The 115,343-nt window shown below is 60.1% G+C and carries 99 protein-coding genes, 4 tRNA genes and 1 pseudogene (2 of these 104 cut by a window edge); 54 read left to right on the forward strand and 50 right to left on the reverse strand.

Features of this window, described 5'->3' with window-relative positions; genetic code table 11:
- On the forward strand, positions 1-541 hold the end of the coding sequence (gene amaB, locus TMS3_RS12820) for an L-piperidine-6-carboxylate dehydrogenase (protein ID WP_025165678.1). Its footprint begins 950 nt before the window's first position; the window shows 541 of its 1,491 coding nt (coding positions 951-1,491); its start codon lies off the left edge, out of view; it ends in the stop codon at positions 539-541.
- A 157-nt stretch (positions 542-698) separates the two neighbouring features.
- On the opposite strand, the gene dnaQ is transcribed toward amaB, so the two are convergent.
- The 3 genes from dnaQ to TMS3_RS12835 all read right to left on the reverse strand — a co-directional run bounded on the left by dnaQ (position 699) and on the right by TMS3_RS12835 (position 2,844).
- On the reverse strand, positions 699-1,439 hold the full coding sequence (gene dnaQ, locus TMS3_RS12825) for a DNA polymerase III subunit epsilon (RefSeq protein ID WP_025165679.1): 741 nt from the start codon (positions 1,437-1,439) through the stop codon (positions 699-701).
- Positions 1,432-1,884 carry a ribonuclease HI gene (gene rnhA / locus TMS3_RS12830; RefSeq protein WP_025165680.1) on the reverse strand — a complete coding sequence of 151 codons (453 nt, stop codon included), beginning with the start codon at positions 1,882-1,884 and terminating at the stop codon, positions 1,432-1,434. Before rnhA ends, dnaQ begins: the two co-directional genes overlap by 8 nt.
- A 201-nt stretch (positions 1,885-2,085) precedes the next feature.
- Complete coding sequence (locus TMS3_RS12835; protein ID WP_025165681.1) at positions 2,086-2,844, reverse strand: class I SAM-dependent methyltransferase; 759 nt, start codon at positions 2,842-2,844, stop codon at positions 2,086-2,088.
- A 75-nt stretch (positions 2,845-2,919) separates the two neighbouring features.
- On the opposite strand from TMS3_RS12835, the gene gloB reads away from it, so the two are divergent.
- Positions 2,920-3,693 (forward strand): hydroxyacylglutathione hydrolase, encoded by a 774-nt coding sequence (gene gloB, locus TMS3_RS12840; RefSeq protein ID WP_025165682.1) that lies wholly within the window; start codon positions 2,920-2,922, stop codon positions 3,691-3,693.
- Positions 3,694-3,793: 100 nt separating this feature from the next.
- Positions 3,794-5,329: a lytic transglycosylase gene (locus TMS3_RS12845; RefSeq protein ID WP_025165683.1), complete on the forward strand. Its 1,536-nt coding sequence runs from the start codon at positions 3,794-3,796 to the stop codon at positions 5,327-5,329.
- Here TMS3_RS12845 and TMS3_RS12850 read toward each other — a convergent pair whose 3' ends face one another.
- Positions 5,330-6,781 carry an HDOD domain-containing protein gene (locus TMS3_RS12850; RefSeq protein ID WP_029866330.1) on the reverse strand — a complete coding sequence of 484 codons (1,452 nt, stop codon included), beginning with the start codon at positions 6,779-6,781 and terminating at the stop codon, positions 5,330-5,332. It abuts the gene before it with no gap.
- 140 nt (positions 6,782-6,921) lie between these two features.
- Between TMS3_RS12850 and TMS3_RS12855 the strand changes: the two genes are divergently transcribed.
- The 7 genes from TMS3_RS12855 (at position 6,922) to TMS3_RS12890 (ending at position 16,449) form a co-directional block, all read left to right on the forward strand.
- Positions 6,922-8,751: an extracellular solute-binding protein gene (locus tag TMS3_RS12855; RefSeq protein WP_025165685.1), complete on the forward strand. Its 1,830-nt coding sequence runs from the start codon at positions 6,922-6,924 to the stop codon at positions 8,749-8,751.
- Entirely contained in the window at positions 8,748-10,580 is a 1,833-nt protein-coding gene (locus TMS3_RS12860) for an extracellular solute-binding protein (RefSeq protein ID WP_025165686.1), read from the forward strand. Before TMS3_RS12855 ends, TMS3_RS12860 begins: the two co-directional genes overlap by 4 nt.
- Before the next feature lies 1 nt (position 10,581).
- A complete protein-coding gene (locus tag TMS3_RS12865; protein WP_025165687.1) occupies positions 10,582-11,655 on the forward strand; it encodes a microcin C ABC transporter permease YejB in 1,074 nt (357 codons plus the stop codon).
- 1 nt (position 11,656) lies between these two features.
- Positions 11,657-12,676: an ABC transporter permease gene (locus TMS3_RS12870; RefSeq protein ID WP_025165688.1), complete on the forward strand. Its 1,020-nt coding sequence runs from the start codon at positions 11,657-11,659 to the stop codon at positions 12,674-12,676.
- A gap of 1 nt (position 12,677) precedes the next feature.
- A complete protein-coding gene (locus tag TMS3_RS12875) occupies positions 12,678-14,291 on the forward strand; it encodes an ABC transporter ATP-binding protein (RefSeq protein ID WP_025165689.1) in 1,614 nt (537 codons plus the stop codon).
- A 29-nt stretch (positions 14,292-14,320) separates the two neighbouring features.
- On the forward strand, positions 14,321-15,118 hold the full coding sequence (gene fabI, locus TMS3_RS12880; protein ID WP_025165690.1) for an enoyl-ACP reductase FabI: 798 nt from the start codon (positions 14,321-14,323) through the stop codon (positions 15,116-15,118).
- A 108-nt stretch (positions 15,119-15,226) separates the two neighbouring features.
- A protein-coding gene (locus TMS3_RS12890; RefSeq protein ID WP_200929663.1) for an IS3 family transposase occupies positions 15,227-16,449 on the forward strand; the annotation gives its coding sequence in 2 pieces (ribosomal slippage) (positions 15,227-15,578 and positions 15,578-16,449; 1,224 coding nt in all).
- A 44-nt stretch (positions 16,450-16,493) separates the two neighbouring features.
- Here TMS3_RS12890 and TMS3_RS12895 read toward each other — a convergent pair.
- From TMS3_RS12895 to TMS3_RS12940, 10 genes are all read right to left on the reverse strand, one after another.
- A complete protein-coding gene (locus TMS3_RS12895; RefSeq protein WP_025165693.1) occupies positions 16,494-18,368 on the reverse strand; it encodes a SurA N-terminal domain-containing protein in 1,875 nt (624 codons plus the stop codon).
- A 98-nt stretch (positions 18,369-18,466) separates the two neighbouring features.
- Positions 18,467-18,543 (reverse strand) — tRNA-Asp (locus tag TMS3_RS12900).
- Between the two features lie 51 nt (positions 18,544-18,594).
- The gene (hupB, locus tag TMS3_RS12905; protein WP_025165694.1) at positions 18,595-18,867 is read right to left on the reverse strand and encodes a nucleoid-associated protein HU-beta; all 273 of its coding nucleotides are present in this window, start codon (positions 18,865-18,867) and stop codon (positions 18,595-18,597) included.
- A 136-nt stretch (positions 18,868-19,003) separates the two neighbouring features.
- A complete protein-coding gene (gene lon / locus TMS3_RS12910; RefSeq protein WP_025165695.1) occupies positions 19,004-21,400 on the reverse strand; it encodes an endopeptidase La in 2,397 nt (798 codons plus the stop codon).
- Positions 21,401-21,550: 150 nt separating this feature from the next.
- Positions 21,551-22,831 (reverse strand): ATP-dependent Clp protease ATP-binding subunit ClpX, encoded by a 1,281-nt coding sequence (gene clpX / locus TMS3_RS12915; RefSeq protein ID WP_025165696.1) that lies wholly within the window; start codon positions 22,829-22,831, stop codon positions 21,551-21,553.
- 109 nt (positions 22,832-22,940) lie between these two features.
- On the reverse strand, positions 22,941-23,582 hold the full coding sequence (clpP, locus tag TMS3_RS12920) for an ATP-dependent Clp endopeptidase proteolytic subunit ClpP (protein WP_025165697.1): 642 nt from the start codon (positions 23,580-23,582) through the stop codon (positions 22,941-22,943).
- A gap of 92 nt (positions 23,583-23,674) precedes the next feature.
- Positions 23,675-24,985 (reverse strand): trigger factor, encoded by a 1,311-nt coding sequence (tig, locus tag TMS3_RS12925; protein WP_025165698.1) that lies wholly within the window; start codon positions 24,983-24,985, stop codon positions 23,675-23,677.
- A 127-nt stretch (positions 24,986-25,112) separates the two neighbouring features.
- Positions 25,113-25,197: transfer RNA gene (locus TMS3_RS12930), tRNA-Leu, on the reverse strand.
- A gap of 54 nt (positions 25,198-25,251) precedes the next feature.
- Positions 25,252-25,327: transfer RNA gene (locus TMS3_RS12935), tRNA-His, on the reverse strand.
- A 33-nt stretch (positions 25,328-25,360) separates the two neighbouring features.
- Positions 25,361-25,437 (reverse strand) — tRNA-Arg (locus TMS3_RS12940).
- A gap of 268 nt (positions 25,438-25,705) precedes the next feature.
- On the opposite strand from TMS3_RS12940, the gene folD reads away from it, so the two are divergent.
- The gene (folD, locus tag TMS3_RS12945; RefSeq protein ID WP_025165699.1) at positions 25,706-26,560 is read left to right on the forward strand and encodes a bifunctional methylenetetrahydrofolate dehydrogenase/methenyltetrahydrofolate cyclohydrolase FolD; all 855 of its coding nucleotides are present in this window, start codon (positions 25,706-25,708) and stop codon (positions 26,558-26,560) included.
- A 59-nt stretch (positions 26,561-26,619) separates the two neighbouring features.
- Here the strand turns inward: folD and TMS3_RS12950 are convergent, their stop codons facing one another.
- From TMS3_RS12950 to TMS3_RS12975, 6 genes are all read right to left on the reverse strand, one after another.
- Positions 26,620-28,362 (reverse strand): ABC transporter substrate-binding protein, encoded by a 1,743-nt coding sequence (locus TMS3_RS12950; protein WP_025165700.1) that lies wholly within the window; start codon positions 28,360-28,362, stop codon positions 26,620-26,622.
- A gap of 98 nt (positions 28,363-28,460) precedes the next feature.
- Positions 28,461-28,733, reverse strand: coding sequence for a DUF2160 domain-containing protein (locus TMS3_RS12955; RefSeq protein WP_025165701.1), 273 nt, complete (start codon positions 28,731-28,733; stop codon positions 28,461-28,463).
- A gap of 12 nt (positions 28,734-28,745) precedes the next feature.
- Positions 28,746-29,546: a carbohydrate ABC transporter permease gene (locus TMS3_RS12960; protein ID WP_025165702.1), complete on the reverse strand. Its 801-nt coding sequence runs from the start codon at positions 29,544-29,546 to the stop codon at positions 28,746-28,748.
- A gap of 10 nt (positions 29,547-29,556) precedes the next feature.
- On the reverse strand, positions 29,557-30,423 hold the full coding sequence (locus TMS3_RS12965; protein WP_025165703.1) for a carbohydrate ABC transporter permease: 867 nt from the start codon (positions 30,421-30,423) through the stop codon (positions 29,557-29,559).
- Positions 30,420-31,517: an ABC transporter ATP-binding protein gene (locus TMS3_RS12970; RefSeq protein ID WP_025165704.1), complete on the reverse strand. Its 1,098-nt coding sequence runs from the start codon at positions 31,515-31,517 to the stop codon at positions 30,420-30,422. Before TMS3_RS12970 ends, TMS3_RS12965 begins: the two co-directional genes overlap by 4 nt.
- Entirely contained in the window at positions 31,517-32,611 is a 1,095-nt protein-coding gene (locus TMS3_RS12975) for an ABC transporter ATP-binding protein (RefSeq protein ID WP_025165705.1), read from the reverse strand. The genes TMS3_RS12970 and TMS3_RS12975 overlap by 1 nt, the downstream gene beginning before the upstream one ends.
- A gap of 316 nt (positions 32,612-32,927) precedes the next feature.
- Here TMS3_RS12975 and TMS3_RS12980 point away from each other — a divergent pair, with 316 nt between their 5' ends.
- Positions 32,928-34,793: a sigma-54-dependent Fis family transcriptional regulator gene (locus TMS3_RS12980; protein WP_025165706.1), complete on the forward strand. Its 1,866-nt coding sequence runs from the start codon at positions 32,928-32,930 to the stop codon at positions 34,791-34,793.
- A gap of 115 nt (positions 34,794-34,908) precedes the next feature.
- Here the strand turns inward: TMS3_RS12980 and cysS are convergent, their stop codons facing one another.
- Positions 34,909-36,291: a cysteine--tRNA ligase gene (gene cysS / locus TMS3_RS12985; RefSeq protein ID WP_200929665.1), complete on the reverse strand. Its 1,383-nt coding sequence runs from the start codon at positions 36,289-36,291 to the stop codon at positions 34,909-34,911.
- Between the two features lie 62 nt (positions 36,292-36,353).
- Positions 36,354-38,018 (reverse strand): glutamine--tRNA ligase/YqeY domain fusion protein, encoded by a 1,665-nt coding sequence (locus tag TMS3_RS12990; RefSeq protein WP_025165708.1) that lies wholly within the window; start codon positions 38,016-38,018, stop codon positions 36,354-36,356.
- Between the two features lie 122 nt (positions 38,019-38,140).
- On the opposite strand from TMS3_RS12990, the gene TMS3_RS12995 reads away from it, so the two are divergent.
- Both TMS3_RS12995 and lpxH read left to right on the forward strand, forming a co-directional pair.
- Complete coding sequence (locus TMS3_RS12995) at positions 38,141-38,635, forward strand: peptidylprolyl isomerase (RefSeq protein WP_025165709.1); 495 nt, start codon at positions 38,141-38,143, stop codon at positions 38,633-38,635.
- The gene (gene lpxH, locus TMS3_RS13000; RefSeq protein WP_025165710.1) at positions 38,632-39,354 is read left to right on the forward strand and encodes a UDP-2,3-diacylglucosamine diphosphatase; all 723 of its coding nucleotides are present in this window, start codon (positions 38,632-38,634) and stop codon (positions 39,352-39,354) included. Before TMS3_RS12995 ends, lpxH begins: the two co-directional genes overlap by 4 nt.
- 21 nt (positions 39,355-39,375) lie before the next feature.
- Here lpxH and TMS3_RS13005 read toward each other — a convergent pair whose 3' ends face one another.
- Positions 39,376-40,254: a LysR substrate-binding domain-containing protein gene (locus TMS3_RS13005; RefSeq protein WP_025165711.1), complete on the reverse strand. Its 879-nt coding sequence runs from the start codon at positions 40,252-40,254 to the stop codon at positions 39,376-39,378.
- Between the two features lie 130 nt (positions 40,255-40,384).
- On the opposite strand from TMS3_RS13005, the gene TMS3_RS13010 reads away from it, so the two are divergent.
- Positions 40,385-41,590, forward strand: coding sequence for an MFS transporter (locus TMS3_RS13010; RefSeq protein ID WP_025165712.1), 1,206 nt, complete (start codon positions 40,385-40,387; stop codon positions 41,588-41,590).
- Positions 41,591-41,642: 52 nt separating this feature from the next.
- On the opposite strand, the gene miaE is transcribed toward TMS3_RS13010, so the two are convergent.
- Positions 41,643-42,245: a tRNA-(ms[2]io[6]A)-hydroxylase gene (gene miaE, locus TMS3_RS13015; RefSeq protein WP_025165713.1), complete on the reverse strand. Its 603-nt coding sequence runs from the start codon at positions 42,243-42,245 to the stop codon at positions 41,643-41,645.
- 164 nt (positions 42,246-42,409) lie between these two features.
- Between miaE and TMS3_RS13020 the strand changes: the two genes are divergently transcribed.
- The 3 genes from TMS3_RS13020 (at position 42,410) to TMS3_RS13030 (ending at position 45,808) form a co-directional block, all read left to right on the forward strand.
- Positions 42,410-43,273 carry a universal stress protein gene (locus tag TMS3_RS13020; RefSeq protein ID WP_025165714.1) on the forward strand — a complete coding sequence of 288 codons (864 nt, stop codon included), beginning with the start codon at positions 42,410-42,412 and terminating at the stop codon, positions 43,271-43,273.
- Positions 43,274-43,837: 564 nt separating this feature from the next.
- On the forward strand, positions 43,838-44,770 hold the full coding sequence (locus tag TMS3_RS13025; protein ID WP_025165715.1) for a universal stress protein: 933 nt from the start codon (positions 43,838-43,840) through the stop codon (positions 44,768-44,770).
- Positions 44,771-44,932: 162 nt separating this feature from the next.
- Positions 44,933-45,808, forward strand: a complete 876-nt coding sequence (locus TMS3_RS13030) for a universal stress protein (RefSeq protein WP_025165716.1) — start codon at positions 44,933-44,935, stop codon at positions 45,806-45,808.
- 29 nt (positions 45,809-45,837) lie between these two features.
- On the opposite strand, the gene TMS3_RS13035 is transcribed toward TMS3_RS13030, so the two are convergent.
- Positions 45,838-46,314 carry a DUF1289 domain-containing protein gene (locus tag TMS3_RS13035; protein ID WP_025165717.1) on the reverse strand — a complete coding sequence of 159 codons (477 nt, stop codon included), beginning with the start codon at positions 46,312-46,314 and terminating at the stop codon, positions 45,838-45,840.
- Positions 46,315-46,720: 406 nt separating this feature from the next.
- Here TMS3_RS13035 and acnB point away from each other — a divergent pair, with 406 nt between their 5' ends.
- The 5 genes from acnB (at position 46,721) to alaC (ending at position 54,377) form a co-directional block, all read left to right on the forward strand.
- On the forward strand, positions 46,721-49,330 hold the full coding sequence (acnB, locus tag TMS3_RS13040) for a bifunctional aconitate hydratase 2/2-methylisocitrate dehydratase (RefSeq protein ID WP_025165718.1): 2,610 nt from the start codon (positions 46,721-46,723) through the stop codon (positions 49,328-49,330).
- 293 nt (positions 49,331-49,623) lie between these two features.
- Positions 49,624-50,838 (forward strand): CmpA/NrtA family ABC transporter substrate-binding protein, encoded by a 1,215-nt coding sequence (locus TMS3_RS13045; protein WP_025165719.1) that lies wholly within the window; start codon positions 49,624-49,626, stop codon positions 50,836-50,838.
- Between the two features lie 22 nt (positions 50,839-50,860).
- A complete protein-coding gene (locus TMS3_RS13050) occupies positions 50,861-51,439 on the forward strand; it encodes an ANTAR domain-containing response regulator (protein WP_025165720.1) in 579 nt (192 codons plus the stop codon).
- Positions 51,440-51,633: 194 nt separating this feature from the next.
- Positions 51,634-52,998, forward strand: coding sequence for a pyridoxal phosphate-dependent decarboxylase family protein (locus tag TMS3_RS13055; RefSeq protein WP_025165721.1), 1,365 nt, complete (start codon positions 51,634-51,636; stop codon positions 52,996-52,998).
- A gap of 137 nt (positions 52,999-53,135) precedes the next feature.
- Positions 53,136-54,377 (forward strand): alanine transaminase, encoded by a 1,242-nt coding sequence (gene alaC, locus TMS3_RS13060; protein WP_025165722.1) that lies wholly within the window; start codon positions 53,136-53,138, stop codon positions 54,375-54,377.
- Positions 54,378-54,587: 210 nt separating this feature from the next.
- Here alaC and TMS3_RS13065 read toward each other — a convergent pair whose 3' ends face one another.
- Positions 54,588-54,980 (reverse strand): hypothetical protein, encoded by a 393-nt coding sequence (locus TMS3_RS13065; protein WP_025165723.1) that lies wholly within the window; start codon positions 54,978-54,980, stop codon positions 54,588-54,590.
- Positions 54,981-55,192: 212 nt separating this feature from the next.
- On the opposite strand from TMS3_RS13065, the gene TMS3_RS13070 reads away from it, so the two are divergent.
- The gene (locus TMS3_RS13070; RefSeq protein WP_025165724.1) at positions 55,193-55,513 is read left to right on the forward strand and encodes a hypothetical protein; all 321 of its coding nucleotides are present in this window, start codon (positions 55,193-55,195) and stop codon (positions 55,511-55,513) included.
- Positions 55,514-55,623: 110 nt separating this feature from the next.
- Here TMS3_RS13070 and TMS3_RS13075 read toward each other — a convergent pair whose 3' ends face one another.
- From TMS3_RS13075 to TMS3_RS13095, 5 genes are all read right to left on the reverse strand, one after another.
- Positions 55,624-57,429, reverse strand: a complete 1,806-nt coding sequence (locus TMS3_RS13075; protein ID WP_025165725.1) for a monovalent cation:proton antiporter-2 (CPA2) family protein — start codon at positions 57,427-57,429, stop codon at positions 55,624-55,626.
- Positions 57,430-57,684: 255 nt separating this feature from the next.
- The gene (locus TMS3_RS13080; protein ID WP_025165726.1) at positions 57,685-58,092 is read right to left on the reverse strand and encodes an OsmC family protein; all 408 of its coding nucleotides are present in this window, start codon (positions 58,090-58,092) and stop codon (positions 57,685-57,687) included.
- A gap of 101 nt (positions 58,093-58,193) precedes the next feature.
- Entirely contained in the window at positions 58,194-58,820 is a 627-nt protein-coding gene (ycaC, locus tag TMS3_RS13085) for an isochorismate family cysteine hydrolase YcaC (protein WP_025165727.1), read from the reverse strand.
- A gap of 66 nt (positions 58,821-58,886) precedes the next feature.
- Positions 58,887-59,573 carry an isochorismatase family protein gene (locus TMS3_RS13090; RefSeq protein ID WP_025165728.1) on the reverse strand — a complete coding sequence of 229 codons (687 nt, stop codon included), beginning with the start codon at positions 59,571-59,573 and terminating at the stop codon, positions 58,887-58,889.
- 132 nt (positions 59,574-59,705) lie between these two features.
- Positions 59,706-60,572 carry a pirin family protein gene (locus TMS3_RS13095; protein ID WP_025165729.1) on the reverse strand — a complete coding sequence of 289 codons (867 nt, stop codon included), beginning with the start codon at positions 60,570-60,572 and terminating at the stop codon, positions 59,706-59,708.
- A 95-nt stretch (positions 60,573-60,667) separates the two neighbouring features.
- Between TMS3_RS13095 and TMS3_RS13100 the strand changes: the two genes are divergently transcribed.
- The 4 genes from TMS3_RS13100 to TMS3_RS13115 all read left to right on the forward strand — a co-directional run bounded on the left by TMS3_RS13100 (position 60,668) and on the right by TMS3_RS13115 (position 65,407).
- Positions 60,668-61,561, forward strand: coding sequence for a LysR family transcriptional regulator (locus TMS3_RS13100; protein ID WP_200929668.1), 894 nt, complete (start codon positions 60,668-60,670; stop codon positions 61,559-61,561).
- Between the two features lie 540 nt (positions 61,562-62,101).
- Entirely contained in the window at positions 62,102-63,490 is a 1,389-nt protein-coding gene (locus tag TMS3_RS13105) for a CmpA/NrtA family ABC transporter substrate-binding protein (RefSeq protein ID WP_025165731.1), read from the forward strand.
- 60 nt (positions 63,491-63,550) lie between these two features.
- Complete coding sequence (locus TMS3_RS13110; RefSeq protein WP_025165732.1) at positions 63,551-64,540, forward strand: ABC transporter permease; 990 nt, start codon at positions 63,551-63,553, stop codon at positions 64,538-64,540.
- Positions 64,541-64,612: 72 nt separating this feature from the next.
- Positions 64,613-65,407 (forward strand): ABC transporter ATP-binding protein, encoded by a 795-nt coding sequence (locus TMS3_RS13115; protein ID WP_025165733.1) that lies wholly within the window; start codon positions 64,613-64,615, stop codon positions 65,405-65,407.
- 71 nt (positions 65,408-65,478) lie between these two features.
- Here the strand turns inward: TMS3_RS13115 and TMS3_RS13120 are convergent, their stop codons facing one another.
- Positions 65,479-66,120, reverse strand: a complete 642-nt coding sequence (locus TMS3_RS13120) for a hypothetical protein (RefSeq protein ID WP_025165734.1) — start codon at positions 66,118-66,120, stop codon at positions 65,479-65,481.
- Between the two features lie 244 nt (positions 66,121-66,364).
- Here TMS3_RS13120 and TMS3_RS13125 point away from each other — a divergent pair, with 244 nt between their 5' ends.
- The 9 genes from TMS3_RS13125 to cobA all read left to right on the forward strand — a co-directional run bounded on the left by TMS3_RS13125 (position 66,365) and on the right by cobA (position 78,305).
- Positions 66,365-67,054, forward strand: a complete 690-nt coding sequence (locus tag TMS3_RS13125; RefSeq protein ID WP_025165735.1) for a polysaccharide lyase family 7 protein — start codon at positions 66,365-66,367, stop codon at positions 67,052-67,054.
- Positions 67,055-67,171: 117 nt separating this feature from the next.
- Positions 67,172-67,615, forward strand: a complete 444-nt coding sequence (locus tag TMS3_RS13130; RefSeq protein WP_025165736.1) for a thioesterase family protein — start codon at positions 67,172-67,174, stop codon at positions 67,613-67,615.
- A 95-nt stretch (positions 67,616-67,710) separates the two neighbouring features.
- The gene (locus TMS3_RS13135; protein ID WP_025165737.1) at positions 67,711-68,196 is read left to right on the forward strand and encodes a hypothetical protein; all 486 of its coding nucleotides are present in this window, start codon (positions 67,711-67,713) and stop codon (positions 68,194-68,196) included.
- Positions 68,197-68,693: 497 nt separating this feature from the next.
- Complete coding sequence (locus TMS3_RS13140; protein WP_025165738.1) at positions 68,694-69,905, forward strand: nitrate/nitrite transporter; 1,212 nt, start codon at positions 68,694-68,696, stop codon at positions 69,903-69,905.
- A gap of 74 nt (positions 69,906-69,979) precedes the next feature.
- Complete coding sequence (locus TMS3_RS13145; RefSeq protein WP_025165739.1) at positions 69,980-71,647, forward strand: bifunctional protein-serine/threonine kinase/phosphatase; 1,668 nt, start codon at positions 69,980-69,982, stop codon at positions 71,645-71,647.
- Positions 71,648-71,957: 310 nt separating this feature from the next.
- Entirely contained in the window at positions 71,958-74,414 is a 2,457-nt protein-coding gene (nirB, locus tag TMS3_RS13150; protein ID WP_025165740.1) for a nitrite reductase large subunit NirB, read from the forward strand.
- A complete protein-coding gene (nirD, locus tag TMS3_RS13155; protein ID WP_025165741.1) occupies positions 74,411-74,740 on the forward strand; it encodes a nitrite reductase small subunit NirD in 330 nt (109 codons plus the stop codon). The genes nirB and nirD overlap by 4 nt, the downstream gene beginning before the upstream one ends.
- A 96-nt stretch (positions 74,741-74,836) precedes the next feature.
- Positions 74,837-77,557, forward strand: coding sequence for a nitrate reductase (locus TMS3_RS13160; protein WP_025165742.1), 2,721 nt, complete (start codon positions 74,837-74,839; stop codon positions 77,555-77,557).
- 10 nt (positions 77,558-77,567) lie between these two features.
- Positions 77,568-78,305, forward strand: coding sequence for a uroporphyrinogen-III C-methyltransferase (cobA, locus tag TMS3_RS13165; protein ID WP_025165743.1), 738 nt, complete (start codon positions 77,568-77,570; stop codon positions 78,303-78,305).
- Between the two features lie 333 nt (positions 78,306-78,638).
- Here cobA and fadD1 read toward each other — a convergent pair whose 3' ends face one another.
- On the reverse strand, positions 78,639-80,327 hold the full coding sequence (gene fadD1, locus TMS3_RS13170) for a long-chain-fatty-acid--CoA ligase FadD1 (protein ID WP_025165744.1): 1,689 nt from the start codon (positions 80,325-80,327) through the stop codon (positions 78,639-78,641).
- Positions 80,328-80,753: 426 nt separating this feature from the next.
- Entirely contained in the window at positions 80,754-82,442 is a 1,689-nt protein-coding gene (gene fadD2 / locus TMS3_RS13175) for a long-chain-fatty-acid--CoA ligase FadD2 (protein ID WP_025165745.1), read from the reverse strand.
- 194 nt (positions 82,443-82,636) lie between these two features.
- Between fadD2 and TMS3_RS13180 the strand changes: the two genes are divergently transcribed.
- The 7 genes from TMS3_RS13180 to TMS3_RS13210 all read left to right on the forward strand — a co-directional run bounded on the left by TMS3_RS13180 (position 82,637) and on the right by TMS3_RS13210 (position 88,563).
- Positions 82,637-83,599 carry an alpha/beta hydrolase gene (locus tag TMS3_RS13180; RefSeq protein ID WP_025165746.1) on the forward strand — a complete coding sequence of 321 codons (963 nt, stop codon included), beginning with the start codon at positions 82,637-82,639 and terminating at the stop codon, positions 83,597-83,599.
- Complete coding sequence (locus tag TMS3_RS13185; RefSeq protein ID WP_025165747.1) at positions 83,596-84,066, forward strand: MaoC family dehydratase; 471 nt, start codon at positions 83,596-83,598, stop codon at positions 84,064-84,066. Before TMS3_RS13180 ends, TMS3_RS13185 begins: the two co-directional genes overlap by 4 nt.
- A 108-nt stretch (positions 84,067-84,174) precedes the next feature.
- Positions 84,175-84,681 (forward strand): DUF1993 domain-containing protein, encoded by a 507-nt coding sequence (locus TMS3_RS13190; RefSeq protein WP_025165748.1) that lies wholly within the window; start codon positions 84,175-84,177, stop codon positions 84,679-84,681.
- Between the two features lie 224 nt (positions 84,682-84,905).
- On the forward strand, positions 84,906-85,577 hold the full coding sequence (locus TMS3_RS13195) for a TetR/AcrR family transcriptional regulator (RefSeq protein ID WP_025165749.1): 672 nt from the start codon (positions 84,906-84,908) through the stop codon (positions 85,575-85,577).
- Positions 85,567-86,532: an HlyD family secretion protein gene (locus TMS3_RS13200; protein ID WP_025165750.1), complete on the forward strand. Its 966-nt coding sequence runs from the start codon at positions 85,567-85,569 to the stop codon at positions 86,530-86,532. The genes TMS3_RS13195 and TMS3_RS13200 overlap by 11 nt, the downstream gene beginning before the upstream one ends.
- The gene (locus TMS3_RS13205) at positions 86,519-87,481 is read left to right on the forward strand and encodes an ABC transporter ATP-binding protein (RefSeq protein ID WP_029866334.1); all 963 of its coding nucleotides are present in this window, start codon (positions 86,519-86,521) and stop codon (positions 87,479-87,481) included. The genes TMS3_RS13200 and TMS3_RS13205 overlap by 14 nt, the downstream gene beginning before the upstream one ends.
- Positions 87,478-88,563 (forward strand): ABC transporter permease, encoded by a 1,086-nt coding sequence (locus TMS3_RS13210; protein ID WP_025165752.1) that lies wholly within the window; start codon positions 87,478-87,480, stop codon positions 88,561-88,563. The genes TMS3_RS13205 and TMS3_RS13210 overlap by 4 nt, the downstream gene beginning before the upstream one ends.
- A gap of 75 nt (positions 88,564-88,638) precedes the next feature.
- Here the strand turns inward: TMS3_RS13210 and nfuA are convergent, their stop codons facing one another.
- Complete coding sequence (gene nfuA, locus TMS3_RS13215; RefSeq protein ID WP_025165753.1) at positions 88,639-89,223, reverse strand: Fe-S biogenesis protein NfuA; 585 nt, start codon at positions 89,221-89,223, stop codon at positions 88,639-88,641.
- Between the two features lie 143 nt (positions 89,224-89,366).
- Here nfuA and TMS3_RS13220 point away from each other — a divergent pair, with 143 nt between their 5' ends.
- On the forward strand, positions 89,367-90,113 hold the full coding sequence (locus TMS3_RS13220; protein WP_025165754.1) for a DUF1223 domain-containing protein: 747 nt from the start codon (positions 89,367-89,369) through the stop codon (positions 90,111-90,113).
- A gap of 174 nt (positions 90,114-90,287) precedes the next feature.
- Positions 90,288-90,704: a universal stress protein gene (locus TMS3_RS13225; protein WP_025165755.1), complete on the forward strand. Its 417-nt coding sequence runs from the start codon at positions 90,288-90,290 to the stop codon at positions 90,702-90,704.
- 64 nt (positions 90,705-90,768) lie between these two features.
- On the opposite strand, the gene TMS3_RS13230 is transcribed toward TMS3_RS13225, so the two are convergent.
- Complete coding sequence (locus tag TMS3_RS13230; RefSeq protein ID WP_025165756.1) at positions 90,769-93,048, reverse strand: fatty acid cis/trans isomerase; 2,280 nt, start codon at positions 93,046-93,048, stop codon at positions 90,769-90,771.
- A 171-nt stretch (positions 93,049-93,219) separates the two neighbouring features.
- Here TMS3_RS13230 and metH point away from each other — a divergent pair, with 171 nt between their 5' ends.
- The 5 genes from metH (at position 93,220) to TMS3_RS13255 (ending at position 101,280) form a co-directional block, all read left to right on the forward strand.
- Positions 93,220-96,936, forward strand: a complete 3,717-nt coding sequence (gene metH, locus TMS3_RS13235) for a methionine synthase (protein WP_025165757.1) — start codon at positions 93,220-93,222, stop codon at positions 96,934-96,936.
- 446 nt (positions 96,937-97,382) lie between these two features.
- Positions 97,383-97,748 carry a RidA family protein gene (locus TMS3_RS13240; protein WP_025165758.1) on the forward strand — a complete coding sequence of 122 codons (366 nt, stop codon included), beginning with the start codon at positions 97,383-97,385 and terminating at the stop codon, positions 97,746-97,748.
- A 221-nt stretch (positions 97,749-97,969) separates the two neighbouring features.
- Complete coding sequence (locus tag TMS3_RS13245) at positions 97,970-98,410, forward strand: YtoQ family protein (protein ID WP_025165759.1); 441 nt, start codon at positions 97,970-97,972, stop codon at positions 98,408-98,410.
- Between the two features lie 566 nt (positions 98,411-98,976).
- Entirely contained in the window at positions 98,977-99,393 is a 417-nt protein-coding gene (locus tag TMS3_RS13250; protein ID WP_025165760.1) for a CBS domain-containing protein, read from the forward strand.
- Positions 99,394-99,660: 267 nt separating this feature from the next.
- A complete protein-coding gene (locus tag TMS3_RS13255; RefSeq protein ID WP_025165761.1) occupies positions 99,661-101,280 on the forward strand; it encodes a M28 family metallopeptidase in 1,620 nt (539 codons plus the stop codon).
- A gap of 152 nt (positions 101,281-101,432) precedes the next feature.
- Here TMS3_RS13255 and TMS3_RS13260 read toward each other — a convergent pair whose 3' ends face one another.
- The 5 genes from TMS3_RS13260 to TMS3_RS13280 form a co-directional block, all read right to left on the reverse strand.
- Positions 101,433-102,005, reverse strand: a complete 573-nt coding sequence (locus TMS3_RS13260) for a cysteine dioxygenase family protein (RefSeq protein ID WP_029866336.1) — start codon at positions 102,003-102,005, stop codon at positions 101,433-101,435.
- Between the two features lie 370 nt (positions 102,006-102,375).
- Positions 102,376-102,801, reverse strand: coding sequence for a hypothetical protein (locus TMS3_RS13265; protein WP_025165763.1), 426 nt, complete (start codon positions 102,799-102,801; stop codon positions 102,376-102,378).
- A 205-nt stretch (positions 102,802-103,006) separates the two neighbouring features.
- Complete coding sequence (locus TMS3_RS13270; RefSeq protein ID WP_025165764.1) at positions 103,007-103,309, reverse strand: cell division protein ZapA; 303 nt, start codon at positions 103,307-103,309, stop codon at positions 103,007-103,009.
- Positions 103,306-103,554, reverse strand: a complete 249-nt coding sequence (locus TMS3_RS13275) for a hypothetical protein (RefSeq protein WP_025165765.1) — start codon at positions 103,552-103,554, stop codon at positions 103,306-103,308. The genes TMS3_RS13270 and TMS3_RS13275 overlap by 4 nt, the downstream gene beginning before the upstream one ends.
- Positions 103,555-103,794: 240 nt before the next feature.
- A complete protein-coding gene (locus TMS3_RS13280; protein ID WP_025165766.1) occupies positions 103,795-104,745 on the reverse strand; it encodes a GlxA family transcriptional regulator in 951 nt (316 codons plus the stop codon).
- A 122-nt stretch (positions 104,746-104,867) separates the two neighbouring features.
- Between TMS3_RS13280 and TMS3_RS13285 the strand changes: the two genes are divergently transcribed.
- On the forward strand, positions 104,868-105,494 hold the full coding sequence (locus tag TMS3_RS13285; protein ID WP_025165767.1) for a cysteine hydrolase family protein: 627 nt from the start codon (positions 104,868-104,870) through the stop codon (positions 105,492-105,494).
- A 38-nt stretch (positions 105,495-105,532) separates the two neighbouring features.
- On the opposite strand, the gene TMS3_RS13290 is transcribed toward TMS3_RS13285, so the two are convergent.
- Positions 105,533-105,970, reverse strand: a complete 438-nt coding sequence (locus TMS3_RS13290) for an HIT family protein (protein WP_025165768.1) — start codon at positions 105,968-105,970, stop codon at positions 105,533-105,535.
- Between the two features lie 335 nt (positions 105,971-106,305).
- On the opposite strand from TMS3_RS13290, the gene TMS3_RS13295 reads away from it, so the two are divergent.
- The gene (locus TMS3_RS13295; protein ID WP_025165769.1) at positions 106,306-106,878 is read left to right on the forward strand and encodes a COG3904 family protein; all 573 of its coding nucleotides are present in this window, start codon (positions 106,306-106,308) and stop codon (positions 106,876-106,878) included.
- A gap of 32 nt (positions 106,879-106,910) precedes the next feature.
- Here the strand turns inward: TMS3_RS13295 and TMS3_RS13300 are convergent.
- The 5 genes and pseudogenes from TMS3_RS13300 to TMS3_RS13315 form a co-directional block, all read right to left on the reverse strand.
- A pseudogene (locus TMS3_RS13300) lies at positions 106,911-107,495 on the reverse strand (transposase); the annotation flags it as partial.
- Positions 107,496-107,766: 271 nt separating this feature from the next.
- Positions 107,767-108,561 carry a cupin domain-containing protein gene (locus tag TMS3_RS24645; protein ID WP_083491758.1) on the reverse strand — a complete coding sequence of 265 codons (795 nt, stop codon included), beginning with the start codon at positions 108,559-108,561 and terminating at the stop codon, positions 107,767-107,769.
- Between the two features lie 219 nt (positions 108,562-108,780).
- Complete coding sequence (locus TMS3_RS13305) at positions 108,781-109,131, reverse strand: cupin domain-containing protein (protein ID WP_025165771.1); 351 nt, start codon at positions 109,129-109,131, stop codon at positions 108,781-108,783.
- Between the two features lie 11 nt (positions 109,132-109,142).
- A complete protein-coding gene (locus TMS3_RS13310) occupies positions 109,143-110,786 on the reverse strand; it encodes a choline dehydrogenase (RefSeq protein ID WP_025165772.1) in 1,644 nt (547 codons plus the stop codon).
- Positions 110,783-111,976: a M24 family metallopeptidase gene (locus tag TMS3_RS13315; RefSeq protein ID WP_051394238.1), complete on the reverse strand. Its 1,194-nt coding sequence runs from the start codon at positions 111,974-111,976 to the stop codon at positions 110,783-110,785. Before TMS3_RS13315 ends, TMS3_RS13310 begins: the two co-directional genes overlap by 4 nt.
- Before the next feature lie 97 nt (positions 111,977-112,073).
- On the opposite strand from TMS3_RS13315, the gene TMS3_RS13320 reads away from it, so the two are divergent.
- A complete protein-coding gene (locus TMS3_RS13320; protein ID WP_025165773.1) occupies positions 112,074-112,913 on the forward strand; it encodes a LysR family transcriptional regulator in 840 nt (279 codons plus the stop codon).
- A gap of 217 nt (positions 112,914-113,130) precedes the next feature.
- Here the strand turns inward: TMS3_RS13320 and TMS3_RS13325 are convergent, their stop codons facing one another.
- From TMS3_RS13325 to istA, 3 genes are all read right to left on the reverse strand, one after another.
- Complete coding sequence (locus TMS3_RS13325) at positions 113,131-113,946, reverse strand: BCCT family transporter (RefSeq protein ID WP_051394239.1); 816 nt, start codon at positions 113,944-113,946, stop codon at positions 113,131-113,133.
- 181 nt (positions 113,947-114,127) lie between these two features.
- Positions 114,128-114,883: an IS21-like element ISPsy14 family helper ATPase IstB gene (istB, locus tag TMS3_RS13330; protein WP_025163932.1), complete on the reverse strand. Its 756-nt coding sequence runs from the start codon at positions 114,881-114,883 to the stop codon at positions 114,128-114,130.
- Between the two features lie 20 nt (positions 114,884-114,903).
- Positions 114,904-115,343, reverse strand: the 3' end of a protein-coding gene (gene istA / locus TMS3_RS13335; protein WP_025163931.1) for an IS21 family transposase. Its footprint extends 1,075 nt past the window's final position; 440 of the gene's 1,515 nt are visible here — the last part of the coding sequence; the start codon falls outside the window, past its right edge — the gene reads right to left on this strand; its stop codon occupies positions 114,904-114,906.

Below are 115,343 nucleotides of genomic sequence, written 5' to 3' on the forward strand. Positions count from 1 at the left end.
TCCGCTGGAAGGCAACCTGGTCGGTCCGCTGATCGACCAGCACGCCTATGAAGCCATGCAGGGCGCCCTGAGCCAGGCGCGCAAGGAAGGCGGCCAGGTATTTGGCGGCGAGCGCCAGCTGGCCGAGCAGTTCCCGAATGCCTATTACGTCGCCCCGGCAATCGTCGAGATGCCCGGCCAGAGCGAGGTGGTACGCCACGAAACCTTCGCGCCGATCCTCTACGTGATCAGCTACCAGGACTTCGATCAGGCGCTGCGCCTGAACAATGAAGTGCCCCAGGGGTTGTCGTCCTGCGTGTTCACCACCGACCTGCGCGAAGCCGAGCAGTTCCAGAGTGCCGCCGGCAGCGACTGCGGCATCGCCAACGTCAACATCGGCACCAACGGTGCGGAAATCGGTGGTGCCTTCGGCGGCGAGAAGGAAACCGGTGGCGGACGCGAGTCCGGTTCCGACGCCTGGAAGGCCTACATGCGTCGGCAGACCAACACAGTCAACTACTCCCGCGAGCTGCCATTAGCGCAGGGCATCGTATTCGACTGAGTGGCTATTGAGGCAAGTAGAAGCAAGCCCCTCTCTTAGCAATGAAGGAGGGGTACATCGGCAAAGCCGAGCTTCGCCTGAAGCAAAACGCCCAGATGCCTTACGGCACCTGGGCGTTTTTCTGTGCGGAGAGTCAGAGCGCATAGCGCCCCGGTTCTCAGCCCTCGGCCTTGGCCTGCTCCAACTGTGCCCACAACGACGGTGCGCCGGCGGACTTTTCAATCAACGCCAGACGGGCGGCATGCTCGGCCAACTCCGCGGCACTGGCCTGGATAATCCGCGTGCGCTGGCGCTCGGCCGGCAAACGGCGGATAGCGCTGGGTTGCTGGGCATTGCCATCGCCTTCAGAACCATCGCCGGCCAGGGACAGGTGGGTCTGGCCGCCGGTCATGGCCAGGTAGACGTCGGCGAGAATCTCGGCATCGAGCAAGGCGCCGTGTAGATCGCGCCCTGAGTTGTCGACGTCATAGCGTTTGCACAGCGCATCGAGGCTGTTGCGCTGGCCCGGATGCCGTCCACGGGCCAACATCAAGGTGTCGAGAATCGGGCAGTGCTCGCTCAGATCGGCGCGCTCGTGCTGCCCCAACAAGGCAAATTCGTTGTTGATGAAACCAACGTCAAACGCCGCGTTATGAATAATCAGCTGCGCGCCCTTGATGAACTCGAAGAACTCATCGGCCGCCTCCTTGAAGCGCGGCTTATCCAGCAAGTACTCGTTGGTGATGCCGTGGACCGCTATGGCACCCTCGTCAATCTCGCGATCGGGCTGCAAGTAGACGTGATAGTGGCGCCCGGTCAGGCGCCGTCCCATCAGCTCGACACAGCCGATCTCGATGATCCGGTGACCATCGGTAACCGGCATGCCTGTGGTTTCGGTATCCAGTACCACACTACGCATGTTTCATTGCCCTCACTTCATCGACGCCGCGGTTGGCCAGTTGGTCGGCATGCTCATTGCCGGGATGACCGGTATGCCCACGCACCCACTTCCAGGTCACAGTGTGACGATTCACCTGCTCATCCAGTTGCTGCCATAAATCGGCGTTCTTCACCGGCTGCTTGGCCGCAGTTTTCCAGCCGCGCTTTTTCCAGTTGGGCATCCAGTCCTGGATACCCTGCATGACGTATTGCGAGTCAGTCACCAACAGCACATCGCAGGCCCGTTTCAATTCGGCCAGTGCCCGAATCGCCGCGGTCAATTCCATGCGGTTGTTGGTGGTGTCGGCCTCGCCGCCCCACAGTTCTTTTTTCACGCCTTTGAAAATCAGCAACGCGCCCCAGCCACCGACACCGGGATTACCCTTGCAGGCGCCATCGGTATAGATCTCGATTTGATCACTCATGCAGAGCCTGTCTCTCAATTAATACGGCCGCTAGTGGCCTGTACGGTTAGTTGGTTAACTCAAGTTCGGATGGTTGAGGTTCCGAAACCAGGCGCTGCGACGAGTCATAGCGGGCTATGGCGAGGAGCGGCAACGCAGTATCGGGGCCTCAGACACCAAAATTGACTAATTGAACTAGCCACACAGGCCACTAGGCTCAATTTACCGCTCGGCGTTTCGTCGGCTAACCTTGGCAACCGGCATAGGCACCAATTTGCCCGTGGGCTCACGCCGGGCCTGGCGCAGGGGGCGCAGGCCGATCACCAGCTTGCGCGCCACCAACAGGTAGAAGCCGCCACCCGGCGATTGCCAGGCACCACCCCAGGCCTCCAGAGGGGCCAGTCGCGCCTGCCAAGCAGTGGAAGCAAGCGGCGGACGATAGCATCCGAAGCGACGTTTCTCCAGCGCGAAACCCAGCAGGTCGAGCCAGTCACAGACTCGGTTGGGCGCAATGCAACGCGCCTGGCGCAAGGCATCGCGGGCATACAAATGCCGTATCCCCCAAGCACTCCTCGGGTTGATCCCGACCACCAACAGATGCCCACCCGGGCGTACGCTGCGCGCCGCTTCGCGCAGCAAGCCGTGCGGGGACAGGCTGAAATCAAGGCCGTGCTGCAGCAGCACGACATCGGCTGCGGACTCGGTCAGTGGCCAGGCTTGTTCCTCGCAGACGATCTCCACCCCACTGAAGGGAGCGCCGACCCGCACACTGCGCTGAATCTGCCCGGCATCCGGCGCGCTTTGGTTGGAGGGTCCGTAATGCAGCAGATAGCCGCCGAAGAAACGCGCCAGTTCACTCTCCAGCAAACGCTGTTCTTCGCCGAGCAGCAGCCGCCCCTGCGGGCCATTGAACCAACCGCGGGCGGCTGCGATCAAATTGAGCCAATCGCCATCGGCTTGAGCGAACGGATGATCAGACATAAGAAGTACCTGCATAGCCGTCAGTGCCAATGAAGCCTAAGATGCACCTTTGTGACCCGCTTAGCGACCTGCATCATGATAAAGATCGACGCACTCCCCGCCTTCACCGACAACTATATATGGCTGCTGCAGGACCTCGAGCGACGACGCTGTGCCGTGGTCGATCCAGGTGATGCGGCGCCCGTACAGGCCTGGCTGGCTGCACATCGCGACTGGCAATTGAGCGATATCCTCATCACGCACCACCACCACGATCATGTCGGTGGCGTAGCGCAGCTCAAGGCAGCGACTGGCGCGCGAGTCCTCGGGCCGGCAAAGGAAAACATTCCTGCGCGTGACCTGGCACTCGGCGAAGGAGATCGGGTCGAAGTCCTCGGCCACATCTTTGACGTCACCGAAGTCCCCGGGCATACCCTGGGCCATATCGCTTACTACCAGGCCGTTCAGCATTGGCTGTTCTGCGGCGACACCTTGTTCGCGGCCGGTTGTGGGCGCTTATTCGAAGGCACTGCCGAGCAGATGCACGATTCACTGAGCCGCCTGGCCGCCCTGCCGGCGCAGACCCTGGTCTATTGCACCCACGAATACACCCTGAGCAATCTGCGCTTTGCCCAAGCAGCCGAACCGAACAACCCGGAAGTTGCCCAGCGTCTACTCGAGGTCAGCGCCTGGCGCGAGGCAGGACAGATCAGCCTGCCTTCCACCTTGGCCCTTGAACGCGCAACCAACCCCTTCCTGCGCAGTGCCGAAACATCTATTAAAGAAAAAATAGACGAACGGGACGGCACCAGGAATCGCTCGCCAAGCGAGGTGTTTGCCGGCCTGCGGGCCTGGAAAGATAACTTCTGAAAGGTCGACAAACGCCCAAAAAGACTGGTTAAAACTTGACCAGCCTGGTCACGGTTCCTAGAATCGCCCGACCTTTTCGCCGGGAAGAACTCACCGACCAATGCCTTTATTATTACGCAAGATATTGAATTCAAAGGCATTGTTACTCAACAGCCAAACCCTACTGGTGCTGTTCTGTGCCACGCTGGTCGGCTGTCAGAGCACGGGTAACAACCGGACTCATGCCCCCCATCCGGTCGTGAAGCTGCAGCAAGAACCCGAATGGCTGACCACTAACGTCAAACCCGAAGAGCCCGAGGACATCTGGGATGTGGTCCGCGCCGGCTACCAACTGCAAGATGAAATCGGCATCCATCCACGCATTGAGCAGCAGCGCCTGTGGTTCGTCAGCAACCCCTCGTTTGTAGAAAAGGTCGGTGAGCGCAGCAGCCCTTACATCCACTACATCGTCGAGCGCCTGCAAGAGCGCGGTATGCCGATGGAGCTGGCACTACTGCCAATGATCGAAAGCGCCTACAACCCCTTCGCCTATTCATCGGCCAATGCCGTCGGATTGTGGCAGTTCATTCCCTCTACCGGCCGCTATTTCAACCTGCGTCAGACCAGCTGGTATGACGGTCGCCGCGATGTCATGGCATCGACCAATGCGGCCATGAACTACCTGTCACGCCTGCATGAGATGTTCAACGGTGACTGGCTGCTCGCGCTCGCCGCCTACAATGCCGGCGAAGGCCGGGTGAGCCGCGCCATCGAGCGCAATGAGAAACTGGGCCTGCCGACCGACTACTGGAACCTGTCCTTGCCGCGCGAGACGCAAAACTACGTGCCCAAACTGCTGGCACTGTCGCAAGTGGTGTTGACCCCCCAAGCCTACGGCGTCAGCCTCAACCCCATCGCCAATGAACCCTATTTCGAGCAGATCGCTGTCAAGAAAGGCGTGGACCTGACACGTGTTGCTGAGTTGGCCGACCTGGATGAAGACGTGCTGTATCAGCTCAACCCGGCCTTTAAGAAGCGCATTACCCTGGACGGGCCACAGCATCTGCTGGTACCAGCCACCGAAGCCGAAACACTGGTCGCCACCCTGGCATCGATGAAGCCTCAGGAGCTGCTCAACTGGCAGCAGTACACTGTGCGCTCCGGCGACAGTCTGCATGTGATCGCCAACCGCTATCAGCTGACGGTCAGTGCGCTCAAGGACCTCAACAAACTCTCAAGCAATCGCTTGCGCATCGGCCAGGTGCTGAGCATTCCCTCGCAAGCCAATCAAGCGACTGCGCAGAACGTCGCCACTCGCGAAACCCCGCCCCGTACCTATCGGGTGAAAAACGGTGACAGCCTGTGGCAGATCGCCAAGGCGCATAAAGTCTCAGTCAAGGATGTACGGCGCTGGAACCAACTCACCGGCAACAACCTGAGGGCCGGACAAACTCTGGCGCTACGCGGTGGCAGTGCACCGCTCGCCGCTAACGGTCAGCGCAGAAGCACGAGCTACTACAAAGTGCGCAAAGGCGACTCGCTCTCGCTTATCGCCAAGCGTCACAAAGTACAGCTGAAAAACCTGCGCAGCTGGAACCCAGAAACCAGCAGCGCCCTCAAGCCGGGTCAGACCCTGACGCTATACCTGCCGCACTGATTAGCCACGCTTGGTCAGTGCTTGTAAGCAGCGCCCGGTAAGTTGAGTAAAGCGCTGAAAGGCGACAAACTGCTCATGCTTCAGCGCACGCCCGGATACCCGACTGTCGGCATACAGCACCCCGATCTGACGGGTCCCCGCCAAAAGCGGGGCAACGAAGAACATGCCTTGCCCCAGGCTCTGGCGGATCGGTTGGGTGACCAGTTCATTCAAACTATAACTAGCCGGCACCCCCATCCATAACGCCTCTTTGTTGCGCAAGACATAACTGAAAATATGCGGCTGCTCAGACTGCTGGACCGGCAGCACGAAGTCGTTCAGCCAGTCTTCGGTGCCTTCACCAACCACCCGTTTAGCGCGAAAACAGCTTTGTCCATCGGCCAGCACCACCAACATCACACGCTCCAGGCCAGCGCCTTGGTGCAAGCCGTTGAGCAATGTATCGAGAATCAGCCCGACGTCCGCTCGCTGCGACGCCATCAAGCCAAGCTCTTGCAGGGCTTGCTGCAAAATCAGCAAATTTGGCTCTAACAGCTTCGCCTTACGCTGCTCCTGCTGCACGCGAATCTGCTCGGGGTCGGTGTTCGGGATCAGCCGGCACAACTTACTGGCGCCGAAGGTCGCAGCCACTTTCACCGCCTCATCGGCGCTGGCCAACACTTGCTGCATGGCCTCCTCGGCAGACACTCCGATAAAGTCGGCTACTTGCTCGACCAATCGCTCCATGACCGGTGAATCCCAGCCCTGCAACGCCGCCTCGCCAATCTGCATACCCAGACTGACGGCGCGTACCGCTGGGTCATTATGGTTAGCAGCATTATGCGCCAGACTGACGATGGCACCTAGATTCCAATCCTTCACAAGGCCCTGGGTCAATTGCCGAAAGCTCGTGCCAAGTACAGCACGCACAGCCTCATCTGCATTCACACCAGGCTGCGCCAAAGCGCTGGCGAGCTCATCAGTTTGCTCACCGCCACAGCCCCAGAAGGCCAACTCACCCATGTGATAGAGCAAGGCTGCGATAAACACTTCCTCCTCATGCCTGGAAAGGACATAACCGGCTAGATTGCGGGCCTGAACGGCGGAATGAAAAGAACGCGCCAACAACTCTTGCAACTGCTCTCGCGGAGCGCGGGTCAGCAAGCCATCGATCAGACTGACCGACAGGCCAATCAGGCGCACATTGTCGAAACCGATCAACACGATAGCTCGTGAAATAGTGCGAATGGTTTCTTGCGAAGGGTTGTAATACACACTATTGGCCACACGCAGGACCTTGGAGGTCAGCGACGCATCGCGCAACAAGACGTCGGCCAACTGCTTGACCGAAGATTTTTCTTCCTGGGCCAGCCGGTGTAAATCCTGCACCACGGCGGCAAGCGCGGGCAGTTCGGCTTCGTTTACGCGATCAATCCATGACTGCAATCCATGGCTACGTGTCCCCAAGATCATGGCCTCGTTATGATTTATTCCAAGAGTGTCAAATCACCGCCTCGACTCGCAATCAGGCTTGGTCTTTTTCCAGCGGATACAAGCTGTTACTGTACCGGACTAGAAGCCTAAAAGCCGCCACGGATCGGATCTTTCACTTGATACGTCCCCTCCTCTCGCTGTTCCTCAGCTTGGCCATCAGCTTTCCCGCATTGGCGATCGTTCGCGAAAGCCACGGTTATGCTCAGTTCGGCACGCTCAAATATCCCGCCAGCTTCACCCATTTCGACTGGGTCAATCCCGCCGCACCTAAAGGCGGGACTCTGCGGATGATGGGGGCAGGCAGTTTCGATACGCTCAATCACTACGCCCTCAAGGGCACCAGTCCGATTTCTACGGCCAACTTTCTGCAATACGGCGTGACCGGCCTGAATGAGACACTGATGGCCGGCACCGGCATCTACGACCCATCAGGTGATGAGCCAGCGTCGAGTTACGGACTGATCGCCAAGTCGATCGAATACAGCGACGACCGCAGCTGGGTGGTGTTCAACCTGCGTCCACAGGCACGCTTCCACGACGGCAAGCCGATCACCGCCTATGACGTAGCGTTTTCCTACCGCCTGCTACTTAAGCAGGGCCACCCGCAGTACCGCACCAACCTGCAGGAAGTGAAGCGCGTTGACATCCTCAACCGCCACCGTATCCGCTTCGTGTTCAAGCGCTCGGGTAACCCGCTATTGATTCTGCGCCTCGGTGAATTGCCGGTGCTGCCGCAACATTACTGGAAAGACCGCGACTTCAAGGCCACCACCTACGAGCCGCCACTTGGCAGCGGGCCCTATCGCATCACCCAGGTCAGCCCAGGTCGCAGCCTGACCTTCGAGCGAGTCAAAGACTGGTGGGGCGAGCAGCTGCCGGTTAATCGCGGCAAGTACAATTTCGATCGCGTCGAGGTGGAGTTCTATCGCGACAGCCACGTCTCGTTTGAGGCGTTCAAGGCCGGCGAGTTCGACTTCTACATCGAGCAGCAGGCCAAGAACTGGGCAAATGGCTACAACTTCCCGGCGGTTGCACGCGGCGAGGTGATCCGTGCCGAAATACCGCATCAGATCCCCACGCAAACCCAGGCACTGTTCATCAATTCCCGTCGCCCGGCTTTCGCCCAGCGCAAGGTGCGTGAAGCGTTGGGGCTGATGTTCGATTTCGAGTGGAGCAACCGCGCGTTATTCAACAACTCCTACACCCGGGCCAAGAGTTACTACCCCAACAGCGAGTTTTCCGCCACCGGCAAGCCTGAAGGCGCGGAGTGGCTGCTGCTTTCGCCTTACCGTAAACAGCTGCCGGCTCGCCTGTTCACCGAGCCCTTTGCAATGCCGCAAACCGATGGCCATGGCATCCCGCGAGAAACCTTGCGCCGCGCCCTCGGTCTATTGGCCGACGCTGGCTGGAAACCTTCGGGACAACGTCTGCTAAATCAGCAAGGCGAACCGTTGCGTCTGGAGATCCTGCTGGTCAATCCAAACCTGGAGCGGATTCTCCAACCCTACACCGAGAACCTTACACGCATCGGCATTGAAGCCAATCTGCGCACCGTCGACCGGGCTCAGTACAAACAGCGATTGGATCAATTCGACTTCGACATGATTTTGCTGACCTTGCCGCAAACTCTCAGCCCTGGTCTGGAGCAATCGCTGTACTTCCACTCCAGCCAAGCCAAGCTCAAGGGTGGCAAGAATTATGCCGGTGTCAGCCATCCGGTGGTCGACGCCTTGCTCGACAAACTGCTGTCAGCCAAGACCCGCGATGAGCAGATTGCTGCGACTCGAGCCCTCGACCGCGTACTGCTCTGGCAGCACTACACCATTCCCAATTGGTACATCAATTATCACCGCCTGGCGTACCGTAACCGCTTCGCCTTCGTCACCACGCCGCCCTACACCCTGGGCCTGCGCACGTGGTGGCTGCAATCCTCGGAGAATGCTCGATGACCCATCCGCTGCGCAGTTTTTTGCACGCTAGCAGCCTGCTACTGCTCGGCCTGGCCAGCCTGACTCAGGCTGCGCCCAAGCATGCGCTGACCCTATATGGCGAGCCCCCCAGGTACCCCGCCGATTTCCAGCACTTCGACTACGTCAACCCCGATGCACCGAAAGGCGGTAACTTCCGCCAGGCTGGTTTTGGCGGTTTTGACAGTCTCAACCCGTTCATCAATAAAGGTGTGTCTGCCGACGATATCGGCTTGATCTACGACACCCTTACTCGTCATGGCCTGGACGAGCCCTTCACCGAATACGGCCTGCTCGCCGAAAAAATTGAAAAAGCCCCGGATAATGCCTGGGTGCGCTTCTACCTGCGCCCCGAAGCACGCTTTCATGATGGCCTGCCGGTGACCGCAGAAGACGTCAAGTTTACCTTCGAGACCCTGATGACCCAGGGCTCACCCACCTACCGCGGCTACTACGCCGATGTCGACAAAGTCGAGGTCGAGAGCCCGCTGAAAGTACGTTTCATCTTCAAGCATGCGGGTAACCGTGAACTGCCGCTGATTCTTGGCCAACTACCGGTGCTGCCCAAACACTGGTGGGCCGAGCGCGACTTCAGCAAAAGCAATCTGGAGATCCCACTGGGCAGCGGGCCGTATAAGGTCGCAGAAGTCAAAGCCGGTCGCTCCATTCGCTACCAGCGGGTCGCTGACTGGTGGGGTAAGGATCTGCCGGTCAATCGCGGTTTCTACAACTTCGATAGCATGCGCATCGACTACTACCGCGACAATACCGTGGCCTTGGAAGCCCTGAAGGCCGGACAGTTCGACTACTGGCTGGAAACCAGTGCGAAAAACTGGGCCACCGCCTACGACACGCCGGCAGTCGCCAATGGCCAACTGATCAAAGAAGAGATCGAAAACCATAATCCCACTGGCATGCAGGGCTTCATCTTCAATATTCGCCGTCCGGTGTTTCAGGACCCCAGGGTGCGTGAAGCACTCGGCTTGCTGTTCGATTTCGAATGGGCCAATAAACAACTGTTCAACGGTGCTTACACCCGTACTCACAGCTATTTCGATAACTCTGAACTGGCCTCCAGTGGCCTGCCGGGCCCAGACGAGCTGAAAATCCTCGAGCCGTTGCGCGACAAAATCACCCCACAGGTTTTTACCGAAGAGTTTCGGGTGCCTGTCACCGATGCCAGCGGCATCATTCGCAAACAGCAACGTCGGGCCTACCAGTTGCTGCAGGAAGCAGGCTGGCGTATCGACGGCGATCAGATGCTCGATGCCGAGGGCAACCCGGTCAGCTTCGAGTTCCTCCTTGCGCAAACCGAGTTCGAACGCGTGCTGCTGCCATTCAAACGCAACATGGCGGATCTCGGCATGGAACTGGTGATCCGCCGGGTCGACGTGTCGCAATACATCAACCGCCTGCGATCGCGGGATTTTGACCTGATTGTCGGCGGTTTCGGCCAATCCAACTCGCCGGGTAATGAGCAACGCGAGTACTGGCACTCCAGCAGCGCGGACAATCCCGGCAGCCGTAACTTTATCGGCTTGAAGGACCCTGCCATCGATCAGCTGGTCGACGGCCTGATCAACGCCGACTCGCGCCAAAGCCTGATCGCCCACACCCGAGCCTTGGATCGTGTGCTGCTCTGGGGCCATTACGTCATTCCCAACTGGCATATCAAGACTTGGCGCGTGGCCTATTGGAATCGCCTGCAACATCCGAAAATTACGCCGCAATACGACATCGGCCTGAATACCTGGTGGGTTAACCCGCAGCCGTCGGCAGAAGCCACTGAACCGGCGAGCACGGAGCAATAAGATGCTGGCGTATATTATCCGTCGCCTGTTGCTGATCATTCCCACCCTATTCGGCATTCTGCTGATCAACTTCCTCATCATCCAGGCCGCTCCCGGTGGTCCCGTGGAACAGATGATCGCCAAGCTGGAGGGGTTCGAGGGTGCCACCAGCCGGATCGCCGGCGGCGGTGCCGAGGTGGCCGTGGCTGGCTCCAACTATCGCGGCGCGCAGGGGCTCGACCCAGACCTGATCGCCGAGATCGAGCGCCTGTATGGCTTCGACAAGCCGGCTCCCGAGCGTTTCTGGATCATGCTGAAGAATTACGCCCAACTCGACTTCGGCGAAAGCTTCTTTCGCGACGCCAAGGTCATCGACCTGATCATCGAGAAGATGCCGGTGTCGATCTCTCTCGGGTTGTGGAGCACCCTGATCATGTACCTGGTCTCGATCCCCATGGGCATCGCCAAGGCCACCCGGCATGGCAGTGCCTTCGACGTCTGGACCAGCTCCGCGATCATCGTCGGCTACGCGATTCCAGCCTTCCTCTTCGCCATCCTGCTGATCGTGGTATTCGCCGGCGGCAGCTACCTGGACTGGTTTCCGTTACGTGGCCTGACCTCGAACAACTTCGATGAACTCAGCTTTGCCGGCAAGCTGCTTGATTACTTCTGGCACCTGGCCCTGCCGATCACCGCGCTGGTCATCGGTAACTTCGCCACCCTGACCCTGCTGACCAAAAACAGCTTCCTCGACGAAATCAACAAACAATATGTGGTCACCGCGCGCGCCAAGGGCCTGACCAACAACCGCGTGCTGTATGGCCATGTGTTCCGCAACGCCATGCTGATCATCATCGCCGGCTTCCCGGCAGCCTTCATCGGTTTGTTCTTCACCGGCTCCCTGCTGATCGAGGTGATCTTCTCCCTCGATGGACTCGGCCTGATGAGCTTTGAGGCGGCCATCAACCGTGATTACCCAGTGGTCTTCGGCACCCTGTTCATTTTCACCTTATTGGGTCTGATCGTGAAATTGATCGGCGACATCACCTATACCCTGGTCGATCCGCGTATCGACTTTGAAAGCCGGGAGCACTGAAATGGCCCTCTCCCCGCTCAATCAACGGCGCTTTGAGCGCTTCAAGGCCCACAAACGCGGCTGGTGGTCGCTGTGGATCTTCCTCTCGCTATTTTTCGTCACCCTCGGTGCCGAGCTGATCGCCAACGACAAGCCGCTCGCTGTCCGTTATGACGGCGAGTGGTTTTTCCCGGTGCTCAAGCGTTACCCGGAAACCGTGTTCGGCGGCGAGTTTCCGCTGCAAGCGAACTACAAAAGCCCGTACATTCAGGAGCTGATCGAAGCAAAAGATGGTTGGACGCTTTGGCCGCCCATCCCCTTCAGCTATTCCAGCATCAATTACGACCTGGAGGTGCCCGCCCCCGCCCCCCCCTCCAGCGCTAACTGGCTGGGCACCGACGACCAGGGCCGCGACGTATTGGCGCGGGTGATTTACGGCTTTCGCATCTCGGTGCTGTTCGCCCTTGTCCTGACCGTGCTGAGCTCGATCATCGGCGTGTTCGCCGGAGCCTTGCAGGGCTTTTACGGCGGCTGGGTCGACTTGATCGGGCAACGCTTTCTGGAGGTCTGGTCAGGCCTGCCAGTGCTGTACCTGTTGATCATCCTCGCCAGTTTTGTGCAACCGAACTTCTGGTGGCTGCTGGGCATCATGCTGCTGTTTTCCTGGATGAGCCTGGTCGATGTGGTGCGTGCCGAATTCCTCCGCGGCCGCAATCTGGAATATGTCCGTGCCGCCCGCGCCCTGGGCATGCAGAACGGCGCCATCATGTTCAACCACATCTTGCCTAACGCCATGGTGTCGACCATGACCTTCATGCCATTCATCCTCACGGGCGCCATCGGCACCCTGACCGCGCTGGATTTTCTCGGCTTCGGCCTGCCGCCTGGCGCACCATCGCTGGGCGAACTGGTCGCCCAGGGTAAGTCCAACCTGCAAGCGCCATGGCTGGGCATCAGTGCCTTTGCCGTACTGGCGATCATGTTGAGCCTGCTGGTGTTTATCGGCGAAGCGGCGCGTGATGCCTTCGACCCGAGGAAATAAGATGACCGATTCCCCCCCCCTCATCGAAGTCCGTGACCTGGCTGTCGAGTTCGTCACCGGCGATTCAAAACAACGGGTGGTCGAAGCCGTCAGCTTCGATATCTGCCGTGGTGAGACGCTAGCCCTGGTTGGCGAGAGCGGTTCCGGCAAATCAGTCACCGCGCACTCGATCCTGCGACTGCTGCCCTACCCGCTGGCCCAGCACCCCACGGGCAGCATTCATTACGCCGGAGAAGACCTGCTCAAGCTTGGTGAGAACAGGCTGCGTGGCATCCGTGGCAATCGCATTGCCATGGTCTTCCAGGAGCCGATGACTTCCCTTAACCCGTTGCACTGCATCGAGAAGCAGATCAACGAAGTGTTGGCGCTGCACAAGGGCCTGACAGGTAAAGCCGCCACAGTACGCACACTTGAGCTGCTGGACCTGGTCGGCATTCCCGAGCCACACAAACGCCTCAAGGCCTACCCGCATGAGCTGTCAGGCGGCCAACGCCAGCGGGTGATGATCGCCATGGCCCTGGCCAACGAACCCGAGCTGTTGATTGCCGATGAGCCAACCACCGCTCTGGATGTCACCGTCCAACTGAAGATTCTCGAATTACTCAAAGAGCTACAAGCGCGCCTGGGTATGGCCCTGCTGCTGATCAGTCACGATCTCAACCTGGTTCGACGAATTGCTCATCGAGTATGTGTCATGCAACGCGGACAGATCGTCGAACAAGCGTCGTGTGAATCATTGTTCCATGCACCGCAGCATCCCTATACCCAGGAACTGCTCGGTGCCGAGCCCAGCGGCTCGCCTGTGGCCAACCCGCCCGGTGAACCGATCCTGGAAGTCGACAACCTGCGCGTGTGGTTCCCGATCAAGAAAGGACTACTGCGCAAAACCGTCGATTATGTGAAAGCGGTGGATGGAATCAATTTCAGCCTGCCTCAGGGCCAAACCCTGGGCATCGTCGGCGAAAGCGGTTCCGGCAAGTCCACCCTCGGTTTGGCCATTCTTCGGCTGCTCGGCAGTCAGGGCGCCATTCGCTTTCGAGGCCAGGCCATGGACGGCTTGTCACAACAGGAGGTGCGCCCGCTGCGCCGGCAGATGCAGGTGGTATTTCAGGATCCATTCGGCAGCCTGAGCCCACGGATGTCGGTCGGCATGATTGTCGGCGAGGGCTTGCGCATACACCGCATGGGGACGGATGCAGAGCAGGAACAAGCGATTATCGACGCGCTTTTGGAGGTAGGTCTGGATCCGGAAACCCGGCATCGCTACCCTCACGAGTTTTCCGGTGGACAACGGCAGCGGATTGCTATTGCCCGTGCACTGGTGCTGAAGCCGGCGCTGATACTGTTGGACGAGCCGACTTCTGCGCTCGACCGTACAGTTCAACGCCAAGTAGTCGAGCTGTTGCGAGCATTGCAGGCCAAGTACAACCTGAGCTACCTGTTCATCAGCCATGATTTGGCGGTGGTTCGAGCGATCAGCCACCATCTGATCGTGGTCAAGGAGGGTCAGGTGGTCGAACAAGGCCGTGCAGACACGATCTTCGCGGCACCTCAGCACATTTATACACAGCAGTTGCTGGAAGCCGCCTTCATGGCCCCAGCCACTGTCGACTAATCCTTAACGCAGGAAGAGGAAGAACACACATGGGTTTTCTAAGCGGTAAGCGCGTACTGATCGTTGGCGTTGCCAGTAAACTGTCCATCGCCTCGGGTATCGCCGCGGCCATGCACCGCGAAGGCGCTGAACTGGCCTTCACCTATCAGAATGAAAAACTCAAAGGGCGGGTCGAAGAGTTCGCTGCAGGCTGGGGTTCCAACCCTGAACTGTGCTTCCCTTGTGATGTGGCCAGCGATGAGGAAATCGTCTCGGTTTTCGAGGCCCTGAGCAAGAAATGGGACGGTCTGGACTGCATCGTCCACTCGGTTGGTTTCGCCCCAGGCGACCAGCTGAACGGCGACTTCACCGACGTCACCACCCGCGAAGGCTTCCGCATTGCTCATGACATCAGCGCCTACAGCCTGGTAGCCCTGGCTAAAGCCGGTCGCGAGATGATGAAGGGCCGCAATGGCAGCCTGCTCACTCTGTCCTACCTGGGCGCCGAGCGGACCATGCCGAACTACAATGTGATGGGTATGGCCAAAGCCAGCCTGGAAGCCGGTGTACGCTACCTGGCCGGCAGCCTTGGTCCAGAGGGCACACGCGTTAACGCCATCTCCGCCGGGCCTATCCGCACGCTCGCAGCCTCCGGCATCAAGAGCTTCCGCAAGATGCTTGCCGCCAACGAGAAGCAGACGCCACTGCGTCGCAACGTGACCATTGAGGAAGTCGGCAACGCCGGCGCCTTCATCTGCTCCGATCTGGCGTCCGGTATCAGCGGTGAAATCCTCTACGTCGATGGCGGCTTCAACACCACTGCAATGGGCGCTATGGACGAAGACTGACAGCTAAAACTCAAGCATAAAAAAGGCCGCTTAAAGCGGCCTTTTTTATGCTGGTTGTCCCGTCCTGAATAAGGTTTACACCTTCTGACCTATTTTCAGGAGGGCGCAATGGATTCGGGGAAAAGGCGCAGTCAGCGCGATTACACCTTGGCTTTTAAATTGGCGGTTGTAGATCAAGTTGAAAAAGGCGAGTTGAGTTATAAAGACGCTCAAACCCGCTATGGCATCCAGGGTAGGTCGACAGTGCTGGTTTGGTTACGCAAACATGGTCGACAGGACTGGAGCCAAGGCGCATCCATTCGAGTTCAGAGAACCCGCGCCGTGCACAAGTCATCCACACCACTGACGCCTGAGCAGCGGATCAAGGAGCTTGAAGAACAGCTCACGATGAGCAACCAGAAGGCTCAATTTTTTGAAGCTGTCGTGAACGTTCTGAAAAACGACTACGGCGTTTCTATCGTAAAAAAGCGACCCGGCAAGTCCTCTCGCAAGGGCAAATCGAAGGCCTGAGCATCACTAGGGCTTGCCTGTTTATGGAAATTTCGCGCCAGGCTTATTACAAGCGAATCCGGGCATACGAGGCCCGCGCCCAACACGATCAAGGCGTGCTGGATTTTGTCTTGGAAAAGCGTCGCCGCCAGCCCCGGCTAGGAACGCGCAAGCTGCACCATTTACTGCATATTGAAGCTAGAACATCGCTGCAAGTCGGGCGAGATCGGTTGTTCACAATCCTGCGAGAGGCGCGTGAACTGGTGCCACGCAAACGTGCTTATCACAAAACCACCCACAGCCATCATCGCTTCCGACGCCATCCCAATCTGCTAAAAGACGGCCCAGCACAGGTTGTTGCTACGGGCCCTGAACAAGTTTGGGTCGCCGACATAACCTACCTGCCGACCCAGGAAAATGTAGCGTACCTAAGCCTGGTGACCGATGCCTTCTCACGCAAAATCGTAGGGCATCACGTGCATGAGACGTTGCACACGGAGTCGGTGCTCAAGGCTCTGAAGAGCGCTGTCAGCGAGAGAGAAACAGACCAACCTCTGATCCATCATTCTGACCGCGGCGCCCAGTACTGCTCAGACCTTTATCAGCAGTTGCACATCAAGCATGGCATTACCTGTTCAATGACCGACGGGTACGACTGTTACCAAAACGCGATGGCCGAGCGAGTGAACGGTATTTTGAAGATGGAATTCCTGCTGCGTCGGCCAAAAGACCTGGCAGAGGCTCGGAAGATGGTGGGCGAATCGGTGGCTATTTATAACGAAGAGCGGCCACATCTGGCCTTGAAATACAAAACGCCCGATGCGGTGCACCGGGCGTTTTGAGAGTGAAACAGGTGTAAACCTATTTCAGGACTAGACAGGTGGAATCAGAAACGCTCGATATCCGCTTTATCCTTCAGGTGTTTACGAAACGCGGCAAAGTCCTGCTGACCACTGCGCGAGGCCAGGAAGCGGCCGTACATGGCCTTATCTTCCGCACTCAGGGTCTCTTCAGGCTGACTCACGCCGTTTAAACGGACAATCACAAAATCGCCGTTATTCAGACTGACACCGGAAAAAGTTGGTTGTTCGCGATCCGTCGGCTTGGGCATACGGAACAACGCCTGAAGTACAACCGGCTCAACGCCTTCCTGACTGCGTGTAGCCGCTTCAACTACGTTCCAAGTCTGTCCCGCCAAGGCCTGATCAACCGGGGTCTGGCCATCCTGCAGAGCAGCCAGGAGCTCCTCGCCTTGCGCCTTAGCGGCTTCACTGGCACGAACCTCGGTTAACTGCGTGCGTATGCTGTCCGCCACTTGCTCGAGCGCTAACCGCTCAGGCTTTCTGTGCTCTTTGACGCGCACTACCACGGCAGTATTCGGATCAAGCTCGATAACACTGCTGTTACTGCCGTCTTCCAGCACTTCGGCACTGAACGCCGCCTGAATAACTTGACGGTTAGCAGTCAAGCCCTGCCCACCTTCACGCCCGAAAGCTTCAGTGGTTTTGATCTCCAACCCCAGTTCCTGCGCGGGCTGAGCCAAGTCAGACGCCTCAAACGCTGAGTCTTCCAGCTCTTTGCTGACTTCAACAAAACGCTGTTCAACCTTTTGCGCCTTAAGTTCACGCTCCAACTTACTTTTCAAGCTGGCAAAGCTTGGGACTTCCGGCGCCTGCACGCCCAACAGCTTGATCAGGTGCCAGCCGAATTCACTGCGTACCGGCACGGACACTTCGCCATCCTTCAAGGCATACAAGGCTTCCTCGAAAGTCGGGTCATAAACCCCGGGGCCGGCATAACCCAGATCGCCACCGTTGGCAGCGGAACCCGGATCGTCAGAAAGCTCTTCTGCCAGCGCGGCGAAATCTTCGCCTTCCTGCAGACGCTTTTGCACGCCCTCAATCTTGGCTTTGGCCTGCTCATCGCTGAGTGAATCACTCACCTCAATCAGGATATGCGCAGCCTGACGCTGCTCAGCCAGGTTGGCGATTTCATTCTCGTAGGCACTCTGCAACGCCTCGTCACTCACCTCGACCTGAGCGAAGAAGCCCTCCTTGCTCAGCTCGACATAATCCAGAACTACCTGCTCCGGGCTCATGAACTGAGTGGCTTGCGCATCGTAGTATGCCTTGATGTCATCATCACTCAGCTGAACCGCAGAGCTGTCGGCTTTCAGGGTCAAGGTCGCGAAATCGCGGGTCTGTTTTTCCAAGCGAGCAAACGCGGTTATTTCAGCGCTGGTGACAAAGCCACTGTTGGACAAGCCCGCGCGCAGCTGACCAATCAACATTTCCTGCTCAAGCATCTGGCGAAACTGCAGCCGGCTATAGCCAAGCTGACGGATCACCTGATCGAAGCGTTCTGCGCTGAATTTGCCGTCCACAAGAAACTCGGGGGTTTGCAGAATCACTTGATCCAGCGCTTGCTGAGAAAATGCGAAGTTGGCGTCAGTCGCGCCTTGCAGCAACAGCGTACGGTCAATCAGACCGTTCAGAGCGGCTTCACGCAGCAGTTTCTCGTCCAGCAAGGATGCATCGAAATCACGGCCAAGCTGCTGCAGCAATTGACGACGCTGCATCTCAACCGCTTGCCCGAGCTCATTCAGACTGACTTCTTTGCCGTTCACTTTAGCGGCATCTTGACTGTTGCTGGAGCCGGTAAAAATAGCCTCGACACCGGTCAACGCCAGGAGCATGACGATGATGGCAATAATGGTTTTAGCAATCCAACCCTGTGAATTGTCCCTGATGTTCTGCAGCATGTGTCCCCCAGAACGACTGTACAAAATTAAGCAGCCGCGCAGTGTGGGTAAAATCCGGATAGAAGAAAGGCGCATCCGAGGATGCGCCTTCTCGTAACTGGCGGAGCGGACGGGACTCGAACCCGCGACCCCCGGCGTGACAGGCCGGTATTCTAACCGACTGAACTACCGCTCCGCTGCCAGATCAGGGATTAAGCTGACCTGGAGGGCAATACCTGAAAGACGCTTAGTTAACGGCGTCTTTCAAGGCTTTACCAGCTTTGAAACCTGGGATCTTAGCGGCAGCGATGCTGATCGGCTTGCCAGTTTGCGGGTTGCGACCGGTGCGTGCAGCACGTTCTTTAACAGCAAAGGTACCGAAACCAACCAGTACTACGGAATCACCAGCCTGCAGAGCACCAGTGACAGATTCAATCACTGCGTCCAGCGCGCGGCCAGCAACAGCTTTTGGGATATCAGCAGATGCAGCGATAGCATCGATCAGTTCCGACTTGTTCACTCTAAGTCCCCTTAATTTCTGTTGAGTTTGTTTCTTGATTTTTAGTGTAAGCAAAACTGCTACTGGATGGCTTGCCGACACAATAAGAGCCGCTTTATAACAAGGGCTCTAAAATTGTGTCAAGAAACCCTCCCAGCTAATGCGTGCTAATTCGCTCCTTGGAATCAGACTCGCGCTTGTCATCCTTTGCAACCAGCCCTGAAGCCGCATCGGGCAAGGGCTCCGGGGCGTATTGCAGCGCAATTTGTAGGACTTCGTCAATCCATTTAACCGGTTTAATCTCCAGGTCCTGCTTAATATTCTCCGGAATCTCTTTCAAATCGCGCACATTCTCTTCTGGAATGATCACGGTTTTGATTCCACCCCGATGTGCTGCAAGTAACTTTTCTTTCAGCCCACCAATGGCCAACACTTGACCGCGCAGGGTAATTTCCCCGGTCATCGCCACGTCAGCGCGAACTGGAATCAGAGTCAAGGCCGAGACCAACGCCGTGCACATGCCTACGCCCGCACTGGGGCCGTCTTTAGGGGTCGCCCCTTCCGGCATGTGGATGTGGATGTCGCGCTTCTCGTAGAAGTCCAGCGGGATCCCCAGGCTCTTCGCCCGGCTGCGCACGACGGTTTGCGCCGCAGTAATCGACTCGACCATCACATCACCCAGCGAACCGGTCTTGATCAACTGCCCCTTACCCGGCACGACTGCCGCCTCTATGGTCAGTAACTCACCGCCCACCTGAGTCCATGCCAAGCCTGTAACCTGGCCGATCTGATCCTGCTGCTCAGCAAGACCGTAGCGGTGCTTACGCACGCCGAGGAAGTGCTCCAGAGAATCGGCGGTGACCAGCACTTGAAAGCGCTTATCGCGAGCGTATTCTTTCACTGCCTTGCGACAGATCTTGGCCAGCTGCCGCTCCAAGCTGCGCACCCCAGCCTCGCGGGTGTAGTAGCGAATAATGTCGCGAATGGCCGATTCTTCGAACTCCAACTCGCCCTTCTTCACCCCATTCGCCTGGATTTGCTTTTGCGCCAGGTACTTGGTGGCAATATTGATCTTCTCGTCTTCCGTATAGCCAGGCAGACGAATGACCTCCATACGATCCAGCAGCGGCGCCGGAATATTCATGGAGTTGGCGGTGCACAGGAACATCACATCGGACAGGTCATAATCGACCTCCAGATAGTGATCATTGAAATTGTGGTTCTGCTCTGGATCGAGCACCTCGAGCAATGCAGAGGCCGGATCACCGCGCATATCCTGGCCCATCTTGTCGATCTCATCGAGCAGGAACAGTGGATTACGCACACCAACCTTGGTCATTTTTTGGATCAAACGCCCAGGCATCGAGCCGATATAAGTCCGCCGATGACCACGAATCTCAGCTTCATCGCGCACACCGCCCAAGGCCATGCGAATGAACTTGCGATTGGTAGCATGAGCAATCGACTCCGCCAGCGAAGTTTTACCGACCCCTGGCGGACCAACGAGACAGAGCACCGGACCCTTGAGCTTTTTCACCCGTTTCTGCACGGCGAGAAACTCGAGAATCCGCTCCTTAACTTCTTCCAGTCCGTAATGGTCGGCATCAAGAATGGCCTCAGCCCGCGCCAGATCAAGGCGCACCTTGCTCTGTGCCTTCCATGGGACGTTGACCAGCCAATCGATATACGAACGGACCACGGTCGCCTCGGCAGACATCGGCGACATCTGCTTGAGCTTATTCAGTTCAGCCTGAGCCTTGGCGTGAGCCTCTTTGCTCAAGCCTGCATTTTCTACACGTTTTTTGAGCTCATCCAGCTCATTGAGACCTTCGTCACCATCGCCGAGCTCCTTCTGAATGGCCTTCATCTGCTCATTCAGATAGTACTCACGCTGACTACGCTCCATCTGCTTTTTGACACGGCCACGTATGCGCTTTTCGACCTGCAGCAGATCATTTTCCGCATCCAACAAGGCAAGTACGTGTTCAACGCGAGCGGTTAAATCAGTGATTTCCAGAATTTCTTGCTTCTGCTCGATCTTCAGCGCCATATGCGCCGCCATGGTATCGACCAGGCGACTAGGATCATCGATACCGTTAAGCGAAGACAGCACCTCAGCAGGAACCTTTTTACCCAACTGTACGTATTGCTCGAACTGGCTAAGCAGCGTACGCACAAAGACTTCAGCCTCGCGCCCGACAGCATCGGACTCATCGATCAGCTGCACTTCAGCGCGGCAATACCCCTCCACCTCGATAAAATTTTCGATTTCGCCACGCTGCTCGCCTTCGACCAGTACCTTGACCGTACCATCGGGCAGTTTGAGCAGTTGCAATACAGTCGCAACGGTGCCCACGCGATAGAGATCTGCTTCGCCGGGATCATCGTCCGCAGGGTTTTTCTGGGCGAGCAACAGAATCTGCTTCTCACCTTTCATCGCCGCCTCCAGGGCTTCGATGGACTTCTCGCGCCCCACGAACAGCGGAATAACCATGTGCGGATAGACCACAACATCGCGCAGCGGCAAGAGAGGTAATTCGATGGTTGTCTTCATGATTTTGGCTCTACTGCGGCCATACGGCCGTAAACAGGTGGGATGCCCCTTGCCCCTAAGATGGGGGCAGCCTCCGCAAAAAACAAGCACTAGAGATGGAAATGCAAAGGGGCCCGCAGGCCCCTTGCTTTAACCATGTAACAAGCGTGTTTACGCGTCAGGCGCAGCCTTGGCTGGCGGCTCGCTGTTTTCGTAAATGAACAACGGCTTGGATGAGCCATCGATAACACTCTCATCGATGACTACTTTACTGACTTCCGACTGCGAAGGAATCTCGTACATGGTGTCGAGCAAGATCCCCTCAAGAATCGAGCGCAAACCACGCGCACCAGTCTTGCGCTCCAGAGCCTTGTTCGCCACGGATTTCAGGGCGTCTGGACGGAACTCCAGATCGACACCTTCCATCTCAAACAACTTGGCATATTGCTTGGTCAAGGCATTCTTCGGCTCAGTGAGGATTTGCACGAGCGCAGCCTCATCCAGCTCATCAAGGGTGGCGATCACCGGCAGACGACCGACAAACTCGGGAATCAAGCCAAACTTCACCAGATCATCCGGCTCCACTTCGCGCAGTGACTCGCCAATCTTTTTGCCAAGATCCTTGCTGCGGACTTCTGCATTGAAACCGATGCCGCCCTTGGTCGAACGCCCTTGAATGACCTTTTCCAGGCCGGAGAACGCACCACCACAAATAAACAGGATGTTGCGCGTATCGACCTGCAGGAATTCCTGCTGTGGATGCTTACGACCACCCTGCGGAGGAACGGAAGCCACAGTGCCTTCAATCAGCTTCAACAAGGCCTGCTGCACGCCCTCACCCGAGACATCACGGGTAATCGATGGATTGTCGGACTTGCGCGAAATCTTATCGATTTCATCGATATAGACGATACCCATCTGGGCCTTCTCTACATCGTAGTCGCATTTCTGCAGCAGCTTTTGAATGATGTTCTCAACATCCTCCCCCACATAACCGGCCTCGGTCAGCGTGGTGGCATCTGCGATGGTGAAAGGCACATTGAGCAGTCGCGCGAGCGTTTCGGCCAACAAGGTCTTACCCGAACCAGTAGGGCCCATCAGCAGGATATTGCTCTTACCCAGCTCGACGTCGTCTTTCTTTTCACGCTGATTGAGGCGCTTGTAGTGGTTGTATACCGCCACTGCCAGAACTTTCTTCGCACGCTCCTGACCGATTACATACTGATCCAGGATGGTGCTGATTTCCTTGGGCGAAGGGAGCTTGTGCGCACTGCTTTCGGCCTGCGCTTCCTGCACCTCCTCGCGGATGATGTCATTGCACAGGTCGACGCACTCGTCGCAGATAAAGACCGAGGGGCCGGCAATCAATTTGCGCACTTCATGCTGGCTTTTGCCGCAGAAGGAGCAATAAAGCAACTTGCCGTTGTCCTCGCCGTTGCGGGTGTCAGTCATTCGATAAATCCAATACGGTAGGCTTGAAACACAAGATGAAGGCAAATGCGGGCATTTTCAAGCCCACACCGCGACCGACAGCCTGTCGGTCGCGCGCGATCAGCGCTGATTAGCTGGAAGCTTGGCGCTTATCGAGGACCTTGTCGATAAGCCCGTAGGCCACTGCCGTCTCACCACTCATGAAATTATCGCGATCGGTGTCTCTAGCAATCACCTCAAGTGGCTGGCCAGTATGGTCAGCCAAGACCTTGTTCAGGCGCTCGCGAATAGTCAGGATCTCACGGGCGTGAATCTCAATATCCGAGGCCTGCCCCTGGAAACCACCCAGCGGCTGATGAATCATCATCCGTGAGTGCGGCAAACAGAAGCGCTTACCCGCAGCGCCGGCGGTCAGAAGCAATGCCCCCATACTGCAGGCCTGGCCGATACAGATGGTGGACACATCGGGCCTGATGAACTGCATGGTGTCGTAGATCGACATACCCGCAGTGACCGAGCCGCCCGGCGAGTTGATGTACAGATGAATATCCTTGTCTGGATTCTCTGCCTCAAGGAACAGCAGCTGAGCGGCTACCAGATTGGCCATATAGTCTTCGACCGGACCGATCAGGAAGATCACTCGCTCCTTGAGCAGGCGCGAATAAATGTCGTAGGCACGCTCACCACGGGCCGTTTGCTCGATAACCATGGGCACCAAGCCGCCAGCGGCTTGAATGTCAGGCATTTGCTGCATCAGAGGATTACGGGACATGTCTTGCAGTTGCTCCCTAAATAGTCACGTCTCAAATACGCATAAGCCAGCGCGGAGGCTGGCTTATGGCATGTTCGAACGAGGTAAAGAAATCAGGCGGCGGGGGGTGCTTCTACCGGCTTGACAGCTTCTTCGTAAGAGACCGCTTTATCGGTCACATTGGCCTTCTGCAAAACAGTATCTACAACTTGCTCTTCCAGCACAACCGAGCGTACTTCGCTCATCTGCTGGTCGTTTTTGTAGTACCACGCCACAACCTGCTCAGGCTCTTGGTAAGCGGATGCCATTTCCTTGATCATCTCACGCACGCGGTCCTCATTCGGCTTCAACTCGAACTGCTTGACCACTTCGGCGACGATCAGGCCGAGCACTACACGGCGCTTAGCCTGCTCTTCGAACAGTTCTGCCGGCAGCTGCTCTGGCTTGATGTTGCCACCGAACTGCTGAACAGCCTGGACCCGCAGACGGTTGACTTCGTTAGCCAGCAGTGCTTTTGGCACTTCGATCGGATTGGCTGCCAACAGGCCATCCATCACCTGGTTTTTCACCTTGGAGGTAACGGCCTGACGCAACTCGCGCTCCATGTTCTTACGCACTTCGGCACGGAAGCCTTCCAGGCCGCTTTCCTTGATGCCGAACAGAGCGAAGAACTCTTCGTTCAGCTCTGGCAGCTGCGGAGCGGAAACGCTGTTAACCGTCACGCTGAACTCAGCGGTCTTACCGGCCAGATCGAGATTCTGGTAGTCAGCCGGGAATGTCGGATTGATCACCCGCTCTTCGCCTGCTTTGGCACCCACCAAGGCATCCTCGAAACCTGGAATCATGCGGCCGGAGCCGAGAACCAGCTGAGTAGCTTTAGCCGAACCACCAGCGAACACTTCGCCGTCGATTTTACCTTCGAAGTCGATGTTCAGCTGGTCGCCATCTTCGGCAGCCCGCTCAACAGCTTCAAAACGGGTGTTCTGCTTGCGCAAAACTTCCAGCATGTTGTCGAGGTCTGCATCAGCCACTTCAGCCTGCAGGCGCTCGATGGCAATGGACTCGAAACCGGTCACCTGAAACTCAGGGAACACTTCGAATGTAGCGACGTACTCCAGATCCTTACCCTTCTCGAAGGATTTAGGCTCAACAGCCGGAGCACCGGCCGGGTTGAGCTTCTGCTCGACAACGGCCTCATAGAAAGTCGACTGGATCAGATCGCTCAGGGCTTCCTGGCGAGCAGCGTCTTCATAACGCTGACGAATGACGCTCATCGGCACTTTGCCAGGACGGAAACCAGGAACCTTGGCGCGACGGGCAGTCTGCTGCAGACGCTTGTTGACTTCAGTCTCGATGCGCTCGACGGGAACGCCGACGGTCATGCGACGCTCAAGAGCAGAAGTGTTTTCAACAGAAACTTGCATTGATAATCCTCGTTGCACAGACATTAAGCCGGCCGTTTCCGGCCCCAGATCAAGGGCATGCATTCTAGAGGGTCAATTTACAGAAGTCACCCTAGATGCAAGCGGCAAACGGGAGAGAAGATAAAGATGGTGCGGACGGAGAGACTCGAACTCTCACACCTTGCGGCGCTGGAACCTAAATCCAGTGTGTCTACCAATTCCACCACGTCCGCAGGGTAAGGCGTTGAAACATAAGCGCCAGGCCTTGGGCCTGGCGCTTTGGAATATGGGGTGGACGATGGGGATCGAACCCACGACAACAGGAGTCACAATCCTGTGCTCTACCAACTGAGCTACGCCCACCATATTGCATTTGCTTGTGCCAAAGCTGCCAAATGGCACGCCCGGCAGGACTCGAACCTGCGACCATCCGCTTAGAAGGCGGATGCTCTATCCAGCTGAGCTACGGGCGCCTATCCATCTGCAAGTGCAGACTTAAAGCTTTCGACATCTGCAAGAGCCTGAACCCCCGCGTTTGCCGTCTTACCCAGTGTTTGGCTGTACTCGACAAGCGGGGCGAATCTTATAGAGGCACTTACCAGCCGTCAACACTAAAAGTTAAAAAAATCAGCGAGATAAAGGCGTTACGCGAAATTACCGGGCTTGTGCCTTTGCCCACCCGCCTCGCCATGCGAGAATGCGCGTCCTTTTTCAGTCCTTTCCAATGGTTAACCAAGCGCAATGACCGCACAACTGATCGACGGTAAAACGATCGCCGCCAACCTCCGCCAGCAGATAGCCCAGCGCGTCACCGAACGACGTCAGCAAGGCAAGCGCGCACCGGGTCTGGCGGTCATCCTGGTCGGCAACGACCCTGCCTCTCAGGTCTACGTCTCGCACAAGCGCAAAGATTGTGAAGAAGTTGGCTTTCTCTCTCAGGCTTACGATCTTCCCGCCAGCACCAGCCAAGCTGAACTACTGGCCCTGATCGACCGCTTGAATGAAGACACGAATATTGATGGCATCCTCGTCCAACTGCCACTACCGCAACATCTGGATGCCTCGCTGCTACTCGAGCACATTCGCCCAGATAAAGATGTCGACGGTTTTCACCCCTATAACATCGGCCGCCTGGCTCAGCGCATGCCGCTGCTGCGCCCCTGCACCCCGAAAGGCATCATCACCTTACTGCAGAGTACTGGTGTCGACCTTTATGGGATGCATGCCGTGGTGGTAGGCGCCTCGAACATCGTCGGTCGCCCCATGGCCATGGAACTGCTGCTGGCGGGCTGCACCGTGACTATTACTCATCGATTCACCAAGGACTTGCCCGGCCATGTTGCCGCCGCAGATATCGTGGTGGTTGCCGCCGGCAAACCAGGCCTGGTCAAGGGTGAATGGATCAAGGAAGGCGCCATCGTCATCGACGTCGGAATCAATCGACAGCACGACGGCAAATTGATCGGCGATGTCGTCTATGAAACCGCCCTACCCCGAGCAGGCTGGATTACCCCGGTACCAGGCGGGGTCGGCCCGATGACCCGCGCCTGCCTGCTGGAAAACACCCTGCACGCTGCCGAGCACCTACACGACTGATACCAGCTCGCATAAAAACGGCACCCGAAGGTGCCGTTTTTTTATGCTTAACAGAGCACTTAGTTGCGCGCCTGCTCCCAGGACTTCAGCAGTTCGCTGTAGTTGATGGTCTCGCCCTTGGGTTTTTCGTTGGCCAGTTTCGGCTTCGGAGCACCCGGCTGATCCAGCCAGTACTGTGGGTCTCGTGGCTCGTTCAGCTTCGGACCGCAGTCACCCTGTACCCCGGCACGCTCCAGGCGCCCCATCATGGTGTCCTGTGCCGCCGCCAGGCCATCCAGCGCCTCTTGCGGTGTTTTATCCCCGCTCGCTGCTTCGGCAATGAACTGCCACCACAACTGAGCCAAGCGTGGGTAATCCGGCACGTTAGTACCTGTCGGCGTCCACTGCACCCGCGCCGGACTGCGATAGAACTCAACCAAACCGCCCAGCTTCGGTGCTGCATCGGTCATGGCCTGTGAGTTGATATCCGACTCACGAATAGGCGTCAGCCCTACCAGGGTCTTCTTCAGCGAGACAGTCTTGGAGACTACGAACTGCGCATACAACCAGGCGGCCAAACGCTGCTTTTCTGGAGTGGACTTGAGGAAGGTCCAGGAACCAGTGTCCTGATAGCCCAGCTTCATGCCTTCTTCCCAGTACGGACCTTTCGGCGACGGCGCCATGCGCCACTTCGGCGTGCCATCCTCGTTAACCACCGGCAGCCCCGGCTTGGTCATGTCTGCGGTGAAGGCGGTGTACCAGAAAATCTGCTGAGCAATATTGCCCTGGGCAGGCACCGGGCCCGACTCAGAGAAGGTCATGCCCTGCGCTTCCGGCGGTGCGAACTTGCGCATCCAGTCGACATATTTACCGGTGGCGAATACCGCTGCCGGGCCGTTGGTATCACCACCACGGGAGACACTGGAGCCCACTGGGCGACAGCCCTCGACGCGAATGCCCCATTCATCTACCGGCAGGCCGTTAGGCAAGCCTTTGTCGCCGGCACCGGCCATGGAGAACCAGGCATCGGTGAAGCGCCAGCCGAGCGATGGATCCTTTTTACCGTAATCCATGTGACCGTAAATACGTTGACCATCGATCTCCTTGACCTTCTCGGAGAAGAATTCGGCGATGTCTTCGTAGGCTGACCAGTTGACCGGCACGCCCAGCTCGTAACCGTAGATCTCCTTGAACTTGGCTTTCAACTCGGGACGCTCGAACCAGTCAGCACGGAACCAATAGAGGTTGGCGAACTGCTGATCGGGCAGCTGGTACAACTTACCATCCGGCCCCGTGGTAAAGGACAGGCCGATAAAATCCTGCAGGTCCAGGGTCGGCAGGGTGAAGTCCTTGCCATCGCCGGCGATCATGTCGCTGATCGGCACCACTTTGCCGTAACGAAAGTGCGTGCCGATCAGGTCCGAGTCATTGATATAACCGTCATAGATGTTCTTGTTCGACTGCATCTGAGTTTGCAGCTTTTCGACAACGTCGCCCTCCTGAATCAGATCATGGTTGATCTTGATCCCGGTGATCTCAGTGAAGGCCTTGGCCAGCACCTTGGACTCGTATTCATGGGTGGCGATGGTTTCCGAGGCGACATTGATGTCCATGCCACGAAACGGCTCGGCCGCCTTGATGAACCATTGCAACTCCTGCAATTGTTGCTCTGGCGTCAGGGTCGACGGTGCGAACTCCGAACCGATCCATTTCTTCGCCGCATCCTCGTAAGCATCGGCCCAAGCAGCGCCACTCAAGCCCGACAAGGCGAGCAAAGCCGCCAGCGCCGCACTATGTCGTGTCTTGTTGTTATTGTTGAACATAGACATCTCCTTTCTGATTGTTAGATCGGCAACCGGCAGATCGATACACCCATCGGCGCCCTTGCAGCAGCACACATCCTCGCCAGCTGATTTCTGCCTCAGCCCCAACGCATCACAGCAAACAACCACAACATGGACAGCAGCGAGGCTATCCAGATCGACCAATCGGTTACACCCAGTATCAGCAGATGCCAATAGGCGCTTCCGAGCAGCCCGATAAACAGCCGATCACCGCGAGTCGTCGCGATCGGCAGGAAGCCCCTACGCTCTGCGCAGGGCGAGCGGATTTCCCACACGGTCATGCCCACCAGTATCAGCGCGATGGCGCCGAAAAAAATTGCCGTGGGTAAAGTCCAAGCCATCCAACCCATAGTCTTATCTCCTCAAACCCGGCCAAGGGCGAAGCCCTTCGCCACATGATTGCGGACGAACCAGATCACCAACATGCCCGGCAGGATGGTCAGCACCCCGGCCGCCGCGAGCACCCCCCAATCGATCCCCGACGCCGATACGGTGCGGGTCATCACCGCCACGATCGGCTTGGCATTCACCGAGGTCAGCGTGCGCGCAAGCAGCAGTTCGACCCAGGAGAACATGAAGCAGAAGAAAGCGGTGACGCCGATGCCCGAGCCGATCAGCGGGATAAAGATCTTCACGAAGAACTTCGGAAAACTGTAGCCGTCGATATAGGCCGTCTCGTCGATTTCCTTCGGCACCCCGGACATGAAGCCCTCCAGGATCCACACCGCCAACGGCACGCTGAACAGGCAATGAGCCAGGGCCACGGCGATATGGGTGTCGAACAGGCCAATCGAGGAGTACAACTGAAAGAATGGCAGCAGGAACACCGCCGGCGGCGCCATGCGGTTGGTCAGCAGCCAGAAGAACAGGTGCTTGTCGCCGAGAAAACGGTAGCGCGAGAACGCATAGGCCGCCGGCAAGGCTACCGTCAGCGAAATCACGGTGTTCAGACACACGTAGTACAGCGAGTTGAGGTACCCCTCGTACCAACTGGGGTCGGTGAAGATCACCTTGTAATTGGCCAGAGTGAAGTCCTGCGGCCAGAATGTCAGGCCGCCGAGAATCTCGGTATTACTCTTGAACGACATGTTCAGCAGCCAATAGATCGGCACCAGCAGAAACAGGATATACAGCGCCAGCACCATTTTTTTTCGTAGATTCATGGTCGGAGCCTCAGCGATTCTTGTCGGCATGGGTCATGGCGGTATAGAACAGCCAGGACAACAGCAGAATGATCAGGAAATACACCAGCGAGAAGGCCGCCGCCGGCCCCAGGTCGAATTGCCCAATGGCCATCTTGGTTAGCGTCTGACTGAGGAAGGTCGTCGCATTGCCCGGCCCGCCCCCGGTGAGTACGAAGGGCTCGGTGTAGATCATGAAGCTGTCCATGAAGCGCAGCAGCACCGCGATCAGCAACACGCTTTTCATCTTCGGCAACTGGATATGACGAAACACCGCCCAGGCCGAGGCGCGATCGATCCGTGCGGCCTGATAGTAGACATCGGGAATCGCCCGCAGCCCGGAATAGCACAGCAGCGCCACCAGCGAGGTCCAATGCCAGACATCCATGACCAGCACCGTCACCCAGGCGTCCATGGTGTTGGAAGCGTAGTTATAGTCGATCCCCGCTTCGTTCAGGCTCCAGCCGAGCAGACCGATGTCGGCACGACCGAAGATCTGCCAGATGGTGCCGACCACGTTCCACGGAATCAGCAATGGAATGGCCATCACGATCAAACACAACGAGGCCCAGCGCCCCTTGGTCGGCATGGTCAAGGCTATGGCAATACCCAGGGGAATCTCGATCAGCAGCACACATCCCGAATAGATGAACTGGCGCAACAATGAGTCGTGCAGGCGCGGGTCCTGCAGCACCTGCTTGTACCAGTCGAAGCCGACGAAAATACGCGTCGAGGGGTCGAAGATGTCCTGCACGGAGTAGTTGACCACCGTCATCATCGGCACGATGGCACTGAATGCCACCAGCAGAAACACCGGCAGCACCAACCACCAGGCCTTGTTGTTATGCACCTTGTTCATGGCGCCACCTCCACCAGGTAGTCATCGGCATAAAGCATCAGCCACTGCGCCGGGAAGCTCAGGTAGACCTGCTGCTGCGGCACCGGTTGATCCTCCTGCAGGCGCACCTTGAGCACCTGACCATCGAGGCGCAGGGTGAGGATCTTGTAGGTACCCAGATCCTCGACATGCACCACATCGCCGCACAGGGCGCCCTCGTAGGGCCCATCCCAGACATGCACGAACTCGGGGCGGATACCGACCTTCAAGGTCTGCCAATTCATCTCAGCGAGGCGCGTATTCAGTGCCGGGCTCAGCGGCAGACGGGTGTCGGCGAACTGCACCCCACCCTCGCAAAGGCTGACATTGATCAGGTTCATGCCCGGACTGCCGATGAAATAGCCGACAAAGGTGTGGCTGGGTCGCTCGAACAGTTCACGCGGCGTGCCGAACTGGACGATCTGACCGCCGTACATCACCGCGATCTTGTCGGCGAAGGTGGAAGCCTCCAACTGATCGTGGGTGACGTAGACCATGGTGATGTTGAACTGCTCATGGATCTGCTTGAGCTTGCGCCGTAGCTTCCACTTGAGGTGCGGATCGATCACCGTAAGCGGCTCGTCGAAGAGAATCGCCGACACGTCGTCACGCACCAGACCACGGCCCATGGAGACCTTCTGCTTCTCGTCAGCGGTCAAGTTGCTGGCTTTTCGATGCAACAGCGGGTGCAGGTCGAGCACCTCGGCGATTTCGTGCACCTTGCTCATCACCCGTGGCTCGGCCATGCCTTGATTGCGCAACGGAAACGCCAGGTTGTCGAACACCGTCATGGTGTCGTAGACCACCGGAAACTGGAAAACCTGGGCGATATTACGTTCCTGCGGCGAGAGCTCGTTGACCTCGCGCATGTCGAACATCACCTGCCCCTCGGACGGCACCAGCAAGCCGGAAATGATGTTGAGTAAGGTCGACTTGCCGCAACCCGAGGGACCCAGCAATGCATAGGCACCGCCCTGCTCCCAGACATGGGTCATCTCACGGATCGCGTAATCTTCCGGCCCTTGTGGTTCACGGCTGTAGCTGTGCGCCAGGTTCTGCAAACGAATCTCGGCCATCAGGCACTCCTCCCTACGCGACGGCTCGGTGCCTGCACCAGCTGACCTTGAGTGTCGAACGCGAACAATTTGTGCGTGGGGATGTAGATCAGAATCGGCGTGTCGACGTCGTATTCATGCACCCCCGGCAAGTGCAGAACCAGGACGAACTGATCGTTGCTCACATGCAGGAAGGTTTCCGAACCGCTGATTTCAGCCAGATCGACTGTCACTGCCAACTCAAGATCGTCGTCGTTCGACGGCACCAGCCCGATGTGACTGGGGCGCACACCAAAACGGTACTCACCCTCGGCAATTTCCTGCAGGTCAGGATTGAGTGGAAAATGTACGGCATCGGCGAAACTTACTTCGGTGCCCGTGATACGCCCCGGCATCAAGTTGATTGGCGGCTCGGAGAACAACTCGGCAGCCAATACCTGCTGCGGACGGTGATACACCTCGGCAGTTTTACCGCTCTGAATCACCCGGCCCTCGTGAAGGACCGTGGTAGTGCCGCCCAAGGCAAGCGCCTCATTAGGCTCGGTCGTCGCGTAAATCGCGATGGTGTGGCGGGTCTTGAACAGCTCGCGCATTTCCTGACGCAGTTCTTCGCGCAGCTTGTAGTCGAGGTTGACCAGGGGCTCGTCGAACAGCACCACCTCAGCATCCTTGACCAGCGCCCGGGCCATGGCCGTACGCTGCTGCTGGCCACCGGACAACTCCAGCGGATGGCGCTCCAGCAAGGCTTCTATATGCAGCATCCGCGCAGTCTCCAGCACCCTGCTGGCAATCTCGTCTTTACCGATGCCGGCCTGACGCAGCGGCGAGGCGATGTTCTCGAACACCGTCATGGTCGGGTAGTTGATGAACTGCTGGTAGACCATCGAGACGTTGCGCTTACGCACCGGCACTCCGGTCACGTCCGCACCATTCATCAGAATGCGCCCACTGCTTGGCCTGTCCAGGCCAGCCAACAAACGCATCAGGCTGGTCTTGCCGGACAAGGTGCGGCCCAGCAAGACGTTGAAAGATCCAGGTTCGAAACTCAGACAGGCGTCGTCGATATACAGCTGGTTATCGACGACTCGAGTGACATGCTCGAGGGTAAGCGACATGGCGTGCCCTTATTATTGTTGTGCCCTGCGGTCGAAAAACCGCGTTGCACTGCATAAGCGAATTCGGTGCCAGCCTGCAAAACCCATCACTTTAATAGCTTTAAGTTATTGTTATTTAATACATTTTAATAAAAAAATTTAAATCGAACAGAGCCATGAACGCAGATTGCGCAGTGTTCAATTTGAACAACTGAACACTTTCAGCGTTGACAGTGAACACATCTGAACAACACTCTGTAGGCCGCGCTGGCTGCCGAGCACTCGCCCAGCGACTGATAAAAACAATAGATACGCAGACAAACGGAACATCCTTCTTATGGCTGAAGCTGCCCAGGCGCCCTCCCACGAAACTGTCATTCAAGACTCCTGGGCGCGCTGCCGCGAGTTTGGCTTGACTCACCACAGCGCCCCCAGTTTTGTCCGCCCCGGCCAGGGCGAGGTGTCCGCGCTATTGGAGAGCCAACACGCACTGGTGCAGACCACGCACAAGGAAGTGCTGCCTTACTACGGCAACATCATGGCCAACTCCAACTGCCTGATCATGCTGGCCGACAGCCAAGGGCAATTGCTGCAATCCTGGGGCGATCAACGCTTCATCGAACCGACCCACGCCCCCGGCTTCGTCGCTGGCGCCAACTGGCTGGAACGCTACACAGGCACCAATGCCATCGGCACCGCGCTGACCTGCGGCCAGGCCGTGCACATCCAGCATGACGAGCACTTTCTCAAGGCCAACCGCTTCATGACGGGCTCGGCCTCGCCGATTTTCGACGAGCAGCGACAGATGATCGCAGTGCTGGATGTCTCCAGTGACAGCTACCTGCCGCCCTCGCACACCCTCGGCATGGTCAAGATGATGAGCCAGTCGGTAGAAAACCGACTGATTCTCAACCTGTTCAAGCAGCGCTATTTTCAGCTGACCTTCAACACCAGCCTGAACAATCTCAACAGTCCCTGGGCCGGTCTGCTGGTGTTCGACGAGACGGGTCAGATCGTTTCAGCCAACCGCCGCGCCGACAGCCTGCTCGGCGTCGGCCTGGCGCGGATGAATATCGAAAGCCTGTTCGATGTACCGCTGCAGTACTTGCTCAACCAGCCCGAAGCACAACCCTTCAACCTGCGCGCGAGTGGTCGCTTTCGCTTTCATGCCCAGATCAATCGCCCGCAGCAACCGGCGCCGATCCAAGCCCGGGATTTTCGTCCGAGTGCTCCACCAGAGCAGACTGGCAATGGCCTTACCCTAGCTTCGATCAACCTGGGCGACCCGCGTGTCGATAAAGCGGTACGCCAGGCCGAACGCCTGCTTGAAAAAGACATCCCGATTCTGGTGCATGGCGAAACCGGGGTCGGCAAGGAAGTGTTCGTCAAAGCCCTGCACCACGCCAGCTCGCGTAGCAAGCAGGCGTTTATTGCAGTGAACTGTGCGGCCATCCCCGCCGAACTGGTTGAATCAGAGCTGTTTGGTTACGAAAAAGGCGCGTTCACCGGCGCCAACCAGAAAGGCAGCATTGGCCTGATTCGCAAGGCGCATAAAGGCACGCTGTTTCTCGATGAGGTCGGCGACATGCCCCTGCGGGTCCAGGCCCGCCTGCTGCGCGTCTTGCAGGAACGCTGCGTGCAACCGCTGGGCAGCAGCGAGCTGTACCCGGTAGATATCCGCCTGATCTCGGCCACCAACCGCCCGCTACGCCAGGACGTCGACAGCGGCCTGTTTCGCCAGGACCTGTATTACCGCATCAGCGGTCTGAACCTGGAATTGCCGCCTCTGCGCGAACGCACGGACAAGGCCGCGATGTTCCAACGCATCTGGGATTACCACCGCGAAGCGCACCAATCGGCCGGGCTCAGCCCTGAGGTAGTGACCCTGTTCCAGCGCCATCCCTGGCCGGGCAACCTGCGCCAACTCAGCAGCGTGCTGCAGATCGCCCTGGCTATGGCCGACGAGCAACAGATTCGGCCCGAGCATTTGCCGGATGACTTTTTTGCAGACTTGCAGGCGATGACCATCGCGCCTGAGCCAATCAGCCAAGCCCCCCAACCGGCACTAACGGCAACCACTGAGGAGGACCTGGCCAGCCAGCTTGAGGCGTGTGGCGGGAATATTTCCTATCTGGCGAGGAGCCTGGGCGTGAGTCGCAACACCTTGTACAAGCGACTGCGCGAACAAGGCTTGAAGGTATAAAAAGCTTCGCCAACCCAGGCAAGCAGCCCGACACTCGTCATTGGCGGGCAACCGCAGATGTCGAGTACCAATGAAAAGGCCGCTCGAAAGCGGCCTGTTCAATTCAGTAAGTAACTTACTCAGCCAGGCGCCAGGTCGTGCCGCCTTTGCCGTCTTCCAGCACCACGCCCATGGCGCTGAGCTGGTCGCGGATGCGGTCGGACTCGGCCCAGTTCTTCTCGGCGCGGGCTTGCAGGCGCGCGGCGATCAGAGCGTCCACTTCGGCAGCATCGACCTTGCCTGCGGCGCCGGCCTGAAGGAAGGCATCGGGCTGCAACTGCAACACGCCGAGCACGCCAGCCAACTCTTTCAAGCGCGCCGCCAGACCGGCCGCCGCCTGCTGGTCGGTGTCGCGCAGGCGATTGATCTCGCGAGTCAGCTCGAACAATACGGCGCAGGCTTCCGGTGAGTTGAAATCGTCGTCCATCGCCGCGCCAAAGCGCTCGACGAAGGCTTCGCCGCCGGCCGCCGGCACCTCGGGCAAGCCGCGCAGGGAGTGGTAAAAGCGCTCCAGAGCGCCCTTGGCTTCCTTGAGGCTGTCTTCGGAGTAATTGATCGGGCTGCGGTAGTGACTGGACACCAGCAGGTAACGCACCACTTCCGGATGGTACTTTTCCAGCACCTCGCGGATGGTGAAGAAGTTGCCCAGGGATTTGGACATCTTTTCGCCGTCCACGCGGACCGCGCCGGCGTGCATCCAGGCGTTGGCGTAGAGCTTACCGGTAGCCGCCTCACTCTGGGCGATTTCGTTCTCGTGGTGCGGAAACACCAGATCCGGGCCGCCGCCGTGGATGTCGAAAGTCTCGCCCAGGCAGCAGGTCGACATCACCGAGCACTCGATGTGCCAGCCCGGCCGACCCGCGCCCCAGGGCGACGGCCAGCTCGGCTCGCCGGGCTTTGCACCCTTCCACAGGACGAAGTCCAGCGGGTCCTGCTTGGACTCGTCGACTTCGATACGCGCGCCGACGCGCAGGTCTTCGATCTTCTTCCTCGACAACTTGCCGTAGCCGACAAACTTACCGACCCGGTAGTAGACATCGCCATTGCCGGGGGCGTAGGCGAAGCCCTTGTCGATCAGGCTCTGGATCATCGTGTGCATGCCGGGGATGTGCCCGGTGGCGCGCGGCTCCTGATCCGGGCGCAGCACGCTGAGACGCGCCTCGTCTTCGTGCATGGCGGCGATCATCCGCTCGACCAGTGCTTCGAAGGGCTCACCGTTCTCCTGGGCGCGCTTGATGATCTTGTCGTCGATGTCGGTGATGTTACGCACATAGTTCACGTCGTAGCCGCGATGGCGCAGCCAGCGGGTAACCACGTCGAACGCCACCATCACCCGCGCATGACCGATATGGCAGAAGTCATAGACCGTCATGCCGCACACATAGAGGCGCACCTGGTTGCCCACCAGCGGTGTGAAGACGTCTTTGCTTTTGGTCAGCGTGTTGTAAATCGAGAGCATCAGAATTCCTTGGCAATCACGGACCAGCGCACTGGCCCGGTTTCAATCAGTCTTCCCGAGCGTCAGGCCCAGGAGTCGCGCAGGGTCACGGTGCGGTTGAACACCGGCGCACCCGGCTTGCTGTCCTTGATGTCGGCGCAGAAATAGCCTTCACGCTCGAACTGGAAGCGTTCCTCAGGCTGCGCCTGGGCCAGTGACGGTTCGGCGCGACAGCCCTTGAGCACTACCAGCGACTCGGGGTTGATGTTGTCGAGGAAGCTGGCGCCCTCTTCTGCCTTCTCCGGGTTGGCCGAACGGAACAGGCGGTCGTACAGACGCACTTCGCACTCGACGCTCTCGGCGGCCGGCACCCAGTGGATCACGCCCTTGACCTTGCGCCCTTCGGGGTTCTTGCCGAGGGTGTCCGGGTCATAGGAGCAGCGCAGTTCGACTATATTGCCGTCGGCATCCTTGATCGCCTCGTCGGCGCGGATCACGTAGCTGCCGCGCAGGCGCGCCTCGCCACCTGGGACCAGGCGCTTGAAGCCGGCGGGCGGCACTTCCTCGAAGTCGCCGACGTCGATGTAGATCTCGCGGGCGAATGGCAGCTGACGCACGCCCATGTCCTGCTTCGGATGACGCGGTAGCTCGAGATTCTCGACCTGGCCTTCCGGGTAGTTGGTGATCACCACCTTAAGCGGCTTGAGCACGCACATGGCACGCGCGGCATTGGCGTCCAGGTCATCGCGGATACTGAACTCCAGCATGCCGACATCGACCACGCCGCCGGCCCGGTTGACGCCGATCATGTCGCAGAACTTGCGAATTGACTGCGGGGTATAACCGCGACGGCGATAGCCGGTCAGGGTCGACATGCGCGGGTCGTCCCAGCCCTGCACGTGGCCTTCATCGACCAACTGCTTGAGCTTGCGCTTGCTGGTGATGGTGTAGTTCAGGTTGAGGCGGGCGAATTCATACTGGCGCGGCTTGGCCGGCACCGGCAGGTTGTCGAGGAACCACTCGTACAGTGGGCGGTGATCCTCGAACTCCAGGGTGCAGACCGAATGAGTGATGCCTTCGATGGCATCCGACTGACCGTGGGTGAAGTCATAGCTCGGGTAAATGCACCACTTGTCACCGGTCTGGTGATGGTGGGCATGACGGATGCGATAGAGGATCGGGTCGCGCAGGTTCATGTTCGGCGAGGCCATGTCGATCTTCGCTCGCAGCGCGCGCGCGCCATCGGGGAACTCGCCGGCTTTCATGCGCGCAAACAGGTCGAGGTTTTCCTCGACGCTGCGCTCGCGGAACGGGCTGTTCTTGCCCGGCTCGGTAAGATTGCCGCGGTACTCGCGTGCTTCGTCAGGAGACAAATCGCAAACATAGGCCTTGCCGGCCTTGATCAGCGCCACAGCCCAGTCATGCAACTGGTCGAAGTAGTTGGAGGCATAACGCTCCTCCCCGGCCCACTGAAAGCCCAGCCAGAGCAGGTCGTTCTTGATCGCCTCGATGTATTCCTGGTCTTCCTTGGCCGGGTTGGTGTCGTCAAAGCGCAGGTTGCACTCGCCACCGAACTCCTTGGCCAGGCCGAAATTCAGGCAGATCGACTTGGCATGGCCGATGTGCAGGTAACCATTGGGCTCCGGCGGAAAACGGGTAATGATCTTCGCGTGCTTACCGCTCTCCAGGTCGGCCTGGACGATGGGACGAAGAAAGTTCGTAGCGGCGGCAGTCTCTGGCTTGCTCATGGGGTCCTTGATCATGCTGGTGCACGGCGCGGGGTAGGCCGGCTAAAACAAAGCGCTTATCATAGCCGAAGCGGTCAATCCCCTGACAGGCCTTCGACTTTCTCGACAGAGCGATTATTTCAATGATCAAGCTGCACACCAACCACGGCGTCATCACCCTGAACCTATTCGAAGACAAAGCCCCGGAAACCGTGGCCAACTTCAAGGCCTATGTAAAAGACGGCCATTATGACAACACCGTATTTCACCGCGTGATCAGCAACTTCATGGTCCAGGGCGGTGGTTTCGAACCGGGCATGAAGCAAAAGACCACCCGCGCAACGATCAAGAACGAAGCCAACAACGGCCTCTCCAACAAAATCGGCACCGTCGCCATGGCCCGTACCATGGAGCCACACTCGGCCTCCGCGCAGTTCTTCATCAACGTGGCCGATAACACCTTCCTCGACCACAGCGCACCGACCGTACAAGGCTGGGGCTATGCGGTATTCGGCGAAGTGGTTGAAGGCATGGACGTGGTCGAGAAGATCAAAGGCGTTGCCACCACCATGAAGTCCGGCCACCAGGACGTGCCAGTAGACGACGTGATCATCGAGCGTGCCGAGATCGTTGAGTGATCCTACTGATCTCCGATCTGCATCTTGAACAGGAGCGCCCGGACATTAGCCGGGCGTTCTTGCATTTCCTGCATAGCCGTGCGCCCCAGGCCGAGGCGCTGTACATCCTCGGCGACTTCTTCGAGGTGTGGGTGGGCGATGATGCCATTACACCCTTCCAGCGCACTATCGCCCAGGCCCTGCGAGAACTGAGTGACAGCGGCACGAAGATTTATCTGATGCATGGCAACCGCGACTTCATGATCGGCAAGGCGTTTTGCCGTGAAGCCGGCTGCACCCTGCTGACCGACCCCAGCCTGGTCGAACTGGCGGGCGAGCAAGTTCTGCTGATGCATGGCGACAGCCTGTGCACCCAGGATCAGGCCTACATGCGCATGCGCCGCTGGCTGCGCAACCCGCTGAGTCTGTTCATCCTGCGCAACCTGCCACTGACCACCCGGCACAAACTGGCGCGCAAGCTGCGCAACGAAAGCCGCGCACAAACCCGTATGAAGGCCAGCGACATTGTCGATGTCACCCTGGCAGAAGTGCCGCGCATCATGGCCGCGCATGGCGTGCATACGCTGATACACGGCCACACCCATCGTCCCGCCACTCACCAGCTGCAGGTCAACGGCTCACCGGCACGGCGTATCGTCCTCGGCGATTGGGACCAGCAGGGTTGGGCGCTGCAGATCGACGGCCCGGACTGGCAGTTGGCGCCCTTCCCCCTCGGCTGACCCTTACCGCAGGATCTACCCTTAGCGCTGCATCGCGGCGTGCTGCTCATAACGCCGGTATTGCGGGCTAGCCTCGATGGTCTGCGCCAGACGCAGGGTTGCTTCGTTAACCTGATCGGCGACGAACAGAGTGATGTCAGTGCCCGGCAGCGACGGCAATCCGTCCTCGATCACCTGCAGGCCAGGCTCCAGAGTCGAGCGCGGAATGATGCCGACCCCTATCCCGGCGCGTACAGCCGCCAGCACTCCGGCCCGGCTCTGACTGGTGAAGGCAATACGGTACGGAATCTGCGCCTCGACCAGGGCCTTGCGCGCGGAATCCCGGTGGTAACAGCCCTCGACAAACACCGCCAACGGCAAGGGATCACGCTCGTGAGTCGAGTGCGCCTCGTTGCGCACCCAGACCAACTCATCACGAAACAGACGGCGACCACCCTCCGACAAGGCCGGCATCTCGACCAGGGCCAGGTCCAGCTTGCCCTCGGCCACCATTGACGCCAGGTGAAAGGGCCGATGGTCGCAAACCACCTCTAAACAGGCTTCTGGATAACTCAAGACGAACGTTTCCAGCAGCGGAGTAAGACTGCGCGTGGCGTACTGGTCATGGGTACCGAAGCGTACCTGGCCACCCACATCGGCATGCTGGAAGGTGCCGAGGATGCGGTCATGCAGGTTAAGCAGCTGCTGCGCGTGGTTCTTCAGCTGCTCTCCGGCCTGACTCAGCCTGACGCCATATTGACCGCGCTGCAGCAGCTCGGCCGATACCAGAGCCTCCAGCCGACTGAGCTGCATGCTCACCGTGGAAGGCGCACGATGCAGTCGAGCGGCCGCACTGGTCAGGTTGAGCGTCTCGGCGACCACGACGAAGGTACGCAGCAAAGCTATCGGCAGGTCGCGCATGGCAGAATTCAACCTTATTGAAAGTAGTGATCAATATTTATCGTTTTACTGAACCCTGGCAAGCCTCTATGTTCGCCAGAATCGAGCTCACCCCATGCGAATTCCCGGCGAGCGGTCACGGAGCGAAAAGATGCGGATGCCCACCACGTTCGGCCTCAACCAGATTGTCAGCCACGGCTTTGGCATGTTTCTGTTCGCCGCCCTGATGCCTCATATGCGCGAATCCATCGACATCAGCCCCTGGCAGCTGGCGACCATCGGTGCCCTAACCCAGCTGGCCTATCTGGCCGGGGCCATGCTCCTCGGCCTGCTCGGCCATCGCCTCGGCACCGGCCGCCTGGCCCTGATCACCGGCGTCACCACCAGCACGCTGCTGTTCAGCATGTCGCAGCTGCGCGACCCCGTGCTGATCACGCTGGTACTGACCTGCCTGGCCGCCAGTGCGGCGATCAGCTGGGGCTGCATCGTCGAAATCATCAGCCGCTGCACCCGTGCCGAATTGCGCTCAACCTACCTCTCCTGCGCCTCGAGCGGCACGGCCTGGGGCTATGCAATCAACGGTCTGCTGATTCTTCTGGTGGTACCTCTACTCGGCTGGCAGAGCAGCTGGCAGCTGGCCAGCCTGTTCGGCGCTCTGGTGGTGGGCCTGACCTGGCACTTGTTGAAGAATCTGCACAACCTGCCGCCCAGTCACATCGACACCCGCGAGGCGGTGATCCCGACGTCCCGGCTGTTCGCCACCATCATCGGCGAGCGCACTGCACTGTTCGCCTGCCTGATCTGCCTGCTGGTGGGTTTCACCACCATGCCCTTTTCCTACTGGCTCAATAGCTATCTGGATGAACTCCAGCTGCCGGCGGCACTGGGCGGCTACACCTGGGCGACGGTTGGCGGCACTGGCATGGTGGCCGGCTTCATCACCGGCAAGCTGGCCGACCGCAAAGGCCATGGCACTGCGCTGATGGTGATCTTCAGCGGGTTTGCCCTGGGACTGCTGGCGTTTATCTACGATCCAAGCAAATTCGCGCTGGTGGCGGGCTTCGGCTATGGCCTGATGTACTTCCCCATGTGGGGCATCGTCGCCGGCTGGGTCAATCAGCAGTATTCGTCTACCGCAACCATGCAGATCAGCGGTATCTGCATGGTCGCCTTCGGCCTTGGCGGCACCCTGGGTAACCTGCTGGCCGGCTACATCCGCGAAAGCACCGGCTCGCTGCAGCACGTGTTTCTCGTGCTGACCATCGCCTCCCTGCTGCTGGTAATGCTGGCCATGGTCATCCTGCGCAGCAATCGCAAGCCGTCGACGGTGATCCCGCCAGCGACAAATGCCTGCTGATCGAGAGGAGCGGCTGACTCAGCTCAACTGACGACAGTCCGTTGCGGACAGGTTAGGCGGCCGCACCGCTGTGAAAGCGGAATTCCTTGTCCGGGGTGAGAATCGCATCGCGCTCGATCTCGGCAAAGAAGGCAATTCGTTCATCAATCGACCCACCAGCATAATCCCGGGCCATTTTCAGGTAGCCCTGATAATGCCGCGCCTCGGACTTGAGCAACGAGCGATAAAACTGTCCCAGCTCCTCGTCGAGGTGCGGTGCCAGGCGGAAAAACCGCTCACAGGAACGCGCCTCGATAAAGGCACCGACGATCAAGGTGTCGACCAGCTTATGGGGCTCGGAGGTGCGCATGTGCTTGTGCAGGCGTTGGGCATATAGCGCCGCGCTGACCGGACGATAGGCGATGCCGCGCTTCTTCATCAACGCCGCGACCTGTTCGAAATGGCGCAACTCCTCACGCGCCAAACGCGACAAGTTGTGCTGTAAATCGGCCTTCTCGATATAGCGAAAAAGCAGGGTCAAGGCTGTAGAGGCGGCCTTCTTCTCGCAATTGGCGTGATCAATCAACATCACGTCCTGATTCTGCAGCGCCTGGGCAATCCAGGTGTCAGGGGTAGGACAGAGCAAGAAGGCTTCAATTTCGGGTAGCAGTTGCATAGGCTCACAAAGTTTGATGACAACGGTGGCTGACGCGCTGGGCGGACCATTATACGAATGGCGACCGGAACAACCAGCCATGCCGTTGATACCGGTCAAGAACACGTTTTACTGGGTGCATCTATAGTTGTTTTCAGTACAACTCATTTCGTATGGAGTCGATCATGCAAGCTATACGCAGCATTTTGGTGGTAATGGATCCCGGCCAACAGGAAGGCCTGGCACTGAAACGCGCCAAGCTGATCGCGGGGGTTACCCAGTCGCAACTCCACCTACTGGTCTGCGATAAGAAACACGATCACTCGACCTACCTCAGCGACCTCTGCGCCACCCTCAAGCAAGAGGGCTTCAACACCTCCAGCCAGCAGGCTTGGCATGAAAACCTGTACCAGACCATCATCAGCGTGCAGCAGGCCGAAGGCTGCGGCTTGGTGATCAAGCAGCATTTCCCCGACAACCCGCTGAAGAAAGCCCTTCTCACGCCAGAAGACTGGAAGCTGCTGCGCCACTGTCCAAGCCCGGTACTAATGGTCAAAACCGATAAACCCTGGAACGCTGGGGTTATCCTCGCCGCAGTAGACGTCGGCAACGCCGACGGTGAGCATCGCACCCTGCACGCCAGCATCATCAGCCATGGCTACGACATCGCCGCCCTGGCCAAGGCCGACCTGCATGTGATCAGCGCCCACCCAGCACCAATGCTGTCGGCCGCCGATCCGACCTTTCAGCTGAAAGAAACCATCGAGGCGCGCTACCGTGAACAGTGCAAAGCATTCCAGGCCGAGTTTGATGTGCCCGACGAGCGCCTGCATGTCGCAGAAGGCCCAGCCGACTCATTGATTCCGCAAATCGCGCATCAATTGAACGCAGCAGTCACAGTGATTGGCACCGTCGCTCGCACCGGCCTCTCCGGCGCACTGATCGGCAATACAGCCGAGGTGATTCTCGATTCGCTGGAGAGTGATGTCCTGGTGCTCAAGCCGGATGACATCATCGCCCACCTTGAAGAACTGGTTGCCCAGCGCTGAGCGCCATTCCGCCGGCGGGCACACAAACGCCCGCCTCTTCATAGAACAAGCAGCTACATACTTAAGGCGTAAAGAGAATACTCAAACCGACCGAATGCCTTGGCATATTACTCGACGGCAACCAGACTCTCGTTGGCACTCGCGACTTACGCCCCGCCTTCCCAGGCCCAATGCTTATCGCATAGCGGTCATGAGCGCCTTTCATAGCCACAGAGCCCCGTGCACTACGGAAAGCATGCTCAAGACAGCGACCACCAAGCGCTCGCTGATCGCCCCGCATACCCAATGAAGGGAATCACCTCTTTGGAGTTTGTTGCCAGAGTGCGTCTTATTGCTCGCCCTTTGATCCAAACGCACTAGAACAACACATGCCGCTCCCGTGAAGACACGACGTGCAGCTGCCTGTGTTTTTGCCCGCTATGTGGGCGATGCCCTTCGAGGAACCTTCAGCCATGCCAGCACACTTCTTCGCTCATGCCGCACCTTCGGTGCCCAACAGGCGTAGAGCTCTTGGCTGCCTGATTTTCTCTGTCAAAAACGCACCAAAAAACTATCGAGATAACAATGAAAACCATCCACAGAACACTTGTGGTAATCGATCCCCTTCAATCCGAAGCGCAAATATTGGAGAGAGCCAAGTCGATCGCCGACCTGACCCAATCACACTTGCACCTTTTAACCTGTAACAAGAAATCTGATCTTTCATCCCACCTGCTCGACATGCAGGAGGCCCTTATTGACCAAGGATTCAGCGTCAGCGCTCAACAGGCCTGGAATGGCAACCCGCACAAAACCATCATCGCAGTCCAACAAGAGCAAGGCTGCAGTCTTGTCATCAAACAACACCAGCCGGACAATCCACTGACCAAATCCTTTCTCTCGCCTGATGATTGGGCGCTTCTACGTTATTGCCCCTGTCCCATTCTGATTGTCAAAGCGGCTGTTTCCTGGACCGGAGGCGTCATTCTCGCAGCCGTCGATGTGGGCAGCAGTGATATCGAACACCGTATTCTACAGACCGGGATTGTCAGCCATGGCTTCGATCTCACTCAGCTAACCGGTGGCAGCTTGCACCTGGTCAGCGCTTGCCCCTCCCCCACGCAGTCCGCTGCCGACCCGATGTACCAGCTCAGGGAAAGTATCCAGTCCTATTACCGTGAGCAGTGCCAAGCCTTCCAGGATGAGTTCAACATCGACGAACAACATATCCACATCGAGGAAGGTTCGGCCGAACTCCTGATTCCGCAGCTCGCGCACCGACTCAAGGCCGCCATCACTGTGATTGGCAGCGTTGCCCGAACCGGCGTAGCCGGTGCGCTGTACGGCAACACCTCAGAAATGATCCTCGACTCCGTGGAAAGCGACGTGCTGGTACTCAAAGCAAACGACGTCATCACTCATCTGGAAGAGTTGACTGCGCCACCCCTAAGAAGCGCATCGCTAAACACCCAAGCCCACACTTGGCCCTACAACCATCCTGTACGCATTTCAAACTGAATCGACTGCGGTAGCCGACTGGTTGCCTTGATTAAGTAATCGAGGCAACCAGTCGGTCGGTTCATCCATACCGCGGGCAAGACCTGCTGTCCTTTTGATTAAGTCAATAAATAAAAGAGAGGCCAGCCCGCAATCACGCTTCCATCTGTGAAGGAGATTGCCATGCGTTCGATTGAGAAAATCCTGGTCATGCTGCGTGCCGATCCTGCCGAAGACTTAGCCCTGCTACGCGGCAAACAACTCGCACGAACCTTAGGTGCCGAGCTGCAGCTATTACTCTGCGATCCACACGAGGGGCATGCCGAATACCTCGAAGGGCTGCTGGCCAAACTGCGCAGGGAGGGGTTCCGGGTCCAGGGCGAGCTGGTCAAGGGGCAACCACACCACGCCTGCTCCGCCATTCTCGCGGCGCACCAGCGCCACGCATGTGACCTGGTGATCAAGCAGCACCGTCCCGACTCCCTGCTGGCCCAGTTGTTTACGCTCCCGGACGATTGGCAGCTGTCACGTGCGCTATCGACGCCCTTGTTGCTGGTCAATACCCCGCGTTGCTGGGAAGGCGGCACCGTTCTGGCTGCCATGGATGTCGATCATCTGGACCAGGAGCACCGTGCGCTGCAGGGCAATGTCATGGACTACACCGCCGAATGGTGTCGCCTGTTCCAGGCTGAGCTGCATGTGGTCAGCGCCTACTCGGCCCCAGCCCTACCCCTGGCCGATCCGACTATTCACATCGACCAGGCCATTGCCCAGCACTGTCATGACCAGTGCCAGTGGTTTCAGCATGAGTACGAGCTCGCCGAGCGCCACCTGCATATCGGTGAAGGCCCCGCCAAAACGTTGATCCCACGGGTTGCCAACGAGCAGGGGGCAGTACTGACCGTACTGGGCACAATTGGTCGCAGCGGACTGGGAGGCATCCTGATCGGTAATACCGCAGAAACGGTGCTCGATCGGCTGAACAGCGACGTGCTGATACTCAAACCCCATGAATTGCCGGCAAAACGGGTTGAGCCAAGTGGCCACCGGGCAGCGTGAGGCTGGCATTCGAGACTGCAACTGGGCGATTAAACGCCCAGCTGCATGCCCTCACGCAGGAAGCGAGGGGCGATATAGCGTTCATAGTGTGCCTCGGACAGCAGGAAGAACTCGCGATCAATGGCGTCACGCAGCTCCGGCAAGCCCCAATCGCGGAACTCGGGCAGCAAGGCCATGCCATAGGCGTCCAGCTGGTTGATCACCCGCGCACCTCGAGCGATCAGTTGGTATGCCCAGCAATAGGGTGACTGCTGGGGCACGAAGCGAATCTTGCGTTGTTCCAATTGGCTGCGCAGACGAGCGGCATCGAAAACTTCCAGCTTGGCCGCCATCACCTGCACCAGGAGTACCTCGAGGCGCAACCAGACGGCGCGTTTTTCCTCGTCGTTGTAACGGTTCCAGCTGATGACTTCATGGTGGAAACGCTTGCAGCCACGGCAGACCAAATCACCGTAAACAGTGGAGCAAAGACCGACACAGGGTGTTTTGATGCGCTGATTGGACATAGCGAGGACAGATACATGCAAGCGAACAGCCTGGCATCTTAGCCCTTTGTCTAAGTCAGTTCACCCCCACATGTCTCAGGGCTTTGGCTTAACTTTATCCACGCTTTGCAGTAGACTCGGCCCGCCTTTTATAGGCGCCAATGTCCGTTGGAAGCTGTTTTCAAAGCGTCACGAGCACAGTCAATCCTGCAGGTACGATGTTGGCGCAGGCCCCCTGGACCACTCCAGGAGCCCGCGCCAGCCCTCATCTACCCCGTCCTGCCGGCGTAAAACTTTGAAAACAGCTTCTGGAAGAAATCCCTGAAACCCTGGCTAAGTGGCTCATAAAGCCACCAGGCGCATGGTTCAGTGTTTTCTGGATCGCGTCCCGGACAACCCTTTGGGACCACTGATGAGGGTAATAACTGTGCTTGAAGCCTATCGCAAACATGTAGCAGAGCGTGCCGCTCAGGGTATCGTGCCCCAGCCGCTGAACGCCGAACAAACCGCAGGCCTGATCGAGCTGCTGAAAAACCCGCCAGCTGGCGAACAAGCCTTTCTGCTCGACCTGATCACCAACCGTGTGCCGCCAGGCGTCGATGAAGCCGCCTACGTCAAGGCCGGTTTTCTCTCTGCCATTGCCAAAGGCGAAGCCACTTCCCCACTGATCAGCAAGCAACACGCTGTTGAACTGCTGGGCACCATGCAAGGCGGTTACAACATCGCCACCATGGTCGAACTACTCGACGACAGCGAACTGGCTGGCGTGACTGCCGAGCAACTGAAGCACACCCTGCTGATGTTCGACGCCTTCCACGACGTCGCCGAGAAAGCCAAGAATGGCAACGCTCACGCCCAAGGCGTACTGCAGTCCTGGGCCGATGGCGAGTGGTTCAAGAACCGCCCGACCCTGGCTGACAAGATCAGCCTGCGCGTGTTCAAGGTCACCGGCGAAACCAATACCGACGACCTGTCCCCTGCACCCGATGCCTGGTCGCGCCCGGACATCCCGCTGCACGCCTTGGCCATGCTGAAAATGGCCCGCGACGGCATCGTGCCGGACGAGCAAGGCGTCACCGGTCCGATGAAGCAGATCGAAACCATGCGTGGCGAAGGCTTCCCTATCGCTTACGTCGGTGACGTGGTCGGTACCGGCTCTTCGCGCAAGTCCGCCACCAACTCGGTGCTGTGGTTCTTCGGCGACGACGTGCCAAACGTGCCAAACAAGCGCGCCGGCGGTTTCTGCTTCGGCAACAAAATTGCTCCGATCTTCTACAACACCATGGAAGATGCTGGTGCTCTGCCGATCGAATTCGACGTCTCGAACATGCACATGGGCGATGTGATCGACCTGTACCCGCATGCCGGCAAAGTCTGCAAGCACGGTACTGACGAAGTCCTGACCACCTTCGAAATGAAGACCCCGGTTCTGCTCGACGAAGTTCGCGCTGGCGGCCGTATCCCGCTGATCATCGGTCGCGGTCTGACCGAGAAAGCCCGTGCCGAACTGGGCCTGGGCCCAACCGACCTGTTCAAGCTGCCTGAGCCGCCTGCCGCTAGTACCAAGGGCTTCACCCTGGCGCAGAAGATGGTCGGCAAGGCTTGCGGTCTGGCGGAAGGTCAAGGCGTACGCCCTGGCACCTACTGCGAACCGAAGATGACCACCGTCGGTTCCCAGGACACCACTGGCCCGATGACCCGCGACGAGCTGAAAGACCTGGCGTGCCTGGGCTTCTCCGCTGACCTGGTGATGCAGTCGTTCTGCCACACCGCGGCTTATCCGAAGCCGATCGACGTCACCACCCACCACACCCTGCCGGATTTCATCCGCACCCGTGGCGGCGTGTCCCTGCGTCCTGGCGACGGCATCATCCACAGCTGGCTGAACCGCATGCTGCTGCCGGACACCGTCGGTACCGGTGGCGACTCGCACACCCGCTTCCCGATGGGCATTTCCTTCCCGGCCGGTTCCGGTCTGGTAGCCTTCGCCGCTGCCACCGGCGTCATGCCACTGGACATGCCGGAATCCATTCTGGTGCGTTTCAAGGGCAAGCTTCAGCCGGGCGTCACCCTGCGTGACCTGGTCCATGCGATCCCTTACTACGCGATCCAGAAGGGTCTGCTGACCGTCGAGAAGAAGGGCAAAGTCAACGCCTTCTCCGGCCGCATCCTGGAGATCGAAGGCCTCGACGAGCTGACCGTGGAACAAGCCTTCGAGCTGTCCGACGCCTCGGCCGAGCGCTCTGCCGCCGGTTGCACCATCAAACTGCCGGAAAAGGCTATCGCCGAATACCTGCAGTCGAACATCACCCTGCTGCGCTGGATGATCAGCGAAGGCTACGGCGATGCGCGCACTATGGAGCGTCGTGCTCAGGCGATGGAAGCCTGGCTGGCCAACCCGCAGTTGATGTCTGCCGACAAAGACGCCGAGTACGCCGAAATCATCGAAATCGACCTGGCCGAGATCAACGAGCCGATCCTCTGCGCGCCGAACGACCCGGACGACGCCCGTCTGCTGTCCAGCGTTGCCGGCGAGAAAATCGACGAAGTGTTCATCGGTTCGTGCATGACCAACATCGGTCACTTCCGCGCGGCCGGTAAGTTGCTGGAAAAAGTCGACGGCAGCCTGCCGACCCGTCTGTGGCTGTCGCCGCCGACCAAGATGGACCAGCATCAGCTCACCGAAGAAGGCTACTACGAGATCTACGGTAAAGCCGGTGCACGTCTGGAAATGCCCGGCTGCTCGCTGTGCATGGGCAACCAGGCACGGGTAGAAGCCAAGGCCACCGTGGTGTCGACCTCGACCCGTAACTTCCCCAACCGTCTGGGCGATGGTGCCAATGTGTACCTGGCCTCTGCCGAACTGGCAGCGGTCGCCTCGATTATCGGCAAGCTGCCGACCGTCGAGGAGTACATGGTCTATGCGAAAGACATCGACAGCATGGCTGCCGACGTTTACCGCTACCTGAGCTTCGACCAGATCGCCGAGTTCCGTGAAGCCGCGGCCAACGCCCAGATTCCGGTCGTTCAAGCCTAAGCGTTACCTGCGTGAAGAAGAGCCCCGCCCCGTGCGGGGCTTTTTCTTTCCAGATTTAATCACCGCCCTGCTCATCTCCGCAGCACTTCAACCTCGAGCATCAGCTGGCCAGGCAGCCCATGCGAATCATCGGGGCTGACGTGGGGGCCCTGCACTGGCATATCGATTGCTTTATCTCACCCATCAAGGCCGCATCCACACCGAACAACCTTATGGACAATGGTGTCGCATCAGTCGCCGCCTCAGACGGTCACTGGCACGGCGCTCTTTGCTGTTGAGATGGGAAAAGCACAATGAACGAGCAGAACACTCCCCGTGCCGATGCACTGGCCTGGGTTACGGGAAGCGATGCACCGGAAAAGAGCGCGCTGGACCTGGGGTTCATGGCCCTGAGCGACTCAGCCTCACTGATCGTCGCCGCCACCCAGGGCTTCGCCCAACCCTACGGACTGACCCTCAACCTGCAACGCCAAGCCTCCTGGGCGACCCTGCGCGACAAGCTGTTGAGTGGTGAACTGGACGCCGCCCAGATGCTCTATGGGCAGGTCTACGGCATTCATCTCGGGCTCAGCGGCCCGGCCACCGACATGGCCATCCTCATGGGACTGTGCCAGAACGGCCAGGCGATCAATCTCTCCGAGCCGCTCAAGCAGGCCGGCGTGACCTCTGCCGAAGCGCTCGTCGCTCGCGTGCGCCAAGCTGGTGCAAAACTGACCTTCGCGCAAACCTTTCCCTGCGGCACCCACGCGATGTGGTTGTACTACTGGCTGGCCAGCCAGGGCATCCACCCGCTGGAAGACGTCAACACAGTGGTCGTGCCACCGTCGCAGATGGTCGCCCACCTCAAGGCCGCACGCATCGACGGCTTCTGCGCCGGCGGCCCCTGGGGCGCACTGGCTGTGGAAGAAGAGCAAGGCTTTACCCTCGCCACCAGCCAGATGATCTGGGCCGACCACCCGGAAAAGGTGCTTGGCGTGACCCGCGAATTCGTCGAGCAGTACCCAAATACCAGCCGTGCGCTGACCATGGCCGTGCTCGAAGCCAGCCGTTTCATCGACCAGAACGAAGCCAACAAGCGCAGCACTGCGCAACTGATCAGCGGCAGCGACTATGTCGACGCACCGCTGTCGGCGATCCAGCCACGCTTCCTCGGCCAGTATCAGGATGGTTTGGGCAATGCCTGGCTCGACCCCAATCCGCTGCGCTTCTTTGCCGATGGTCAGGTGACCATGCCCTGGCTGTCCGACGGTATCTGGTTCATGACCCAGTTCCGCCGCTGGGGCCTGCTCAAGGATGACCCGAATTACCTGGCGGTTGCCCAGCGCATTCATCAACTGGACCTCTACCGGGATGCGGCCAGTGCCTTGGGTATCACTGTATCCGCCAGCACCATGCGCAGCTCGGTACTGCTCGATGGCACGCGCTGGGACGGTTCCGATCCCGCCGGCTACGCCAACAGTTTTACAATAAGAACACCGCGCGACAACATCGCCCCCTTAGCCCTGTAAAACTCTTGAGGCTATTGCCAACATGCTGCGAATTCTTCTGATCAACGACACCCCGAAGAAAGTCGGCCGCCTGAAAAGTGCGCTGATCGAGTCGGGTTTCGAGGTCATCGATGAATCAGGACTGACCATCGATCTGCCTGAGCGGGTCGAGGCCGTCCGTCCGGATGTCATCCTGATCGATACCGAATCCCCTGGCCGAGACGTGATGGAACAGGTGGTACTGGTGACCCGCGACCAGCCACGGCCCATCATCATGTTCACCGACGAACACGACCCAGCTGTCATGCGTCAAGCCATTCAGTCCGGTGTCAGCGCCTACATAGTCGAAGGCATCCATGCTCAGCGTCTGCAGCCAATACTCGACGTGGCCATGGCGCGTTTCGAGAGCGATCAGGCCCTGCGCGCCCAGCTGCAAGCTCGCGATGCCCAACTTGCCGAACGCAAGAGAATCGAGCTGGCCAAAGGCCTGCTGATGAAGATGAAAAGCTGCAACGAGGAAGATGCCTACACCCTGATGCGCCGCCAGGCCATGAGCCGCCAGCAGAAACTGATCCAGGTAGCCGAGCAGATCATCGCCATGCACGACATGCTCGACAGCTAGAGCACCCACCCAGGTGTGCGCTACTACGCCTCTCGGCACAGCTAACTGTACTGCCCTGCGGCGCACTGTTCTGCTTGCACGGGCTACCTGCCACCTCACTGTATGCCTGCCTCGCTGGCCGGGTGTATCTGCAGCGTCAGCAGCAGGCTGACTACAGTACAAACACCTGCACAACTGCCGACAGTGAGCACAGCATGAGTACGCACAGCGAAGAACGCCAACTCCTGGCCGAGGCCGACCAACGCGCCCTGAACTATTTCGACGGCATTGCGACCCGCCCGGCCTTCCCCCCGAACGAGGCCATCGCCGGGCTCGCAGCCCTCGACCAGCCGCTGAGCGAACAGGGCTATCCGGCCACGGAAGTGCTGCGGCGCCTGGATGAAATAGCCTCGCCCGCCACAGTCAGCTCCAACGGCCCACGCTATTTCGGCTTTGTCATCGGCGCCACGCTGCCCGCCGCCGCGGCCGCCGAGCGCCTGGTGCTGGCCTGGGATCAATGCGCCTCGTCGTTCGACAACTCACCGGCAGCCGACGCCCTCGAACGCGTCGCCGGCCGTTGGGTTACCGAGCTGCTTGGTCTGCCGCAAGACAGCGCCGTCGGCTTCGGCACCAGCGCCACCGCCTGCACCCTGGCCTGCCTGTCGGCAGCGCGACGTGCCCTGCTGGCGCGCAAGGGCTGGAATTTCGACGGCGATGGCCTGATCGGCGCCCCTGAAATCCGCGTGGTGGTCTCCGCCAGCGCGCACATCACCGTGAAGAAAGCCCTGCGGATTCTCGGTTTCGGCATCAACCGGCTGATCGTCGCGCCCACCGACGAGCAGGGTCGAGTCGACCCACTGCAACTGCCGGTACTGGATGACATGAGCATTCTCTGCCTGCAGGCCGGCGAAGTGAACACCGGAGAATTCGATCCCTTCAGCGATCTGATTCCCCGCGCCCAAGCCGCCGGTGCCTGGGTGCATATAGACGGCGCCTTCGGCCTCTGGGCCCGCGCCTCTTCCGCAGCCAGTCTGGCCGCGGACGTAGAGCTGGCCGATAGCTGGACCACCGACGGACACAAGTGGCTGAACACCCCCTACGACGGCGCCATGGCCATCTGCCGTGACGCCGACGCCCTGGCCAGCGCGATGAACAGTGATGCGGCCTACGCCACGGCCTCCAGGGATGCGCAGAAAAACCTCACTCTGGAATTCTCCCGCAGGGCCCGTGGCATCCCGATCTGGGCCGCGATAGCATCCCTCGGCCGCGACGGTCTGCGCCAGATGATCGACCGCCACCTGCGTCAGGCCAGCCATCTGGCGACCCGCCTGCGCGAAGGCGGTTTCCAGGTGCTCAACCGAGTGGTGCTGAACCAAGTGCTGGTACGCGCCGATAATGATGAACAGACCGTAGCAATCCGCCTCGCTGCGCAGCGCTCGGGACAGGTCTGGTTTGGTCCAACCGTATGGCAGGGACGGCCGGCGTTTCGCCTGAGCATTTCCTCCTGGCGCACCACGGACGCGGACATCGACCTGCTCGCCGACCTGCTGATCTCGCTCAAGCAGCGCAGCGCGCCCTGAAAGCTCTGCAAAAACGCAGCTAGACCCGCACAAGTCACTCGACAACTGCGTCGCGCTGCGTTTATCTTCGCCACCTGGCCACTGCAGTGGCCAACGTCGCTCGGACGGTTCCGGGCGCTTACGTTTCCGAGGAAAGCATGGCTGACCAAGCTCCGCGCCGCTTTGCGCGCATCGATCGACTCCCCCCCTACGTATTCAATATCACCGCCGAGCTGAAGATGGCCGCCCGCCGCCGTGGCGAGGACATCATCGACTTCAGCATGGGCAACCCGGATGGCGCCACGCCGCCGCATATCGTCGAGAAGCTGGTGCAAGTCGCGCAGCGCGACGACACCCACGGCTACTCCACTTCGCGCGGCATTCCGCGTCTGCGCCGAGCGATTTCCCGCTGGTACAAAGATCGCTACGCAGTGGACATCGACCCGGAAAGCGAAGCCATCGTCAGCATCGGCTCCAAGGAAGGCCTGGCTCACCTGATGCTGGCCACCCTTGACCATGGCGATACCGTGCTGGTGCCCAATCCCAGCTACCCGATCCACATCTACGGTGCGGTGATTGCCGGCGCCCAGGTGCGCTCGGTACCGCTGGTACCCGGCGTGGACTTCTTCGCCGAACTGGAACGCGCCATTCGCGAGACCATTCCCAAGCCGAAGATGATGATCCTCGGTTTCCCGTCCAACCCCACCGCGCAGTGCGTGGAGTTGGATTTCTTCGAGCGGGTGGTGGCGCTGGCCAAGCAGTACGACGTGCTGGTGATCCACGACCTGGCCTACGCCGATATCGTCTACGACGGCTGGAAAGCCCCATCGATCATGCAGGTCGAAGGCGCCAAGGACATCGCCGTGGAGTTCTTCACCCTGTCCAAGAGCTACAACATGGCGGGGTGGCGCATCGGCTTCATGGTCGGCAACAAGGAACTGGTCAACGCCCTGGCGAGGATCAAGAGCTACCACGACTACGGCAGCTTCACCCCCCTGCAAGTCGCCGCCATCGCCGCACTGGAAGGTGATCAACAGTGCGTGCGCGATATCGCCGAGCAGTATCGCCAGCGCCGTAACGTCCTGGTCAAAGGGCTGCATGAAATCGGCTGGATGGTCGAGAACCCCAAGGCGTCGATGTACGTCTGGGCCAAGATCCCCGAACCCTACGCCAAGCTCGGCTCGCTGGAGTTCGCCAAGAAGCTGCTGCTGGATGCCAAGGTCTGCGTCTCTCCCGGCATCGGCTTCGGCGATTATGGCGACGACCACGTGCGCTTTGCCCTGATCGAAAACCAGGACCGCATTCGCCAGGCCGTGCGCGGCATCAAGGCGATGCTCCGCGCCGACGGACTGGTCGAATCCCCGACGCCGAGCAAAACCCGCAAGGCGCCCGCAAACTAGGCAGTCCATACCCACGGTAGGCTGGGTAGAGGCGTTGTTTGCCGAAACCCAGCTAACTGAAGGGTGTCATCCGGTGCATCCCTGCACCCGCCCTGGGAACCACTAAATCAACGCAAAGCAGCGTCCTGCCGTTTTGTCATGGTGTGCTACACCCGCGTACATCGTTTGCGGCTAGCGTCAGATGAAAGCCAACTGGCCGGCACTCACGCATCACCCCGAATAATCCAACACCGTCCATACCCGGCTCAGCGCTTCGCCAAGCACGCAACCGGAGTCACTCAGCCGTGCGTTGTAGTGCAGCGACATCAAGGTGGTCGCGCCGTCCACGGCATCCTGCCGTTCAGTGAGCCATTGCACCTTGCCGCAATTGGGCGTTTCGATCACATAGCTGGCGGCGACTGCCGAGTGCTGGCTAGGCAACTTGATCACATCGAGCACCGTGCCGCGCTCTTCCACCCGTTTACCGTCGGACACCAACACCGCCCACGCCTGGCCGTTCTCGATCACCAGATAAGTGCCATTGGCCTTGGGTTGCTCCACCTGAGGCTGGGCACAGCCTGCCAGCAGAACCGACAGCACAATCGTCATCAACATCTGTTGCATTACTAGGTGCTCCTCTACAGCGCTCAGGGCCAACTGCTGTGTGGCTGTTTGACCCTGGCGGATGAGTGAATCCTTGGACGAGATGGGCCTACTATTATCAAATACTGTTTATTTGTACAGTACTTTTAGCTTACCCTTGAAACTCATCACCCGGTCAGCTCATCGAGCCGTCAAGACCTGCCCTATTCGCAACGTCAATCAGGAGCCCCGCCATGCTCGACGTATTGCAGCTAAAACACACAGTGAACCGAATGCCTCTGGAAAAAGTCCGCACGACAGTCGCTGAATTGCAGCTGGAAGGTATCGTCACCGAAGGCAAAACACCCTTCACCCGCGTGCACTTCAATACCTGCTTCGCCGAGATCGAAGCCCTGCTGCAACGCGCCGGCTACCACAAGCAACTGGACGTGGTCGGTTATCAGGGCCAGGCCTATGCCATGTTCGACCCCACCCGCTGGGAAGCCGTGGAAGTGCTCAAATGGCTGAGGGATTTTGTCGAAGAGGCGCAGCTACGGCCTGCCCGTATTCGATGAGCGATAAATCGCCCCGAACGATCGCGCCTGACGCTGACAACCGAAGCGATCAATGAACTCCTGGTCGGGGCGCCTTCCTCGGTAGCGATAGCCCCAGGGACGCGGGGTTCCTACTTCACACCTCGCTCTTCGATCTGGTCGGCGTCGAACAGGGTCTCCAGTTCGGCACGTGCCTCCCTGGCGGTCTGCAACACCGCGGCCTTGTCGTTGTAGACCCGATGCTGGGCTTCAAGCACCTCTTCGTCATGCTGCTTGAAGCGCCTGATTCGTGCAGTCGCCTGTTCTTGATTGAGTCCCAGGCCGACCAAGGTCTGGTGACTCATCTCCAGGCTGGAGTGGAAGGTTTCCCGGATCGGAATCGCCCCCAGATCCAGCAGGCGGTGCACATGCTGGCGATTGCGCGCCCGCGCGATGATCTTCATGTGCGGATAGAGGCGGCGTATCAGCTCGGCGGTCTTCGAGCTGATCTCTGGGTCATCGGTTGCGATGATGAACAGTTCAGCCTGCTCGACCTTGGCCGCGCGGAGGATTTCCGGGCGCAGGGGGTCGCCATAGAAGATCGGCATGCGCCCGAGGCTACGGGACAACTCGATGGTCTCGACCTCGGTGTCCAGGGCCACGAAAGGTACCCGCTGGGCGCGCAAGATCCGCGCGACGACCTGCCCCATACGGCCCATGCCGGAGATCACCACACGCGGGGCATCGCTGTCGATGTCCTGGTACTCGGGTGGAACGACCTGAGGCAACGGTTTGGGCTTGATCAGTCGCGCCATCAGCAGCATCAGCAAGGGTGTGACAGCCATCGACAGGGTGATGGCGAGCACCAGAAAGCTGTGCACGCGCGGCTCGAACAAGCCTTGATCCCGCCCCATCTGGAACACCACGAAGGCGAACTCGCCCCCCGCCGCCAGGACGATGCCCAGGCGCAGGGCACTCTGTGCGCCGAGGCCACCGGCCAGCCTGCCAACCAGAAACAACAGCGGCAGCTTCAGCACAATCAGTAAAGCGGTGAGCGCCAGGACCACCAGCGGCTGGCTGAGCAACAGGCCGATCTCCGCAGTCATGCCCACACTGATAAAGAACAGGCCGAGCAGCAGCCCTTTGAACGGCTCGATCTGCGACTCCAGTTCGTGGCGATACTCCGAGTCCGCCAGCAGCAACCCGGCAAGAAATGCCCCGAGCGCCATGGAGACGCCCGCCAGTTCCATCAGCCAGGCCGTGCCGATCACCACCAGCAACGCGGTGGCGGTCGAGACCTCCTGCAGGCCGGTTTTGGCCACGATGCGAAACACCGGACGCAATAGATAGCGTCCGCCGATCACCACCAGGCCGATGCTGCCCAGCACCTTGAGCAGTTGCCCCAGGTCGCCACCGGAGCTCGCCGCCGCGCTGGCGCCGCTGAGCAGCGGCACCAGCGCGATCAAGGGAATCGCGGCGATATCCTGAAACAGCAGAATGGCGAACGCCAGGCGCCCGTGCGGGCTGGTCAGCTCCTTGCGCTCGGCGAGGATCTGCAAGCCGAATGCGGTCGACGACAGCGCCAGCCCCAGGCCGAGCACCACCGAGGTGTTAAACGGCTGGCCAAACCCCAGCATGGCAACCGTGCCGATCAGCAACCCGGTGAGCAGGACCTGCGCCAGCCCTACGCCGAACACCGACTTGCGCATCACCCACAGGCGTCGCGGCGACAGCTCCAGGCCGATGATAAACAGCAGCAACACCACACCGAGTTCGGAAATATGGCTGACGCTCTGCGGGTCATCGATCAGGCTCAGCACCGCCGGCCCGATCAGCACTCCGGCCAACAGATAACCCAGTACCGCGCCCAGTTGCAGCCGCTTGGCCAACGGCACGGCCACTACCGCCGCCAACAAGAACACCACCGCGGCCTGTAGCAGACTGGTTTCATGGGGCATGGTTGACTCCTGATCCGGGGAACTGGGGCAGATAAAAGATGTATTCAAATGGCGCTAGGTAAGACTGTTCAGTTGCGCGGACCAGGGTAGCGCTTCACCCCACGGCCGGCACTATCGCCCGCCGCGACAAAACCAGGAAGGTTAAGCGGCCCTAATCTGCACCACAGCCAGAAGCGGCAGCAATGGCGCGCGGGCGCTATTCCAGCGAGCAGTCGACGCGTTCCCAGCGCTGGCACTGGCTCTGGTCCGTGTGCCTCAGTCGACCAACTGGCTGTCGATCAGAATCTCGCCGCTCAGCAGCTTATGGATGGGACAGGCGTTGGCAATTTCCAGCAGGCGCTGGCGTTGTGCATCGCTCAGCTCGCCAGACAAGTGGATGTTTCGACCGATGCGAGTCTGCGGATGCTGCGCACTGGGCGCTTGCAGCAGGCTCAGTTGCACATCGATGGCCTGCAGCGGCATGCCCTTGCGTTGCGCGTACATGGCGACGGTGATCGAGGTGCAGGCGCCCAGGGCCGATAACAGCAGCTGATGGGGCGAAGGCCCGGTGTCGCCACCGCCGAGTGCCTGTGGTTCGTCAGCCAGCCACTGGTGCATGCCATCGCTAAGCTTGACCTGATAGGCCGGCCCGCCGAGGGAGGCCGTGATTGACGCTGCGCTCATAGCTAACTCCTATCCTGTTGGACTGCCAAGGCTGTTAAGAACAGCTGTAGGTGGCGCAAAGATCAAGGGCTGCGCACCGAGCACAGCCCTTGCCGGCGCGCTTACTTACCCGCAGTCAGCGTGGTGTAGCTGTTGATCAGGTTGCGGTAGTCGGGGATGTGGTTGGAGAACAGCGTGCCCAGCCCCTCGATGTCGTTGCGCCAGTCACGGTGCAACTCGCAGGCCAGGCCGAACCAGGTCATCAGCTGGGCGCCGGAGGCGGACATGCGATCCCAGGCCGAGTGGCGGGTGATTTCATTGAAGGTGCCGGAGGCATCGGTGACCACGAACACCTCGAAACCGGCCTCGATCGCCGACAGCGCGGGAAATGCTACGCAGACCTCGGTGACCACCCCGGCGATGATCAGCTGCTTGCGGCCGGTGGCCTTCACCGCCTTGACGAAGTCTTCGTTGTCCCAGGCGTTGATCTGACCTGGACGGGCGATATAGGGCGCATCCGGGAACTGCTCCTTGAGCTCTGGCACCAGCGGGCCGTTGGGGCCGTTCTCGAAACTGGTGGTGAGAATGGTTGGCAATTCGAAGTACTTGGCCAGATCGGCCAGGGCCAGTACGTTGTTCTTGAACTTGTCCGGATCCAGATCGCGCACCAGCGAGAGCAAGCCGGTCTGGTGGTCGACCAGTAATACCGCGGCCTGATTCTTGTCGAGACGTTTATAGGCAGTACTCATGACGGTTTCCTCGTGCTTGCATGAAGATCGGACACCCAGATTAGGCGCCCGGTGGAGCAGCGCGGATTAACGCTGCGAATCCAGGACTTCCTGGTTGCTCACCACGGCTTGCGCCTTGAGGTAGCTTTCGATCAGCAACTGGTAGTGCGGGAAAATATGACTGTAGGCTTCGGCCCACTGCTGGGCGTCTGGACGGTTCCAGGTTTGCTGGATCTCCGAGCAGACCGCTGCGGTGTCCATGGGCACCACACCGGCCTGGACCACCCGAGCCAGGGTGACTTCCTGGGCCATCTTCGAATAGGTACCCGAGGCGTCGATCACCGCGAACACCTTGTAGCCGGCCGCCACCGCGCTGATGCTGGGGAAGGCCATGCACACGCTGGTGATGGTGCCGGCGATGATCAGGGTCTTCTTACCGGTGGCTTCCACGGCCGCAACGAAATCCGGGCTATCCCAGGCATTGATCTCGCCCTTGCGCGCCACGTACTGGGCGTGCGGCGCGGCCTCATGGATCTCGGGAATCAGCGGGCCGTTGGGGCCCTGGGGCACCGAGGCAGTGGTGATCACCGGGATCTTCGCCAGGCTGGCAATCTTCGCCAGGGTGATGGCGTTGGCGCGCAGTTCGGTCATCGGCATGTCTTTGACTGTCTGAAACAGGCCGCTCTGATGGTCGATCAGCAGCATCGCCGTGTCGCTGGGGTCGATCGTCGGTTTCTGGCCGTTGAAGTTGGCAATATTCGCGAAGGAATGCATGCGCGGATCCTCTTGCAAGGTTGAGGGACCCGGGCCGTTTCGACGGTCAGGGTCCGGGTGACGTGTTAGGCCACGGGTCCTGGGTGAGCCGGTCTATTGAGCCTAGGTGGTGAGGCCGGCGGCGGATGACCGTTAGGCCGGTAGTTGGCCGAACGAGCCACTCTGGAAGTCCTTAACCGCCTGGGCGATTTCGGCCTTGCTGTTCATCACGAAAGGGCCGTAACCGACCACCGGTTCATCGATGGGCTCGCCACTGAGCAGCAGCACCAGCGCCTGGTTGTTGGCTTCCAGCAACAGCTCGTCGCCGGCGCGGTCGAACAGCACCATCTGCGCCTCCCTGACCAACTGGCTGCCATTCACCTGCAGCGTGCCGCGCAGCACGATCAGCGCAGTGCTGCGGCCCTCGGTGACGGGCAAAGACAGCGGCTTATCGGCATTCAGGCGGATATCCCACACGTCCATGGCGGTGAAGGTGCGTGCCGGCCCCTGTTGCCCGGCAAACTCCCCGGCGATCAGGCGCAGGGAACCGGCGCCGCCGTCGAGCGGCACCAGCGGAATGTCCTGCTCGAGAATGGTCTGGTAGCCCGGCGCGGCCAGCTTGTCGCGGGCCGGCAAGTTGACCCACAGCTGCACCATCTCCAGGGTGCCGCCCTGCTCGGTGAACGCGGCGGAATGGAACTCCTCATGCAGAATTCCTGAGGCGGCGGTCATCCACTGCACGTCGCCGGGGCCGATCAGGCCGCCGCTGCCCGTCGAGTCACGGTGCTCCAGCTCGCCCTGGTAGACGATGGTCACGGTTTCAAAACCGCGGTGCGGGTGCTGGCCGACGCCGCGCGGCTGCTGCGCCGGGGCGAACTCATGCGGGCCGGCATAGTCGAGCAACAGGAACGGGCTGATGTGCTGGCCCAGGCTGTCATAGGAAAACAGCGAGCGAACCGGAAAGCCGTCACCGACCCAGTGCTGCTTGGGGCTGCTGTAAAGACCGAGAATCTTTTTCATGAGATGCCTCCTCTGTGCATGGACAACAGCTTATGAGTGCAACAGCTATCCCGGTAGACTCAGTAAATTAGCCTCAGCGTTCTATCAGGAGAACACTGGTGGACGACCTCAACGACCTCTACTACTTCGCCCAAGTCGTCGAACACGGCGGTTTCGCGGCGGCAGGCAGGGCGCTGCATACGCCCAAGTCGAAACTCAGCCGGCGCATTGCCCTGCTCGAGGAACGCTTGGGCGTGCGCCTGCTACAGCGCTCGACCCGGCACTTCTCGGTCACCGAAATCGGTCAGGAGTACCATCGGCACTGCCTGGCCATGCTGATCGAGGCGCAGGCCGCGCGGGAGGCGATCGAACGCACGCGCTCGGAACCCCAGGGCATCGTGCGCATGAGCTGCCCGACCACCCTGCTGCAGTACAGGATTGGCGACCTGATCAGCCGCTTCATGGTTCTCTATCCCAAGGTTCAGGTACACCTGGACGCCACCAACAGGCACGTCGACGTGATCGGCGAAGGACTCGACCTGGCGCTGCGCGTACGTTTCCCGCCGCTGGAAAACAGCGACCTGGTGATGCGCGTGCTGGCCGACAGCCCGCAGCGGCTGGTCGCCAGCCCCGAGTTTCTCAAGGGCCGCACCCTGCCCTTGCTGCCTGCCGACTTGAGTGGCCTGCCCAGCCTGGACTGGCGGCAACCGGGCGATCATCTGTGGCGACTGGAGGGCCCCAATGGGGCCGTGGCCGAGGTCAGGCATCAACCGCGCCTGATCAGCGACGACATGACGGCCCTGCGCCAGGCCGCGCTGCTCGGTGTCGGCGTGGTGCAACTGCCGTGCATGGTAGTCGAAGAGAATCTGGCGCAAGGTCGGCTGCTCGACATCATGCCGCAGTGGGTGCCGCAAGGCGGCATCGTGCATGCGCTGTTCCCGTCACGCCGCGGGTTGCTGCCGTCGGTGCGCACGCTGATCGACTACCTGGCCGAGCACCTTGAGAAATAGCTAGCCGCGGTCGAGTCCAGGGAATTGTGCACAGACAGCCTCTCCTTCGCCCGTGTTACGTCACACCAGGCGTCCCTGTGCCGCCAAGCAGCCGGCGCTGCGCACCCGTCCGGCTCCCTCCGAAACATCGCTCTTCCGCGAGCGGCAAATCGAACCAAAAGCGCTCAAGCCCACTGCTGCGTGCACGGGATTGGCTCAAGAACACGCAAATGCAGGATTTATTCGGTCGCCAGATAATCTCGTATGGCGAGAACAATAAAGCACAATTAACTTTAAAACATATATCTAATCATATGATTTAAAACATATTAATTTCTTATCCAAGAATCATTCTAGCGATCTTGAAGACAGCTTAACCGCCTCATACCGCCAGCCAAGACAAAACTGGCAAGCCCCTTGCAAAGCCCCCTTCAGCAAACGTCATCGGATCGCCAACGGCGGTGATCGGGACGAATAGACAAAGACGTCAAAGGCACCCTGCCCGCAATGGCAGCGTTGTCCGCGACGTCTTTTTTCGTTTCTGAGACCTGAGGGAACACCATGCAAAACTTCACCGCTCGCCGCTCCTTGCTGAAAAAGACCCTGGCCGGCCTCGGCTGCGCCGCCGTCATGTTGCTCTCGCCCTTGAGCGTGCAAATCGCCCAGGCCGCCGAGCTAGAGAAGGAGGAGCTCAAGTTGGGCTTCATCAAGCTCACCGACATGGCGCCGCTGGCCATCGCCTATGAAAAAGGTTTCTTCGAAGACGAAGGCCTGTACGTCACCCTGGAGGCCCAAGCCAACTGGAAAGTCCTGCTGGATCGGGTGATCGATGGCGAACTGGATGGCGCCCACATGCTGGCCGGGCAACCGCTCGGCGCAACCATCGGTTTCGGCACCAAGGCCGACGTGGTCACCGCCTTCTCCATGGACCTCAACGGCAACGGCATCACCATGTCCAACGCCGTCTGGGAAGAAATGAAGAAGCACGTGCCGATGGCGGACGGCAAACCGGTGCACCCGATCAAGGCCGACGCACTGAAACCGGTGATCGAGCAGTACAAAGCCGCAGGCAAGCCGTTCAACCTGGGCATGGTGTTCCCGGTCTCCACCCACAACTATGAACTGCGCTACTGGCTGGCCGCTGGCGGCATCAACCCGGGTTATTACGCCCCGGCCAAGGGCGACATCAGCGGCACCTTGAATGCCGACGCCCTACTCTCGGTGACCCCGCCGCCGCAGATGCCCTCGACCATGGAAGCCGGCACCATCAACGGCTATTCCGTCGGCGAGCCGTGGAACCAGCAGGCCGTGTTCAAGGGCATCGGCGTGCCGGTGATCACCGACTACGAAATCTGGAAGAACAACCCGGAAAAGGTCCTAGGTGTATCCAAGGCCTGGGCCGACGCCAACCCCGAGACGCATAAGCGCTTGGTCAAGGCGTTGATCCGCGCCGGTATGTGGCTGGACGAGAATGACAACGCCAACCGTCAGGAGGCCGTGGAGATATTGTCGCGTCCCGAATACGTCGGCGCCGACGCCAAGGTGATCGCCAATTCGATGACCGGCACCTTCGAGTACGAGAAGGGCGACACCCGTGCAGTACCTGACTTCAACGTGTTCTTCCGCTACAACGCCACCTACCCCTACTACTCCGACGCCATCTGGTACCTGACTCAGATGCGCCGCTGGGGCCAGGTCGGCGACGCCAAGCCGGACAGCTGGTACTTCGACGTGGCCAAGCGGGTCTACCTGCCCGAGGTGTACATGAGCGCCGCCGCCGAACTGGTCAAGGAAGGCAAAGCCAAGGCCGAGGACTTCCCGGCCGCCAGCGAGGAAGGCTTCCGCGCGCCGAGCAACGAATTCATTGATGGCCTGACCTACGACGGACGCAAGCCGAACGAGTACATCAACCAATTCAAGATTGGCTTGAAACCCGACTCCGTTCTGTAACGCATCCATTGCCCCAGGGAGCCGGACACGCCGGCTCCCCTTTGCTTCGAGGACAAGACGATGAGCAACCCCGCCGTCGCCCAGCCCATCCAAGACACCCTGAAGTCCGCACGCAGTGAGGCGATCAAACGCTGGCTGCCCGGCGTACTGATGCCGGTGATCGGCCTGCTGGCCTTCCTGCTGTTCTGGCAGATGGTTGCCGGCAGTATTGACACCAGCCTCGGTAAATTCCCAGGCCCCACCCAGGTCGCCAGTCAGTTCAATGGCCTGATCGACGAACACCTGCGCGAACAACGCCGGGCCGATGCGTTCTTCGAGCGCCAGGAAATACGCAACGCGGCCAAACTGGCCAAGAACCCGGATGCCAAGGTGAGCGTGCGCCCCTACACCGGCAAGCCGACCTTCTTCAAACAGATCTTCACCAGCCTGTACACGGTGATGACCGGCTTCGTCATCGCCTCGCTGATCGCCATCCCGCTGGGTATCGTCTGCGGCCTGAGCAAACCGATCTACAACGCGATCAACCCGCTGATCCAGATCTTCAAGCCGGTCTCTCCGCTTGCCTGGTTGCCTCTGGTGACCATGGTGGTCAGCGCCGTCTACACCAGCAGCGACCCTATGTTCGCCAAGTCCTTCGTCACCTCGGCGATCACCGTGGCGCTGTGCTGCCTGTGGCCGACCGTGATCAACACCACCGTGGGCGTAGCCAACCTGGACAAGGACCTGCAGAACGTCAGCCGCGTGCTCAGCCTGTCACCTCTCAGCCACGTGCGGCGCATCGTCCTGCCGGCCGCCATCCCGATGATCTTCACCGGCCTGCGTCTATCCCTGGCCACCGGCTGGATGGTGCTGATTGCCGCGGAAATGCTGGCGCAGAACCCGGGACTGGGCAAATTCATCTGGGACGAATTCCAGAACGGCAGCTCCAACTCGCTCGGCCGGATCATGGTCGCCGTGGTGGTAATCGGCCTGCTCGGCTTCGTCCTCGACCGCCTGATGCTGATGCTGCAGCGCCGCGTCAGTTGGGACAAGAACGCCGACCTGCGCTAACAGAACCTCGAGCAGCATGACCTTTGCCAGGTGCTCAACGCTCTGTGCACCCTAGATTTCCTGGAGAACAGCATGAACATTGCACACCTCGAACTGAGTGGCGTCGGCATCAGCTTTCCCACCGACAAGGGGCTGTATTGCGCCCTGCAGAACGTCAACCTGAAGATCGCCAAGGGTGAATTCGTCTCGCTGATCGGCCATTCCGGCTGCGGCAAGTCGACCGTCCTGAACATCGTCGCCGGCCTCTATCAGGCCACCACCGGCGGGGTGATTCTCGACAGCCGCGAAGTCAATTCGCCCGGCCCGGAGCGCGCCGTGGTGTTCCAGAACCACAGCCTGCTGCCCTGGCTCACCTGCTACCAGAACATCGAACTGGCCGTGCGCCAGGTGTTCCAGGGCCAGAAATCCAGGACGGAAATGCGCGAGTGGATCGAGCACAACCTCGATCTGGTACACATGAGCCATGCCCGCGACAAACGCCCCAGCGAGATATCCGGCGGCATGAAACAGCGTATCGGCATCGGCCGGGCGCTGGCCATGCAACCCAAGGTGCTGCTGATGGACGAGCCGTTCGGTGCTCTCGACGCGCTGACCCGTGCCCACCTGCAGGACTCGCTGATGGAGATCCACGCCGAGCTCGGCAACACGGTAATCATGATCACCCATGATGTCGACGAGGCCGTACTGCTCTCCGACCGCATCGTCATGATGAGCAACGGCCCGGCGGCCAGCATCGGCGAGATTCTTCAGGTCGGGCTCGAACGCCCCCGCGACCGCATGGCGCTAGCCCATGACCCGCGCTACCACGAGTACCGCGCGGCGGTACTCGAGTTCCTCTACCAGAAGCAGCAGCGCCCCGCGGCCTGAGGACGGTGGACGGTGGACGGTGGACGGTGGACGGAGAGCCAGCTCCCACCGTCCTGCCTCTGTCGAGGGAACTAGGTTTCCTTGGCCAGCTGCGCAGCCAGGGCTTTGATGCGATCCGCGTCGACCCCACCGCTCTCCGCCTTCTGCACCAGTTGTTTGGCCTCCTGATTCAGCTCCTCGCGCGCCGTCTCGGGCTCCGTGCCCTTGGCCTCACCCTGCAGCGCCAATGCGCGCAAGGCATGGATGTTCGGGTCGTTCGGTTCGCTCAACGCGGCGAGCTTGTAGTACTTGCTGGCGTTCTGATAATCGCCCGTGGCCAGGTAGGCGCTGCCCAGAGTGCCCGGGGTCAGGAACCCCGAAGACAGGTCGGTACTGGCATTGTGCAGAATATTTCTGATCTGCGAGGCCTGCCCTGGCGCCAAGCGCAGGCTGATCAGATTTTCGATCGGAGCAATAAGACTGGAAAGCCTTTGGCTATTACGCCAGGACTCCTCGAACCTCTCGTACTCGAGGCGTACCCGCAACGCCTCCCGGTGGTCGCGGCGCTTGGATGCCGAGTCGATCTGAGCAAGGAAGCTGGCGACCGTAGCCTGACGCAGGTCGATGGGTTTCTTGAACTCAGCTCCGGTGTAATCGGTGTAGGTTGCCATCCCGCCGGTCAACGCCCCGACGGCAGCGACGCTCATGGTGAGGTACTTCTCTAGCTTGGTCATTGCACACCCCTCGATATCTCCGTTATCGACAGACGCTCTAACGCTATCAGTATGGCTGCGCGCAGCCCAGATTGCGCTGTGCCAGCGAAGCCGAAACACGTCCTAAAACACAACGAATCCGTTCCGCCACCTCGGATGATCCTCCGCCAAGCGCGCGGGCCCGCCGGTCAGCCCGACTGAACTTACGATCCTGACAGCCACCGAAGGTGGGCTTTTCATCCCAGAACAGAATCAAGGATCAGTCGTGCTCGATCTCACCACCTGGAATCTGTCGATTCCTACGGACCCCGCCCCCACCACCATCGAAACCGCGCAACTGAACAATGGCTATACCAGCCGCTACTTTCGCCGCAATGCCGACGACAGCATCACCTTCTGGGTGCCGGTTAACGGCTCGCACACCCGCAACGCCCGTTACCCACGCAGCGAGCTGCGCGAAACCCAGACCGACGGCGCACTGGACAACTGGTACCACCACAGCGCCGACAACTATTTGAGTGCCGTGCTGTCGGTGAACCAGGTGCCGAGCAAGCACAAAGTCGTCATCGGCCAGATCCACAGCACCAATCAACCGGGCAGCAACAATGACCCGTTGATCAAGCTGCAGTATCACTACCGCCGCGGTGTCGGTCGCCTGGAACTGCTTCTGCGCAAACGCCCTGGGGACAGCAAGGTGCAGAACATTCTGCTGGCGGAGAACGTGCAACTCAACGAACGCTTCGGCTATGACCTGCGCCTCACCCCCAGCGGCAAGCTCGGCGTCAGCGTCAGCAGCAGCGATGGCGACCGCGGCTCTTACTATCAGCAGCTGAGCGGCGACTGGGGCAAGCAACAGCTGTACTTCAAGGCCGGCGCCTATATTCAGGACAATTACGGCCCAGCGGATGAAGGCGGTCGTGTGACCTTCTACTGGCTCAACAGCCTGCATCGCTGAGCCGAGCCGGGCGGCGCTTCATTCAGCAGGCAAATAGCGCAAAAACGCCGAAAGCCCACGTACAATCACGCCGCCCGCGTCACGCGCCGCACCCTCCAGCCCGCACGAGACTCACCCATGGCCCGCCTGAAACTCGAATTCCCGGAACAGCAATTCTGCTACAGCACCCACCTGACGGTGCGCGTCACCGATATCAATGCGGCTAACCACCTGGGCAACGACTCGATGATTTCGATGATTTCCGAGGCCCGGGCGCGCTTTCTGTTCGAGTTCGGCATCGAGGAAACCCGCGAGGACGGCACCGGCATCATAGTCACCGACCTGGCTACCACCTACCGTACCGAAGCCCATGCTCGCGACCAGTTGCTGTTCGAGGTCGGGGTCATGGATTTCAACAAGTACGGCGGGGACATCACCTTCCGCATCAGCCGTCCGGCAGATGGCAGCCTGGTGGCGATGGCCAAGTCGGGCTTCGTCTTCTTCAACTACAAACGCCAACAGGTGGTGGCGATGCCGGCAGAGTTCAGCACCAAGTTTCCACGGGTCAACTGGCTGGATTAAGCCACGCCCGCGACCGACTGACAGCGAACCCTGGCCTGCTGCGCTATACCTAACGGCAGCGTCCGTCGACGCTGCTCTGCGTAGGAGGTATTGCCATGTCCGCCAAGCGCCCGCAGCCGGCCCCGACCGTACTGCTACTCGGCCTGCTGAGTAGCAGTACGGTCGGGGCCGACGACGCTCAACTCGAGCGCGGCCGCTACCTGGTCAATATCGGCGGCTGCAACGACTGCCATACCGCCGGCTACCTGATGGCTCCCGGCTCTATCCCTGAAAATGAATGGCTCAAGGGCGATCAGCTCGGCTGGAGCGGCCCCTGGGGCACCACCTACCCCAGTAACCTGCGCCTGCTGCTGCCACGTCTCAGCGAAAGCCAGTGGCTGACGCTGGCGCGCAGTGCCAACTACCGTCCACCCATGCCCAACGAGAAGCTGCACATCATGAGCGACGAGGACCTGCTGGCCATCTATCACCTGGTCAAGCACCTGGGCCCGGCGGGAGAGCCAGCGCCACCCGCCCTGCCACCGGGACAGACGCCGCCCGACCCGGTGATCCTCTTTCCGGCGCCGCCCCAGACTAACTAAGCCAAGCCTTGCCCCGCGCGACACGCCGCGAAGCGAATTCGCTGCGTTTCAGTGAGCACTCGGCGCCCCAGACCAGGCCGATGTGCCCAATCACAGCGCACAGGTAGCCCGCACGCCCCATTTTGACTCGCCTGCCGGCACCATCAAGCTGCTCTGCCCCTGATTACTCGCGGTTCAGGCTGTTGGCTCAGCTCTTGCAAAGACCCAACTACCGGTAGCCAAAGGCGGCTACCCCACAGACGACACAGACGTCGCTTCATCCGCGCTTTCGAGCGTTGCGGTGATGCGGCGTTTTTTCGTTTCACCCCAGCGTTTGGGGTTGGTGGTGCCTCTGCGACCCAGAGGTCTCGCTTGCAACTCTCTCAACCCAGCTGTGGCTCAGGCCGCAGGGTGCTGCATCACAAGTGCGGCGCCTCCCCGGCGGGCTGCGCACGGTGTGTCCACGACCACACCGCACCCAGCCCGACCGGGACCCTTTTTTGCTGATGAGGTGTTCGATGAATACAAGTTTCTGGAAAGCAGGCCATACGCCGACGTTGTTCGCCGCTTTTCTCTATTTCGATTTGAGCTTCATGGTCTGGTACCTGCTTGGCCCACTGGCAGTGCAGATCGCTACCGACCTGGACCTGACTGCCCAACAGCGCGGCCTGATGGTCGCCACACCGATTCTGGCCGGCGCCATACTGCGTATTTTCATGGGCCTGCTGGCCGATCGCCTGTCGCCGAAAAGCGCCGGCCTGATCGGCCAGGTGATCGTCATCTGCTCGCTGTTCGCCGCCTGGCAGATCGGCATCCAGACCTATGAACATGCGCTGCTGCTCGGCCTGTTCCTCGGCTTTGCCGGCGCCGCCTTTGCCGTCGCGTTGCCCTTGGCCTCGCAGTGGTATCCCGCCGAGCATCAGGGTAAAGCCATGGGCATTGCCGGCGCCGGTAACTCCGGCACCGTGCTGGCGGCGCTGTTCGCCCCAGGCCTGGCCGCGTTGTTCGGTTGGCAGAACGTGTTCGGCTGGGCTCTGATTCCCCTGCTGATCGCCTTGCTGGTGTTCGCCCTGCTGGCCCGTAACGCGCCGCAGCGGCCACAGCCAAAATCCATGGCCGACTACCTCAAGGCCCTGGGCGACCGCGACAGCTGGTGGTTTATGTTCTTCTACAGCATCACCTTCGGCGGCTTCGTCGGCCTGGCCAGCGCACTGCCCGGTTACTTCAACGATCAGTACGGCCTGAGCCCGGTCACCGCCGGCTACTACACCGCCGCCTGCGTCTGTGCTGGCAGCCTGATGCGCCCACTCGGCGGCGCATTGGCTGACCGCATCGGCGGAATTCGCTCGCTGTTGATGATGTACACCGTCTCCTCGCTGTGCATCGCCGGAGTGGGTTTCAACCTGTCCAGCTCGACCGCGGCCCTGGCGCTGTTCGTCACCGCCATGCTCGGTCTGGGCGCAGGCAACGGCGCGGTATTCCAGTTGGTGCCACAGCGTTTCCGTAAGGAGATCGGCGTAATGACCGGCCTGATCGGCATGGCCGGCGGCGTCGGCGGTTTCCTCCTGGCGGCCGGCCTCGGCACAATCAAGCAGCACACCGGCGACTATCAACTGGGCCTGTGGCTGTTCGCCAGTCTCGGTGTGCTGGCCTGGGTCGGTTTGTACGGCGTCAAGCAGCGCTGGCGCACCACCTGGGGCTCGGCTGCGGTGACTGCCGCTCGAGTCTAGGTTTGTAATACGCGCCAGGGCGATACTTATCGCCCTGGCGCGTTTTTGCCACTCCCGCCCCACGAGAACCTCTGATGGCCCTGCAGCTAACCTTCGGCGAAGCCACGGCAACCGGCCCCCGGCAAGAAAACCAGGACGCCATTCGCGTGGTCACGCCAGCGCCTGCTCTGGCCGTCAGCAAGGGTTATCTGTTCGCCCTGGCCGATGGCGTCAGTCAGTGCGCCGATGGCGGCCTGGCGGCGCGGGCGACCTTGCAGGCCCTCGCACTGGACTACTACGCCACCCCGGAAACCTGGGCGGTGGCGCAATCGCTCGACCGCCTGCTGGTCGCGCACAATCGCTGGCTGCAAGCCAATGGCGGCGGCCAACCCTTGCTCACCACCCTCACCGCCCTGGTGCTGCGTGGTCGGCGCTTCACCCTGGCGCATGTCGGCGACTGCCGCGCCTATCGCTGGCATGCGGGGCAACTCGAGCGCATCACCGAAGACCACGTGTGGGAACAGCCGGGCATGCAGCATGTGCTCAAGCGCGCCCTGGGCCTGGATCAGCATCTGGTGGTGGATTACCTGGACGGCGAGCTGCGTGAGGGCGAGAGTTTCTTGCTGGTCAGCGACGGGGTCTGGGCGGTGCTCGGCGACAGCGGTATCCAGCGCATCCTGCATGACGAGGCAGACGCGGCCGCCGCCACCCGCGCCCTGGTCAGCGCGGCCCACTTGGCCGGCAGCCAGGACAACGCCAGTGCGCTGTTGGTCCAGGTCGAGCGCCTGCCACAAAGCGCACTGGCCGACACCCTGGCGCAACTCGAGCACTGGCCGCTGCCGCCCAGGTTGCGCGACGGACAACAGTTCGAAGGCTGGCAAGTCGAACGTCTGCTGGCCGAATCACGGCAGTCGCTGGTGTACCGCGTGCGCGATGCCCAGTCGCGCCGCTGGCTGTTGAAAACCCTGCCGCCCAGCCGGACCGATGAGCCGCAAGCCGGCCCCGCGCTGCTGCTGGAAGAGTGGTTTCTGCGCCGCGTCGCCGGGCGTCACTTTGCCGAAGTCCATCCACTGCCGCAGCGCCAGCATCTGTACTACCTGCAACGCGAATACGCCGGACAAACCCTGGCCGAGCATACTCGCCTGTCTGGCCCGATGGCGCTGCCCGAGTGGCTGGACGTCGCACCGCGCCTGCTAAAAGCCCTGGGCATGCTGCACCGGCGCAATATTCTGCATCGCGACATCAAGCCGGAGAACCTGCTGTGGGGCGATGATGGTGAGCTGCGCGTGCTGGATTTCGGCCTGGCCTACTGCCCGGGCCTGTCGCGCGACGAAGCAAACGCCCTGCCCGGCACCCCCAGCTATATTGCCCCGGAGGCCTTCGCCGGCGCGGCACCCAGCCCGCAGCAGGATATCTATGCGGCGGGCGTGACCCTCTACCATCTGCTCACCGGCCATTACCCCTACGGCGAAATAGAAGCCTTCCAGCATCCGCGCTTTACCAGTCCGACCCCAGCCAGCCGCTATCGCCCGGACCTGCCGAGCTGGCTGGACGAGAGCCTGGCTCGTGCCGTCAGCGCCGACCCGCAGCAACGCTATGAAACCGCCGAGGAGTGGCTGCTGAGCCTGGAACAAGGGGAACGTCAGGCCCTCAGCAGCCGGCCCAGGCCACTGCTGGAACGCGAGCCGCTGCTGGTCTGGCGCACGGTGGCGCTGGTTGCCCTGCTGCTGAACCTGTTCCTGCTGGTGCTGCTGATCAAGTAACGCAGCTAAGCACCGGTGCGCCGTGCCACAAGTCGCACCAGAACAGAGCAGCTCGCCTTAATCCGGTGCGCAGATCAGCGCGATGACTGGCCCAGTGAGTACCCAAGATCGCTCCAAGCCTACCAATTACGGCCCCCATGGAGAGTTGGCACAGCCTCTGCATTGGTCACTGCACAAATTATTAAAGCGCGCCCTTCAACGATGAAGGCTGCACTTCCCGAATAGATCGGGACTTGGACAAAGGCGTCCTCGCTAGGTGACTAGCGGGACGCCTTTTTTGTTTTCCGGTTATGCGTGACGGTGAGGAATCATGAAAAAACTCAAGTTGGTGATGATCGGCAACGGCATGGCCGGGGTCCGAACCCTTGAAGAGCTGCTCAAGCTCGCCCCCGACCTGTATGAAATCACCGTGTTCGGCGCCGAGCCGCACCCGAACTACAACCGCATCCTGCTCTCGCCGGTACTGGCCGGCGAGCAGACCTTCGAGGAGATCGTGCTCAACGATCTCAAGTGGTATGCCGATAACGGCATCAACCTGCTGCTCGGGCGTAAAGCGGTACAGATCGACCGCAAGGCGCGTCGGGTGATTGCCGACGACGGCAGCGAGGCCGAATACGACCGCCTGCTCATCGCCACCGGCTCCAACCCCTTCATCCTGCCGATTCCCGGCAAGGACCTGCAGGGCGTGATCGGTTATCGCGACATAGCCGACACCCAGATGATGATGGACACCGCCAAGACCCACCCGCACGCGGTGGTGATCGGCGGCGGTCTGCTCGGCCTGGAGGCGGCCAACGGCCTCAAACTGCGCGGCATGGATGTCACCGTGGTGCATATCGGCGACTGGCTGATGGAGCGCCAACTCGACCGCACCGCCGGCGAACTGCTGCAGAAGTCCCTGGAAGACCGCGGCCTGAAGTTCCTCCTGCCCAAGCACACCGCCGAACTGCTGGACAACGGTGAAGGCCGGGTCTGCGCGGTGAAGTTCAAGGACGGCGAAGTCATCCCCGCCGACCTGGTGGTGATGGCCGCCGGCATCCGCCCCAACAGCGACCTGGCCGAACAGTCGGGGATCGCCTGTAACCGCGGCATCCTGGTCAACGACACCCTGCAAACCTACGACCCGCGCGTATATGCCATCGGCGAATGCGCCAGCCATCGCGGCATCGCCTACGGCCTGGTCGCCCCGCTGTTCGAGCAGGCCAAGGTCTGCGCCAACCACCTGGCCCAGCTCGGTTTCGCCCGCTATCAAGGCTCGGTCACATCGACCAAGCTGAAAGTCACCGGCATCGACCTGTTCTCCGCCGGCGAATTCATGGGCGCCGAAGGCACCGAGACGATCACCCTGTCCGACCCGATCGGCGGCGTGTACAAGAAGCTGGTGATCAAGGACGACATCCTGGTCGGCGCCTGCCTGTACGGCGACACCGCCGACGGCGGCTGGTACTTCCGCCAGATCCGCGAGAACCACAACGTCGGCCAGATCCGCGACCACCTGATGTTCGGCGAGAACGCCATCGGCGACGTCGGTCACCAGGGTGCCGAGAAGACCGCCAACATGCCCGACAGCATGGAGGTCTGCGGCTGCAACGGCGTGTGCAAGGGCACTATCGTCAAGGCGATCCAGGAGAACGGCCTGTTCTCGGTCGACGAGGTCAAGAAGCACACCAAGGCCGCCAGCTCCTGCGGCTCCTGCGCCGGCCTGGTCGAACAGATTCTGATCAGCACAGTAGGCGGCGCCGCCGACGTCAAGCCGAAGAGCGAGAAGGCCATCTGTGGTTGCAGTGACTTCAATCACGGCCAGATTCGCAAGGCGATCCGCGAGCAGCACCTGATCACCATGAACGAGACCATGGCCTTCTTGAACTGGAGCACGCCGAACGGCTGCGCCACTTGCCGCCCGGCCTTGAACTACTACCTGATCTCCACCTGGCCGGGCGAGGCCAAGGACGATCCGCAGTCGCGTCTGATCAACGAGCGCGCCCACGCCAACATCCAGAAAGACGGCACCTACTCAGTGGTGCCGCGCATGTGGGGCGGCGTAACCAACCCGTCCGAGCTACGGCGCATCGCCGACGTTGCCGACAAGTACAACGTACCCATGGTCAAGGTTACCGGCGGCCAGCGCATCGACCTCCTGGGCATCAAGAAGGACGACCTGCCGGCCGTGTGGAAGGATCTGGATATGCCCTCCGGGCATGCCTACGGCAAATCCATCCGTACCGTGAAGACCTGCGTCGGCAGCGAGTTCTGCCGCTTCGGCACGCAGAACTCGACCCAGCTGGGCATCGAGCTGGAACACGACCTGTTCAACATGTGGTCGCCGCACAAGGTCAAGCTGGCGGTCTCCGGTTGCCCGCGCAACTGCGCCGAGGCCGGCATCAAGGACGTCGGCATCATCGGTGTGGATTCCGGCTGGGAGATGTACATCGGTGGCAACGGCGGGATCAAGACCGAGGTCGCCGAGTTCTTCGTCAAGCTGAAAACCGCCGATGAAGTACGCGAATACAACGGCGCCTTCCTCCAGCTCTACCGCGAGGAGGCCTTCTACCTCGAGCGCACCGTGCACTACATGCAGCGCGTGGGCATGGACCACATCAAGAAGGCCGTGCTGGAAGATGCCGAGAACCGCAAGGCACTCAATGCCCGCCTGCAATACGCCCTGTCCTTCGAGCAGGACCCCTGGAAAGAGCGCATCGAACAGCCGCAGTTGAAGAAAGAGTTCGATCGCATCGCCGTTGCTCAAGTCGAGGAGGCCTCCGTATGAGCTGGCTGGATATCTGCGCCCTGGAAGAAATAAACGTGCTGGGCTCGCGCATCATCAAAGGTCCCAAGGGCGACATCGCGATCTTCCGTACCAGTGACGACGAGGTCTTCGCCCTCGATGACCGCTGCCCGCACAAGGGCGGCCCGCTGTCTCAGGGCTTGATCTATGGCAAGCGCGTGGCCTGCCCGCTGCACAACTGGCAGATCGAGCTGGCCAGTGGTGAAGCCGTCGCCCCGGATGTCGGCTGTGCGCACAAGCATGAGGCAAAAGTCGAGAACGGCCGCGTCTGGCTGGCCCTCAAAGCGACTGCCGCCGAGTGCGCCTAAACCCGTAGGAGCCAGCTTGCTGGCGATGCTTTTCGCGACCTGGATCGCCAGCATGCTGGCTCCTACAACAGGTCGCAAACCACGGAGTCGAGCGCCATGCCCACCCCCAATCAAATCACCGCGTCGACCTGCTGCTACTGCGGCGTCGGCTGCGGCGTGCTGATCGAACACGACGGCGAGAAGATTCTCGGCGTCAAAGGCGATCCGAATCACCCCGCCAACTTCGGCAAGCTCTGCAGCAAAGGCTCGACCCTGCACCTGACCGGCGACCTCGACGCGCGCGGCCTGTACCCGCAGTTGCGTCTGGGCAAAGGCCTGGCCCGCTCGCGCACCGACTGGGACAACGCCCTGGAGCATGCCGCCAACGTCTTCGCCGAGACCATCCGCGAACATGGCCCGGACAGCGTGGCCTTCTACATCTCCGGCCAGTTGCTGACCGAGGATTACTACGCCTTCAACAAGCTGTCCCGTGCCCTGGTCGGCACCAACAACATCGACAGCAATTCACGCCTGTGCATGTCCAGCGCGGTGGTCGGCTACAAGCGCAGCCTCGGCGCCGATGCGCCGCCCTGCAACTACGAGGACATCGAGCAGAGCGACTGCCTGCTGATCGCCGGCAGCAACATGGCCTACGCCCACCCGGTGCTGTTTCGCCGCCTGGAAGAAGCCAAGTCCAAGCGCCCGGAGATGAAGGTCATCGTCATCGACCCGCGGCGCACCGATACCTGCGAGCTGGCCGACCTGCACCTGGCCATCCTGCCCGGTACCGACGTGGCGTTGTTCCACGGCATCCTGCACATCCTCATGTGGGAAGGCTGGATCGACCGGGACTATATCGACCAGCACACCGAAGGCTTCGACGCGTTGAAGAAGCTGGTGCGCGACTACACCCCAGGCACCGTGGCGGACATCTGCGGCATCTCCCTGGAGAACCTGCAGGCCTGCGCCGAGCTGATCGGCCGGGCGCCCTCCTTTCTTTCGCTGTGGTGCATGGGGTTGAATCAGTCCAGCGCAGGCAGCGCGAAGAACAGCGCGCTGATCAACCTGCACCTGGCCACCGGGCAGATCGGCAAGCCCGGCGCCGGCCCCTTCTCCCTGACCGGCCAACCGAATGCCATGGGCGGCCGCGAAACCGGCAGCCTGTCCAACCTGCTGCCCGGCCATCGCGATGCCGCCAACGCCGAACACCGCGGCGAAGTCGCTACTTACTGGGGCGTCGACGCGCTGCCGCAGACACCTGGCCTGACCGCCATCGAACTGTTCGATGCGGTACACGCGGGCAAGATCAAGGCCCTGTGGATCGCCTGCACCAATCCGGCGCAGTCAATGCCCGATCAGAACAAGGTGCACGAAGCGCTCGCCGCCTGCCCTTTCGTGGTGGTGCAGGAAGCCTTCTTCACCACTGAGACCTGCCACTACGCCGATCTGCTGCTGCCCGCCGCCAGTTGGGGCGAAAAAGACGGCACGGTGACCAACTCCGAGCGCCGTGTCAGCCATGTGCGCCGCGCCGTGCCAGCGCCCGCAGAGGCGCGGCCGGATTGGGCGATCACCACCGAGTTCGCCCAGCGCCTGGAACCACTGCTCCGCCCCGGCCTGCCCAGCCTGTTTGCTTTCGACAGCGCTGAAATGCTGTTCGAGGAGTACAAGTACCTGACCCAGAATCGCGATCTCGACCTCTGCGGCCTGAGCTACGCGATTCTGGACCACCAAGGTCCCCAGCAATGGCCCTTCCCGGCCGGCGCCAGCCAGGGAACGCCGCGCCTGTATGGCGATGGCCGCTTCCCGACCGATAACGGCCGTGCGCAGTTCCATGCCGACCCCTATCGCGCCCCGAAAGAAAAGCGCGAAGCGCGCTTCCCGCTGACCCTCAACACCGGGCGCTTGCGCGACCAGTGGCACGGCATGAGCCGCACCGGCACGGCTGCCCGCTTGTTCGGCCATGTCGAAGAAGCCGTGCTCAGCTTGCACCCCGACGAGATGCGCCGACGTCGCCTGCAGGCCGGCGACCTGATCAAGGTGCGCAGCCGTCGCGGCAGCCTGATCGTCCCGGTGCAGGCAGACGACGCCATCCGCTCCGGCCAGGCCTACCTGCCGATGCATTGGGGCGACCGCTTTCTCAAGGGCCGAGGCACCAACGTGCTGACCCTGCCGGCCTTCGATCCGCTGTCGAAACAACCCGAGCTGAAACACGCCGGCATCGAGGTGGAAAAAGTCGACCTGCCCTGGCAGTTGTTCGCCCTGGTCGAAGGCGACGTGCAGCGTCGTTTCGCCGCCCTGCGCCCGCTGTTCGAAGAGTTCGCCTATGCCAGCCTGACGCTGGCCGGTCGTGAGCGCCCGGCACTGGTGATTCGCGCTGCCAGCGCGGTGGCCCCGGATGCCAGTTTGCTGGCCCAGGTCGATGCCTTGCTCGGCGTCGATGCAGGCCCGGTGCTGGCCTATGACGATCCACGGCGCACCGTGGGCAAGCGCGTGCGCATCGAAGACGGGCGCATCGTCGCCATCCGTCTGGCCGGCGAAACCGCAGCACGCCATTGGCTGAAGAGCCTGTGGAGCGAGGGCAAGGCCGATGCCGACCTGCGGCGCTGGTTGCTCGCTCCCCTGTCAACGCCACCGGGCGCAATGAGTGCGAGCAGCGGAAAAACCCTGTGCAACTGCATGAACGTGAGCGAGGACGCGGTGTGCGCCGGCATAGCCCGCGGCCTCGACCTCGACGGACTGAAACAGGGACTCGGCTGCGGCACCAGCTGCGGCTCCTGTGTCCCGGAAATCAAACGACTGCTGGCGACACCCTCCGTGTCCGTCGCAACCAACGCCTGAGGTGATCAAGATGAGCGGAAAAGTCTGGCTGGTAGGCGCAGGGCCCGGTGATCCGGAACTACTCACCCTCAAGGCGGTGCGCGCCCTGAACCAGGCGCAGGTGGTGATGATCGATGACCTGGTCAACCCAGAGGTTCTCGAACATTGCCCGAATGCCCGCGTGGTGCCCGTCGGCAAGCGCGGCGGTTGCCGCTCCACACCGCAGACCTTCATTCAACGCCTGATGCTGCGCTATGCGCGCCAGGGCAAATGCGTGGTGCGCCTGAAGGGCGGCGACCCCTGCATCTTCGGCCGCGGCAGCGAGGAGGCCGACTGGCTGGACACCCACGGCATCGAAGTGGAAATGGTCAACGGCATTACCGCGGGCCTGGCCGGCGCCACCAACTGCGGTATTCCGCTGACCCTGCGCGGCATTGCGCGCGGCGTGACCCTGGTCACCGCCCACACCCAGGACGACAGCACGCTGAACTGGCAAGCCCTGGCTCAGGGCGGCACCACCCTGGTGGTCTACATGGGCGTGGCCAAGTTGCCGGAAATCCGTGAAAGCCTGCTGGCCGGCGGCATGCGTGATGACATGCCGGTGGCGATGATCGAGAACGCCTCCCTGCCCCAACAACGTGAGTGCCGCAGCTCACTGGCCGCGATGCACCAGGCCGCCCTGGATTTTCAATTGAGGAGTCCCGCCATCCTGGTGATCGGCGAAGTGGCGGCAGACCATCAGGTGCAGGCCATCGCCATGCATGCCTAACTGCTTCGCTCCTGCGGAGTTGTTTTTGCCCGGCCTCGGCCGGGCTTTTTTATGACTACGTATCCGTGTAGAGACATCCTGCCGTTCGGAGCTTGGCATTCGTCGTTGCAGCCACGACCTGGCACCCGCTGTCGGGTGGCGAATGCGTTCAAACCCGGCAAGATTGGCTGCCACAACCGGCTGAAGAACTCGCTAGGCGGCCATAAAAAAACAGGCCCATGAACACCATGGACCTGTTTCTAGTAGCGGAGCGGCAGAGTCAACACCTCAGATGAAGAGCATTGACCCTCGGCTAGCCGTTTTACTGCATGCCTGCGTGCAGCCGGACTCCGCTTATTTTGCGCCGACTTTCTTCAACTCTTCGTCGCGCAGCTCGCGCCGCAGGATCTTGCCTACGTTGGTGGTCGGCAGCGCATCGCGGAACTCCACGGATTTCGGTACTTTGTAGCCCGTGACATTGGCGCGCATGTGCGCCATGACCTGCTCCTTGGTCAGCGTCACTCCCGGTTTGGCGACTACGAAGAGCTTGATCGCTTCACCGGATTTTTCATCCGGCACGCCGACCGCAGCGCACTGCAGTACACCCGGCAACGTGGCCAGCACGTCTTCCAGCTCGTTCGGGTAGACGTTGAAACCGGACACCAGAATCATGTCCTTCTTGCGATCGACGATACGCATGTAGCCATCGTCCTGGATCAGCGCGATATCACCGGTCTTCAACCAACCATCGGCGTCGAGAATTTCATCGGTGGCGTCCTGACGCTGCCAGTAGCCCTTCATCACCTGCGGGCCCTTGACGCACAGTTCGCCCACCGCACCGAGCGGCAATTCGTTGCCCTCATCGTCGATCACCTTGCACAGGGTCGAGGGCACCGGAATACCGATAGTGCCGATCCGGATCTGCTGGATCGGATTGACCGAGGCCACCGGGCTGGTTTCGGTCATGCCGAAGCCTTCGCACACAGGGCTGCCGGTAACCTGCGTCCAGCGCTCTGCCGTGGCCAGCTGCAGGGCCATACCGCCGGACAGGGTGATCTTCAGGGACGAGAAGTCCAGTTTCTGGAAGTCTTCGTTGTTGCACAGGGCGACGAACAGCGTATTGAGCCCCACAAAACCGCTGAACTTATACTTGGCCAAGTCCTTGACCATGCCCGGCAGATCACGCGGGTTGGTGATCAGCACGTTGTGGTTACCGATCAGCATCATCGCCATGCAATGAAAGGTGAAGGCGTAGATATGATAGAGCGGCAGCGGCGCCACGATGATCTCGCAGCCTTCGTTCATGTTCGAGGCCATCATCTCCCGGGCCTGGAGCATGTTCGCCACCAAGTTGCGGTGGGTCAGCATGGCGCCCTTGGCAACCCCGGTGGTGCCGCCGGTGTATTGCAGCACGGCGATCTCGCCACTGCTCGGGTTGGCTTCCTTGACCGCCTGACCGCGGCCCTTGGCGAGTGCATCGGTCAGCTTGACGGCACGCGGCAGATTGTAGGCCGGCACCATCTTCTTCACGTACTTGACCACGCTGTTGATCAGCAGACGCTTGAGTGGCGGCAGCATGTCGCCGACTTCGGTGACGATGACCGTTTTGACGCCGGTCTTGGGCACCACCTGTTCGGCCAGATGGGCCATGTTGGCCAGGCAAATCAGCGCCTTGGCGCCGGAGTCATTGAATTGGTGTTCCATTTCCCGTGCGGTGTACAACGGGTTGGTGTTGACCACAACCAGGCCGGCACGCATGGCGCCGAATACCACAACCGGGTACTGCAACACGTTGGGCAGCTGCACGGCGATGCGATCGCCAGGCTGCAGATCGGTATGCTGTTGCAGGTAAGCCGCGAAGGCGCCAGACAGTTGGTACAGCTCGCCGTAGGTCAGGGTCTTACCGAGGTTGCTAAAAGCCGGCTTGTCAGCGAAGCGTTGGCAGGACTGTTTCAGTACCGCCTGGATATTCGGGTACTGGTCGGGATCGATTTCGGTAGCAATCCCAACGGGATACTTGTCCTTCCAAAAATTTTCGGTCACAGAAACCCACTCCTAAGCAACAGCTAATCTTCACCGCGCAGAGGCGGTTGTTTGTTGTTTTCGCCTATTTTTACGCCGTGCAGACGGCCAAAAAGCGGGCCGAGAGTAGCAGCTTTGCCAAGTTCCGCCTAGCACCAAAAACAGCCCGAAAGGTCCAAAAATGACCGGCACACCAATATTTGGTCACGCCTGGGAGAAGCTGTCGGACAACCCGACAAGCATCCGATGAATTCGCGCATGCTGGCCAAGAAAGCCAGCATACAGCAGGCCTCAAGTTTGCCCTCAAAGGACCGATCCGCACGCACAGCCACTGATCCTGACAGTGCCCTGTGCATCGCTGCCCACCTATAGCAGCGACCGTACCTGCGCCATCGAAAAATTCACCAGGGAAACGCGACGACGCCCAAGGCGTCGCAGCGATAGGACTCAGGCGATGTCGCGCAGCTCGCGGCGGAGGATCTTGCCCACCGGAGTCATCGGCAACGCATCCTTGAAGACGATGTGTTTGGGGACCTTGTAACCAGTGAAGTTTTCCTTGCAGTAGGCCTTCAGCTCCTCGACGCTGAGATCGCCATCGCGCGACACGACGAAGAGTTTGACCACCTCGCCGGATTTCTCATCCGGCACCCCGATCGCCGCGCAGCTGGCGACCTTGGGGTGAGCCATGACCACATCTTCGATCTCGTTGGGGTACACGTTGAAGCCGGAGACGATGATCATGTCCTTCTTGCGATCGACGATGCGCACGTAACCGTCCGGGTCGATCACCGCGACATCACCGCTCTTGAACCAGCCTTCGGCGTCCAGCACCTCGGCCGTGGCGTCCTCGCGCTGCCAATAGCCCTTCATTACTTGCGGACCTTTGATGCACAACTCGCCACGCTCGCCCAGCGCCTGCTCGTTGCCGTCATCGTCGATCACCTTGAATGCAGTACCCGGCACCGGGATACCCACCGTGCCCAGGCGTGCTTGAGCACCATAAGCGTTGGCACTGGCCACCGGCGAGGTTTCGGTGAGACCGTAGCCTTCTACCACCGTGCAGCCGGTGATGCTCTGCCAACGCTCGGCGGTCGCCTTGACCAGTGCGGTGCCGCCAGAGTTGGTGACTTTGAGGTTGGAGAAGTCCAGGTTCTTGAACTCGGGGTGGTCCATCAGCGCGACAAACAGGGTATTGAGACCCAGCAGTGCGGAGAACCGCCACTTGCCCAGCTCCTTGACGAAACCCGGAATGTCGCGCGGGTTGGTGATCAGCACACTGAGATTGCCGTTGACCATCATGCACATGCAGTTCGCGGTGAATGCATAGATATGGTACAGCGGCAGCGGCGCAATCATGATTTCCTGGCCCTGCTTCAGCAGCGGGGTACCGTCATCGCCCAACTGCGACAAGCAGGCATCGACCTGCAGCATGTTCGCCACCAGGTTGCCGTGGGTCAGCATCGCGCCCTTGGCAACCCCCGTGGTGCCGCCGGTATACTGCAGCACGGCGATGTCATCATGGCCGACTGTGAGCGCTTTAAGGTCGTGGCCATGGCCCTGCTTGAGCGCCTCCTTGAACGGCACCGCCTGCGGCAGATGGTAGTCCGGCACCATTTTCTTGACCTTCTTCACCACAGTGTTGACCAGCCAGCCTTTCAGGCTCGGCAACATGTCGCCCATGCGGGCTTCGATCAGGTAGTCAATTTCGGTATCCGGCAACACATCCTGCACCAGCTTGCCGAACATGTTCAGGTAGACCAGCGCGCGTACGCCGGCATCCTTGAACTGATGGCGCATCTCGCGAGCGGTGTACAGGGGATTGGTATTGACCACTATCAGGCCGGCGCGCATCGCCCCGAACACGGCAATCGGGTATTGCAGGACGTTGGGCATCTGCACGGCAATACGTTCGCCCGGCTGCAAATTGGTGTGCTTTTGCAGGTAGCCGGCGAAGGCGCCAGACAGGCGATCCAATTCGGCATAGGTCAGGGTCACGCCCATATTGCTGAAGGCCGGCCGATCGGCGAATTTCTTGCACGAGCGCTCGAACACCTCGACCACCGACTTGTAAGCCCCCAGGTCGATATCGTTGGGCACGCCGGCCGGGCGTTTGTCGTTCCAGAAATCAGGCAGCATTATTCTTATCCTCTTCCCCTGAAAGTATCAGCCCACATAAAAGTGGTTGTGGCGAACTTAGCAGCTCTGCAGCGGGGCGCAAATACTCGCTGAAGCGTCATTGACCGCGTGAATCTTCGTCCACGTCGTTCAGCTGAGACAAGGTCAGCCACTGGCTCTACAATGCCGCACTCTTGCCGGCCTAAGGACTTGCCATGCAGCATCATGCATTTTGGCTGAACAGCAGCGATGCGACGCCTATCTATGTGAACCGCTGGTTCGCCGAGCTGCCGCCGAAAGCGGTGGTCATGGTGGCCCACGGCATGGCCGAACACAGCGCCCGCTATGCGCGCCTGGGTGCGGCATTGGTGGCCGCCGGCTATGAATTGTATGCCCATGATCAACGCGGCCACGGGCAGACCGCCAACCATGGCACCCTCGGCCACTATGCCGACCAGGACGGCTGGGCTCGGGTGGTGGGCGACCTGGCCTGCCTCAATCACCATATTCGCCAACAGCATCCGCACGCGCCGATCTTTTTGCTCGGCCACAGCATGGGCAGCTACATCGCTCAGGCGTACCTGATGCACCATAGCTGCAGCTTGCAAGGGGCGATCCTCTCTGGCTCAAACTATCAGCCGCTGGCACTGTACCGCGCGGCGCGCCTGGTCGCCCGCTTCGAACGCTGGCGCCAGGGTCCGCTAGGCCGGAGCGCATTGATCGAGTTCCTCTCGTTCGGCTCGTTTAACAAGGCCTTCAAGCCCAATCGAAGCTCCTTCGACTGGCTCAGTCGCGATCCTGTGGAAGTCGACCAGTACGTCAACGATCCACTCTGCGGCTTCCGCTGCAGCAATCAGCTATGGCTCGACCTGCTCGGTGGTTTGCAACAGATCACCCCGGAACACAACCTCGCGCAGATCGACAGTCACCTGCCACTGCTGGTCATCGGCGGCGCCTGCGACCCGGTCAGCCAGGGTAAACGCTTGCAGGATTTGGCCAGCGCTTTGCGCCAGGCCGGCAGTAAACAGGTACAACTGCAAATTTACCCGGATGCCCGCCACGAACTGCTCAACGAGAGCAATCGCGACGAGGTCACCCGTTATTTGATCGACTGGCTGGAGCAGGCGTTGCGCCAGCCCCGCCAGCGCCACTCACAGCGTCAGGAGATTCATTCATGAGCCAAACCAGCAACACGCCCTACGAGGCCCTCGAAGTAGGCCAGACCGCCAGTTACAGCAAGACCGTCGAAGAACGCGACATCCAGCTGTTCGCCGCAGTATCCGGTGACCACAACCCGGTACACCTGGATGCCGAATACGCCGCCACCACCATGTTCAAGGAGCGCATCGCCCACGGCATGTTCAGCGGTGCGCTGATTAGCGCCGCAGTCGCCTGCGAACTGCCTGGCCCAGGCACCATCTACCTTGGCCAGCAAATGCGCTTCACCGCGCCAGTGAAGCTCGGCGACACCCTCACCGTGCGCCTGGAAATCCTGGAAAAACTGCCGAAATTCCGCGTGCGGGTCGCCACTCGGGTGTTCAACCAGAACGACGAGCTGGTAGTCGACGGTGAGGCGGAAATCCTTGCCCCGCGTAAAGCGCAGACCGTCGAACTGGCCGTGTTGCCGCCGATCACCATTGGCTAAGCATTCGCCGTCCTAGGGCAAGCGCAGCATGGGCTCAAGTCCGCTCTGCGCGCGGATTACCCAGCCCATACAGTCCAAGCAACACCCACCGCATCACTGGAGAACACCATGTCCCTGTCCATGTACCAAGCCTCGATTCCGGTCTTTACCCGCCAGCTGAACAACCTCTCGACCATCCTTGGCCTTGCCGCCGCCGACGCCGAAACCAGGAAGATCGATCCCAGCGTATTGCTCAATGCCCGCCTGGCGCCCGATATGTTCCCGCTGTGCCGTCAGGTACAAATCGCCTGCGATGGTGTAAAAGGTGGCGCCGCCCTGCTGGCCGGTATCGAATCACCGAGCCACGCCGATGACGAAACCAGCTTCGCCGAACTACAAGCGCGCATCGCCAAGACCCTGGCCTTCCTGCAAGGCATAAGTGCTGCGCAGATCGACGGCAGTGAGGAGCGCACCGTGACCCTCTCACGCCGCGGCAAGGACACTCACTTCAAGGGCCAGGCCTTCCTGCTCGATCACGTGATGCCCAACTTCTACTTCCACGTCACCACCGCCTACGCCATCCTGCGCCATAACGGTGTGGCAATCGGCAAGCGCGACTTCCTCGGCACTCGCTGAGTCCTTACTGGCACCGCGACTGGCCCAGGCCGGTCGCTTGCCCGCCAAGCCTGCATGCAAACACCCGGTGACAGACTCCCCCTCCCCCGTAATCCGTAATCCGTAATCCGTAATCCGTAATCCGTAATCCGTAATCCGTAATCCGTAATCCGTAATCCGTAAGGCCAGTTTCTGTAACAAAGTTCAGCTTGGCGTTTAATTAAATTTGAATTTAAATTTAATTTATGTCGACAAATAGAAAAGCACCCAGCTCGCCACCCTCCCGCACACCCGGACGCCCCGGCGGCGAGACCGCGGCGCAGCGCGAGCGCCTGCTCGACGCCGCCCTCAACGCCTTTTCCCATAAAGGCATCGCCGCCAGTAGCTTGCGCGGCATCGCCAGCGAGGCCGGCGTGACTCCTGCCCTGGTCAACTACTACTTCGGTAACAAGACAAAGCTGCTCGCCGCAGTCGTCGAAGAACGCCTGCTGCCATTGCTGATGAACCTCGCTCAGGGATTGCGTCAGGTCGGCGACCAACCCATCGAGCTCGTCGGTGGCTTTATCCAAGGCATGCGCCGGATCGTCCAGGCGCATCCGTGGCTACCGCCGCTGTGGGTGCGCGAGGTGCTGTGTGAAGGCGGTGGCCTGCGCGAATTGTTGATGAGCCGCGTCGCCCCCCTGATTCCGCACCTGTTGGCCGAGCGTTTCGCCGCTGCGCAACGGCGCGGCGCCCTCAACCCCGATCTCGAACCACGCCTGCTGGTGGTCTCGCTGATCGGCCTGACCCTCTTTCCTTATGCCGCCGCGCCGATTTGGCGCGGCCTGTTCGATGCCCCCGAGCTGGACGACGAGGCGCTGGCCCGCCACACCCTCGTCCTGCTCGAGCGCGGCCTGGAGGCTCCCCGTGCGACTTGAACACTGCCTGTTCAGCTTAGCCTTGCTACTCCTCTCTGGCTGTGAACAGCAAGCACCCGAGGTGTTACCCGGCACCCTGGAGTGGGATCGCCTGGCGTTGCCGGCCGAGGCTTCTGAGCCAGTATTGCGCTGGGCCGTGGCCGAAGGCGACAGGGTCGCTGCGGGCGCTTTGCTCGTGGAGCTCGACCCACGTCGGCTAGATGCCCGCGTGGCCCAGAGTCAAGCGGAGGTCGAACTGGCCAGCGCGCGGCTACGCGAGCTGAGCAACGGCGCTCGCCTGGAAAGTATCGAGGCCGCTCAGGCCGCACTGGAAAGCACCCGCGCAAGACTCATCGAGAGCGAACGCCAGTATCAGCGCATCGTCACCTTGCAGCGGCGCGACCTCGCCGCCCTGGCCGAGCTGGACCGGGCCCGTGCTACACGCGATCAGGCCCGCGCCGAGCAAAATAGTGCAGCGGCGCAACTGAGCGAGCTGACCAATGGCACCCGTCCGGAACAGCTCGAACAGGCCAGTGCCGCCTTGGTCAGCGCGCGTGCCGCGCTGCACCTGCAACAACTCAACCGCCAGCGCCTGAGCGTCCGCGCGCCTCGCGCCGGACGGGTCGATGCGCTGCCTTTCAAGCCCGGCGATCAACCACCGCAAGGCGCCACAGTAGCCAGCCTATTGGTCGGCGAGGCGCCCTATGCGCGGGTCTATGTGCCGGCCTCTCAGCGCACCGGACTGGCCATCGGCGACCGCTTGCAAGTACGCGTCGAGGGCATCGAACAGCCCTTTAACGCGCATGTGCGCAGCATCGCCAGTGAAGCCAGCTTCACCCCCTATTTCGCCCTGGTCGGCGACGATGCCAGCCGCCTGACCTACCGCGCCGAACTGTTGCTGGAAGGCTCTGCGGCGAAGAAACTGCCGGCCGGGTTGCCGCTGCGCGCCGAGCGGATTGACGATGAACAGCGCTGAAACGGTGATCCAGGCCCGCGGCCTGAGCAAGCGTTTCGGCGACCTGACTGCGGTCGACAGCCTCAACCTGACCGTCCGCCGCGCCGAGGTATTCGGTTTTCTCGGGCCCAATGGCTGCGGCAAATCCACCACCATCCGCATGCTCTGCGGCTTGTTGCTGCCCAGCGCCGGCAGCATTGAGGTGCTCGGTTATCAGATCCCCCGCGATGCCGAGGCGCTGAAACGGCGCATCGGCTATATGACGCAGAAATTCTCTCTGTATGACGACCTCAGTGTTGGCGAGAACCTGGAGTTTCTCGCGGCTGTGCAAGGGCTGGACCGGCAGCAGGCGCGCCAGCGTATCGCCGAACTACTGGAGCGTTACTGGCTGGCCGATCGCCGGCGGCAACTGGCCGGCACCCTCAGTGGCGGACAGAAACAGCGCCTGGCCCTGGCCGGCGCTGTGCTGCACAAACCGGATCTGTTGCTGCTGGATGAGCCGACCAGCGCGGTCGACCCGCAATCGCGCCGTGAATTCTGGGACTCGCTGTTCGAGCTGGCCGATAGTGGCACCACCCTGTTGGTCTCCACCCACTATATGGACGAGGCCGAGCGTTGTACGCGCCTGGGCATCCTCGACCAGGGCCGCCTGGTCGCCGACGGCAGCCCCAGCGAGTTGATGGTGGCGCTGCCAGGCAGCCCACTGCTGGTCGAATGCGCTCAGCCGCGCCAGGCTCAGCAGGCGTTACAAGGCACCCCCGGGGTGCTCGCTCTTACCCAGATTGGCAATTCGCTGCGCGTACTGGCAGCCCCCGTGCAGGCCAACGACGCGGCAGCGGTCGAACTGATCCAGCAACGCCTGCGCAATGCTGGCATTCAAGCGCAAGTGGCTACGACCACGGCCAATCTGGAGGACGTCTTCGTCAGCGCCACCCAACGCCCACCCCATTCCTCCGGGGAACACCCATGAACCTGCGTCGGCTCGGTTCGATCGTGCTCAAGGAGCTGCGCCAGCTGCGGCGTGACCGCCTGACCTTCGCCATGATCATCGGCATTCCAACCCTGCAGCTGGTGCTGTTCGGTTACGCCATCAATATGGATGTGCGCCACCTCGACGCCGCTGTGCTCGATCAGGCCAATAGCGCCCGCTCGCGAGAGGTGATCGCCGAGCTGGGTGCCAGCCAGGTGCTCAACCTGCGCTACCAACTGAGCAGCCCGGAAGAACTGAACACCTTGTTGCGCCAAGGCAAGATCAGCGCCGCACTGGTGGTGCCGAGTGATTTCGAGACACGCCTGGAACGCAACGAACGTTCGGTGTTACAGATCGTCGTCGATGGTTCCGATCAGGTTGTACAGGCCTCGGCCCGCCAGCTGGCAGGCTTCCCGCTACCGGGCAGCGACAGAAATCGCAGCGGACGGATCGAAGTGCTCAACCTGTACAACCCGCAGCGGCTGGCCCCGGTCAATACCGTGCCGGGGCTGATCGGCGTGATCCTGACCATGACCATGGTGCTGTTCACCGCCACCGCCCTAGTGCGCGAGCGCGAACACGGCAACCTGGAGATGCTGATCGCCACCCCGGTGTCGCCCTGGGAACTGACCCTGGGCAAGCTCCTGCCCTTCGCTGCCATCGGCCTGGTACAGGTCAGCGTGGTGTTACTGCTCGGCAAGCTGCTGTTCGCCGTCCCCCTGCGCGGTTCGCTAAGCGAGTTGTACCTGGCATCACTGGTGTTTATCTGCGCCAGCCTGGCGCTCGGGGTATTTATCTCGACCCTGGCGCGCAGCCAGTTTCAGGCGATGCAGATGGCCTTCTTCACCTTTCTGCCGCAGATTCTGCTGTCCGGTTTCATGTTTCCATTTGCCGGCATGCCGAAAGCCGCGCAGTGGCTGGCCGAACTCCTGCCGCTGACGCATTTTCTGCGCCTGGTGCGCGGCATCATGCTGCGCGGCGCTGGGCTCGCCGAACTCTGGCCGGCACTGGCTGCCCTGCTGCTGTTCACCCTGCTGATGCTTGGCGTGGCGGTGACCCGCGTGCACAAGCGCCTAGATTGAACGCCCCAAGCGCGGCGATCTTCGGCACAACAAAAAAGGCGCCCCATGGGACGCCTTTTTTTGTTGTCACTCGCCTCAGTAGTAGGCGTTTTCCTTGTTGCTGTGATCGGTCACATCACGCACGCCTTTCAGCTCGGGAATGCGCTCCAGCAAGGTTTTTTCGATGCCTTCCTTGAGGGTCAGGTCGACCTGGCCACAGCCTTGGCAACCGCCGCCGAACTTGAGGACCGCGATCCCGTCATCGACCACATCGATCAGGCTGACCTCGCCACCATGACTGGCCAGACCGGGATTGATCTCGGTTTGCAGGTAGTAGCTGATGCGCTCGTTGAGCGGGCTGTCTTCGTTGACCATTGGCACTTTGGCATTCGGTGCCTTGATGGTCAGCTGCCCACCCATACGGTCGGTGGCATAGTCGACCACGGCGTCGTCCAGAAACGGCTCGCTGACGGCATCGATATAAGCGGTGAAACTGGCCAGGGCCAGCGGGGTATCTTCGGGCTTCTGCTCGCCCGGCTTGCAGTAGGCGATGCAGGTCTCGGCGTACTGGGTGCCCGGCTGGGTGATGAAAACGCGAATGCCGATGCCGGTGGTGTTCTGCTTGCTCAGCAGATCAGCCAGATAGTCGTGGGCAGCGTCGGTAATGGTAATAGTGCTCATGGCAACTCCTCGCAAACATTGGCCAAGTGTACGCCAACCTCCCCGCCGCGATAAAGCTTGAGTGTTTCGCTCAAGTAAAGCGTCTTGTAACAAGTGCCGGTATGGCGAGTCCACAGACTGTGTACCTGCGGGAGTGACCGGAGATGAAACCCATAGTGTCGGCTTGCATCGCGACGCTGCTGCTCTGCCCCCTGGCCCAGGCGCAGAGCAACATGAGCGTCAGCAGCGGCGTCACGACCACCCCGATGCTCGAGCTCTTCACCTCCCAGGGCTGCAGCTCTTGCCCGCCCGCCGAACGCTGGATGTCTGAACTGAAGGACCACCCCGCACTCTGGACAGGTCTCATTCCCCTCGCCTTCCATGTCGATTACTGGGACAGCCTGGGTTGGCCGGACCCTTTCGCCAACCCAGGCTTCAGTGCACGCCAGCGGGCGTATAACCGGATAGGGGCCAGCCGCGCGGTATATACCCCCGGTTTCATGCTGGCGGGGCGCGAGTGGCGCGGCTGGTTCCAGCGACAGCCACTCAAGCTGACGAATGCAGCGGCCGTGGGCAAACTGACCCTGGACCTGGACGGCGACAGGGTACGTTTGACTTTCGTTGCCAATCAGCCCCTGCCCGAGGGCATGACTGCCCATGTCGCCCGCCTCGGTTTCGGCCTGCGCAGCAAAGTAACCCGTGGCGAAAATGCCGGGCAAACCCTCGAACATGACTTCGTAGTACTCAGCCTGCAGCAAATCGGCGCCAACTCAGCAAACCAGTGGCAAACGCAGTTGCAGGCTGACTCGCGCGGCGAGCGTCAGGCACTGGTCGCCTGGCTGAGTAGCCCAGGCCAGCCGCAACCCTATCAAGCGGTAGCTGGATGGCTGCCAGGTTCCGCCGGCGATTGACAGCGACTAAGGGCTGAGCTGGCGGACTGCATCATTAGCCGTGCTGCATAGTCAGGGCGTCCTCTCGGCTGCCATGCGCAACCATCAGACCCCAGCCTCACCGACCTTCTACAATACCTTGAGGAGAGCCCAGACTATTGAACGTAGCGCCCATCCGAACGTGGAGGTGGAGTGATGTACCAGCAAATCATGATTCCTGTTGATCTGGCCCATATAGAGCGTCTGGAAAAGGCCCTGAAAACCGGCGCAGACCTGGCCAAGCTGTATGACATACCGGTTTGCTATATCGGTGTTTCGGGCAACGCGCCCAGTGAGGTTGCGCATAACCCCAACGAATACACCACCAAACTGCAGCAATTCGGCAAGGCCCAGGCAGACAAGTACGGACTGAACAAGGTCAGCACCGCAGCCTACTTCAGCCATGACCCGGCCATAGACCTGGATGACACCCTGCTGAGAGCGGCGAAGGAGCACGCAGCGGACCTGGTGGTAATGGCCTCCCATGTGCCCGGTCTGGCCGAACACCTGTTCGCCTCCAATGCCGGGGCTTTCGCCAGCAGCGCCACTGCCTCCGTGCTGGTGGTGCGTTAAGGCCAGAGCCTGGGCTCACAACAAGGTGCTGCCCGGCCAATACTGAGGTATGCAGCGCCGGCCTTTACAGGTTCTCGTAGCGGTTCATATCCAGCACACCGGCCTCGCTGGGTTCGGTCTCGCGGATATAGGCGGACAGGTCGTGGAAGTAGCGCCAAAACTCGGGATGGCTGCGGCGGACACCCCAACGCTCGACGATTTTCTCGAAAGTCTTGGCATCGCGCACCTGCTCCAGCGCGCCGACAAACTCGGGCACCTCGGCTGCGGCGAGGCTGAAGATGAAGTTGGGGTAACTGCTCAACACCCCCGGATAGACAGTCAACGTATCCAGTTTCGGCTGGTAGCGCAGCGCCTCACCGAGCATAAACGCCACGTTGCTGTGCGCGCGGTTACGCAACAGGCTGTAGACCTCACGCTGACCATCGGCCAGCTCGACGCGCAGCACAGTGGCTTCAGGCAGCTGCTTGATCACCTTGAGCGCGCCCGCCGGTTTATTGGCCAGGCGACTCAATGCCTGTTCGGCTGTTTGCAGCTCCGGGGACAGGCCATCGCGATGGCACTTAGCGCCGCGGCAACGGTTGATCGGATCGGGCCGTGCATTGAGCGCGGCATAGCGCGCCAGCATCGCCTCGACAAAACTACGCTGCGGGTCTGGGCCGATCAGATTCAGCGCACTGGGGCTGTCGCTGTCGATACCCTGGTAATCCAGCCACATCTTCAGCTTGCCACTGTTCTGGTACCAGTCATCGAGAATCGCCTGGCGCGAGTCGGCCGGCATCAGGCGCAGAAAGTTCTGCTCGGCGCCGTTGCGGATCAGGTCGAAATACAGGCGGGTCTGCGCCTGATGAGACACATTGCCGTACACATCGAAGTTCACCACCAGTTGGTAGTAGGTGCGTTCCAGCAGCGGGTAGTCCATCCACCAGAGGGTCTGCGGGATCTCACCGATCAAACCTTTACGCACCGAAGCACTGTCATGCTGGCGGAAGATCGACAGCAGCGCGTTGTCGTTACCAGTCCAGATATGCGACCAACTCGGCGCTGGCGCGTCGGCATAGCTGTGCATGCGCAGCGCCTCGTAGTCGTTGCGCTTGTCGCGATAACTGCGCCATAAGCCAAGCAAGTCACCGATATCATCGAACTGGCCGGGCATGGCCAGCAAGGGCGTGGCTGCGGTGCGGTATTTGGCATCTTTCAGATATAGATCGTGTTGCGGGTCCTGGAAAAGCACCCAGAAATTATCGCGAATCACGTCGGTAGCGATCTGCCCGCGGCACACAGGCCCACGAATAAAGGTGCGCACGAAGTATTCGGCATCATCCAACATGAACTGGTAGCGCGCCTGCGGCGGAATCGCGGCAAAGGTCTCGAAGGGGTTGGCTCGGCGATGAGCGCCATAGCCGGGCACCGCATCGACTTGCCAATCGTCCGCGAAGAACAGTTCATGCACCCGCGCCAGCTTGCGCTCACTGAGCGGATAGGTGATGTGGGTCTTGTGCACGATGACGTCCTGAATCGGCGCCAGGCGGTAATAGAACTCGGTGCCGGGGTCGTCGTTGGGCCTGCGCGTGGCAATCGGGTCGACCGGCTTGCCACTCGGCGTGCGCGAGCGCTGCAACTGGAAGAAGTGCCCAGGGTCGCCACCCTTGAAGTAAAAGTGCGCAAGAAACAGGTGCTCGTACAACCAGCGTGAAACCAGTGCCTGACGAGCCCCCGGGGCATTCAACATGTGCTCCCAGGCGGTGACTTGTTTAGCCTCGACCGCACTCGCCTGCAATGCTGGCTGATCCACCGGCGCGCCCTCGGCCAGCCAGCGCTGCAGGGTCTGATACGCCTGTTCGCTCAGCCCCGTGACCGCGAAAGGCATACCGACTTGCGGGTTCTTCTTGGCGAAGGCGTCGAACTCATCCGGCAGCGGGCATTGATTACTGCGGCGAATACCGATAGCCAGGTCGTCCGGCAGTTTGGCATTGGCGGCTAGCGGCGTATCGTGGCCCAGTTCGAGCATGCGTGCCATCAACGCCGCCTGGCTGCCCTGCTGATCCAGCACCGAGAAAAACTCCTTGCGACGCCAGGCGGCTGCGCCATGGGCATCGATAAACAGGCGCGTGGTCGCCTGCGCCTCGGTGCGGATGCCATCGTACACCGGCAGTTTGTTGGCCCCACGCTCGACGCCTGCGCCGCTGCCCAGGTTGAGCTGGCAGGGTGAGTCGTAGCAGGCGTGGCAGGCTACACAATTGTGGGTAAAGATCGGCTGTATCTCGCGGCTATAGGACACCGGCTCGGCCGCCAGTAGCGGGCCGAGCAACAACAAGCAAGCGCCAAACAGTGCGCGAAACGCCATGAGCCTTCTTCCTAAAGGGTATGGAGGTGAATTCTAACTGGCGAGCAGGGACTAAAGCGAACCGCCCAAACATGAGACAAATTCATGTAAACACCCTGCCTGCTACAAATCCACGCAGCTTTGTTATCATTGCGCCCTCTCTGTTTCAGCTTTGCTCAGGTAGTTCCGTCCATGTCGCTTTCCGATCGCAGTGCCCGCCTCCATGCTCTCCAGCAAGCCCTTCAGGAACGCATCCTGATCCTCGATGGTGGCATGGGCACCATGATCCAGAGCTACCGGCTGGAGGAAGAGGATTACCGCGGCGCGCGCTTCGCCGACTGGCCGAGTGATGTCAAAGGCAACAACGACCTGCTGATTCTCAGCCGCCCGGACGTAATCGGCGCCATCGAGAAGGCCTACCTGGATGCCGGTGCCGACATCCTCGAGACCAACACCTTCAACGCCACCCGCGTATCCCAGGCCGACTACGGCATGGAAGAGCTGGCCTATGAGCTGAACGTCGAAGGCGCGCGCCTGGCGCGTCAGGTGGCCGACGCCAAGACCGCCGAGACCCCTGAGCGTCCGCGCTTCGTCGCCGGCGTACTGGGTCCGACCAGCCGCACCTGCTCGATCTCACCGGACGTCAACAACCCCGGCTACCGCAACGTCACCTTCGACGTGCTGGTGGAGAACTACACCGAGGCGACCCGTGGTCTGATCGAGGGCGGCGCCGATCTGATCCTGATCGAGACCATCTTCGATACGCTCAATGCCAAGGCGGCGATCTTCGCCGTGCAGGAAGTCTTCGAGCAGCTCGGCGTCGAATTGCCGATCATGATCTCCGGCACCATCACCGACGCCTCCGGCCGCACCCTCTCCGGGCAGACCACCGAGGCGTTCTGGAACTCGGTGCGCCACGCCAAGCCGATCTCCGTGGGCCTCAACTGCGCCCTCGGCGCCAAGGACCTGCGTCCGTACCTGGAAGAGCTCTCTGGCAAGGCCGAGACCCACGTCTCTGCCCACCCCAACGCCGGCCTGCCGAACGCCTTCGGCGAGTACGACGAAACACCGGCGGAGATGGCCGAGGTGGTCGAAGAGTTCGCCGCCTCGGGCTTCCTCAACATCGTCGGCGGTTGCTGCGGCACCACGCCTGCGCATATCCAGGCGATCGCCGAGGCCGTGGCCAAGTACCCGCCGCGCGCCATTCCGGACATCCCCAAGGCCTGTCGCCTGTCCGGCCTGGAACCCTTCACCATCGACCGCAACTCGCTGTTCATCAACGTCGGCGAGCGCACCAACATCACCGGTTCGGCCAAGTTCGCCCGGCTGATCCGTGAGGACAACTACACCGAGGCCCTGGAAGTCGCCCTGCAACAGGTCGAAGCCGGCGCCCAGGTGATCGACATCAACATGGACGAGGGCATGCTGGATTCACAGAAGGCCATGGTCACCTTCTTGAATCTGATCGCCGGCGAGCCGGACATCTCCCGCGTGCCAATCATGATCGACTCCTCCAAGTGGGAGGTGATCGAAGCCGGCCTCAAGTGCATCCAGGGCAAGGGCATCGTCAACTCGATCTCGATGAAGGAAGGTGTCGAGCAGTTCAAGCACCACGCCAAACTGTGCAAGCGCTATGGCGCTGCCGTGGTGGTGATGGCCTTCGACGAAGCCGGCCAGGCCGACACCGCCGCGCGCAAGCGCGAGATCTGCCAGCGCAGCTACGACATTCTGGTCGACGAAGTCGGCTTCCCACCGGAAGACATCATCTTCGACCCGAACATCTTCGCCATCGCCACCGGCATCGAGGAACACAACAACTACGCCGTGGACTTTATCGAAGCCTGCGCCTATATCCGCGACAACCTGCCCTACGCCCTGACCTCGGGCGGTGTGTCCAACGTGTCGTTCTCCTTCCGCGGCAACAACCCGGTGCGTGAGGCTATCCACTCGGTGTTCTTGTACTACGCGATCCAGAACGGCCTGACCATGGGCATCGTCAACGCCGGCCAGCTGGAAATCTACGATGAAATCCCCCCAAAGCTGCGCGACGCGGTCGAGGATGTGGTGCTCAACCGCACCGCCAATGGCACAGACGCGCTACTGGCCATCGCCGACGAATTCAAGGGCGACGGCAGCATCAAGGAAGCCGAAACCGAAGAGTGGCGCGGCTGGGATGTGGTTGAGCGCCTCAAGCACGCCCTGGTCAAGGGCATCACCACCAACATCGTCGAAGATACCGAGGAATGCCGTCAGCAGTGCGCGCGCCCCATCGAAGTCATCGAAGGCCCACTGATGGCCGGAATGAACGTGGTAGGCGACCTGTTCGGTTCGGGCAAGATGTTCCTGCCCCAGGTGGTCAAATCCGCCCGGGTGATGAAGCAGGCCGTTGCCCACCTGATCCCCTTTATCGAAGCCGAGAAAGGCGACAAGCCGGAAGCCAAGGGCAAGATCCTCATGGCCACGGTCAAGGGCGATGTCCATGACATCGGCAAGAACATCGTCGGCGTGGTGCTGGGCTGTAACGGCTACGACATCGTCGACCTCGGCGTGATGGTGCCGGCCGAGAAGATCCTGCAGACCGCCATCGCCGAGAAGTGCGACATTATTGGCCTATCCGGGCTGATCACCCCATCGCTGGATGAAATGGTCCACGTCGCCCGCGAGATGCAGCGCCAGGGTTTCAACCTGCCGTTGATGATCGGTGGCGCCACCACCTCGAAAGCCCACACCGCGGTGAAGATCGAGCCGAAATACCAGAACGATGCGGTGGTCTACGTCACCGATGCCTCGCGCGCGGTCGGCGTAGCCACCCAGCTGCTGTCCAAGGAACTGAAAGCCGACTTCGTCGAGAAGACCCGCCTGGACTACATCGAAGTGCGCGAGCGCACCGCCAACCGCAGCGCCCGCACCGAGCGTTTGAGCTACGCCGCCTCCGTCGCCAAGAAGCCGAAGTTCGACTGGGCCAGCTACCAGCCGCCGGTGCCGACCTTTACCGGGACCAAGGTGCTGGAGGATATCGACCTCAAGGTTCTGGCCGAATTCATCGACTGGACGCCCTTCTTTATCTCCTGGGACCTGGCCGGCAAATACCCGCGTATCCTCACTGACGAAGTGGTCGGCGAAGCGGCGACCTCGCTGTTCAACGATGCCCAGGAAATGCTCGCCAAGCTGATCGATGAAAAACTCATCAGCGCCCGCGCCGTACTGGGCTTCTGGCCGGCCAACCAGGTGCAGGACGATGACCTGCAACTGTACGACGCCGACGGCCAGCCGCTGGCCAAGCTGCACCACCTGCGTCAGCAGACGATCAAGCCGGACGGCAAACCGAACTTCTCCCTGGCCGACTTCGTCGCACCCAAGAGCAGCGGCCTGACCGACTACGTCGGCGGCTTCATCACCACCGCCGGCATCGGCGCCGAAGAAGTGGCCAAGGCCTATCAGAACGCCGGCGACGACTACAACTCGATCATGGTCAAAGCCCTGGCCGACCGCCTCGCCGAGGCCTGCGCCGAATGGCTGCACCAACAGGTGCGCACGAACTACTGGGGCTATGACAAGGACGAAGCCCTGAGCAACGAGGAGCTGATCAAAGAGCAGTACAAAGGCATCCGCCCTGCCCCCGGCTACCCCGCCTGCCCGGACCACACCGAGAAAGGCACCCTGTTCGACCTGCTCGACCCGGCCGCTGAAGAAGGCAAGCCAGGCCGCAGCGGCGTATTCCTCACCGACCACTACGCCATGTTCCCCGCCGCCTCGGTCAGCGGCTGGTACTTCGCCCACCCACAGGCGCAGTACTTCGCGGTCGGCAAAATCGACAAGGACCAGGTCGACAGCTACACCAAGCGCAAGGGCCAGGACCTGGCGGTCAGCGAACGCTGGCTGGCGCCGAATCTGGGCTACGACAACTGAGTTAAGCCCTGCCAAACGACAAGGCCCGCGCATGCGGGCCTTGTCGTTTCACTACGGGTTGAACGGGCCGCGGCGCAAAGGCATAGTCATTGACCGCGGCTCATCGCCGACAGGCAGGAAAAGGACTTACCGCGCGTGCGGTACAACGCCCCGATGTCGTTCCACGTCATTGGTTCTGGCGGCTCATGAATAATGTGAGCGCCCGAGCGTATCTTAAAAATTCGTATGCGCCCGTTACTTAACAAGGAGTGCTCCCTTGAGCGGCAGGAATCGCGGGCAATTGTCATACAACAAGCGGCATATGGACGCTTCGCGCAAGTGGTGAGAAACGCCCTTCCAGCCCTGCCGTCATATGTAAATTAAATATCTTACATAACTAAATTTCGCCAACCGACGCGCCTTGGCAGAGGCTAACGGCAAATAACATAATCAAAGGAGTCATATTTATGAAAATTCATCGTATCAACCCGACAAAACGCTGGTCTGATATCACCGTATTCAACGGTATCGCGCACTTTGTCGAAATAGCCGACTCGGATACTAAAGCCGACATCAGGGGGCAAGTTGAACAGATCTTTGCTCAGGCCGAGCAGTCTCTGGCAAAAATCAACAGCGACAAGCGTCGTATCTTATCGACGACCATTTACCTCACAGACTTTGCCAACCTAGCGGCGCTGAACGAGCTATGGGACGCTTGGTTTGAGGAAGGCACAGCGCCAAGCCGTGCATGCGTCAAAGCAGAACTGGCCAATCCCGATTATTTAGTCGAGATGACCTTTGTTGCTGCGGCCGGCGATGACTATATAGCGTAACCCGCAGGATGGCTTGAGCGCAGCGACACCCACCACCGGCAACCAGCAAAGTCTGTTGGGTATAGCCGCGTTCAACACCGACCTACGCACATTGTCCGCTAGAACCAAAGAGGTTGGTGTTATTTAAATCAGCGCCAGCCGATTCAAAAATCAGCCTCATCCTTTAGATCTATATTTATGAAAACCATCCCATCAACAACCACTAGAAAGAGGACACCCGTATGTTAACCGTGTACTTATCCGGTGAGATCCATACCGACTGGCGCCAACAAATCATGCATGGCGCAGCCGCGCTGGATTTACCGATCACCTTCACTTCGGCCGTGACCGACCATGAGACCAGCGATGCCGCCGGCGACGTGCTGGGCCAGGAAAGCCAGCCGTTCTGGCGCGATCACAAATCCGCCAAGGTCAATGCGATCCGCACCAAGACCCTGCTGGAGAAATGCGATGTGGCCGTCATCCGTTTCGGCGATAAATACAAGCAGTGGAATGCGGCCTTCGATGCCGGTTACTGCGCGGCCTTAGGCAAGCCGTATATCACCCTGCACGCCGAAGACCTCATCCATCCGCTCAAAGAGGTCGATGGTTCGGCAATGGCCTGGGCGCAAACAGCGGAACAGGTGGTCGAAGTACTGAAATACATCACCAGCAAGCAGTAAAAAGCCAAAGGCGTGGCGTTAAACAGACGGATCGCCGGCCAGTATTTGACTGCTGGCACGAGCAGCTAAGCGAATAACTCCGCCCCCTTTGACTGAGCGGCGCCCCCTGCCCCGCAGACTCGACGGTTGGCACTGCAACAGTGCATAGCCGTGGTATCGCCTGTGCTTATTCGCACCAAGGTGCATCACTCGCGCACCGCTATAGCGCCATACCCGGGCATGGCGCCCCCTCAGAGTACGCAGATCGTCAGTAAGCACGATGTGAAGGCCACGACCCGCTGAATAGCGTTCGACCTGCTCGTTCTCAGCACTAGCAGGTCGCTATGTACGTAGCCTTAGTCAGGTATACAACGCGATGGGGTTACCGGCCTGGAACTTGCTTAGCCTAAAACTCAGCACAGCCGTTCTACCCCGCAACGCCTGAGACACAGGCCATAGCGCGCTGCTTGTTCGAGCAAACGTCCGACCCTGTACTGCGGCATCCCCCCTCAAGCAGCGCTGACCCCAGCCTGCCGGCAATGGGCACTTGAGGTGCGCCGCACGACCCATAACTTTGGAGCACCACCGTGATTGCTGCCTCTATTGCTAACTGCATGAGTAACGATTTCGCCATCATTCATCCCGAAATGCCCGTCGTAGAGGCCTCAGGCAAACTGCTAAAAAAGGCCATGCTCGGCGGCCCGGTGGTTGACCCTGAAGGCAAGCTGCTCGGCTGGATTTCTGAACAGGAGTGCCTGCAGGTCAGCATCCAGGTGGTCTATCACAATCAGCGAGTTGCGACCGTCAAAGACATCATGCGTGCCGACGTGCTGTCGGTGAAACTCGACGCCGACCCACTCAATCTGGCCCAGCAAATGCTTGGCGACAAACCCAAGAGCTATCCGGTAATCGACAGCAACAACAAGGTCCTCGGCGTAATCACCCGCCGCCACATCCTCAACCTGCTGATCGAGCAATTGTCCACATTCAGCAAAGCCCGCTGAAACCGGCGGCCAGCCTCCTGCTGAAGGCGCTATCACACCCGTGCAGTCCCGATAAACAATCGCGAGTAAACCAGCTCAATAAGCCTGATTAATGCTTAGCAAAGGCATGAAAACTTGGTGGAGTTCGCATAACGCAACACTAGCCAGAGCCTCCTCGCATTCTTGACTAGGCTCGTTGCGTGTCCGATCGATGCAGTAAAGGACTAGTGGCGACTGGGTCACAAGCCAAGCCGCCAACCGAAATCTCCATTAAGGATTGGAGGAAGCATGCCTTATCCCATAAACAAACTTCGTGTCGCCGTTGGTACTGTCGTTCTGGCTCTATCCACCTCGGCGCTCGCCTCCCAGGAAAGTGACCTGTTCAACGAGTTCTGGAGCCCCGCCAAACCCCTGCCCTTCGAATGCCGACTCGGCATCCTGAACAGCACCCCACTCGGGCTGCCACGCTGCATGCAGGCGAGCAAGGTGATGCACCACCTGCAAATGCTGCATGACATCGCCGCCGCCAACGGGGGCACCCGGGCAGCCGGCCTGCCAGGCTATCAAGCCTCAGTGGACTATGTGAAGTCGACCCTGGAGAGCGCCGGCTATGCCGTAACGCTGCAGGCGTTCCCCTTCACCGCCTATTACCCGCAAGGCCCCGGCATTCTGCAAGCGACTGCGCCGACCCCAACCCTGTACGAGTGGGAGGTGGACTTCACCTACCTGTCGCAGACCGACGCCGGCGACGTCACGGCTCAACTCGCCGCAGTCGATCTCCAACTCGGCCCCGACAACACCTCGACCAGCGGCTGTGAGGAGGAAGACTTCGCCAACTTCCCCTCAGGACGCATTGCCCTGATCCAGCGCGGCGCCTGCAGCTTCCAGCAAAAGGCCGAAAACGCCGCTGCGGCTGGCGCAGTGGGGGTCATCATCTTCAACCAGGGCAACAGTGACGACCGTAAGGACCTGCTTAACGCGACCTTGGGCGATAGTTACGCAGGCGGTATTCCGGTGATGTTCGCCACCTACGACAACGGCGTGACCTGGGCCAGCACCAAGGAGCAGCAGCTGCGTCTGGTAACGGACGTGGTGCGGGAGCGCACCCAGACCTTCAACCTCGTGGCAGAAACCAGACGCGGCAATCCAGACAATGTGGTGATGGTTGGCGCACACCTCGACTCGGTGTATGAAGGGGCCGGCATACAGGACAACGGCTCGGGCAGCGCGGCGATTCTGGAGATGGCCTTGCAGATGCGCAAAGCCCATCCGCGCAACAAGGTGCGTTTTGCCTGGTGGGGGGCAGAGGAATCCGGGCTGGTGGGTTCGACCTACTACGTGCAGAACCTCACCCCTGAGGAGAAAGCCAAGATCAAGGTCTACCTGAACTTCGACATGATCGCCTCTCCCAACTTCGCCTACTTCATCTACGACGGTGATGGCTCCGAGTTCGGCCTGGAAGGCCCGCCAGGTTCGGCAGCCGTGGAAAAGCTGTTCGAGAAGTACTACGGCAAACGTGCGCTGCCTTCCGAAGGCGATGAGATCAGCTTCCGTTCCGACTACGCGCAGTTCTTCACCGATGGCATCGCCTTTGGCGGACTGTTCACCGGTGCCGAGGTGCTCAAGTCCGAGGCGCAAGCGGCCAAGTATGGCGGCCAGTTCGGTGAAGCCTTCGACCCCTGCTATCACCAGAGCTGCGATGACATCAGCAACATCGATATGCAGGCCCTGGAGATCAATGCCGATGCGGCGGCTTTTGCCACCAGCTGGTTATCCCTGTCGACCAAGATCGTCGACGACCAGATAGCCGCAGCCAAGGCCGCGCAGAGTCAACCTGGGATCATGTCCAAGTCCAAGGCCAGCTCGACCTACGACATCACCCATTGGGGCAAGCACTGGATCAAGTAAGCCGTTGCTTCAACCTATCCGCCCACTACAACCGGGGCAGGCCAAAGTGCCTGCCCCGTTTTTTTGGATTACAGCCACTGCGGACGGTGCTCAGCCAGGTGGACAAACCTGCCGCCACGATCCGAGAAATCCGCATGAATTTGCGGAATTAACTACCCGGATTGCTGGGTTTCGATAATGAACGGCTTCTCGACCTTCTTTTCTGGATCGAACTGCGAGCGCCCGGTATGGTTCAGGTGCCGCCCGTAAACATGGAACGACAAGGTCGTGTTGGCGGTTTCGTTCAGCACGCTGTGGATCGCCCCCGTGGGCATGGTCAGCACATCGCCCTCGGCGAGCGTCTCTTCCCTGACTTTGCGCAGCTCCGCGTAGCCGGCTTGCGTACCGTCATCGACTCGCTGCCAATGGATATTCTTCTCCCGCCCATCGACCCCGACTACCACCGCCCAGGTGCCGTGATCGTGCGCATTGACGCCACGCCCGGCCAACCAGCAGTCGGCCACCACGAACAGCGAATGGTCGGCTTCGGCATGCAGCAAGGTCGTGCCGAAGCCCAATTGCGGATCGGCGATGTAATTAACCTCGGAACGCCAGCCCGACGCTAACGCCGCCCGCCTCGCGAGCGGCGCGACCTGAGCAAGGAGGCTTGGCTCATCCAGAGGTTGGCTCATGATTCGTCGAACATCACTGACAAAAGCCTCCAGGCCGTATTCGTCTGCTGCCACCGGTATTCCTCACTGCCACACGGGTTCAGGTTGATTTGATGCCAGCAGATTACCAATGCAGCGTCTGCCCTAAGTACCTGACAGCGACACAGCCTGCATCGCTTGCCGACTTCAGCGGCGGCAAATGACTGCAACGCGTTGGCGACGAAGCATAGGCCGGCAGGACGGAGGTTCCTGGTATATAACGACTGCAGTGCAGGCCACCGACGAGTCTCCGGCAAGCCCGGCAACTGACTGCGGGACTTCATGTGGCGTGCTTGCGCTATGGATTTAGCGCAAGTGGCAGATAGAGTGACGTGCACCCTACTCCGTCTTCCGGGATCCTGCTCGCACTCAGCCGCCCACTGTCGCTCGGGCAGCCAATGCAGCGCTAAGGGGTGACGGGTCTGATATCGAATCCGCTCTTGGCTTCGCTGACGATGCGAAAGTGCAGGCGCTCGCCATTGGCCACGGGCACGGCCAGTTCGCGGCGCAGGCGGCCCTTGCTGCAGAGCGTGTCGTCCTGCTCATCGAGACCGATGCCCAGCACACGGGTACCTGGCGGCACATGAAAACTGACCGACTCACCGATGCCGATACGAGCGGCCACCTGACGATCGACCAGAACCGCGACGTAACAGCCGCCACCGAGCATGCCGATATCGCGATTCACCACGATCTCCCCGCTGCCCTCGACCGGCTGCTGGTACGCCAATAAGCGCTCGCTGGGTATCGGGGTCGATTTGCCGGCACCGGCCGGCACCGAACCACAGCCAACTAAAGCCAGTGGAAGCAAAAATGCACAGATCATTCGCATGGAGAGCCCTCTCTGGCTGGATGATCGGACGACTAGACGCCGGTTCATTATTGTCGGCGTCGCGACCACCCTCAAGTGGACCAGTCTGGCACATGAACCGGCATCCGTTCGACTCAGGCTCGACTGCACCAGAGCAGACGTATCTGAGCGCTCAGGAATTCAGTTGCCTTCGGCGGGCTCGCGGTGGCCGGAACCGCCGATGCACTCAGGCCTGTTTGATCAATGCGCTGATACCATCGACCCGCACGCTTAGCTGTTCCTCGATACCTTGAATTTCCAGCTGGTGCAGCCGCTGCAGCTCGATCTGCTGCGCGCACAGCTTCAAGGCCGTCAACACCAGCAGCCGGTCGCCAATCAGCGTCGGCGACTGCTGCTTGGTCTCGGCCAACAGCTTCTTGAGCATCAGCGCCGAAGCGGCCAACGTCTGCTCCTGACCGGCAGGCGCCTTGATGCTGTAGTCATTGCCCAGGATTGAAATAGCAGTGACCGTTCCGCCGTCGAGACTCATGCGCTGGCCTGGCTCGCATGCACTTTGCCGCCCGCAGTGGCCAGCTCGACCAGGGCCTGAATACGCGCGAGCGTCGCACCTTGCTGCTCTTCTTGCTCGAGCGCATTCAACTGCAAACTCTCGTTCTCATCCTTGACTTGTGCCAGCTCGGCACTCAATTGCTCATTCGTGCTCTGCAGCGCCTGATTCTGTCGCGCAAGCTCAGCGACGAGTTGTTCCAATTGAGTTAAAGAATTTTCCAACATTTTGATTACTCGAGCTTTTTGCGGGCGCACACAATAATGAAAAGCCCCTGGAGAAGCTAGGCGCCTGGAGGGCTGAACCCGCCGAACAGCTGCTGAGAGCCAGGAGTTGTCCACCCGCTGAGATGGAGAGAAGGGTTTCGGTTAAGCCGTGCAATACACAAAACTGCATCAGTCCGACCCGGCTGACCTGTGGAGAGTTCCGTTCATTTGGCCATGCCGCGGCTCAGGTCGAGGTTAAACCTAGCGCCCACGGAAGCTCTGTCGGTAGCTGCTCGGGGAGACCGCGAAGCTGCGGCCAAAGTGATGGCGCAAGGACACGGGCGAACCGAAGCCGGCCAATTCGGCGATGCTGTCGATAGGCTGGTCGGTACTCTCCAGCAGGCGTTGACTCAGGGCCAGGCGCTCGGCCAGCAGCCAGTCGCCCACACTGGTACCGGTGAGCTGACGGAAGTGCCGGGTAAAGCTGCGCCGGCTCATCAGCACCTTGTCCGCCAGGCTGTCCAGGCTGTGCGGTTGGTCCAGATTGCCCCGCACCCAGTCGAGCAGATCGCTGAGGCGGTCGTCGCGCGCCGTAGCCGGCAACGGTTGCTCGATGAACTGGGCCTGGCCTCCCTGTCGATGGGGTGGTACCACCAAGCGCCGCGCCACCTTGTTCGCCACCTTGGCACCGCAGTGCTGGCGCAGCAGGTACAGGCAGCAATCGATGCCGGCGGCGGTACCGGCCGAGGTCAACAGGTTGTCATCGTCGACATAAAGCACATCGGAATCCAGGCGTACGGCCGGGAAGCGCTCGGCGAACACTCTCGCCCAGGCCCAATGGGTGGTTGCCGGGCGCCCGTCGAGCAGACCGGCCTCGGCCAGCACGAACGCCCCCAGGCACAGCCCCACCAGATGAGCGCCGCGCTCATGGGCGGCGACCAGCGCATCGAGTAACGCCTGGGACGGGTGCTGGTCCGGGTTGTGCCAGCTCGGCACGATGATCGTCTGCGCATCGAGCAGCGCCTCCAAACCCTGCTCGACGTGCAGCTCGAAGCCGGCGGTAGTGGTCAACCGGCCTGGCTCGGCCGCACACACCACCAGCTGGTAGTTGCACTCACCCGGCAAGGACTCGCCGAACACCAGGCAAGGCACGGACAGATGAAACGGGCTGATACGGTCGAACGCGAGCACGGCAACGCGATGGGGCTGCATGACTTGGCTCCTGGCCAAAATCTTGGCCCGATCTTAGCGCAGTTTGACTTTCGGGCCACTCACCGCATGTTCTCTTACAAGAGAACAATCGGCTGCAACACCTACCCACTTGGAGCATCGCCATGAATCAACAGCCCAAACGCGCCCTGATCGTCATCGACGTGCAGAACGAATACGTCAGCGGCAACCTGCGCATCGAATACCCGAACATCGAGCTGTCCCTGGCCAACATCGCCAAGGCCATGGACGCCGCCCACGCCGCTAACATTCCGGTAGTGGTGGTGCAGCATTTCGCTGCGGCCGACTCGCCGCTGTTCGCCCGCGGCAGCCAGGCCGCCGAACTGCACCCGCTGGTAGCCGAACGGCCGCGCGACCATCTGATCCAGAAGGCCATGGCCAGCGCCTTCGTCGGCACCGACCTCGGCCAGTGGCTACGCGAGCGCGAGATCGACACCCTGAGTGTGGTCGGCTACATGACCCAACACTGCGACGACTCGACAGTGCGCCAGGCCCACCACGAAGGCTGGCAGGTCGAACTACTGCACGACGCCACAGGTTCGCCGCCCTACCTCAACAGCCTGGGCTCGGCCACTGCCGAAGAAATTCATCGAGTGTTCAGCATCGTCATGCACACCGGCTTCGCCGCCGTGCTCGGCACCGATGAATGGCTGGCCGCCCTGCAAAGCGGTGAGGTGCCGCAGGCGGACAACATCTACCTGTCCAATCAACGTGCCGTCCGCGAGCGCTGAGGGGCCTCGGGTCTGCTCTCATGGGCGCGGCCTCAGGTTCAACCGCTGATGCGTTTGACCAGCCGCGCCTGCAACTCCTCCAGCTCAGCTGGCTCTGCCTGGTTCGCGGCATGGATGCCCAGACCCTGGCCGGCGAGGCGCGGAATGATGTGCATATGCAGATGGAACACCGTCTGCCCGGCTGGCGCGCCGTTGAACTGCGCCACCTGCACGCCGTCCGGCTGCAGCTCGTCGACCAGCACCTGGGTCAGTCGCTGGGTCACGCGCATCAGTTTGCACAGGGCGTCCGCATCGATCTCCAGCAGGTTGCGCGCCGCCGCGCGCTTGGGGATCACCAGAGTATGGCCGAAGGCCTGCGGAAACAGGTCGAGGAAGGCCAGCACATCGTCGTCCTCGTACAGCTTGTAGCAAGGGGCCTCGCCGCGAATGATCTGGGCGAAGATGTTCTGCGGGTCGTATTCGCCATGCAGGCTCATCGGATTGTCCTTTACCAGTGGAAGATGGGCGCACCATACCCGCTTGCGCTCGTCCAGAAAACGCCTGGCAGCGCTGCACATGATCGGCCAGTTGATCCTTCGGAATGCCCCGCTCATTTTGGATGCGCAACCTGACATGAGCTGTGAGCGGGTGCTGATCACACGTGTTCTCTCATAGCAGACTCACGCCGAATGCCTATCTCTCGCATCCCGCGGCGGTACAGGGCTGAGCATGCCTGAGCGCAATCGGTCCCCAGCCTGGAACTCGAAGGTGCACAGAGCAACTGCTGCGAGTATCGTCTGCACACCGCCGTTATCCAGGACCCCGCTACCCGATGCACACTCCCCTGATCAAGGCCGCCCTCCTCTGCGCCGCGGCCCTGTGTTCGGCCACCACGCAGGCCAAGGTCGAGGTCGAAGCCGCCCAACACAAGACTCTCGGCGCGGTACTGGCTGCCAAGATTTCCGAGGACATCGCCCCCGGAGACTACGAAGCCCTGCTCAAAGGCCTGCGTGCCAACCCCGGAAAATTCGCCCGCAAGATCGTGTTGCTGGACAACATTGGCGGCAGCGCCCCGGAGGCCATGCGCATGGGCCGCCTGCTGCGCGAAACGGGCTTCGACGCCCTGGTGCCGTCTTCCGGCATCTGCCAGGGCAGCTGTATCTACCTGCTGGCCGCCGGCCACAAGAAGACCGTACGTGGCTATGTCGGCCTGCACCGCCCGCCCTTCCCCAGCGGCGACTCGGCCCGGGCGCAAGCCGCCCACCAGGGCCAGCGCTACAGCCCGACCGCCTACTTCCGCGAAATGAACATCCCCAACCGCTTGGCCGAAGAAATGCAGCGCATTGCACCGCACAATATGCGCGTGCTCTCGTCCCAGGAGCTGGCCGGCTACGGGCTGAACTAACCCGGCTCGCTTTCAGCCAGCCTGGACTGCCATAGGCGCTTCGGAAGTGTTTCCGTCAGGGCCTCCTCATCGAGTGCCTCAAGGTACTCACGCACGGCGCAAGTGCTCAGGGACGGATCGCTCCAGTTAACTTGTTCAGCATCCGGTAAGCCGCGCTGTCGGCTCGCATCCGCTTTGATGATGCTGGCGTCCACAGCAAAGCCTGCGCCTTTGACAAGGCCGGCGTCCATGCGACGACGCAGCACTTCATTGAACAACCAGCGGAACAGGTCATTGTCCCGATAACGGCCGTGACGATTTTTGGAGAACGTTGAGTGATTGGGTACTTCATCTTCAAGACTCAACCGGCAGAACCAGCGATACGCCAGGTTCAAATGGGCCTCTTCGCACAACCGCCGCTCTGTACGAATGCCGTAGCAATAGCCCACGACCAGCATGCGGATCATCAGTTCAGGATCGATCGACGAACGCCCAATCGGGCTATAGAAATCGGCGAGGTAATGGCGCAGATCGAGACACTGATCAATGTTGCGTAGAAGGTGATTGGCTGGGATGTGATCTTCAAGGTTGAACGAGTAAAACAGTCGCTCCTGCCAACTCGATAACTGTCCCATCATGCTGTGAGATCCCCTCCGTCCAATGAAGAGTTTTTGCCGCAGGCCAGACAGGGTATCTACTTTTTCAACAGATTCGGCCAAACGCAGAAGTTGGTGGGCAAGAAAGCGTCGTCCACACTCCATAGCTCTAAAGTTTGCGCATGGTGAAAAACCGCGGAGCATTTTGCAGCAGCGGCAACCCAGGCTATTTCGCTAGATGAAGAGCAAGCCTTTATCGCAGCGCTCCCCAGAAGGTTGAATTGAACCCTACAGGGGAGCGCAAATGCTGTGCCTATGGTGCTGGGTTATTTATTTTCCACCATTCAGTAGCGGGCACTGTTCCTATTGGAGCCAGCCCCTTTTCAGTCCGCATAGCATCGAGCCTATCCCATATTGAGCGCGCAACCTGGGAAGTTGTATTGCTCCTGCGCCCATAGAGAAAGCTTTTATAATCACCATCGTCTGGATACCAATACATTTGAGCATAAATACCTGGTTTCACAGCGACAAAGTCGTGAATGGAATTTGGTCCAGAGTCCACAACCATTCCAGCTGAAACAGGTTGATATTTACCATCGACATTCAGAAGCGTTTCGCCTTCGAAAATATAAAAGCATTCGCGCTGCGCATGATAATGAGGTCTATTGTCAGTAGGAGCCATACGAACAGAAACGCCAAAGGGAAGCTGGGTGTCGGTTATTTTCACTGGATCGGAGAGCCATGCCCAGCAGTAGTCCCCGGTTTTTTCCGGCCGTACTACTGGACACTTTACTAGCTCACCTCTCTTATCAAATGTTTCCCAGCCTTTGGTAACTGTTTCGTCAGGCTTGAAGTCAGCGTAGTGCTTTTTACCACTTTCAAATTCTTTAATGACTTGTTCAATTTTTGGGTGATAACATGACTTTGGCAGCCCATCTTTAGCAAAGACAGAAACGGAGTTTCCTGACTCCGCACGTGGGTAGCCGAGCTTTTCATCCACGCCCTCATTTTGAGCCTGAACGTGGGCACCAAAACATAAAGTCACTACTAATATAGATGCTTTAGTTGATTTCATGTTTTTCTCCGCTTTTTTGTTTTTGTGATTCATGTGGATCTAGCCAAAATTTCGGATCGGAAGCTGAATGATTTTAATCCAAACCTTCACAAACAATTTTCGCACTAACCTGAGCCAGGCACTAGCTGCGCAACCGTGGCGCACCAGCCTTATATCGGTAAACGAAATTAATTTAATCAGCAATTAATAATCGCTGATTAATTCGTAATACACCAACGTGCGTCCGATGGTTGGACTTAAACTATCGACCGGTTACTTGTCCTGCCAACGAACCTGGCTGGCACGCCGGGAGGCAGATTCAAATGTGTCGTGATAGACATAGCTGTTACGAATGGGCTCCATGATCTTCCAGATTGCGCTGGCGCCCTGTTCGATAGTCAGGAAATCTCCTGGCTGAAGGTCCACCACCTCGCCGTCCGAGAAGGTCAGCTCGGCTTTCCCCTGATGCACATAGAGCGAAACCCTGCGCTCGTAATCATATTTGAACTCGGGATCGGCACAGTCCCATGTATCCCAGTTGGCGATCTTGCGTTTGGTGTCTTCGGTAGCCTTTCGGCGCTTGAAAAACCGGGAATCGACGATACGTTCGTTCAGACGGGTCATAACGTTCTCCTTCAGATGGCACGGTGATACGCAACGAACTCTGGAGCCAGAGGCGTTTTACCGAGGATCAGGTCTGCGGCCTTCTCGGCGATCATGTAGACGCAGGCATTGATATTGGCGCTGGGAACGGCAGGGATGATCGAGGCATCGACGATGCGCAACCCATCGATGCCGCGCATCTTGAGGTTCAGGTCCACCACAGCGCGATCATCGCCGTTCGCCCCCATGCGTGCGGTGCCGCAAGGGTGGAAGGCCGAGGAGGCATCTTTGCGGATGAACTCATCCAGCTCTGCATCCGTTCGCACATTCACGCCAGGCAGATCCTCACGGCGGTGGAAGTCCTTGAATGCAGGCTGCGACAGCAGCTCGCGGCCCATCTTCAAGCCCTGGCGCATTTCGTACCAATCCCGCTCGGTAGCGAGGTAGTTGGGGTCGATTAGCGGCGCATCCATTGGATTCGCCGAGGCCAGCCGGACCCTGCCTCGGCTTTCCGGGCGCATCGGGCCTGCACCCAGGCGGTAGCCGTTTTTGGACGGATTCGGGATCCAGTTTTCGCCGAAGAACACCGGAAAAAAGTGGAACTGGATATTCGGGTGAGTCACATCCGCATCGGTGCGCAGGAACGCCCCGACATTGCATTGGTTGACCGAGGCCACGCCGCCCTTCCAACCGAACCACTGTATCCCGGCCCACAGCATCAGGTGCGGCTTGAGGTACTTGTTCAGGGAAACCGACTGGTCCGTCTCCACCTGGATATGCGCTTCCAGGTGGTCCTGCAGGTTCTCACCCAGCATGGGGGCATTGTGGATGACCTCGATGCCGTGCTCGCGCAGATGCGCCTCGGGACCGATCCCCGACAGCATCAGAATCTGCGGTGTGCCGAAAACTCCGGCCGACATCACCACCTCGCGCGAGGCGCGCACGGTCAGGGTACGCTTGCCCTTGGTCAGTTCGACACCCGTTGCACGGCCGTTCTTGACGGTGACGCGCAGCACCTTGACACCAGTGGCCACGTCCAGATTGGCGCGCTTACCTTGCGCATGCAGATAGGAGCGTGCAGAGCTGCTGCGAAAGCCCTTTTCCACCGACATCTCGAAGCGGCTCACGCCTTCCTGCGCATAGCCATTCACATCGCCTGTCAGCACATGCCCGGCCTGCTGGCCCGCCTCGAGAAACGCGATGTTCAATGGATTGAGGTCCTTCTGGGTCTTCACCCCAACCCTGCCCGAATTGCTGCGGTAGTCGTCCGCCGAACCGTCGCGCCGCTCGACCTTCTTGAAATAAGGCAGGCAATCGGCAAAGGACCAACCGCTACAGCCTTCGATGTCTGCCCAGTCGTCATAGTCGCGGGGATTGCCGCGCAAGAAGGTCATGCCGTTGATTGAGGACGACCCACCCAGTACCTTGCCGCGCGGCTGGTCGATCTCACGACTGTTCAGCTGCCGCTGCGGCGTGGTCTTGAACCAATAGTTGTATTTGCTCGTCGGTTTGAATGCCGAACGCAAGCCGGCCGGCATCTGGATGATCCAGCTGCGGTCATCGCCACCATGCTCCAGCAGCAACACCGAATACTCGCCGCTTTCGCTCAGCCGATGGGCCAGCACGCAGCCAGCGGTGCCCGCGCCAACGATGATGTAGTCGTAGCTGCTCTTCACAGATAGTCCTCCTCGAACGGGCAATTGCTCAGTGGCACGGGGCCATCCTTGGTGATCAACACCGGTTGCTCGAGCTTCACCCCCTCATCGCCACCGACCGGGCCGATGTAGCTCTCGACGCAGAGGCACATGCCCTCCTGGAAGGTGCCGGAGTACTGCCAGGTCTCGTGATCCTCGGGGTAGTAGATCACCGGGTATTCCACGCCAAAGCCGATACCGTGGATCATTTCGGCATAGCGGTTGGGCACATAGATGTCGTGCATCTTCCAGGACTGTTCGCCGAACTCTTCGAACGTCATGCCGGGGCGCAGCAACGCCATGTTGTGCTGCAACTGCTCATGGGCGTGGGCATACAGACGGCGTTGTTCAGTAGTCGGGGCCTTGTCGCCAATCACGAAGGCCCGGGTCTGGTCGACGAAGACGCCGTCCGGGCCGATCAGGTCGCTGTCGAAGACCAGCATCTCTCCGGCCTTGATCACTTTGTTCGAAGTCTCGGTGAACCAGGGGTTGGTTTGGTGGCCCGAGGTCAGTAGCCGCGTTTCCTGCACTTCACCGCCATGTTCCAGGTTGTATTGGTTCATGAGCGACATCAGGTAGTTTTCGGTCACCCCGGGCACTGCATGTTGGCGCATGAAGCCAATAGCATCGGTACAGACCTGCATCGAATTCTTGATGATCGCCACCTCCTCCATGGACTTGATCGAGCGGGCGATCTCCATTGGCGCCTTGGCGTCCATCATCTTGATACCGCGCTTCTGCAGGGCCAGCATCGGCAGCAGATCGGCTCGATCGATACCCAGAGTGGCCCCGCGCCCGCAGGTTTTGTGCAGGAGATCGACGATCTCTTCGGCCCACTTGCTGGCGTGCTCTTCGGCGCGGTTGCCGGAGCCGAAGTAATCCCAGGATTTCGCAGGGCGGGCCTCGTCAATGGTTTCCAGATCATCGGACAGGTGCAGCGCACCGCCGTAATCGAACAGCACCACGGGCCCGGCCGCTGGGACGAAGACGTAGCGCGCCAGGTGGTGCGAGGTCCAGACCTGCATGTTGCGACAGCCGGTCGCGTAACGCAGGTTCAGCGGATCGAAGAGAACCGCCGCGTCCATCTTGAAATGGGCCAACAGTTCCCGAGTGCGCCTGAGCCGATAGGCACGTACGCGCGTCTCGTCGATGGTTTTGGGTAGATCCAGCATGACTTACTCCAAAGAAAGACTATTGACTGAGTATGGAGCGATGATATTGTTAATTAAAACTAAATAAACTTAATCTGTGAGTAAGGAAAATTTAATCATGCTCCCGGCGCTGGATCTTGAACTCATTCGGACGTTCCAAACTGTCCTGCAAGAAGGTGGCTTTAAACCCGCGGCTGAAAGGCTCAATAAAACACCAGCCGCTGTCAGCATGCAGATCAAGCGGCTGGAAGAGCTTCTGGGCCAGCGGCTCCTGGAACGCAGCAATCAGGGAATTGCCCTAACCGCGGCCGGGGACATCCTCAAGGAAAAGGGCGAAAAGCTTCTGAGTCTGAACTACGAACTCCTCAGCGATCTGCGTCAGGGAGAGTTATTTGGCAAATTGAGTTTCGGTACGCCCACTGACTATGCGCCGACGCTGTTGCAGAAACTCCTGCCCATCTTCAGCCGTGAATTCCCCCAAGTCACACCCAATATAATTCTGGAACCCAGCCGCTCTTTAAGAGCACGAATCCAGTCCGGGGCACTGGATATGGCCATCGTCGCGCAAGAGCCAGGAACTGATGAGGGGATTCACCTCTGGTCAGAAGAAATTGCCTGGTTTGGTGGCGCAAGAACTCAGGACGGCAAAGCAAAAGTAGGTGTACTGACGACCAACTGCATTTTGCGTGATCGAGCTCTCGAAGACCTGAAGACAGTTCCCCGTGACTACAAACTCGTACTCGAAGCTGCGACAGTCGCATCCCTGCGCGACGGCGTCGAAGAAGGGTTTTGTCAGGCCTTTTTGCCGGTATCCGTTGCCGGCAGACTCGCTCGCTCCAAGGAAATAAAGCAGTCCCATTCGCTGATGCTGAACTTCGTCCTTATTGCAGGAGTTGGTTCTGACGACAGCAAAACTCAAAGTGTCGCGTCCAAGTTCAGGCGAACTCTACTGGGTTAATGCTAGAAATCGCCTGGCATAGGTCGGGTGCTCAAGGCTGCTTGACCTCTCGCACTTGCTTGGCCGTCGAACCCAGCTGGTTTCGATCAACTCCGTGGGTCGTGATCTCGCGCACCACGATCAAGGTGATGCTTCGCATCGACCGCAGCCTGAGTGATGCACAAAGCTCGTGACCGAGAAAGTCTCGGCCTCGGGCTTTGGCTTGGGGCGTAGAGCCTTAGTTTCGACTCAACATCGACTTCAGGGTGCCCAGACACATCAATATCATAATCAATGAAAATGGTAGTGCGCCGATGATCATCGCCCCTTTAATAACCTCAAGCCCGCCAGCAAACATTAAAGCAGCGACTAGGACAGTTAGAATAGTGCCCCAAATAATACGATGATTGATGCCGGGATCATTGTTGCCGGCAGCCATAATAGTATTCAGGACTAGTACACCAGAGTCCGCAGATGTCACCAGGAATGTCATGATGAGCACCACAACCATGATAGAAATAGCTTGGGCCAGTTCAGGTGAGAGCATTTGCTGCAGGGTAACAAACATCTGCGACTCAATAGGTGCATTAATTATGGCGTCGCCTGCGCCACCGTTTAGTCCAATATCCAGCGCCGTGCCGCCGAGTAACGCAAACCACAGAAAACACATCAGCGTCGGAACTATCATGGCGCCCAGTACAAATTCGCGGACTGTGCGCCCCTTAGAGATCCGTGCAAGAAACAGCCCCACGAACGGAGCAAACGCAATCCACCATGCCCAGTAATAGAGGGTCCAACCGCTCTGCCATTGACCCAGCTCAGAGCTGGTTTCCCATACGGTGAAACTCAGCGCAGGGAGATTAACCAGATAATCGGCCAGGCCGGCGAAGTAGGTCGAGAATGCAAAAGCCACAGAGCCGAAGATAAAGAAAATCGCCAGCAAGACAAAAGAGAGCGTGAGATTAATATTACTTAACCACTTCACCCCTCGACCGACACCTGTGACCGCGGACAAGGTTGAGAACAGCATGACCAGTAACAGGGCTACCAGCATGGCTGCGCCAGTCGGCTTGCCATCCAGTCCGATTAGCCACGCTGCGCCAGTAACTGCGGATTCCACGACACTTGGACACTCAGCCCACGATCATTTGGACACTCGTTCCATGCTCACTTGGACACCTGATCCACGTCCACTTGGACAGGCAGTCGGAGCGCAGCGACGCAGGTTTGCATTGTTAGTCTGAAGTCTCTGTCGCCGTCAATTTCGTTGCGCGTCTGCGCATCGATTCGCCCTTCAGTTCGATCCGATAAGCGTTGTGCACCAGCCGGTCGAGGATCGCATCGCCCAAGGTCGGATCGCCGATCAGTGCGTGCCATTTGTCCACTGGCATCTGGCTGGTCACTAGCGTCGAGCGGTTGCCGTAGCGGTCGTCCAGCAGTTCAAGCATGTCGCGCCGTTGCGCAGCGGTAAACGGCGCCAGGCCCCAGTCGTCCAGGATCAGCAAGTCGGTCTTGGCATAACCCGCCATCAGTTTCGCGAAGCGGCCGTCGCCGTGGGCCAGGCCTAGTTCTTCCATCAAGCGCGGCAAGCGCAGATATCGCACGCTGTAACCGTCGCGGCAGGCCTTATGAGCCAGCGCGCAGGCGAGCCAGGTTTTGCCTACGCCAGTTGGGCCGCCGATGATCAGGTTCAGGCCGTCGCGCAGCCACTGGCCGCTACCCAGTTGCAGGATCAGAGATTTGTCCAGGCCGCGCGGGCTGCGGTAGTCGATGTCTTCCAGGCAGGCGTTATGGCGCAGTCGTGCGGCCTTGAGGCGAGTAGTCAGGCGTGCGTCTTCGCGCTCGGTCAGCTCGCGGTCGACCATCAGACCGAGGCGTTCGTCGAAGCTAAGATCGTTGATGTCAGGCGTTGCGTGTTGTTCGCCAAGCGCCTTGATCATGCCGTGCAGGCGCAGGGTTTGTAGCTTGTCGAGTGTCGGGTTGGGCAGCATTTTGGTGCTCCTTTTTCAGGTCAGTGGTAGTAGCCAGGGCCGCGCAGGTTGATGTGTTCTTCGGGCAGTAACGGCAGGTTTTGCTGGGCAAGCGGCAGCCGTTCCAGCCCTTGGCGCAGGATCGATTCCAGGCTTTTATAGCTGCACGCGCCCAGTGCCAGCGCTCGCTGGCAAGCGGCTTCCAGCCGCTCTTCGCCGTGCTGTTTGCTCAGGCGCAGGATCCCCAGGCAGGCGCGGAAGCCGTGCTGCGGATGGATTCGGCGTTCGAGGATATGAGCGATGACACCAGCGGTGTTCGGCCCGGTCTGCTCAGCCCAGTGGATCAGTCGCTGCGGCGTCCATTCAGCATGTTCGCGGTGACTTTTGGGCATGTGCTCGGTTTGGGTGGTGTGGCGGCCTTTGTGCGGCGAGCGCAGATGGCTGGCCACACGCTGGTTGGCGTGGAAGCACTCGACGGTCT

It is taken from the genome of Pseudomonas taeanensis MS-3 (assembly GCF_000498575.2).
Classification (GTDB): Bacteria; Pseudomonadota; Gammaproteobacteria; order Pseudomonadales; family Pseudomonadaceae; genus Aquipseudomonas; species Aquipseudomonas taeanensis.

What these genes read in the sequence shown, in the direction of transcription:
- TMS3_RS12870 (WP_025165688.1), top strand. Translation starts at nt 11,657, where the DNA reads ATGGCCCTCTCCCCGCTCAATCAACGGCGCTTTGAGCGCTTCAAGGCC.
- fadD2 (WP_025165745.1), bottom strand. Translation starts at nt 82,442, where the DNA reads ATGCTGCCTGATTTCTGGAACGACAAACGCCCGGCCGGCGTGCCCAAC.
- TMS3_RS13285 (WP_025165767.1), top strand. Translation starts at nt 104,868, where the DNA reads ATGAATCAACAGCCCAAACGCGCCCTGATCGTCATCGACGTGCAGAAC.
- TMS3_RS13185 (WP_025165747.1), top strand. Translation starts at nt 83,596, where the DNA reads ATGAGCCAAACCAGCAACACGCCCTACGAGGCCCTCGAAGTAGGCCAG.
- nfuA (WP_025165753.1), bottom strand. Translation starts at nt 89,223, where the DNA reads ATGAGCACTATTACCATTACCGACGCTGCCCACGACTATCTGGCTGAT.
- TMS3_RS13240 (WP_025165758.1), top strand. Translation starts at nt 97,383, where the DNA reads ATGAAAATTCATCGTATCAACCCGACAAAACGCTGGTCTGATATCACC.
- miaE (WP_025165713.1), bottom strand. Translation starts at nt 42,245, where the DNA reads ATGCAACTGCTACCCGAAATTGAAGCCTTCTTGCTCTGTCCTACCCCT.
- TMS3_RS13005 (WP_025165711.1), bottom strand. Translation starts at nt 40,254, where the DNA reads ATGCGCGACCTGCCGATAGCTTTGCTGCGTACCTTCGTCGTGGTCGCC.
- alaC (WP_025165722.1), top strand. Translation starts at nt 53,136, where the DNA reads ATGGCTGACCAAGCTCCGCGCCGCTTTGCGCGCATCGATCGACTCCCC.
- TMS3_RS13230 (WP_025165756.1), bottom strand. Translation starts at nt 93,048, where the DNA reads ATGGCGTTTCGCGCACTGTTTGGCGCTTGCTTGTTGTTGCTCGGCCCG.
- TMS3_RS13140 (WP_025165738.1), top strand. Translation starts at nt 68,694, where the DNA reads ATGAATACAAGTTTCTGGAAAGCAGGCCATACGCCGACGTTGTTCGCC.
- TMS3_RS12995 (WP_025165709.1), top strand. Translation starts at nt 38,141, where the DNA reads ATGATCAAGCTGCACACCAACCACGGCGTCATCACCCTGAACCTATTC.
- TMS3_RS13190 (WP_025165748.1), top strand. Translation starts at nt 84,175, where the DNA reads ATGTCCCTGTCCATGTACCAAGCCTCGATTCCGGTCTTTACCCGCCAG.
- TMS3_RS12965 (WP_025165703.1), bottom strand. Translation starts at nt 30,423, where the DNA reads ATGAACAAGGTGCATAACAACAAGGCCTGGTGGTTGGTGCTGCCGGTG.
- TMS3_RS13030 (WP_025165716.1), top strand. Translation starts at nt 44,933, where the DNA reads ATGCGTTCGATTGAGAAAATCCTGGTCATGCTGCGTGCCGATCCTGCC.
- TMS3_RS13220 (WP_025165754.1), top strand. Translation starts at nt 89,367, where the DNA reads ATGAAACCCATAGTGTCGGCTTGCATCGCGACGCTGCTGCTCTGCCCC.
- TMS3_RS12850 (WP_029866330.1), bottom strand. Translation starts at nt 6,781, where the DNA reads ATGATCTTGGGGACACGTAGCCATGGATTGCAGTCATGGATTGATCGC.
- lon (WP_025165695.1), bottom strand. Translation starts at nt 21,400, where the DNA reads ATGAAGACAACCATCGAATTACCTCTCTTGCCGCTGCGCGATGTTGTG.
- TMS3_RS13245 (WP_025165759.1), top strand. Translation starts at nt 97,970, where the DNA reads ATGTTAACCGTGTACTTATCCGGTGAGATCCATACCGACTGGCGCCAA.
- TMS3_RS13070 (WP_025165724.1), top strand. Translation starts at nt 55,193, where the DNA reads ATGCTCGACGTATTGCAGCTAAAACACACAGTGAACCGAATGCCTCTG.
- clpP (WP_025165697.1), bottom strand. Translation starts at nt 23,582, where the DNA reads ATGTCCCGTAATCCTCTGATGCAGCAAATGCCTGACATTCAAGCCGCT.
- cysS (WP_200929665.1), bottom strand. Translation starts at nt 36,291, where the DNA reads ATGCTCTCGATTTACAACACGCTGACCAAAAGCAAAGACGTCTTCACA.
- TMS3_RS13295 (WP_025165769.1), top strand. Translation starts at nt 106,306, where the DNA reads ATGCACACTCCCCTGATCAAGGCCGCCCTCCTCTGCGCCGCGGCCCTG.
- TMS3_RS13020 (WP_025165714.1), top strand. Translation starts at nt 42,410, where the DNA reads ATGCAAGCTATACGCAGCATTTTGGTGGTAATGGATCCCGGCCAACAG.
- tig (WP_025165698.1), bottom strand. Translation starts at nt 24,985, where the DNA reads ATGCAAGTTTCTGTTGAAAACACTTCTGCTCTTGAGCGTCGCATGACC.
- TMS3_RS13130 (WP_025165736.1), top strand. Translation starts at nt 67,172, where the DNA reads ATGGCCCGCCTGAAACTCGAATTCCCGGAACAGCAATTCTGCTACAGC.
- TMS3_RS13110 (WP_025165732.1), top strand. Translation starts at nt 63,551, where the DNA reads ATGAGCAACCCCGCCGTCGCCCAGCCCATCCAAGACACCCTGAAGTCC.
- TMS3_RS13025 (WP_025165715.1), top strand. Translation starts at nt 43,838, where the DNA reads ATGAAAACCATCCACAGAACACTTGTGGTAATCGATCCCCTTCAATCC.
- istB (WP_025163932.1), bottom strand. Translation starts at nt 114,883, where the DNA reads ATGCTGCCCAACCCGACACTCGACAAGCTACAAACCCTGCGCCTGCAC.
- TMS3_RS13225 (WP_025165755.1), top strand. Translation starts at nt 90,288, where the DNA reads ATGTACCAGCAAATCATGATTCCTGTTGATCTGGCCCATATAGAGCGT.
- TMS3_RS12990 (WP_025165708.1), bottom strand. Translation starts at nt 38,018, where the DNA reads ATGAGCAAGCCAGAGACTGCCGCCGCTACGAACTTTCTTCGTCCCATC.
- TMS3_RS13135 (WP_025165737.1), top strand. Translation starts at nt 67,711, where the DNA reads ATGTCCGCCAAGCGCCCGCAGCCGGCCCCGACCGTACTGCTACTCGGC.
- TMS3_RS12860 (WP_025165686.1), top strand. Translation starts at nt 8,748, where the DNA reads ATGACCCATCCGCTGCGCAGTTTTTTGCACGCTAGCAGCCTGCTACTG.
- TMS3_RS13050 (WP_025165720.1), top strand. Translation starts at nt 50,861, where the DNA reads ATGCTGCGAATTCTTCTGATCAACGACACCCCGAAGAAAGTCGGCCGC.
- TMS3_RS13055 (WP_025165721.1), top strand. Translation starts at nt 51,634, where the DNA reads ATGAGTACGCACAGCGAAGAACGCCAACTCCTGGCCGAGGCCGACCAA.
- clpX (WP_025165696.1), bottom strand. Translation starts at nt 22,831, where the DNA reads ATGACTGACACCCGCAACGGCGAGGACAACGGCAAGTTGCTTTATTGC.
- TMS3_RS24645 (WP_083491758.1), bottom strand. Translation starts at nt 108,561, where the DNA reads ATGAATCACAAAAACAAAAAAGCGGAGAAAAACATGAAATCAACTAAA.
- TMS3_RS12895 (WP_025165693.1), bottom strand. Translation starts at nt 18,368, where the DNA reads ATGCTGCAGAACATCAGGGACAATTCACAGGGTTGGATTGCTAAAACC.
- TMS3_RS13290 (WP_025165768.1), bottom strand. Translation starts at nt 105,970, where the DNA reads ATGAGCCTGCATGGCGAATACGACCCGCAGAACATCTTCGCCCAGATC.
- gloB (WP_025165682.1), top strand. Translation starts at nt 2,920, where the DNA reads ATGATAAAGATCGACGCACTCCCCGCCTTCACCGACAACTATATATGG.
- TMS3_RS13180 (WP_025165746.1), top strand. Translation starts at nt 82,637, where the DNA reads ATGCAGCATCATGCATTTTGGCTGAACAGCAGCGATGCGACGCCTATC.
- TMS3_RS12950 (WP_025165700.1), bottom strand. Translation starts at nt 28,362, where the DNA reads ATGTTCAACAATAACAACAAGACACGACATAGTGCGGCGCTGGCGGCT.
- TMS3_RS12835 (WP_025165681.1), bottom strand. Translation starts at nt 2,844, where the DNA reads ATGTCTGATCATCCGTTCGCTCAAGCCGATGGCGATTGGCTCAATTTG.
- dnaQ (WP_025165679.1), bottom strand. Translation starts at nt 1,439, where the DNA reads ATGCGTAGTGTGGTACTGGATACCGAAACCACAGGCATGCCGGTTACC.
- TMS3_RS12955 (WP_025165701.1), bottom strand. Translation starts at nt 28,733, where the DNA reads ATGGGTTGGATGGCTTGGACTTTACCCACGGCAATTTTTTTCGGCGCC.
- TMS3_RS13080 (WP_025165726.1), bottom strand. Translation starts at nt 58,092, where the DNA reads ATGAGCGCAGCGTCAATCACGGCCTCCCTCGGCGGGCCGGCCTATCAG.
- TMS3_RS13325 (WP_051394239.1), bottom strand. Translation starts at nt 113,946, where the DNA reads ATGCTGGTAGCCCTGTTACTGGTCATGCTGTTCTCAACCTTGTCCGCG.
- TMS3_RS13095 (WP_025165729.1), bottom strand. Translation starts at nt 60,572, where the DNA reads ATGAAAAAGATTCTCGGTCTTTACAGCAGCCCCAAGCAGCACTGGGTC.
- TMS3_RS13045 (WP_025165719.1), top strand. Translation starts at nt 49,624, where the DNA reads ATGAACGAGCAGAACACTCCCCGTGCCGATGCACTGGCCTGGGTTACG.
- fabI (WP_025165690.1), top strand. Translation starts at nt 14,321, where the DNA reads ATGGGTTTTCTAAGCGGTAAGCGCGTACTGATCGTTGGCGTTGCCAGT.
- TMS3_RS12845 (WP_025165683.1), top strand. Translation starts at nt 3,794, where the DNA reads ATGCCTTTATTATTACGCAAGATATTGAATTCAAAGGCATTGTTACTC.
- TMS3_RS13115 (WP_025165733.1), top strand. Translation starts at nt 64,613, where the DNA reads ATGAACATTGCACACCTCGAACTGAGTGGCGTCGGCATCAGCTTTCCC.
- TMS3_RS13270 (WP_025165764.1), bottom strand. Translation starts at nt 103,309, where the DNA reads ATGAGTCTCGACGGCGGAACGGTCACTGCTATTTCAATCCTGGGCAAT.
- TMS3_RS13010 (WP_025165712.1), top strand. Translation starts at nt 40,385, where the DNA reads ATGCGGATGCCCACCACGTTCGGCCTCAACCAGATTGTCAGCCACGGC.
- TMS3_RS12970 (WP_025165704.1), bottom strand. Translation starts at nt 31,517, where the DNA reads ATGGCCGAGATTCGTTTGCAGAACCTGGCGCACAGCTACAGCCGTGAA.
- TMS3_RS13090 (WP_025165728.1), bottom strand. Translation starts at nt 59,573, where the DNA reads ATGCATTCCTTCGCGAATATTGCCAACTTCAACGGCCAGAAACCGACG.
- cobA (WP_025165743.1), top strand. Translation starts at nt 77,568, where the DNA reads ATGAGCGGAAAAGTCTGGCTGGTAGGCGCAGGGCCCGGTGATCCGGAA.
- TMS3_RS12865 (WP_025165687.1), top strand. Translation starts at nt 10,582, where the DNA reads ATGCTGGCGTATATTATCCGTCGCCTGTTGCTGATCATTCCCACCCTA.
- TMS3_RS12875 (WP_025165689.1), top strand. Translation starts at nt 12,678, where the DNA reads ATGACCGATTCCCCCCCCCTCATCGAAGTCCGTGACCTGGCTGTCGAG.
- TMS3_RS13315 (WP_051394238.1), bottom strand. Translation starts at nt 111,976, where the DNA reads ATGCTGGATCTACCCAAAACCATCGACGAGACGCGCGTACGTGCCTAT.
- TMS3_RS13120 (WP_025165734.1), bottom strand. Translation starts at nt 66,120, where the DNA reads ATGACCAAGCTAGAGAAGTACCTCACCATGAGCGTCGCTGCCGTCGGG.
- TMS3_RS12980 (WP_025165706.1), top strand. Translation starts at nt 32,928, where the DNA reads ATGGCTGAAGCTGCCCAGGCGCCCTCCCACGAAACTGTCATTCAAGAC.
- TMS3_RS13275 (WP_025165765.1), bottom strand. Translation starts at nt 103,554, where the DNA reads ATGTTGGAAAATTCTTTAACTCAATTGGAACAACTCGTCGCTGAGCTT.
- TMS3_RS13105 (WP_025165731.1), top strand. Translation starts at nt 62,102, where the DNA reads ATGCAAAACTTCACCGCTCGCCGCTCCTTGCTGAAAAAGACCCTGGCC.
- TMS3_RS13210 (WP_025165752.1), top strand. Translation starts at nt 87,478, where the DNA reads ATGAACCTGCGTCGGCTCGGTTCGATCGTGCTCAAGGAGCTGCGCCAG.
- TMS3_RS13160 (WP_025165742.1), top strand. Translation starts at nt 74,837, where the DNA reads ATGCCCACCCCCAATCAAATCACCGCGTCGACCTGCTGCTACTGCGGC.
- TMS3_RS13035 (WP_025165717.1), bottom strand. Translation starts at nt 46,314, where the DNA reads ATGTCCAATCAGCGCATCAAAACACCCTGTGTCGGTCTTTGCTCCACT.
- TMS3_RS13145 (WP_025165739.1), top strand. Translation starts at nt 69,980, where the DNA reads ATGGCCCTGCAGCTAACCTTCGGCGAAGCCACGGCAACCGGCCCCCGG.
- metH (WP_025165757.1), top strand. Translation starts at nt 93,220, where the DNA reads ATGTCGCTTTCCGATCGCAGTGCCCGCCTCCATGCTCTCCAGCAAGCC.
- TMS3_RS12960 (WP_025165702.1), bottom strand. Translation starts at nt 29,546, where the DNA reads ATGAATCTACGAAAAAAAATGGTGCTGGCGCTGTATATCCTGTTTCTG.
- TMS3_RS13305 (WP_025165771.1), bottom strand. Translation starts at nt 109,131, where the DNA reads ATGACCCGTCTGAACGAACGTATCGTCGATTCCCGGTTTTTCAAGCGC.
- rnhA (WP_025165680.1), bottom strand. Translation starts at nt 1,884, where the DNA reads ATGAGTGATCAAATCGAGATCTATACCGATGGCGCCTGCAAGGGTAAT.
- TMS3_RS13205 (WP_029866334.1), top strand. Translation starts at nt 86,519, where the DNA reads ATGAACAGCGCTGAAACGGTGATCCAGGCCCGCGGCCTGAGCAAGCGT.
- TMS3_RS13255 (WP_025165761.1), top strand. Translation starts at nt 99,661, where the DNA reads ATGCCTTATCCCATAAACAAACTTCGTGTCGCCGTTGGTACTGTCGTT.
- TMS3_RS13265 (WP_025165763.1), bottom strand. Translation starts at nt 102,801, where the DNA reads ATGCGAATGATCTGTGCATTTTTGCTTCCACTGGCTTTAGTTGGCTGT.
- TMS3_RS13065 (WP_025165723.1), bottom strand. Translation starts at nt 54,980, where the DNA reads ATGCAACAGATGTTGATGACGATTGTGCTGTCGGTTCTGCTGGCAGGC.
- ycaC (WP_025165727.1), bottom strand. Translation starts at nt 58,820, where the DNA reads ATGAGTACTGCCTATAAACGTCTCGACAAGAATCAGGCCGCGGTATTA.
- TMS3_RS12975 (WP_025165705.1), bottom strand. Translation starts at nt 32,611, where the DNA reads ATGTCGCTTACCCTCGAGCATGTCACTCGAGTCGTCGATAACCAGCTG.
- TMS3_RS13195 (WP_025165749.1), top strand. Translation starts at nt 84,906, where the DNA reads ATGTCGACAAATAGAAAAGCACCCAGCTCGCCACCCTCCCGCACACCC.
- folD (WP_025165699.1), top strand. Translation starts at nt 25,706, where the DNA reads ATGACCGCACAACTGATCGACGGTAAAACGATCGCCGCCAACCTCCGC.
- TMS3_RS13320 (WP_025165773.1), top strand. Translation starts at nt 112,074, where the DNA reads ATGCTCCCGGCGCTGGATCTTGAACTCATTCGGACGTTCCAAACTGTC.
- TMS3_RS13280 (WP_025165766.1), bottom strand. Translation starts at nt 104,745, where the DNA reads ATGCAGCCCCATCGCGTTGCCGTGCTCGCGTTCGACCGTATCAGCCCG.
- TMS3_RS13075 (WP_025165725.1), bottom strand. Translation starts at nt 57,429, where the DNA reads ATGCCCCATGAAACCAGTCTGCTACAGGCCGCGGTGGTGTTCTTGTTG.
- nirD (WP_025165741.1), top strand. Translation starts at nt 74,411, where the DNA reads ATGAGCTGGCTGGATATCTGCGCCCTGGAAGAAATAAACGTGCTGGGC.
- nirB (WP_025165740.1), top strand. Translation starts at nt 71,958, where the DNA reads ATGAAAAAACTCAAGTTGGTGATGATCGGCAACGGCATGGCCGGGGTC.